Below are 115343 nucleotides of genomic sequence, written 5' to 3' on the forward strand. Positions count from 1 at the left end.
CCATATAACACCCAAGCAATTTGAGTCGAAAGGCCAGATTGCGGTGTGTGAAGACGCTATGAACCGAAAGTTCGACGCTCACAAGACACCGACTTCTATTACATACCCAATTTGCTGAAGCGAAGCCGACTGGCTGCGACTCAGTACCCGAATTTCTTGACGACCATAGAGCATTGGAACCACCTGATCCCATCCCGAACTCAGCAGTGAAACGATGCATCGCCGATGGTAGTGTGGGGTTTCCCCATGTGAGAGTAGGTCATCGTCAAGATTAAATTCCGAAACCCCATTTGCGAAAGCAGATGGGGTTTTGTTTTGGGCGATCGAAAATGCGTAGGGGCTCATCGAGATGCTCTTCAATGCTAAAGTCCACGCCTCGATTTTGCTTTTCCCAAGGAAGCCGTTATGCCGCAAGCGACGTCCCTCAGCGCTGGATTCATGGTGGTTCACGGCAACCGCCTGGATGAACTGCGCAGCCTGGTGGTCAGTTGGATGCGGCGCTACCCTCTGGCGCCTCTGGAAAACGAGATCGCCTTGGTACAAAGCAACGGCATCGCCCAGTGGCTCAAGCTAGCCCTGGCTGAAGATCCGGAAGATGACGACATGGGCGGCTGCGGAATCGCCGCCGCAATCGATGTGCAGCTCCCCGGCAGCTTTATGTGGCAGCTTTACCGAATGGTCCTGGGCCGTGACGAAATCCCGCCTAAATCCCTGCTCGATAAAGCTCCACTGACCTGGCGTCTCATGCGCCTACTCCCGGAACTCATCGACCAGCCGCATTTCGAGCCGCTACAGCGCTTCCTTACCCACGACACGGATTTGCGCAAGCGCTACCAACTCGCCGAGCGCCTGGCCGACCTGTTCGACCAATACCAGGTTTACCGCGCCGATTGGCTGGAAGACTGGGCAGCCGGCCGGCATCAACTGCGTAACGGACGAGGCGAATCCAAGCCGCTCAACCCCGCCAATTGCTGGCAAGCCGAATTGTGGCGAGCGTTGTTGCTGGATGTGGGGGAAGAAGGCATGGCCGAGAGTCGTGCAGGCGTCCACCAACGTTTCATCGAGCGCATCAATACACTGGAGACGGCCCCTGAAGGTCTACCGTCGCGGGTGATCGTGTTCGGCATTTCATCGCTGCCCGCCCAAGCGCTGGAAGCACTCGCCGGTCTGGCACGCTTCAGCCAGGTGCTGCTGTGCGTTCACAACCCATGCCGTCACCATTGGTCCGACATCGTCGCTGACAAAGACTTGCTGCGTAACGAATATAAACGCCAGGCCCGTAAAACCGGGATGCCGGTCACCCTCGACCCGCAAACCCTGCATCAGCACGCACACCCGCTACTCGCCGCCTGGGGCAAACAAGGGCGTGACTACATCAGCCTACTGGACAGCTACGACGACCCCAACAGCTACCGCGCCGCATTCCGTGACGGCCGCATCGATCTGTTCAGTGAAAGTGAACCCCGCACGTTGCTCAATCAATTGCAGGACGACATTCTCGAACTGCGCCCGCTCAATGAAACACGCGAGCTATGGCCGGCTGTTGATCTGGAGCGCGATACTTCAATCCGCTTCCATATCGCCCACAGCGCCCAACGCGAGGTGGAGATCCTCCACGACCAGTTGCTGCGACGCTTCAGTGCCGACCCCACGTTGCGCCCCCGAGACATCATCGTCATGGTCCCCGACGTTGACAGCTATGCGCCGCACATTCGCGCCGTATTCGGACAGCTTGAGCGAAATGACCCACGCTTTATCCCCTTCACCCTCACCGACCAGGGCCAACGCGGTCGCGATCCGCTATTGATCGCCGTCGAGCATCTGCTGAAACTTCCCGACAGCCGCTTCCCCGTCAGTGAAATTCTCGACTTGCTCGATGTCCCCGCCTTGCGCGAACGTTTCGCCATCAAGGAACGCGACCTGCCGACGCTGCACCGCTGGATCGAAGGCGCCGGCGTGCGCTGGGGGCTCAACGCCGAACAGCGTGCCGGCCTGGGGCTGCCGAATGAGTTGGAGCAAAACAGCTGGCGATTTGGCTTGCGCCGCATGCTTCTGGGCTATGCGGTCGGCACCGGTGGAGCCTACGAAGGCATCGAGCCCTATGATGAAATCGGTGGCCTCGACGCTGCCCTGATTGGCCCGCTGGTGGCCTTGCTTGACGCGCTGAGTGATGCACATCACGCACTCTCGCAACCTGCGGCTCCCCAAGAATGGGGTGAGCGCCTGCAACGTCTGATGCAACGCTTCTTCCTGGCCAGCAGCGAACACGATGACTACCTGTTGGGCCAACTCGAACAACTCAGGGAGACTTGGCTGGAGACCTGCGAGTCCGTCGGCCTATACGACGAGTTACCCCTCACTGTCGTCCGTGAAGCCTGGTTGGCCGGCCTTGACCAGGGGCGTCTGTCCCAGCGCTTCCTCGCCGGCGCTGTCAATTTCTGCACGCTGATGCCCATGCGGGCGATCCCGTTCAAGCTGGTCTGCCTGCTCGGCATGAACGACGGCGATTACCCACGTGCCCAACCGCCGCTGGACTTCGACCTGATGGGCAGCGACTACCGCCCCGGTGACCGCTCACGTCGCGAAGACGACCGTTACCTGCTGCTCGAAGCGCTGCTGTCGGCCCGCGACCAGCTCTATATCAGTTGGGTGGGCCGCAGCATCCGTGACAACAGCGATCGCCCGGCCTCGGTACTGATCGGCCAACTGCGTGACCATCTCGCCAGTGGCTGGCAGAACGCACAACCACACACACCGCTGATCGACGCGATGACCCAGGAACACCCGCTCCAACCCTTCAGCGCTCGTTACTTTCACGCGGGCGATCCGCTCTTCAGCTACGCCCGCGAATGGCAATTGCTGCACGAAACGCCTGACGCCATTGCGCAAGCATACGAATTGGCCGATCACCAACAAGAAGAACCCCTGAGCCTCGGCCAGTTGCAGGACTTCCTGCGTAACCCGGTCAAACATTTCTTCAGCCAGCGTCTGAAAGTCTTCTTTGAGGCCGCCGAAGTGCCCTTGGCCGATGAAGAACCCTTCGTCCTCGACGCACTGCAACGCTACAGCCTCAGCGACAGCCTGCTGAACGCCGCGCTGGTCAGACCCGATCACGTGGACCACGCGCTCAATGCCCAAGCCCTGCGTCTGCAAGGCAGTGGCCTGTTGCCCATGGTCGGTTTTGGCGAGTGCCTGCGCAACGAGTTGATCGAGCCCTTACCCGGCCTGTTGCAACGCTACCAGCAACTGCTGGCGCTCTGGCCCACCCCACACACAGGGGCAGAACCGGTCAGTTTTGAGCATCAGGGCATTCGGTTGGAAGGCTGGATCAGCGGTCTGCATCGGCGCAACGATGGTGGCCTGTTAAGTGTCACCACCATCCCCAACAGCATCGGTTCGATCAAGGCGCGCAAGTGGCATCGCCTGATTCGCCCGTGGGTCAATCATGTGGTGGCCTGTGCGTGCGGTCTGTCACTCAGTACCGCTCTGGTGGCGAGCGATGACACGTTGCTACTGGCCCCGCTGGAACCATCGGCGGCCCAGGAAATCCTCGGCAACCTGCTATTGGCCTGGCACACTGGCATGCGCAAACCGCTTCCGGTAGCCGTAAAAACCGCGTTCGCCTGGCTCGGCCAGACCGATCCCGCCAAGGCCCAGGCGGCTGCAAGCAAAGCCTACGAAGGCGATGGTTTGACCCACGACGGCGAACGCCGCGAAACCCCGGCGCTCACCCGACAATTTCCCGACTACGCAACGCTTATCGCCAGCGAAGAATTCGAAGGTTGGTGCGAAACCCTGTACCGCCCACTGATCAACGCCCCATGGCGATCGCTCACCAGTTCGCAGGCCAGCACATGAGCAGCAAACCCTTGGCCCTGGCCTTCCCGCTCAAAGGCAGCCAGCTGATTGAAGCCAGCGCCGGCACCGGCAAGACCTTTACCATTTCCGCCCTGTACCTGCGCCTGGTCCTCGGTCACGGTGACGCAGAGTCAGGCTTCGGCCGTGAACTGTTGCCGCCGCAAATCCTTGTCGTAACGTTCACCGACGCCGCGACCAAAGAACTGCGTGAACGCATCCGCATCCGCCTGGCCGAAGCCGCACGCTTCTTTCGCGATGAAATCCAGCCACCGGATACGCTGATCGCCGACCTGCGCGATCAATACCTCCCCGAGCAATGGCCCGCCTGTGCCAACCGCCTGGACATCGCCGCGCAATGGATGGATGAAGCCGCTGTCTCGACCATCCACAGCTGGTGCCAGCGCATGCTGCGTGAGCACGCTTTCGACAGCGGCAGCCTGTTCACCCAGACCCTGGAAACCGACCACAGCGACCTGCTCGGCGAAGTGCTGCGCGATTACTGGCGGTTGTTCTGCTACCCGATGCGCGACGACGCGCTCAACTGGGTGCGCAATCACTGGGGTGGCCCGGCCGCATTGATGCCACGGGTTCGCGCGCTGTTCGGCAGCGAGCGGCCGACGGACGAAACCCGCGAGCCGGCCGAGTTGATCAACGCCTGCCTGCAAGAACGCCGCGAAGCGCTGATCCAACTCAAGGCGCCCTGGCAACAATGGGCCGCCGAGCTGCGCGATATCTGCCTGCAAGCCGTGGCCGCCAAAGCTGTTGATGGCCGCAAGATGCAAGCCCGCTACTTCGAACCCTGGTTTGAGAAAATCAGTGTCTGGGCTGCCGACGAAACCCTTGAGCAACTCGACATCGGCACCGGTTTTACACGCCTGACGCCCGACGGAATGGCCGAAGCCTGGAAGGGCGAGCCACCGCGCCACCCGGGCATCGATGCCATGGCCGGGCTCAAGGCGGCTCTCGACGCGCTGCCCACCCCCGACGCCGCCGTGTTGCAACACGCCGCCGGCTGGGTAGGTAAACGCTTCGAGGATGAAAAGCGCCGCCGCGCCGAAATGGGCTTCGATGACATGCTGATCCGTCTGAACGCCGCCCTGCACGCCGAGGGGGGTGAGCGCTTGGCCAGTGTGATCCGCGAGCAGTTCCCGGTCGCCCTGATCGATGAGTTCCAGGACACCGACCCGGTGCAATACAGTATTTTCGACAGGATCTACCGCATCGAGGACAACCACCTCGACAGCGGCCTGTTCCTGATCGGCGACCCCAAGCAGGCGATCTACGCGTTCCGTGGCGCCGATATCTACACCTATCTGCGTGCCCGTCAGGCCACCACTGGCCGTCACCACACCCTGGGCACCAACTTCCGTTCCAGCCATGCAATGGTTGAGGCGGTGAATCATGTGTTCCAACGGGCGGAAACCGGGCGTGGCGCGTTCCTGTTCCGTAAGCCGAATGGCGACAACCCCGTGCCGTTCCACTCAGTGCTGTCCCAAGGCCGCAAGGAGCAATTGCAGGTCGATGGGCAAACACTGCCGGCCATGAACCTCTGGCACCTGCCCACCGATCAACCGATTTCCAACGCGGTGTATCGTCAACAACTGGCGGCCGCCTGTGCCACGCACATTGTTGGATTGCTCAATGGCGGGCAACAAGGCAGTGCAGGCTTCCTGCAACCGGACGGCAGCTTCAAAGGCGTGCTTCCGTCAGACATCGCCATTCTGGTACGCGACGGCAAGGAAGCCCAGGCCGTACGCGCCGAATTGGCCGCCCGTGGCGTGCGCAGCGTGTACCTGTCGGATAAAGACTCAGTCTTCGCCGCCCAGGAAGCCCATGACCTGCTCGCCTGGCTCAAGGCATGTGCCGAACCTGACGTCGAGCGCCCGCTGCGGGCGGCGCTGGCCTGCGTCACCTTGAACCTGTCGCTGCATGAACTTGAACGTCTGAACCAGGACGAACTGGCGTGGGAAACCCGCGTCATGCAGTTCCGCGGCTACCGCGCGATCTGGCGCACCCAGGGCGTGCTGCCGATGTTGCGACGCCTGCTCCATGATTTCAAACTGCCGCAAACCCTGATCGCCCGTAGCAATGGCGAGCGTGTGCTGACCAACCTGCTGCATCTCAGCGAATTGCTGCAACAGGCCGCCTCGGAGCTGGACGGTGAGCAGGCGTTGATCCGCCATCTGGCCGAACACCTGGCGCTATCCGGCCAGGCGGGTGAAGAACAGATCCTGCGCCTGGAAAGCGATGAGCAACTGGTCAAGGTCGTGACCATCCACAAATCCAAAGGCCTGGAATACGACTTGGTATTCCTGCCCTTTATCTGTTCGGCCAAGCCGGTGGATGGCAGCCGCCTACCGCTGCATTATCACGATGAAAAGGGTAAGGCCCAGGTCAGTCTGCGGCCGACCGCCGAATTGATCGCCCAGGCCGACGATGAGCGTCTGGCCGAAGACCTGCGCTTGCTCTACGTCGCCCTGACCCGTGCCAAACACGCTTGCTGGCTCGGTATCGCCGACCTCAAGCGCGGTAACAACAGCAGCTCGGTCTTGCACCTGTCCGCGCTGGGTTATCTGCTCGGCGCAGGCGCCTCCCTGGGTGAGTCCGCTGCGTTGGCGCGCTGGTTATTGGACTTACAGGCAGGCTGCGCCGCCATCCACTATGGTCACGTGCCCGAAGCGCAAGATAGCGTGTTCCACCCACCACGCAATGAAGCCACGTTGCTCGCGCCTCTGCTGCCGAAGCGCAAGGCTGCCGAAAACTGGTGGATCGCTTCCTACAGCGCTTTAAGAATCGGCGACAGCATGAGCGCCGCAAGCCTTGAAGCACCGGAAAGCCCGCAAGCCCAGAAACTGTTCGACGATGAACGCCTCGACCCCGACGCACCACGTGAAGTGGTAGCGTCTGGCGGTGACATTCATCGTTTCCCACGCGGCCCGAATCCTGGGACCTTCCTCCACGGCCTGTTGGAATGGGCGGGAGAGGAGGGCTTCAACGTAACCCCCGAAGCCATTGAAAAAGCCGTGGGTGCGCGCTGTAACCGACGCAACTGGGAGGGCTGGATCGTGACGCTCAGCGGCTGGCTGGGCCAGTTACTGCGCACGCCGTTTGCGCTGGATAACGCGCTGGTCACGCTCAACAGCCTGCAGCACTACCAGATCGAAATGGAATTCTGGTTCGCCAGCCACAAGGTCGACGTGCTCGCCCTCGATAAGTGGGTGTGCCAGTTCACCCACAACGGTGCCTCCCGCGTGGCGGCCGAAGCGGTGTTGCTCAATGGCATGTTCAAAGGTTTTATCGACCTGACTTTCGAGCACGCCGGGCGCTATTACGTGGCCGATTACAAATCCAATTGGCTTGGCCCCGACGACTCGTCCTACACCTTGGAAGCCATGGAACAGTCGATCCTGGAGCATCGGTACGACCTGCAATACGTACTTTACCTGCTGGCCCTGCACCGCCAGTTGAAGGCCCGACTACCGGATTACGACTATGACCGGCACGTCGGCGGTGCGCTGTATGTGTTCCTGCGTGGCACCCAGTCTGCAAGCAAAGGCGCGTATTTCACCCGACCGCCACGGGCGCTGATCGAAGGCCTGGACCTGTTGTTCCAGGGCAAGCCCATCCCGCCCAAGGTTGAGCCCGCCTGGGAACAAGGAGTTCTGCTATGAGCCTGTCGCCCCAGCCGCTTGAGGCATTGAAACCGCTCGAACGCGCCACCGACCTGGTGCAACTCCTCGATCGTTGGGTAGAGCGCGGCTGGTTGCGTGCCCTGGACAAAGCGTTTGTCGGTTTCCTGCACGAACTCGACCCACAGGCCGACCCTCTGGTACTGCTGGCGGCAGCGTTGACCAGCCATCAACTGGGCCACGGGCACGTATGCCTCGACCTGTTCGAAACCCTCAAGGCGCCGGACTTTGCCCTGTCATTACCGCCCGAAGGCGACGTGCAAACCGGCGCCATGCTGCTGCCGTCGCAATTGCTGGATGGCCTTGACGGCGCGCACTGGTGCCATGCACTGGCCGCCAGCCAGTTGGTGGCGTTGGCGGTGGATGGCAGTGAGGCTGCCCACAGTCGCCCGCTGGTCCTGTCCGGCACTCGCTTGTACCTGCGGCGCTACTGGACCTACGAGCGGCGCATCGACATGGCCTTGCGCCTGCGCCTGGCAACTCAGGAAAGCCACGCTGCCGATTTGCCGCAACGCCTGGATCGGTTGTTTGACCAACCCCCCCCGGATGGCGTGATCGACTGGCAAAAACTCGCCTGCGCCCTGGCCACTCGTGGGGCTTTCAGCATCGTCACCGGCGGCCCCGGCACCGGCAAGACCACCACCGTGGTGCGCTTGCTCGCGCTGTTGCAGGCCCCGGCCGTCGAGACCGGCAACCCACTGCGTATCCGCCTGGCAGCGCCGACCGGTAAAGCGGCTGCGCGCCTGACCGAATCCATCAGCCAACAGGTCCTGTCGCTGAATGTGCCGGACAACGTGCGGGAAAAAATCCCGACCCAGGTCACCACCGTTCACCGCCTGCTGGGCAGTCGTCCGGGCACGCGGCACTTTCGTCACCACCTTGGCAACCCGCTGCCCCTGGATGTGCTGGTGGTCGACGAAGCCTCGATGATCGACCTGGAAATGATGGCCAACCTGCTGGATGCCTTGGCACCGCATGCGCGATTGGTCTTGCTGGGAGACAAGGATCAGCTGGCTTCGGTGGAGGCGGGTGCGGTGCTCGGCGATTTGTGCCGTGATGCCGAAGCGGGCTGGTACAGCGCCGAAACCCGTGAATGGTTGCAAGCCGTCAGCGGCGAGGACCTGGGTAAAAGTGGCCTGCAGGAAGACGTCGACGGCAGCCATCCGTTGGCCCAGCAAGTGGTTATGCTGCGCTACTCGCGCAGGTTTGGTGAAGGCAGCGGCATCGGCCAGCTGGCACGTTGGGTCAACCAGCAGAATGCTGAGGAGGCGCGCAAATTGCTGGCTGCACGCACTCACGCTGACCTGTTTTGCCTGCGCCTCAAGGGCGAGCACGACCACGCCTTGGAGCGCCTGGTACTGGACGGGCAGGGCGATGAAGCCCAAGGCTATCGCTATTACCTCAACCTGTTGCGCAGTGCCCGCCCGGCCCTGGACACCCCCCGCGAAGCCCCCGCCTGGACTCTCTGGGCGCAACAACTGCTGCAAGCCTTCGACGCCTTTCAACTGCTCTGCGCCGTACGCAAAGGCCCCTGGGGCGTGGAGGGGCTGAACCTGCGCATCACCGCCGCGCTGCGCAAAGTGCGGCTGATCGAGGGTGACGACCAGTGGTATGAAGGCCGTCCGGTGCTGATGACCCGCAACGATTACGGCCTGGGCTTGATGAACGGCGATATCGGCATCGCCCTCAAACTGCCGGAAAGCGACGGCGGCCCGCAGGTGTTGCGCGTGGCCTTCCCACGTAACGATGGCCAGGGCGGTGTGCGCTTTGTGCTGCCCAGCCGTCTGAATGATGTGGAAACCGTGTACGCCATGACCGTGCATAAATCCCAGGGCTCGGAGTTCACCCATACCGCGTTGATCCTGCCGGATACGCTGAACCCGGTGCTGACCAAGGAGTTGATCTACACCGGCATCACCCGGGCCAAGCGTTGGTTCAGCCTGATCGAGCCGCGTGGTGGTGTGTTCGAGGAAGCGGTGCGACGGAAGGTCAAGCGCTTGAGCGGGCTGATGCTGGAGCTGGACGCAGGGACTGAATAAACTGACTGTCTGGTCATGAAATATTTCTGATTCAATCGTAGGGCTTTTCTGAAAAAATAGCGCACCCCGCGTAAGCCTTGCCTCGTAGGGTTTTCCGCCACTGTGCTATCGTTGCGGCATCACCTTGAAAATACCTGAGAGAATCGCTGCATGAACGTGGCTGTCCGGTCCACAGCGCGTAGTTCGAGCTGGAGACGCCTGTTGCTGGTAGCGGTACTGTGCCTGCTCGTGCCGTCGGTCTTTGCACAGTCGCCCAGCCCCGCAGATCACCGCGCCCAGGCAGTCACTCAAGTGGTACTCGGCATCCTCAGTTACGCACGCTGGCCGACGGAGCCCGCGCAACTGCGCCTGTGCATCGTCGGCCCCACCCAATACACCGATGACCTGATCAAAGGCACCACCCAGGCCACCGGTCGTCCGGTGGTGGTGCGACGCCTGCTGGCCGATCACCCCGATATCGTCAGTGCCTGCGACGCCGTGTACATCGGCAAGCTCAGCGTCGATGAGCGCACTCGGTTGTTTACTTCATTGATCGGTCACCCGGTGCTCAGCATCAGTGAAGGCGGTGACCAATGCACCGTGGGCAGCCTGTTCTGCCTGCGTGTGGGCGATGAGCAGGTGTCGTTCGAGGTCAACCTGGACTCCGTCGCACGCAGCGGCGTGCGCATTCATCCAAGCGTATTGCAACTATCCCGGCGCCGGGCGCCAGTGCCATGACCGCTATCAAAGTGCGACCGACCCTGCGTTCGGTCATCGGCCGTGGGCACCTGATCCTGGCGTTGGTGGCAGTGACGCTGGCCAGCGTATCCCTGACTCTGCTCGGGGTGTTGGCGCTGCGGGTGTACGCCGATCACAACCTGCACCTGATCGCTCGTTCCATCAATTACACCGTGGAAGCCGCGGTGGTGTTCAACGACAGCGCCGCCGCCACCGAGGCCCTCAGCCTGATCGCCTCCACCGAAGAAGTGGCCCAGGCCGAAGTCTACGATGCCAACGGGCAGTTGTTGGCGCAGTGGATCCGCCCGGAAACCGGAATGTTGTCGCAGGTCGAACTGGTATTGGCGCGCACCTTGCTCGAGCAGCCCATCAGCCAGCCGATCCTGCACCAGGGGCGAATCGTCGGCAGCATTCACGTGGTCGGCCACGGCGGCAGCCTCCTGCGCTTTTTACTCAGCGGCCTGGCCGGCATTTTGATTTGCACTGCCCTCAGCGCCTGGGTGGCTCTGTACCTGGCGCGGCGCCTGTTACGGGGCATCACCCAACCGTTGCAAAGCCTTGCCGCCGTGGCTCACGCTGCCCGCAGCGAGCGCGATTTCGACCGCCGTGTGCCACCGGCGCAAATCGCCGAACTCGACAGCCTGGGCAGCGACTTCAACGCCCTGCTTGGCGAGATGGAAGCCTGGCAGAGCCACTTGCAAAGCGAAAACGAAACCCTCGCCCACCAGGCCAGCCATGACAGCCTCACCGGCCTGCCCAACCGCGCGTTTTTCGAAGGCCGCCTGATCCGTGCCCTGCGCAGCGCTGCCAAGGTTAATGAACAGGTTGCGGTGTTGTTTCTCGACAGCGACCGCTTCAAAGACATCAACGACAACTTCGGCCATGCGGCCGGCGACGCCGTGCTCGTGGCCGTCGCCGAGCGCGTGCGCGCGCAATTACGTGAGGATGACCTGGTAGCGCGTCTGGGCGGCGATGAGTTCGCGATCCTGCTGGCGCCCTTGCACAAGGCCGAAGATGCCCGGCGCATTGCCGACAAGATCATTGCCAGCATGGACGTGCCGATCCCGCTGCCCGGCGATACCCAGGTAGTGACCTCCCTCAGTATCGGCATTGCCATTTATCCCGAGCATGGCGCCACCCCGGGCACCTTGCTCAATGCCGCCGATGCGGCGATGTACCAGGCCAAACGCATGTCTTCGGGCGGCCAGCAAACGGCGGAGCCGGAGCGCCCCGTCGTCAACATTCAACACAGGAGTTGATCCCTTGTTCTCGACCGCACGTTTTATGTTTATCACCTTGCTGGTGGCACTGCTTGCCCTCGGCGGCTGCCAGACAGCCCCACCCAAGGGCCTGACCCCGGCACAAGTGGCCGTGCTCAAACAACAAGGCTTTGAGCTGGCTGACGACGGCTGGACATTTGGCCTGTCGGGCAAAGTGCTGTTCGGTAGCGATATTGAAAGCCTGAATAAAGCCAGTACCGATATCGTCGAACGCATCGGCAAAGCCCTGGTGGGCGCGGGCATCAACCGCGTGCGCGTAGACGGCCACACCGATGCCTCGGGCAAGGAAGCCTACAACCAGCAACTGTCCCTGCGCCGCGCCAAAAGCGTGGGCAACGTGTTGACGAGCGTGGGCATGAAGGAAGAAAACATCCAGCTACGCGGCCTGGGCAGCAGCGAGCCGGTGGCGCCGAATACCACGGCAGCCGGGCGCACCGAGAATCGACGGGTATCGATCGTAGTGATCGCCGACTGAGCCTCTTCGATCTGAAATGCAATCAAAGTGTGGGAGGGGGCTTGCTCCCGATAGCAGTGGATCAGCCAACTCATCGGCAACTGACCCACCGCAATCGGGAGCAAGCCCCCTCCCACATTTGAATGGCGAGCCTTTAGTCCGCGAACCTGATCTCCCGCGTCTTGCCCATCAACAACCCCTGATTCTGCTCCGTCACCTCGCGGATGTAGTCCCATAACAGGGTGATCCGCTTCAACTTGCGCAAATCCTCGCGGCAATACATCCAGAACTGGCGGGTGATGGAAATCTGCTCGCCGAGTACCGGCAATAGTCGCGGATCCTGCGCTGCCAGAAAACACGGCAAGATCGCCATCGACCGCCCCTGCTGCGCCGCCACGTACTGCGCAATCACGCTGGTACTGCGCAAGCTGGCGCTGGCGCCAGGCACCACATTCGCCAGGTACAGCAACTCCGAGCTGAACGCCAAGTCGTCCACATAACTGATAAACGGATGCTCAGCCAGGTCCGCCGGGCGTTGGATCGGCGGGTGTTGATCGAGGTATTCCTGGGTCGCGTACAGCTGCAATTTGTAGTCGCACAGTTTGCAGCACACATACGGCCCGTGCTCCGGGCGCTCCAAAGCGATGACGATGTCGGCCTCGCGCTTGGACAGGCTGATGAAGTGGGGCAGCGGCAGGATGTCCACCGAGATGGCCGGGTAGGTATCGACGAAGTGGCTCAACTGCGGGGTGACGAAAAAACTGCCGAAGCCTTCGGTGCAGCCCATGCGCACGTGGCCGGACAGCGCCACGCCGGAGCCGGAAACCTGTTCGCAGGCCATGTGCAGGGTGCTTTCGATGGACTCCGCGTAGCCCAGCAAACGCTGGCCCTCGGGGGTGAGCACAAAACCGTTGGTCCGGGATTTTTCGAACAGCAGCGTGCCGAGCGACACTTCCAGCGAACTGATGCGCCGCGACACGGTGGTGTAGTCCACCGCCAGGCGCTTGGCGGCCACGCTGGCCTTGCGGGTGCGGGCGACTTCGAGGAAAAACTTCAGGTCATCCCAATTCAGGGCGCCTAGCGACGTGATGTTTTTTTGCATGTTGGTCCGGCTTTTATGTGCGTTCTTATTAGAGATTTGCACATCTATACTCCAAAAACAGTCCGAACGCCTCATTCTTCAAGGCGATTCAACGCCTTGGTTCTCTGCATAACTATAAGATTTGGAGACCCCATGAACGCTTCCGCCGATATTTCCGTGCAACAGGTCAAGTTGCTGATCAATGGTGAATGGGTCGAGTCCAAGACCACCCACTGGCAAGACATCGTCAACCCGGCCACCCAGCAAGTGCTGGCCAAAGTCCCGTTTGCCACCGCTGATGAAGTCAACGCCGCCATCGACGCCGCGCACCGTGCCTTCCAGACCTGGAAGCTGACGCCGATCGGTGCGCGCATGCGCATCATGCTCAAGCTGCAAGCCCTGATCCGCGAACATTCCAAGCGCATCGCCGTGGTGCTCAGCGCCGAGCAGGGCAAGACCATTGCCGATGCCGAGGGCGATATTTTCCGTGGCCTGGAGGTGGTTGAACACGCGTGCTCCATCGGCACCCTGCAGATGGGAGAATTCGCTGAAAACGTCGCCGGTGGCGTCGACACCTACACCCTGCGCCAGCCTATCGGCGTCTGTGCGGGGATTACCCCCTTCAACTTCCCGGCGATGATCCCGTTGTGGATGTTCCCGATGGCGATCGCCTGCGGTAACACCTTCGTCCTCAAACCGTCCGAGCAGGACCCGCTGTCGACCCTGCTGCTGGTGGAGCTGGCGCTGGAAGCCGGTGTACCGGCCGGCGTGCTCAACGTGGTGCACGGCGGCAAGGATGTCGTGGATGCGCTGTGCACCCATAAAGACATCAAGGCCGTGTCCTTCGTCGGTTCGACCGCCGTGGGCACGCATGTGTACGACCTGGCGGGTAAACACGGCAAGCGCGTGCAGTCGATGATGGGTGCCAAGAACCACGCCGTGGTGCTGCCGGACGCTAACCGCGAACACACCCTCAATGCGCTGGTGGGTGCCGGTTTCGGCGCGGCGGGCCAGCGCTGCATGGCCACTTCGGTGGTGGTGCTGGTGGGGGCGTCCAAGCAATGGCTGCCGGATCTCAAGGCGCTGGCACAAAAGCTCAAGGTCAATGCCGGCAGCGAAGCGGGCACTGATGTAGGCCCGGTGATTTCCAAGCGGGCCAAGGCGCGCATCCTGGAGCTGATCGAAAGCGGCGTCAAAGAAGGCGCCAAGCTGGAGCTGGACGGCCGCGACATCCAGGTGCCGGGCTTCGAGCAAGGCAACTTTGTCGGCCCGACCTTGTTCTCGGGCGTGACGACCGATATGCGGATCTACACCGAGGAAATCTTCGGCCCGGTATTGGTGGTGATCGAAGTCGCGACCCTTGATGAAGCCATCGCACTGGTCAACGCCAACCCGTTCGGCAACGGTACCGGGCTGTTCACCCAGAGCGGCGCGGCGGCGCGCAAGTTCCAGAGCGAAATCGATGTGGGCCAGGTCGGCATCAACATCCCGATCCCGGTGCCGGTGCCGTTCTTCAGCTTCACCGGTTCCCGTGGCTCCAAACTCGGCGACCTGGGCCCGTACGGCAAGCAAGTGGTGCAGTTCTACACCCAGACCAAAACCGTGACGAGCCGCTGGTTCGACGACGATACGGTCAACGATGGCGTCAACACCACCATCAACCTGCGCTGATTCCGGGAGACGACCATGAAGATTGCATTTATCGGCCTGGGCAATATGGGCGCGCCCATGGCCCGCAACCTGATCAAGGCCGGCCACGCGCTGAGCCTGTTCGACCTCAACCAGAGCGTGCTCAAGGAACTGGCCGAGCTGGGCGGCACCGTCAGCGACTCGCCACGTCACGCCGCCCAAGGCGCGGAACTGGTGATTACCATGCTGCCGGCCGCTGCTCATGTGCGCAGCGTGTGGCTCAATGATGACGGCGTTTTGGCGGGTATCGGCCAAGGCGTGCCGGCGGTGGATTGCAGCACCATTGACCCACAAACCGCGCGCGATGTTGCCGCTGCGGCTGCCAGGCAAGGCGTGGTGATGGCCGACGCCCCGGTCTCCGGCGGCACCGGTGGCGCCAGTGCCGGCACCCTGACCTTTATGGTCGGCGCCACCCCGGAACTGTTCGCCACCCTGCAACCGGTGCTGGCGCAGATGGGCCGTAATATCGTGCATTGCGGCGACGTCGGCACCGGCCAGATCGCCAAGATCTGCAACAACCTGCTGCTGGGCATCAGCATGGTCGGCGTCAGCGAAGCCATGGCGCTGGGGGATGCGTTGGGCATCGACACTCAGGTGCTGGCGGGCATCATCAACAGCTCCACCGGGCGCTGCTGGAGTTCAGACACCTACAACCCCTGGCCGGGCGTGATCGAAACCGCACCGTCGTCCCGTGGTTACACCGGTGGGTTTGGTGCCGACCTGATGCTCAAGGATCTGGGCCTGGCCACCGAAGCCGCGCGCCAGGCCAAGCAACCTGTGATCCTGGGCGCCGTGGCCCAGCAGTTGTACCAATCGATGAGCCAGCGCGGGGAAGGGGGCAAGGACTTCTCGGCGATCATCAACAGCTATCGCAAGCCCGAGTAGGGCGTTTTCCGGGAGCCTGCCTTTGGCGGCTCCCGGTTTTTTGCGGCTCAAGCAAACACAAAATACTTACGCACCGTCTCGACCACTTCCCACGTCCCCTTCATCCCCGGCTCCACCACAAAGATATCCCCTGCGCGCAGGTGAATCGGTTCCATGCCGTCCGGGGTGATCACGCAGTAGCCTTCCTGAAAGTGGCAGTATTCCCACTTCACATATTCCACATACCACTTGCCCGGTGTGCAGATCCAGGTGCCCATGATCTTGCTGCCATCTTCGCTGGTGTAGGCGTTGAGGTTGACGGTGTGCGGGTCGCCTTCGAGCTTTTCCCATTTACACGCGTCCAGGACCGGCAGTGGGTGGGTGTCGCGCAGTACGGTGATGGGCTTGGACATGATGTCTCCGAGGCAAGGTAGGGAAAGCTCAACCCTACGGCCTTGGGCGCTGCACCAGTGGTCTGAACTCGACATCGGGATGCCCAGAAGCGCAGCCGTGTTTATTTGATATAACCCACCGTCAATCCGCGTTTTCCTCGCAGTAAGTGCGAAAGATTTCCCGCCTCACGCCAGAATTCGCAAGAAAATTCGCAGCAGGCCCTCGTATCATTCACCGCATAACGAGTGAGAGCCTTGCGATGAACCCAATAAAAACGTGGTGGGATATCAGCCCACCCTTGAGCACGGCGACCCCGACCTGGCCGGGTGACACGCCGTTCCAGGAAGAGCGCGTGTGGCAGTTCGGCCCGGAGTGCCCGGTGAACGTCGGGCGCGTCACCCTGTCACCGCACACGGGCGCCCACGTGGATGCGCCACTGCATTACAGCGCGGACGGCGTACCCATTGGCGAGGTGTCGCTGGAAGTGTACATGGGCGCGTGCCGTGTGCTGCATTGCCTGGATAGCGGCGCGCTGGTGCAGCCGCATCAGTTGGACGGGCGTGTGGATAACTTGCCGGAGCGTGTGTTGCTGCGTACTTATGCACAGGCGCCGCTGACTGAGTGGGATTCGAACTTCACCGCCATCGCCCCGCAAACCATCGAGCGACTGGCCGGGCTGGGAGTACGTCTTATCGGTATCGACACCCCGTCCCTGGACCCGCAACAATCCAAGACCATGGATGCCCATAACGCCGTGGCGCGCCATGGCATGGCGATTCTCGAAGGCATCGTGCTCGATGACGTACCGGAGGGCGACTACGAGTTGATCGCGTTGCCGCTGCGGTTTGCCAACCTCGACGCGAGCCCGGTTCGCGCCATTCTCCGCCCGCTCAAGGAGCCCACGCGATGAGCCAATGCCCTTTCTCGCCTGATTACCAACCCCCGGAAGAATGGCACAACGCCGAACTGAATTTTTCCGAGTCCATGAGTTACGGCGATTACCTGGACCTGGGCAAAGTCCTCAGCGCCCAGCATCCGCTGTCGCCGGACCACAACGAAATGCTCTTCATCATCCAGCACCAGACGTCCGAGCTGTGGATGAAGTTGATGCTCCACGAACTCAAGGCCGCCCGTGAACACGTGCGCCTGGGCCAACTGCCGCCGGCGTTCAAGATGCTGGCGCGGGTGTCGCGGATCTTTGATCAACTGGTACATGCCTGGGCGGTGCTGGCGACGATGACGCCGTCGGAGTACAAGGCGATCCGTCCGTTCCTGGGCCAGTCGTCGGGGTTCCAGTCGTTCCAGTACCGCGAGATCGAATTTATCCTCGGCAACAAAAGTGCGGCGCTGTTGCGGCCCCACGCTCATCGGCCTGAGTTGTTGAACGAGTTGAAAGTGGCGATTGCCACGCCGTCGCTGTATGACGAGGCGATCAACCTGATGGTCAAGGCCGGCCTGGCGATTGACCCGAAACGCGCCGAGCGCGACCCGACGGCGGCGACGGTTCACGATGAGTCGGTGGAAGCGGCCTGGCGTGAGGTCTACCGCGATCCGAACCGCTACTGGGACCTGTATCAGTTGGCCGAGAAGTTTATCGACCTGGAGGATTCGTTCCGCCAGTGGCGCTTTCGGCATGTGACTACAGTGGAGCGGATTATCGGCTTCCAGCCCGGCACCGGCGGCACCGAAGGCGTGGGGTATTTGCGCAAGATGCTCGACACTGTGCTGTTCCCCGAGTTGTGGCGAGTGCGCTCAACGCTATGAACCGGAGCTGATCGTCCCCACGCTCCGCGTCACGCCTCTAGAGGCGGACGCAGAGCGTCCTGGGCGGCATTCCCACGCGGAGCGTGGGAACGATCATGACTGCGTCACGGCTACGTTCGCGTTTGATCGTCCCCACGCTCTGCGTGGGAACGCACGTTGTGACGCTCCGCGTCACGTTTCCAGAGGCGGACGCAGAGCGTCCTGGGCGGCATTCCCACGCGGAGCGTGGGAACGATCATGAAGGCCGGCCTGGCGATTGACCCGAAACGCGCCGAGCGCGACCCGACGGCGGCGACGGTTCATGATGAGTCGGTGGAAGCGGCCTGGCGTGAGGTCTACCGCGATCCGAGCCGCTACTGGGACCTGTATCAGTTGGCCGAGAAGTTTATCGACCTGGAGGATTCGTTCCGCCAGTGGCGCTTTCGGCATGTGACCACGGTGGAGCGGATTATCGGTTTCCAGCCCGGCACCGGCGGTACCGAAGGCGTGGGCTATTTGCGCAAGATGCTCGACACTGTGCTGTTCCCCGAGTTGTGGCGAGTGCGCTCAACGCTATGAACCGGAGCTGATCGTCCCCACGCTCCGCGTCACGCCTCTAAAGGCGGACGCAGAGCGTCCAGGGCGGCATTCCCACGCGGAGCGTGGGAACGATCATGACTGCGTCACGGCTACTTTCGCGTTTCTGATCCGCAACCGGTAGGCAATGTAGATAATCCCCACCCACACCGGCATCGCATATACCGACTCGCTGATCCCAGGAATCGCCAGCATGACACTGATGATCATCACCATGAACGCCAGGCACAGGTAGTTGCTGAACGGGAACCAGAAGGTCTTGAACGACGGTGTCAGGCCCTGTTCACCCATGGCCTTGCGGAACTTGATGTGGGTGATGCTGATCAGCGCCCAGTTGATCATCAACGAGGCAACCACCAGCGCAAACAGCAACTCCAGGGCACTTTTCGGGGCGACGTAGTTGACCACCACACACAGCATCGTCACCAGCGCCGAAATCGCCAGGGCGCGGATCGGCACGCCTTGCTTGTTGAGCTTCATCAGCGACTTCGGCGCGTCGCCTTGCTCGGCCAGGCCGAACAGCATGCGGCTGTTGCAGTACACACCGCTGTTGTACACCGACAGCGCCGCCGTCAGCACCACGAAGTTGAGGATGTGCGCGGCCGTGTCGTTGCCGATCAGCGAGAAGATCTGCACAAACGGGCTGCCGCTATAGGCATCGCCCGAGGCACCGAGGGTTTGCAGCAGCTGGTCCCAGGGGTACAGCGACAGCAGTACGGTCAGGGCGCCGACGTAGAAAATCAGGATCCGGTACACTACCTGGTTGATGGCTTTCGGGATTACCTTGCGCGGCTCACTGGCTTCGGCGGCGGTAATACCCACCAGCTCCAGGCCGCCGAACGAGAACATGATGAAGGCCATGGACATCAGCAGCCCCATGCCGCCATTCGGGAAGAAACCACCGTGGCTCCACAGATTGCTGACGCTCGCCTGCGGGCCGCCGCTGCCGCTGAACAGCAGGTAGCAGCCGAGCACGATCATGCCGACAATCGCCACCACCTTGATGATCGCAAACCAGAATTCGGCCTCACCGAAGAACTTCACGTTCAGGGTGTTGATCAGGTTCACCGCGACAAAGAACACCAGCGCACTGACCCAGGTCGGGATCTCGGGCCACCAGAACTGGATGTACTTGCCCACCGCCGTCAGTTCGGCCATGCCCACCAGGACGTAGAGCACCCAGTAGTTCCAGCCGGCCAGGAAGCCTGCGTAACCGCCCCAGTATTTATGCGCGAAGTGGCTGAAGGAACCGGCCACGGGCTCCTCGACGATCATCTCGCCGAGCTGGCGCATGATCAGGAATGCGATAAAACCGGCAATCGCGTAACCGAGGATCATCGACGGCCCCGCCGACTTGAGTACCCCGGCCGAGCCGAGGAACAACCCCGTGCCAATCGCCCCTCCCAAGGCGATCAGCTGAATATGCCGGTTCTTCAGGCCACGCTTGAGGCCCACCGGGTTAACCATGTCATCCGCCATTAACATTCCCTTCTGCTTGTTTTTCTTAGGGTAAGTGCACGCCGCATCCGCCCCTCAGAAGTACTGAGGGTCAGATATTACTCTGCGTGAACTTTTCGTAATACAGCTGAACGTCGTTAAGCGCCTGATCCGTCAGCCATTGTTGGATGGATTCGACCATTGGAGGGGGGCCGCACAGGTACATATCGGCCGATCTGTCCCGTAATTCGGCCAGGTCGAAATGTTCGGTGAGGTAGCCGCGCTTGCCAGGCCACTCGGGGGACGGGTCACTCAAGACCTCGGTGTAGCGAAAATCAGCGATTTTCGAGGCATAGCCCTGAATACGCGCCGCTTCGCACAAATCTTCGGCGCCGCGCACACCGTAATACAGATGCACCGGTTGCTCACAACCGTTGGCGGCCAGCTCATCGAGCATGCCCAGTAACGCCGACAGCCCGGTACCGCCGGCTACCAGCACCAGCGGCTGGGTGACGTGCCTGAGGTAGAACGCCCCCAAGGGCGCTTCCATCAGCAATTCATCACCGACCTGGCAGCGCTCGCGCAAGTAGTTGCTCATCACCCCGTCCGGCAGCAGGCGCACCAGGAATTGCAGCGCCTTGCCCGCACGGTTGGCGAAAGAGTAAGAACGCCAACTGTCGGTGCCGGGCACCGCCAGGCGGGCGTATTGGCCGGGCAGGAAATCCAGATGTTGATCAAGCTGCACCTGCAGGATCGCGGTGCTGGCCGACACCTGCTGCACCGCGCTGACTGTGCCGCGCACCTGCACCGGCCCTGCAGCGTTGCACAGGCTTGAGTCAAAATCGAAATAGAACGTCGCATCGGACTTCACCCGGGTCTGGCAACTGAGCATCTTGCGCTGTTGCAGGTCGAGGCTGGAAAGCGCCTCGTCGTCCACATAGTCCTGGGTGTATTCGCCGGACTCGCAACGTCCCTGGCAGGTACCACAGACGCCTTCGCGGCAATCCAGCGGGATCTTGATGCCGTTGCGCAAGGCCGCATCCAGCAGGATTTCATGGGCGCCTACGGGAAAGAACAAGGTCTTGCCGTCGGCAAAACTGAAGGCCACTTTGTGATTCATCCATTGTGCTCCACATCAGCATGCGAACTTGTAGTGAGCGGGCTTGCCCCGCGCTGGAGTGCGCAGCGCTCCTGTTTTTTGGGGCCGCTACGCAGCCCAGCGCGGGGCAAGCCCGCTCACTACACGTGGTTAGAGGTGATAGAAATCCAGCACCGAGTTGATGGTGTCGTTGAGCAGCAACGTGTGTTTGCGCATGATCAACCAGCTGTCGCCATGGGGTTTGAGGCGATATGTAGCGTGCCCGTAAAACTGCTCCGATGTGGCCAGGCGGTAGAACAGCGTGTGCCAGTTCAAGCGCACCTCCAACGTGCCGTCCGCCTGCTCGGCAATCCGCACGTTATTGATCAGGTGCAAGGTGCGTGGCATCGGGGTCGCCGAAGCCGCCTTGCCGGTACGCAAGCGGAACACGCGGTCTTCCAGGCCCGAACGGTTGGCGTAATAGATCAACGACATCTCCCGCTTGGGGTCGCGGGTATAGACGTGTTCCGAATCCCATTGCGGCAGGTGGAATTCGCTTTGCGGGTCGAACAACTGCACATAGGCGTCCCAATCCTGGGCGTCGCACAGTTCGGACTTGCGGTAGAAAAATTGCTCGATCCGGTACTGCAATTGCGCGTTCATCAATTCACCTCCCGCAGTTTCAAGGCTTTTTGATCGAGCCCGTTGAGCAGGAACTGCTGCCAGTTGCGGTGCTGGTTCACATACAAACCTTCGTGGGTAAATTCGGTGCCGGTCATGGCCGGTTGGATGCCGATGGCCTCGCTGTTCGGCGTCGGCCCGGTTTCCCAGCGATGGCTGCCGCGGGAAATATCACTCCAGCGTTCCAGGCGGCCCTGGAAACCGCGCTGGGCTTCGCGGAACTCCACCAGGTCATCCGGGGTGCCCATGCCGGACACGTTGAAGAAGTCTTCGAACTGGCGGATGCGGTTTTCACGGTCGGCGTCAGACTCGTGCTTCACCCCCAGGCACTGGCTGATGATCTCGGTCTTGTTCCACGCCACCGGGCGGATGATGCGCAGCTGCGAGCTGATCTGGTCGAGGAAGAACAGGCTCGGGTAGATATTCAGGTTGCGCAGGCGGTGCATCATCCACTCGGCCTTTTGCTGGCCGTGTTCGGACACCAGGCGCGGCATGATGGTGGCGTAGCCGGAGCGCACGCTGGGGTTGGGCATATCGCTGAACAGCACGCTGTGGCCATTGTTGAAGGCGAACCAGCCGTCATCGGTATTCGCGTCGCCGGCACCGAGCTTGCTGTAGTCCAGGGTGGCGGCAGACCCGCTGCCGTTCTCGGTATTCACTTGTTGGCGATGCTGCACCGTGGCCACGTAGTTGTAGTGCACGGTGCTGACGTGATAACCGTCCAGGCCGTTCTCGTTCTGCAGCTTCCAGTTGCCGTCATAGGTGTAGGCGGACTTGCCCGGCAGCACTTCCAGCTCCCCGGTGGCCGACTGGGCGACCATCATGTCGAAGAACACTTTGGCATCGCCGAGGAAGTCTTCCAGGCTGTCGCTGCCATTCACGTCCAGGCTGATAAACACGAAGCCCTTGTAGCTCTCGATACGTGCCTTTTTCAGTCCGCGCGTGGCCTTGTCGAAACCCTCCGGGTATTCCCCTGGCGCCTTGACCTTCACCAACCGGCCGTCGCTCTTGTAGCACCAGGCATGGAAGGGGCAGGTGAAGGTGGATTGGTTGCCTTTGCCGACCCGCGTCAGGGTCGTGCCGCGATGCTGGCAGGCGTTGATCAGTGCATTGAGCTGGCCTTCGCCGTCGCGGGTGATGATCATCGGCTGGCGCCCGGCGCGCATCGTCACGAAGTCGTGGTTGTTGGCCAGTTCGCTTTCGTGGCAGGCATAGATCCAGTTCTTTTCGAAGATCAGTTCCATCTCCAGGTCGAACAGTTGCGGCTCGGTGAACATGTCGCGGGCAATGCGGAACACTTCATCCACCGGGCGAAAATCCAGGCAGCCTTCAATAAATGTTTTCCACTGCTCGACGCTTCTTGCACCACTCATGGGAGGCACCTTTTTGATAGGGCTAATCGGTGGTTTATTAGAGGCAGCAGGGCAGGGCGTGGGCTATCCGCTTAATGGGGGAACCTGCTCCGGAAAATTGCCCCGGATAAGTGGGCAGCAAATACCCAACCCGGTGCATGGCGGTGACGGGATGCGCTACTGTCTTGCAGGGCGATGGTCGCAAAAGCCGACCGCTTATCCACTTAGTCGTCCATTGCTATCCACCCGCTGGCAATTGAGCGGGCGTGGCGCATTACTTGCTGTCAAACCACAACGACGCGCCGCCAGAGCGCGCAAATGCCTAACCGCCGTGGGTGCACCCTGATGAGCAGCCAAACGATTCAACGCTTCGACCTGGAAGGCGCCCGCAGCTGGATGTCCGGTATTTGCGGGCCGCATCGCCTGGTGACGGCCACGCCCGAACGCCTGCGCTTCCATCACAGCGCCAATGTGCTCAAGTCCCGCGCCACCACCCTGGGCGTGATCGAATACGGCACGGATGTGACTATCGACATCGAAGACGCCGAGCACTTCAGCAGCTATAGCCTCAGCCTGCCATTGGTGGGCGAGCAAGAGTTGAGCAAGAACGGTGAGCGCCTGAGCTCCAATCGCGACCAAGGGGTGATCATCTCGCCCAACGAGCATCAGGTACTGGCGATTTCCGGTGATTGCCGCAAGTTGCAGGTCGTGATTACGCGGGCGGCGATGAGTGAGTCGCTGGAGGGGCTGCTGCAACGGCCGATTGAGGCACCGCTGCGTTTTGAGTCGGTGATGGACGCGGTGGAGGGCGCCTCGGCATCCTGGTGGCGCATGGCGCGCTACTTCATTGCGGAGCTGGAGCACAGCAGCGAATTGTATGAGCAGACGGCGTTTACCCGGGACCTGGAAAGCTCGTTGATCAAGGGGTTGATCCTGGCCCAGCCGAATAATTACTCCGAAGAATTGCGCGACGTGCTCGGGGTGAAACTGCCGCACTATCTGATCCGTGCGCGGCAATACATCCACGACAATGCCCGCGAAGCAGTGCACCTGGAAGACCTGGAAACCGCCGCAGGTGTCTCCCGGTTCAAGCTGTTCGACGCGTTCCGCAAGTACTTCGCCCTGTCGCCCATGGCCTACCTGAAAAAATACCGGCTGGGCGCGGTGCGCCAGGAAATCCTCGAACACGGCGCTACCCGCACCATTTCCGAAATCGCCCTGGGCTGGGGCTTCACCCACCTGGGGCGGTTTGCGGCGCAGTATCGCAAGCTGTTCGATGAGTCGCCGAGCCAGACCCAGCAGCGCAAGCGGCTGCGCAGTCTATGAAGCCCATGAAGCTCCAATGTGGGAGGGGGCTTGCTCCCGATGGCGGGGTACCAGTCGATACAGCGTTGACTGAACCACCGCTATCGGGAGCAAGCCCCCTCCCACATTAGTTTGTCAACGCTTCCACCAGTTGCAGGCAATGACTGAGCCCAGGCGACTGGTCATTCACCCGCCGGCTGAGAATGATCGGCGAGGTCGCGGTGCTTTCCACTATCGGTGTGTAGCCGATATCGGCGCGGTGCAGCACCTGCACCGAGGCCGGTACCAGCGTCACGCCCATGCCTGCGCCGACCAGGCCGATGGCGGTCTGCAGTTCGTTGGTCCATTGCGCAACCTTGAGGCTCAAACCCTGCGCATCGAACAGTGCGATCACATGGTCGGCATAGCTGGGGCGCGGGTTGCCGGGGTAGAGCACGAAAGGTTCGGCGGCCAATTGAGCGAGGGTCGCGGGCGCGTCGAGCAACGGGTGGCCGGCCGGCAGCACGGCCACCAGCCGATCTTCCACCAGCACACGCTGGACGATGGCCGGGTCGTCGATGCGAATACGCCCGAAGCCCACATCAATGCGCCCTGCCTTGAGGGCTTCGACCTGCTGCAAGGTGGTCATCTCCGACAACCCCAGCTCCAGTTCCAGCGTCTCGTGATTGCGCAGCCGGCGGATCAATTCCGGCAGCACGCCATACAGGGTCGACGGTGCAAAGCCGATGCCCAGCCAGGTTTTCTCGCCCAGGCCGATGCGCCGCGTGTTGTCGCAGACCGTGTTCAACTGCTCCAGCAGCACCTTGGCGTGCTCATAGAAAAACCGTCCGGCTTCGGTCAGCCGCAGCGGCCGGCCGCGCTCCAGCAGCGTCACGCCCAGCTCATCTTCCAACTGCTGGATCTGCCGGCTCAGCGGCGGTTGGGCAATGTGCAGGCGTTCGGCGGCGCGGGTGAAGTTCAGGGTTTCACCCAGTACCCGGAAATAGCGCAGATGACGCAGTTCCATATCGACTCCTTTGATACCTGTAGGGTATCGCTTGAGACCAATTCTATATTGGAAGCCCGTGAAGTTGCGCAGCAGAATCGGCTCAAACCCATAAAGAACCCAGCGGGTATAGTTATGCCGATTTGTACCATCGAGTCGATCGAGACGATCATCGTCGACCTCCCGACTATCCGCCCGCACAAGCTGGCGATGCACACGATGCAGAACCAGACCCTGGTGATCATCCGCCTGCGTTGCAGCGACGGTATCGAAGGCCTCGGCGAAGCCACCACCATCGGGGGCCTGAGCTACGGCAACGAGAGCCCGGACAGCATCAAGGTCAACATCGACCGGCACTTCGCACCGCTGCTGATCGGCCAGGACGCGAGCAATATCAACGCGGCCATGCTGCGCCTTGCACGCAGCATTCGCGGCAACACCTTCGCCAAATCCGGCATCGAAACGGCCTTGCTCGACGCCCTCGGCAAACGCCTCGATCTGCCGGTCAGCGAACTGCTCGGCGGGCGTGTACGTGATGCCTTGCCGGTGGCCTGGACCCTGGCCAGCGGCAATACCGAGCAAGACATTGCCGAGGCCGAGAAGATGCTCGACCTGCGTCGCCATCGCCTGTTCAAATTGAAGATCGGCGCGGGTGAGGTGGACCGTGACCTGGCCCATGTGATCGCGATCAAAAAGGCCCTGGGCGAGCGTGCCAGTGTGCGGGTCGACGTCAACCAGGCCTGGGACGAGGCGGTGGCCCTGCGCGCGTGCAGGGTGCTGGGCGATAACGGTATCGATCTGATCGAACAACCGATCTCGCGTAACAACCGTGGCGGCATGGCGCGACTCAACCTGTCGAGCCCGGCGCCGATCATGGCCGATGAGTCTATCGAGTGTGTGGAAGACGCCTTCAACCTGGCTCGCGAAGGCGCCGCCTCGGTGTTCGCCCTGAAGATCGCCAAGAATGGCGGCCCGCGCGCCGTATTGCACACCGCTGCGATTGCCGAAGCGGCAGGTATCGGCCTGTATGGCGGCACCATGCTCGAAGGGGGAATCGGCACCCTGGCTTCGGCCCATGCCTTTCTCACGCTGAACCAGTTGGCGTGGGGCACCGAACTGTTCGGTCCGCTGCTGCTCACCGAGGACATCCTGACCGAGCCACCGGTGTATCGCGATTTCCAACTGCATGTCTCCACCGCACCGGGCCTGGGCCTGGCCATCGATGAAGAGCGCCTGGCGTTCTCGCGTCGTGATAAACACTAAGAGGCGCCTGCCATGTTGTTCCACGTAAAAATGACCGTGAACCTGCCTTTGGACATGAACCCCGAACGTGCAGCGGCCTTGAAGGCCGAAGAGAAAGCCTTGGCGCAGCGCCTGCAGCAAGAGGGCCAGTGGCGCCACCTGTGGCGGATCGCCGGGCATTACGCCAACTACAGCGTGTTCGATGTCGACAGCGTGCAAGCGCTGCACGACCTGCTGATGCAATTGCCGCTGTTCCCTTATATGACGATCGAGGTGAACGCTCTGTGTCGTCACCCATCGTCGATCCATGACGACGACCGTTAAGCCTGCTTCTACACCGAATAACTACAAGATGAGGAATGCACCATGTCCATCCGACTGTCCCAGACGCTGCACGCCCAACAGTTTCTTGAAGAAGTCAGCGGTAACCTCAATGACGGCGGCAACCCGCGCACCAAGACCCTGATCTACCGTATTTTGCGCGACACCGTAAACATCATCGAAGACCTGGAAGTGACTCCGGAAGAGTTCTGGAAGGCGGTCAATTACCTCAATGAGTTGGGCAAGCACCAGGAGGCCGGTTTGCTCGCGGCCGGACTTGGCCTTGAGCATTACCTGGACCTGCTGATGGACGCTGCCGATGAGCAAGCGGGCAAGTCCGGCGGCACGCCGCGCACCATCGAAGGCCCGCTGTATGTGGCCGGGGCGCCGCTGAGCAAGTACGAAGCACGGCTGGATGATGGCCTGGACGACGCGGTGCCGCTGTTTATGCGCGGGCAGGTGCGCGACACCGACGGCAAGCCGCTGGCGGGGGCGATTGTGGATGTGTGGCAGGCCAATACCGGCGGCACTTATTCGTGGTTCGACCCCACGCAATCGGAGTTCAACCTGCGCCGGCGCATCGAGACCGATGCCCAGGGCAACTACCGTTTTCGCAGCATCGTGCCGTCCGGCTACGGCTGCCCACCGACCGGCCCGACTCAGCAGTTGCTCGATCAACTGGGGCGTCATGGGCAGCGGCCGGCGCATATTCACTTCTTCATTTCGGCGCCGGGGTACCGGCACTTGACCACGCAGATCAACCTGTCGGATGACCCGTACCTGCATGATGACTTTGCCTATGCGACACGCGACGAGTTGATTGCCGAGATCCGTTTCAGTGACGACCCGCAGCTGGCACGGGAGCTGGGTGTGGAAGGGCGTTTTGCGCAGATTGATTTTGACTTTGAGTTGCAAACCGCCGCCGCGCCGGTAGAGCAAAAGCGCATGCAGCGAGTGCGTGCCCTGGAAGACTGAACGCGGTCAAAAAATGTGGGAGGGGGCTTGCTCCCGATCGCGGTGTGTCAGTGGCTGATATGTCGACTGATGCACCGCTATCGGGGGCAAGCCCCCTCCCACATTGGATCTGTATTGTCGGCGTTATTTGCGCACTACCAGGTCGAGCACTTCGTCCCGATCCTTGATCTTCTGCAACACAATCTCCGAACGTATATCCATCACCCCCGCCGTGCGGTTCAGGTGGTTCACGATAAAGTCCGAAAAGTGCTTGAGGTTGCGCGCCTGCACGCGCAACACATAGTTGCTCGCTCCGGTAATCACGTAGGCACTGGCCACCTCCGGCCAGCCTTGCACTTTCTTGATGAACGTCTCATGCCAGTCCTCCACATCCTGGCGCAGCGACAGGTGCACGATGGCCTCCAGCTCGATGCCCAACCGCTCGGCATTCAATACGGCGCGGTAGCCGCTGATGATTCCCTCGCTCTCCAGCAGGCGCAAACGGCGCAGGCAGGCGGACGGCGACAGCGCGACTTTTTCCGCCAGTTCCTGGTTGCTGATACGGCCATCCTGTTGCAGGAAATGCAGGAGGCGCAGGTCGGTGGTGTCGAGAATCATGCTTAGAATAAATCCGCGTGTTTGGGGGTTAAATTCGAATTTCCTACAGCTTAATTAGCCTGTTGCGCGGCACTTTGCACGAAAATTCTCTAAAACTTCGTTCATTATTTGGCTCAACGTCACTTATAAAAACCAGGACCGCCCATGACCACTCGAAGCCACTGCCAAGCCCTCGATGCCGAGGATCCCCTTGCCCCGTTGCGCAACCGGTTCGCCCTGCCTGCGGGGGTGATCTACCTCGACGGCAATTCCCTCGGCGCCCGCCCGGTGGCGGCCCTTAAGCGTGCGCAACAGGTGATCGCCGAGGAATGGGGCGATGGCTTGATTCGCAGTTGGAACAGCGCCGGTTGGGCACAGTTGTCACTGCGCCTGGGCGATCGCCTGGCACCATTGATCGGCGCACGGGAGGGCGAAGTGGCGATCACCGATACCACGTCCATCAACCTGTTCAAGGTGCTCAGCGCCGCGTTGAGCGTGCAGCGCCAACGCCAGCCTCAGCGCAAGGTCATCGTCAGCGAGGCGAGCAACTTCCCAACTGATTTGTATATCGCCGAGGGCCTGGCCGAGTTGCTGCAGCAGGGCTATTGCCTGCGCCTGGTGAACAGCCCGGCTGAACTGCCCCAGGCCATCGACCAGGATGTCGCGGTGGTGATGCTCACCCACGTCAACTACAAGACCGGCTACATGTACGACATGCAGGCGCTCACTGCCTTGAGCCACGAATGCGGCGCGCTGAGCCTCTGGGACCTGGCTCACTCTGCGGGTGCAGTCCCCATTGATCTGCACCAGGCCGAGGCCGATTACGCGATTGGCTGCACCTACAAGTACCTCAACGGTGGGCCGGGTTCCCAGGCGTTTGTGTGGGTCAACCCGGCGCTGGTGGATGTCGTGCGCCAGCCGTTGTCGGGGTGGTTTGGGCATACCCGACAGTTCGCCATGGAATCGACCTACGCCCCCAGCGTCGGCATCGCGCGTTATCTGTGCGGCACCCAGCCGATCACTTCGCTGGCCATGGTGGAATGCGGCCTGGAGATTTTTGCCCAGACCGATATGGCCAGCCTGCGCAAAAAATCCCTGGCGTTGACCGACCTGTTTATCGCATTGGTTGAAACCCGTTGCGCCGCCCACGGCCTGGTGTTGATCACGCCCCGTGAGCATGCCCGGCGTGGCAGCCATGTGAGTTTCGAACACCCAGAAGGCTATGCGGTGATCCAGGCGTTGATCGCCCGTGACGTGATCGGTGATTACCGCGAGCCGCGCATCATGCGCTTTGGTTTTACCCCGCTTTACACCGGCTTTACCGAGGTATTTGACGCCGTGCAGATCCTTGGCGAAATCCTCGACAACCGCACCTGGGACCAGCCGCAATTCAAGGTGCGCAACAGCGTCACCTGACAGGCATGCAGGTCTAAATGTGGGAGGGGGCTTGCTCCCGATAGCGGTGTGTCAGTCACCCAATGCTTTGACTTCAGACCGCCATCGGGAGCAAGCCCCCTCCCACAGTAATTGCGCCAACACCACACCCACTGTGCAATCACAATAATAAAGGGGCACACCACGTGACCACGCCAGACCACGGCTTTGCAGAGATCACCCACCGCGAACTGGGCCTGAGGCGCCAGCTCACCTCCGGCCAGATGAGCATGATCGCCATCGGTGGCGCCATCGGCACAGGGCTGTTCATGGGCAGCGCCTATGCCATCGGCTACGCCGGGCCCAGTGTGCTGGTGAGCTACGCCATCGGCGCGTTGATCACCTTGCTGTTGATGGGCTGCCTGGCGGAGATGACGGTGGCTCACTCCACCTCGGGCTCCTTTGGCGCCTATGCCGAGTTCTACATCAGCCCGCTGGCCGGTTTCCTCGTGCGCTATGCGTACTGGGCGGCGATTGTGCTGGCGGTGGGTGCCGAGGTCACGGCGGTGGCGATGTACATGAAGTACTGGTTCGCCAATGTGCCGGAGTGGGTGTGGATCGTGTCGTTTTCCAGTGTGCTGATCCTGCTCAATGCGATCAGCGTGAAAACCTTCGGCAACTTCGAGTACTGGTTCTCGACGATCAAGATCAGCGCCATCGTCGGCTTCATCATCCTTGCGGTGTACGTGGTGTTCGGCTCCGGCAACCCGGAATACGGCGTGCACAACTACACGTCTCACGACGGTTTTTTCCCGCATGGCCTGAGCGGTATGTGGATCGCGGTGATTGTGTCGATCTTCAGCTATTTGAGCGTGGAGATGATCGCAGTCGCCGCCGGTGAAGCGGCAGACCCCGAGCAGGCAGTGAAAAAGGCCTTTCGTGCGACCATCGTGCGCCTGGTGGTGTTCTATCTGCTGACCCTGGCCCTGATGCTTGCCATCGTGCCGTGGAGCCAGGCCGGGCAAACCCAGAGTCCGTTTGTCACGGTGATGCAGACCATCGGTATTCCCGGCGCCACCGGCGTGATGAATTTCGTGATCCTGATCGCGGCGCTGTCGGCGATGAACAGCCAGCTCTACATCACCACGCGCATGCTGTTCAGCCTGTCGCGTGCAGGGTTTGCCCCCAAGTCCATGGGGGCGTTGAGCAAGAGCGGCATTCCGCTGAATGCCTTGCTGTTGTCCAGCTCGGGGATTGCCTTGGCGACCTTGTTGAACGTGGTGTACCCGGAAAGCTCGTTCACCCTGATGATGGCGATTTCGATGTTCGGTGCGATCTTCACCTGGTTCATGATCTTCCTCACGCACCTGTTCTTCCGCCGCTATCGCCAACGTCATGGCGGGCCGAAGCTGTCGTTCCAACTGCGGCTGTTTCCCTACAGCACTTTGCTGGGCCTGGTGCTGATGGGGGCGGTGATGATCACCACGTACTTCACTGAGGCGTTCAAGATGACCCTGGTGTTCGGCGTGCCGTTCCTGCTGATTCTGTCAGCGGTGTATTACGGGTTTTTCCGCAAGGGCAAGGCCAAGGCGTCGAACAAAGCCCTGGCGTAACCCGGTAGATGCTCGAACGAGCGTGCGCATAGCAGCAGCTGTCGGCAGGCCCACGCTTCGCGCAATGGCTGGGCCTTGAAGCGCTGTTGCGACGGCCAGCGGTCCAGGGCGGCCTGGGGCACGATGCCCAGGCCGGCACCGCGGGCGACCATACGCATCACCCCCTCAAACCCTTCGGCACGGATGCGCGTCTGCAAGCGAAACCCGCTGTGCAGCGCCTGTTCCTCCAGGTAGATCGACAGCGCGCTGTCGGCGCTCAAGCCGACGAAGTCGTGTTGCAGGCTGTCGATAAAACTCACAGTGCCGGCTGCCAAGGGATGCTCGAGGGGCAGGATCAACACCAGCGGGTCATCGCGAAACGCCAGGGTTTGCAGGCCATGGGTATCCACCGCGTCGGAGATGATCCCCAGGTCTGCCGTGCCTTGGCGCAAGGACTGGGTGATACGCAGGCTCGGCAGTTCCTGCAGGTCGATCTCGAGGTTGGGGTGTTCGCGCAAAAAGTCCGCCAGCAATTCCGGCAGGTATTCGCTCAGGGCCGTGGTGTTGCACAACAGGCGCACCTGGCCCTTGATCCCCTTGGCGTATTCCGCCAGGTCCTGTTGCAAGTGCTCGGCCTGTTGCAACAGCAAGCGGGCATGCCGGGCCAGGGCTTTGCCGGCGGCGGTGGGCGTGACACCGCGACGGCCGCGCTCAAGGCACGCGATCCCCAGCGACGCTTCCATCGCGCGGATGCGTGCGCTGGCCGCCGCCAGCGATAAATGGCTGCGCGCCGCGCCTGCGGTGATATTGCCGGTGTCGAGGATATGCAGGTAGAGGCGCAGGTCGATCAGGTCAAAGTGCATGGCATGTGCCTACGGAAAAACAAGAGTCTGCCTCAGTATATGGCGAATTTTCGGCCAGCTCGGAAAACGCCACAATCGCGGCATGAATACTTTCCTCGCGTTCTACCAGAACATAGGCCCGGCCCTGACGTTGTGGGTAGCTGGCACGTTTTTGCTGGCCGGTACCGTCAAGGGCGTGATCGGCCTCGGGCTGCCCACGGTGGCCATGGGATTGCTCGGCCTGGCTATGTTACCGGCACAGGCTGCGGCATTGCTGATCATTCCCTCGATGGTCACCAACCTCTGGCAACTGGCCTTTGGCGGCCATTTGAGTGACTTGCTCAAGCGCCTGTGGCCGATGCTGCTACTGATTTTCCTCGGCACCGGGCTCGGCACGCAGTGGCTGGGAATGGACGGTGGCCATGGGGCGGTGCGTGCGTTGGGCGCTGCGTTGCTGGTGTATGCACTGAGCGGGTTGTGCTTGCCCACGTTCAAGGTCAAGCCCGAGACCGAACGCTGGCTGGGCCCGGTGTGTGGGCTGATCACCGGCGTCATCACTTCGGCCACTGGCGTCTTCGTGATCCCGGCGGTGCCGTATCTGCAGGCCATGGGCTTGAATCGCGATCAACTGGTGCAGGCGCTGGGGCTGTCGTTCAGCGTTTCTACACTGGCACTGGCGGCCGGGCTGCTTTGGCGTGGCACGTTGGGCGCTGGGGAAATCAATGCGTCACTGTTGGCCATGGTGCCTGCGTTGCTGGGGATGTGGCTCGGCCAGGTCGTGCGCCAACGCATCAGTGCGACGGTGTTCAAGCGCGTGTTTTTTGTCGGCATGGCGCTATTGGGCGGTCATTTGCTGGTTGGCGGTTGAAAAGGCTTATTCGTGCGTTCCCGTTAAGGGTATTTTTGCAGGGACCCGAAAAGAGGACAGTCTGTGAAAGCCCGATCCGATGAGCTACAAACCTTCGTCAGCGTGATTGAATGCGGCTCGATTTCCGCTGCGGCGGAGCAGGTCGGGCAGACGCCGTCGGCGGTCAGCCGCACCCTGTCGCGCCTGGAAGCCAAGCTCGAGACGACGCTGATCAATCGCACCACGCGGCGCATGGACCTGACCGAAGAGGGCAAGTACTTCTTTGAGCAGGCCAAGGTGATCCTGGCGCAGATGGATGAGTTGGAAGAACGCCTGTCGTCACGCCAGAAAAAACCTGCCGGGCGCTTGCGCATCAATGCTGCCGTACCGTTCATGCTGCATGGGATATTGCCGTACATCGCCGAGTTTCGCAGCCTCTACCCCGATATCCAGCTGGAACTGAACAGCGATGATCTGATCATCGACCTGCTGGAACAGAGCACCGACATTGCCATCCGCATCGGTACGCTGGCCGATTCGACCCTGCATGCGCGCTCCCTGGGCTGGTCGCCGTTGCACATCCTGGCCAGCCCCACCTACCTCAAGCAGTACGGCACACCGAGCACGGTGGCCGAATTGGCGGATCACACCTTGCTGGGGTTCACCCAGACCGAAACCCTCAACCATTGGCCGCTGCGCCACGTGGAAGGCGACCGCTGGCTGATCCGACCCGGCATCGCCGCCTCCAGCGGCGAGACCCTGCGGCATCTGGCGCTGGAAGGGCAGGGCATTTGCTGCCTGTCCAACTTCATGACCTTCGAAGACATCCACGCCGGGCGCCTGGTGCCGGTGCTGGAAACATTCAACAGTGGTTACCGCCAGCCGATCAACGCGGTGTTTTACCGCAACTCGCAACTGGCGCTGCGCATCCAGTGCTTCCTGGACTTTATCCAGGCCAAGCTGGCGCGGTATGCCCGCTGATTCGTGACTTGAGCGCAAGAGTGAATTGGGTGCGGAGGGCTTATTCGACGGGGAGGGGGGGCAGATACTGGCTCCCACATTGATCTCGTCAGGAGCACACTCCATGAACGTATTCGTAACCGGTGCAGCCGGTTTTATCGGCGGCTCCATCGCCACCGGCCTGGTCAAGGCCGGCCACACCGTGACCGGTCTGGTACGCAGCGCCGAACAGGCCGCTGAAATGACCGCCCTGGGCATCACCCCAGTGATCGGCACGCTCGAGGATGCCGCGCTGTTGACCACGCAGGCTCAACAAGCCGATGCAGTGATCAACGCCGCCAGCAGCGACCATCGTGGCGCTGTAGAAACGTTGCTCGCCGCGTTGAAAGGCTCGAACAAGCCGTTCCTGCACACCAGCGGTTCGAGCATCGTGGGTGATGCGTCGGGCGGCAAGGCCAGCGATGTGATCTATTTTGAAGACAACCTGCCGGAGCCGACGGTCGACAAGGCCGCGCGGGTGGCCATCGACAATCTGATCCTCGCTGCCGCCCAAGAGGGCGTCAACTCGGCGGTGATCTGCAACACCCTGATCTACGGACACAGCCTGGGCGTAAAGCGTGACAGCGTGCAATTGCCGCGTTTGCTCAAGCAGGCGCGCAAGAGTGGGGTGGTGCGCCATGTCGGCCCGGGGCAGAACATTTGGTCCAACGTGCATATTGAAGACGTGGTGGCCCTGTACCTGCTGGCCCTGACCCGGAACGTACCGGGCACTTTCTACTTTGTGGAAAGCGGCGAAGCGGCGTTTGCCGACATGACCCGCGCCATGGCCGAAGCCCTGAAGCTGGGTCAACCCCAGGATTGGCCATTGGCCGAAGCTGAAGCCGAGTGGGGTTATGAAATGGCCAACTATGGCCTGGGCTCCAACAGCCGGGTGCGGGGTAAGCAGGCCCGTGAGTTGTTGGGATGGGAGCCCAAGCGTCAGTCGGTGATCGAGTGGATTCGTCACGAGATGGTTTGATGTTCGCTTGACACCGAGTCGCTGCCTATCGGGAGCAAGCCCCCTCCCACAGTTGCCTGCATTCCAAAGCTGGAACGCGGTCAATTGTGGGAGGGGGCTTGCTCCCGATAGGCACGACGCGGTCCATAAGGCTATCCCCACCCGCCTCATTTCCGTACCATTCCCCGCCTTATCCCCGCAATGCCCTGGTACCTCATGAAGCTCTCCCGTCTGCGCGCCGATGCCCTGGCCGGCCTCACCACGTCTTTTGCGCTGCTGCCCGAATGCATAGCCTTTGCCTTGGTGGCCCACCTCAACCCGCTGATGGGGCTCTACGGCGCCTTTATCATCTGCACCCTCACCGCGTTGTTCGGCGGCCGGCCGGGTATGGTCTCGGGCGCCGCCGGCTCAATGGCGGTGGTGATCGTCGCACTGGTGGTGCAGCACGGCGTGGAGTACCTGCTGGCGACGGTGTTGCTGGGCGGGCTGATCATGATTGCCTTTGGCGTCCTGCGCCTGGGCAAGCTGGTGCGCATGGTGCCGCACCCGGTGATGCTCGGCTTCGTCAACGGCTTGGCGATCATCATCGCGCTGGCGCAGTTGGAGCATTTCAAGAGCGGTGACACCTGGCTCAGCGGCACACCGTTGTACGTGATGGCGGGGCTGGTGCTGGTCACCATGGCCATCGTCTATCTGTTGCCACGCCTGACCCGCGCGGTGCCGCCTGCCTTGGTGGCGATTCTTGGCGTGGGCCTGGCGGTGTACCTGCTTGGCCTGCCGACGCGCACGTTGGGCGACATGGCCCACATTGCCGGCGGCCTGCCGACCTTTGCGCTGCCGCAAATCCCCTGGACCCTGGAAACCCTCGGCATCATCGCGCCCTATGCGTTCCTGATGGCCATGGTCGGGCTGCTGGAGACCCTGCTAACCCTGAACCTCACAGACGAAATCACCGAAACCCGTGGCTACCCTGACCGCGAAAGCGTGGCCCTGGGCGCGGCGAATATGGTCTCGGGACTGTTCGGCGGCATGGGCGGTTGCGCGATGATCGGGCAAACCGTGATCAACCTCAGCTCGGGCGGGCGCGGACGATTTTCCGGCGTGTTTGCCGGGGTGATGATCCTGTTGTTCATTCTGTTTCTGTCGCCGTTGATCGAGCGGATTCCGCTGGCGGCGCTGGTCGGGGTGATGTTCGTGGTGTCCCAGCAGACCTTCGCCTGGGCGTCGCTGCGGGTGATCAACAAGGTGCCGTTCAACGATGTGCTGGTGATTCTCGCGGTGACGGTGATCACGGTGTTCACTGACCTGGCGACCGCTGTGTTATGCGGCATTGTGATTGCGGCGCTCAACTTCGCCTGGCAACAGGCGCGTGAGCTGTACGCCGATGAGTCGCTGGAGGCCGATGGCAGCAAACTCTACCGCCTGCACGGCACATTGTTTTTCGCCTCGACCACGCCGTTTCTGAACCAGTTCGACCCGGCCAATGACCCGGCCCAGGTGACGCTGGATTGCCGTCACCTGAGCTTTGTCGACTATTCGGCGATTGCCGCGTTGATGACTTTGCGCGAGCGTTACGCCAAGGCGGGCAAGCACCTGCGGGTGCTGCATTTGTCGGAGCGCTGCAAGAAGCTGCTCAAGCGTGCCCGCGTTCAACCGGATTGATCAAGGCCCGACCAGGTCTTCCAATTCCTGGGCGCGGGTCTGGGTCATGTCCACCACGCAGCCCGAGCCATTGACCTGATCGATGCTGCCGCCGGTTGCGCTGCCGGCGAAGGCGCAATTGGCGTCACGGTACTTTATCCACAGGCGCTGCACGTCTTGCAGTTGCTGTTTACGTGGGCCGTCCTGAGCGGCAAGCGCAGTCTTGTAAGCTCTGTTCAGGCGTTCGTCCTGCACTTTGGCGGCCTGGGTATTGCAACCGACCATGTCGGCGGTGGTGTTGGCGCTGTCCATGCACTTGTTCAACACGGCGTTATCGGCGGCCGAAGCGCTGCCGCACAGGGCGAGCAGCAGGGCGCCGGCGGCGAGGGATGGGCGAATCATGGTCGGTTTTCCTGGGCGTGAGTGAATGCGCATTCTATGACTTGGGGCGGGCGCTTGAGTTTCCGTTGTTCTCTGATCTTCATGTAAGAACACCCCCCGGATTTTCATGCACGGGTGTTGGGCATGTCCCAACGCGACGGCGCTTATCCGTGGGCGAAAATTAATTTCATAAAAATTGAAAATACCACCTGGGAATGATTTATGAGTTTCACAACCTATTCGACGTGACCCTTTCCGAGGAGTACCGCATGGCCGCATCACCGGGCTTCGGGCTATTGGCATACGCTGCCATCGCCATCATTGCTTTGATCGTGCTGATTGCACGTTACCGTCTCAACCCGTTTATCGTCATCACCCTGGTGTCCATCGGCCTGGCGCTGATGGCCGGGATGCCGGCGGACACGATCATGGGCTCGTATGAAGCGGGCGTTGGTAAAACCCTGGGGCATATTGCGCTGGTGGTCGCGTTGGGCACTATGCTCGGCAAGATGATGGCCGAGTCCGGTGGTGCCGAGCAGGTGGCGCGTACGTTGATCAACCGCTTCGGCGAGCGTAACGCGCATTGGGCGATGGTGTGTATTGCGTTCCTGGTGGGGTTGCCGCTGTTTTTCGAGGTCGGGTTTGTGTTGCTGGTGCCCATCGCGTTTACCGTGGCGCGGCGGGTGGGCGTGTCGATCCTGATGGTCGGCCTGCCGATGGTGGCCGGCCTGTCGGTGGTGCATGCGCTGGTGCCCCCGCACCCGGCGGCGATGATGGCGGTGCTGGCGTATAACGCATCGGTGGGGCAGACCGTGCTGTATGCAATCCTGATCGGTATTCCGACGGCGATCATTGCAGGCCCGGTCTACGCCAAATTCATCGTGCCGCGTATTCAGTTGCCGGCGCAAAACCCGCTGGAACGTCAGTTCATCGAGCGCGAACCGCGTACGCGCTTGCCGAGTTTCACGCTGACCATGGGCACCATCCTGTTGCCGGTGGTGCTGATGATGATCGGCGGCTGGGCCAACGTGCTTTCCACGCCGGGTACCGGGTTCAATCAGTTCCTGTTGTTTATCGGCAACTCGGTGATCGCGCTGCTGGTGGCGACCCTTGTCAGCTTCTGGACCTTGGGGATTGCCCAAGGCTTCAACCGCGAATCGATCCTCAAGTTCACCAACGAATGCCTGGCGCCGACTGCGAGCATCACCTTGCTGGTGGGGGCGGGCGGCGGTTTGAATCGGATTCTGGTGGACGCAGGCGTCACCCATGAAATTCTCGGCCTGGCCCATGCTTTCCAGCTGTCGCCGCTGGTGATGGGCTGGCTGTTTGCTGCGTTGATGCGTATTGCCACTGGCTCGGCCACCGTTGCCATGACCACCGCGTCCGGCGTGGTGGCACCGGTTGCCATGGGCTTGGGTTATCCACATCCCGAGTTGCTGGTGCTGGCTACAGGCGCAGGTTCGGTGATCTTTTCCCACGTTAACGACGGCGGCTTCTGGCTGATCAAGGAATACTTCAATATGACGGTCATCCAGACCTTCAAGACCTGGACCGTGCTGGAGACGCTGATTTCGGTGATTGCGTTCGGCCTGACCTACGGCTTGTCTCTGGTCCTATGAGCCTGATTGTGTAACCCGGAGCCACCATGGACATCCTTTACCAGATTCGCGCCCGCCAGGATTCATTCAGTGCCGGTGAAGGGCGTATCGCCAAGCTGATGCTCGATGATGTGGGCTTTGCGGCGTCGGCCAGCCTGGAGGCGTTGTCGTTGCGGGCCGAGGTCAGCACGGCCACGTTATCGCGGTTTGCACGCAGTGTGGGGTGCCGCGACTTGCGTGACCTGCGCCTGCAACTGGCGCAGGCCAGCGGCGTCGGCAGCCGCTTCCTGGACCCGGCGGGTCTGCCGGAGCAATCGGCCTTTCATCGACAGATCCTGGGCGATATCGAGGCCACGCTGCGTCAGCACCTGTCAGGGTTCAGCCAGGCGAGTTTTGCCGATGCGGTCAGTGTGTTGAGCAAGGCGCGGATGATCCATGCCTTCGGTATGGGCGGCCCATCAAGCCTGTGCAGCGATGAGTTGCAGGTGCGTCTGGTGCGCCTGGGTTATTCGATTGCCGCCAGCCATGACCCGGTGATGATGCGCGTCACGGCGGCGACACTGGGGCCGGAACAGGCGCTGATCGTCTGCTCGCTCACGGGGTTGACCCCTGAATTGCTCGACGTGGTCGCACTGGCGCGCAACTACGAGGCACGCATCATCGCGATCACCCTGGCCAACTCGCCATTGGCGCAGTTGGCGGACGTCGTGCTGGCGCTGCAACCGGCCGAAACCAGTTTTATCTACAAGCCCACCGCAGCGCGCTACGGCATGCTGCTGGCCATAGATCTGCTTGCCACCGAGCTGGCGTTGGCCCAGCCGGACGACAACCAGGAGCGGCTGCGCCGGATCAAGCTGGCCCTGGACGATTATCGCGGCGGCCCCGACAGCCTGCCCCTTGGAGATTGAGATGAAGTACGACACGTTGATACGTCAGGCGCTGATCATTGATGGCAGCAACACACCGGGCTATCTCGCCGATGTGGGGATTTTAGCTGGGCGTATCGAGGCGATCGGTGATCTGGCAACGGTCGCCGCCGCACATGAAGTCGATGCCCGCGGCCTGGTGCTGGCGCCGGGGTTTGTCGATGTGCACACCCACGATGACATGGTGGTGATCCGCCATCCGCAGATGCTGCCCAAGCTCAGCCAGGGCGTGACGACGGTGATTGTCGGCAACTGTGGCATCAGCGCCGCGCCGGTGAGTTTGCGCGGCGATCCTCCGGACCCGATGAATCTGCTGGGCACGCGCGCTGCGTTCACTTACCCGCGCTTTGCCGATTATCGCGCTGCGGTCGAAGGCGCCCAGCCGGCCGTCAACGTGGCTGCATTGATTGGCCATACGGCGCTGCGCAGCAACCACATGGACGATTTGCAGCGTACCGCCACACCGGATGAAATTGCTGCTATGCGTGGGCAGTTGCAGGAGAGCCTTGAGGCGGGTGCCCTGGGCTTATCCACAGGCCTGGCCTACGCCAGCGCGTTCAATGCAACGACCGATGAGGTGCTGCAACTGAGTGAAGAGCTGACGGCCTTCGGTGCGGTGTACACCACCCATTTGCGCAGCGAATTCGAACCGGTGCTGGAGGCCATGGATGAGGCTTTTCTGATTGGTCGGCACGCCAAGGCGCCGGTGATCATTTCTCACCTCAAATGCGCCGGTGCGGGGAACTGGGGGCGCAGTCCGCAATTGCTGGCGTCGCTGGAGCAGGCGGCGAAAACCCATCCGGTAGGGTGTGATTGTTATCCCTATGCGGCCAGCTCATCGACCCTGGACTTGAAGCAAGTCACCGATGCGTTTCGCATTACCATCACGTGGTCGACGCCGCACCCGGAAGTGGGCGGGCGCGATCTGCAGGACATTGCCGCCCAATGGGGGCTTTCGCTGATGGACGCGGCTCGTCGCCTGCAACCGGCTGGCGCGGTGTACTACGGGATGGATGAGGCGGATGTGCGACGCATCCTCGCGCATCCGCTGTCGATGGTGGGGTCCGATGGGTTGCCTGAAGACCCGTTCCCTCATCCGCGCTTGTGGGGCGCGTTTCCCCGTGTGCTGGGGCATTTCAGTCGGGACGTAGGGCTGTTCCCGCTGCACACGGCGGTGTACAAGATGACCGGCCTGTCGGCGGCGCGGTTTGGCCTGACCGAACGCGGAGAGATCCGTGAGGGACATTGGGCTGACCTGGTGTTGTTCGACCCTTTGCGCGTACGGGATGTGGCGGATTTCAAGGAGCCGCAGCGGGCGGCGCAGGGGATTGAGCGGGTGTGGGTCAATGGCGTGTTGAGCTACAGCGAGGGGCAGGCCAATGGTCAGCGCTCGGGGCGTTTCCTGGCGCGTAGCGGGGAGCTGGGCGGTGGGTTTTCGTCTCTGTAGTGGGGTTGCTTCCACGGGGGGCGTTGTCATGCGTTTTATCGCAGGCAATAAAAAACCGCCTTAGTAGGGCGGTTTTTTTTGCAAACCCAGTGAGTAGCCGGGGTTGCTATCTCAAAGGACGCATTCGACCTGCGTCCTAAGGCCCACGTGTTCCGGTAAGTGCGCTGGAGGTAAGGCCCAACTCACGGAGGGCCGAGTATGTCTAAGTTTGCCTGTGGCGAGGGAGCTTGCTCCCGCTGGGCTGCGTAGCAGCCCCCAAAGCATTCACTGGGCTTTCAAGTCCGAATCGGCATCAACTTGATCAGGGCCGCTTCGCGGCCCAGCGGGAGCAAGCTCCCTCGCCACAGTGATAGCGCTATTTACACCCGGAAATGACTGACCATCTGCTGCAACTGGCTCCCCAATCGCGCCAGTTCCACGCTCGACTTGGCGGTCTCGTTGCTCGCGGTAGCCGTCTGCTCCGACACATCCCGCACATTCACAATGCTGCGGCTGATCTCTTCAGCCACGGCACTTTGCTGTTCGGCGGCCGCCGCGATCTGCTGATTCATCGACTGGATGTTCGACACCGTACGGGTGATGTTTTCCAGGGAGGCGCCGGCCTTGCGGGTCAGCTCGACACTGCTGTCGGTGAGGCTGCGGCTGTTGTTCATCACGTTGGCCACCTGCTGGGTGCCGTTCTGCAAACCGGCGACCAGTCCTTCGATTTCCTCGGTGGATTTCTGCGTGCGCTGGGCAAGGCCGCGCACCTCATCGGCGACCACGGCAAAGCCACGCCCGGCTTCACCGGCACGGGCGGCCTCAATGGCGGCGTTGAGGGCCAACAGGTTGGTCTGCTCGGCCACGGCCTTGATCACGTCCATCACGCTGCCGATCTTGTTGCTCTCTTGTTGCAGGTGCGACATGGCGTCGGTGGAGCGCGCCACTTCGTCAGCCAGGCGCTCGATCTGGGCGATAGCTTCGGCGACCACCTTGTCACCCTCGCGGGCTTGGCCGTCAGCGTCGGAGGCCGCCTGGGAGGCTTGCTCTGCGTTACGCGCGACTTCCTGCACCGTCGCGGTCATTTCATGCATGGCGGTGGCGACCTGATCGGTCTCGACCTTTTGGCTGTTGACGCCCGCGCTGGTCTGTTCGGTAACGGCCGACAACTCTTCGGCGGCACTGGCGATTTGCGTCACACCGTCACGGATGCCGCTGATCAATTCACGCAGGGTGGTGCCCATACGCTGGATACCTTGTTGCAGCACGCCCAGTTCATCCCGGCGGGTGACCTGAATGTTGTGGCTCAGATCGCCGGAGGCGATGCGCTCGACCACCGCCAGGGTGTCTTGCAGTGGGCGTGTGATCTGGCGGGTGATCACCCAGGCAGCGATGATGCCAACCAGCAACGCCAGCAGGGTGCTGATCAGTTGCAGGCTGCGCGCCTGGGTACTTTCGGCATCGCGACGAGTGAGCTGGATGTCATACAGCTTGTCACTGAGCGTGACGATGTCGGCACCCTGGGTGGTCATTTCGGCGCGGGCAGCGACGATATTGGCGTTAGCGGCCTTGTAGTTCTGCAGGGCGCTGCGGTAGGCGCCGAGCGCGGTTTCCAGCGCGCTCAGTGCGCTTTGCTGGCTGGCGCCGAAGACGCTGTTGAGGTCTTTCAAGCCGGCAATCGCCTTTTCAATCTGTGCGGCGGCGCGGGCTTCGGTGTCCGGGTTGGCATCGCCGGTGTAGCCGCGCACTTCAAAGCGTGCCAGTTGGAACTGCATCTTGGCTTCGGCCACGGCCTGGAATTGGGCCAGGTGCTCCGAACTGTCAGGCATTTGCTTCACGGTGGCTTCCAACGCGTTGATCTGGGCGTTGGCGATATCGGCCTTGTCGCCCATCACCTGGCGTGAGGCGTTGCCGTTACGGTAGGCCTCTCGCATTTTGTTCAGGGATTGTTGATAGGCAGTGATGACACCTTTCTGCTCGTTGAGCAGCTTGAGGTTTTCCGGGCTCTTGAAACTGTCCAGCAGCTTCTGTTGCTGGGCGGCGAACGTATCCAGGTTGGCTTGTACATTCTGGGCCACGGTCTCGTCGCCGTTGGCGAGCATGTACTGCAGGCGCGCAATGCGCAGTTTGGTCAGCGAGGCGTTGAGCTGGGTAATGTCGCTCATCCAGTTGCTGCGGTCGATCAGGCCGCCCAGGCTGGTCCAGCCGGTCAATGCCAGGATCGAGGTGAGGACAAGCACCAGGCCGAAGCCCAGGCCCAGTTTGAGGTTGACGCTGATGTTACCGAACCAGCTGTTCATTGAAAGCTCCGCAAAGTGTGATCTGAATGCTGGGCGGTGTTGTTGTTTGAGCCAGCTGAGGTATGTAGGCCATATCGGCAGCACGGCCAGAATCTGAAATGTCTTTTGTCCGGTAGATCGAAAGGGGCCCCCGGCCGACGGGCGGGCAGGAGCCCCTGAGGCATCACGGTGCCGGTGTCAGATGGATCTCGTACTTGAGCGCTTCGATCAACTGGCTTTGATAGACAAAACGCTTGTCGCGAATCCCCTCCCACCGATCGATGAAGAACTGGCCCATGTCATCGATCTGAATCGGCGTGACCACGATGTCGCCACTGTTGGAATGGTGCACCAGGTTCGTCTCGTAGGCCGATGGCCGCTCGATGATGAAGTGCCCTTTGAGGCGCAACCGCTCGCGGCTTGGCGGTGCGGGTGGACGCATGGCGCGCCTGCCGGCGACACCGACCTGCAGTGTGAAGTCGCTGCGCAAGGCCAATGAGCTGGTCTCATCTACGATCCAGCCGCCCTGTTGCAGGGTGCGTGCAGTGCCGGCGGCGGCATCGCGCACATGCAGGCTGACGGCATCCTGCAACTGGGCAATACCGGGCACCAACAGGTTCATATCGGTGTGCCCGCTGCCCATGAACGCCACCCACTTATGGGGCCCGAACGCCGCCTGGTCGGCCTTGATCACTTCGTTGGCGAAATAACTGAACAGCGTGTTGCGCGGGCTGCTGCCCCTGGCCCCTTTGGTGTGGTAGCTGGCAGTGCAATCCAGGGCGCGCACGCGCAGCCCGTATTTGTTGGCGGCCTTGATCACGTTGGTATAAGTGTTCGGCCCGGTGTACATGAGCATATGGCCCTGGTCCTGGGCATTCAGGTAGGCCTGCAAGCCGCTGGGCATTTTCAGCGTGTCGTGCAGGATATCCAGTTCGTGCTGGTGCAGGTCGGTCAGCAGGTGTTCGACATAGAGCGTTTTTACCCCCTGTTTCTTCAACAGCTTCATGTGCTTGATCAGGAACTCCTTACTCGACTGCGCCGAGTGCGCTTCTCCGATGACAAGCCCGAGTTTTTGTTGAAAGAGGCGCTTGATCAGGTCCTCTTCGCTCGCAAGGTTGGCCAGGTAAGCCAGGGCACTGCGTCGTGGCGCTGTGTACCCGGCAAAAAAGGCTTCGGCGCGTTCGATCAAGCGCTCGCGAATACGCATGAACTCAGCGAACGTGGCCTGGCGAGGGTCGCCCTGATGCAAGGCGTAGCGTGTATCCAGGCCACGATGAGACGCTGCCAATTGCCCGGCCTGCTTCTTCATGGCGTGGGGCATGTCGAACTCGTTGAAGTGCGTGGCGCCGGCCGTGACCGCAGGGGCCTGCGCCACTGCCGGTTGGGCGCGCACGTGCAGGTTCGTCGACAGCGACAACGTGAGGTGCCCCCTGGACTGCGTCGCAGGCAAGGTGTCGACCCAGACGCCCACGGGCTGGTCAGGTGCCACGTCTTGAACGCGCAGCGCCAAGGTGTTTTGCAGATCGGCCAGGCCGGTGGTCATCGCGTGGCTTCCCATACGGTCCTGTTCGACCAGGGCGATCCAGCCTTCCCCGGGGCGATTTTTCACGTTGCGCGCAATTGCCTGGTGCGAATAGAAATTTCGCAGCCGGCTCGAGCGTGGGATAAGCCGCTCGCCGTCGCCCAGGGCCAGCACGTGCTCCATGTGGTAGGAGCTCGACGCATCCAGCCCATCGATGATCACGTTGTGTTTGTGCGCTTCAAGCACCAGCTTGCGGAAACTGAAAGGCGCATCGGCAGCGAACCCCAAGGCCTGATCGACCCTGGCCAGATGCTCAGTGATGCGTTCAAGTGCCACCGCGACATTGCCTTCGACTTCGCGGTTGAGGATCTTCAGTTTGCTGCGAAACACGTCAACCGGCAGGTTTTCGATGTACAGCCGCTTGAGCCCTTGCTCGGCCAGGGACTGCATGTTTTCGATCAACAATTGTTTGCTGGCGATGGACGCATTATGGGCGCCGATGAGCAGCTGTTTACCCGGCGAGAACAAAAGCTTGAGCAGTTCGGCGTGCGCGGTTTCTGCGGCCACTGGGGGGACTTGCGGCTTGATGGGGTGTACGCGGGGACGCAGGAAGAAAGCCTCGGCATCCTTCGTCAGTTGCTCGATCTGGCCGACGTAGGCATTGCGTAGCGGCTGCAACTGGTCGTAGACGTAGCGCTGGGTAGCGCCGATGACGTCGGGATCCCAATTGGTGACCAGCCGGGCTTTGAAGCCTTCATCGAGTACGGCTCGGAAATATTTACCTTCGCTGGGCGAAATCTCGTATTTCGCCAGAGAGTCGTCGACCTCTTCGGGTAGCAGCTCATATTTCTTGCGCCCGCCACCGGTCACGCCGGAACGCACCCAGCGACCCTCGGTATCCTGGTTGACCAAGCGTGCGGTCGAGCGCATCTGGCCGGAGGCCGGGTCCTGGCGGTAGAGCAGGTGACGGCCCAGGGCGTCCGGGGTGGGCTTGACCCAGTAGGGCTGGCCATCGAACAGCAGCGGTTGCATGTCTGGCGGGCTGGTGGGTTCGAGTTGTTTGAGCAGTGCGCTGTCAGCCGCCTGTTTGCCGGTTTTGAGTGTCGGACGCAGTGCGTTGAACGGCCCGCGAAAGGCAGGTCTCAAGTCAAACAGCAGCGCACCGCCCAGGTTGGCCAGGTACCCGATGTAATGCAGCAATGCACCGTCGCGGTCACCCTGGTGCCACGCGTTGAGCGCGAGCAGCGCATCCTTGAAGGCGAGCAACCCGCCCAGGGTCAGGCTGAGAATCGGAAAGGGAATGGTCGCGATGGCAGTGACCCATTCGACGCAGGTCCAGACAATGCCCATGATCATCTGCGTACGGTTCACCGTAGCGGCGTGGACGTCGTCGATCCGGCGTTGCAATACCATGTTGTAGAACTCGTGACGCAGGTCGGTCAAGGGCGTGACGCGCTCGATGCTGTCGTAATGGGGGCGGCTGGGGCTGGTGCGGTTGATGTCGTCGGGCAGGCCCTTCTTGGCGGTTTCGAGTACATCCCGGATACGTGCCTGGGACTGCTGCGCGGTGCGGCTACAGAAGTATTCCACCGCACCATCGAGGGTCTTGAGCAGGTAGTTGAACAGTTTCGCTTCACGAAAACTGATGCCATCCGGGGCATTCGGGGTGTACAGCAGCACCGGGTTATCCGCGTGGCTGAACAGGTAAACGCCCATGACCCAACTGCCGTCGATAAACAGGCGATGTATTTTGTAAGTGGTGCGCTGGGTCACTGCACTCTGGCCCAGGCTGCTGATCGCCTGGGTCAACCAAGTCAGGTCGACATTGGCGATATGCCCTTCGAGGCGTGATTGCAGAGCGGCATTTTGCATTTGCAACTGGGTGATCTTCAGCGTGGCATTGCGCCTTTCGGTATAGCCCGGGCTGCTGGCGGCCTGCAATTGCGTGTGTACCAGGTCGGTGTAACGTTTGCCGATCCATGCGCCTCTTACTGCGGCCGCGACCTTCTGCGAGGTCAGCGCGCTCAGGTCGACACCGGGCGGGCCACGAAACGTCGCAGAGCTGGAAAAGTCTTCGTTGATAAAACCCACGTTGTCCGCGTACCCGTCGCGATACAGTTCGGTATAGGACACAGGTTTCGGCCCTTGGCCCAACAACGGTTTGGGGGTGTAGGCAAAAACCAGGTCCGGGTCGACCTTGTTGTGCGTCCGGCCCAACAGCTTGTTGAGGCTGAGGGTGGCCTGTTCATGCACATACGCGGCAAAGGTCGGGAAGTTGGCCTCCGCATCCGGCCGGGCGTTGTAGGTGCGTAAGGCGCCTTCGGCATCTTCGGCGAGGCTTGTCAGGCGGATGCGCTCAGTTTGAGAGGCGGAACGCAGCCAGAGCGGGCTGCTGTATTCATAGTCGTCGATCAATTGCGCCATCAGGTGCTCGACCATGGCGTCCAGGCAGGCATTGTGCGTGCAGGGCGTACCCAGGGTGACTTCCTCGTGCTCCATGGCATCCGGTCGAAAACCCAGCTTACTGGCGACAATGCGCATGGTCGGCCGAAAGCGCTGTGGCACTTGCTCCAGCAGGTAGTCGACCATGGTTTTTCCGTTATGCCGGGTCGTGTCCGCCGCCCAGGCGAGAATGTGCGTCTGGCATTCGCGCAGGCTGTTGAAGCCGATAAACATTTGCCCCCTTGGTGAGTCGGGAGTGCACAGCAGCAAGCGTTTGGGTTGCCCGTTGGTGTCGTTCTCGCGCAGCAGCCACAAGTCCTTGAGCTGCGCGCCATGCAGCAGCACGGTCTGCGCACGCAGCGCCGAGCCGGGCGTGCTGCGCAATTGTTCAAACAATTGATAGTCGGCGGCGCTCAAGTGGCCTTGCAGGTTGGCGGTATAGGCCAACAGTGCCAGGCGTCGATCGAGCATGGCTTTGGTCGCCTGGCGGATTTCGGGCGTAGCCATGGCTTTTTTCTGCTGGGCGGCAAACTCCAGGCGCGGGTCCAGCGGTTGCAACAGGTCGAGCAGACTGTGTGGCGTGAGGTGCGCGTGGCGACCTTGCAACGGTGCGCCGGCGTAGCTCAGGGTGGTGTGCTTGAGAAAGGCTGAGCCGGGCAGACGGTCGTCGCTGTGCAAACCCGCGAGGGCGACATCCACCAGGCTGCGCTGTTGCACGTAGGCGCCCACGTCCGCCACTTCGCGGCGGGTGGTGACGAGCAGTTGCTGCGGGTCGAGGTCATGGATCTCCAACTGGTCGGCCAATTGTTCGAGCAACTGGTAATGGGCCAGGGCGCCAGGGGTTATCCAGGGGCCGAACAGTTCGAGAAATGTCTGCCGGGCCTGGTTGTACTGGACGATGCAGTCCGCCAGGTTGGCTTGCTTCGCGTCATCGGCGTTGCGGTACCAGTCGGGCAAGCTTTTATGCAACGCCCACTCCAGCAGGCGCTGGCGCCGCATTGCCAGGCGCTGGGACAGGTCGGGCTGGGCCGCACTGATAGCGGCGTCCAGCTCTTCGATCAACTGCGCACTGTCAGTTCGCGGGTTATTGACCAGGCTCAGCGCAAGGTCGATGTCCAGGCGACGTTTGTCGAGCAGCGCCTGGTAGCTGTGTTCGAACACCAGCAGGTCGTTGATCGGCCGCAGCTCCAGCGGCCAGATGTCGGCGACGCCCAAGTGTTGATAACGCACCGGCAAGTGCCGGAGGATTTCTCCGCGCTCGGCCATGTTCGCTTTCAGGCTCTGGTCGAGTTCGAGCAGGGTATCGAACCCATACAGGCCCGCCGATGGCGTAAAGAGCAGTACCGGGCCGAGCGCGGCATCGCTGGTCAGGCTATCGACCACCGGGCTCGGCTGGCGCGTCAATACAAATGCGCCGGCGAATTCGACGCTTTGCTCCTGATAGGTGAACGTCAATGCATAGATGCCCGGTCGCAACGACGGCACGCGTGAGCAATCCTCAAGCATGCGCAGGTCGACCGGGTTCAGCAGATGATCCTTGATATTGAGGCTGGCCTCCCGTTCCAGTGCCGTGCTGCCGGCGGCGTAGCGCATGAAGGTCTGACGGCCTTGACCGGTGACGGAGCTGGTGTCATCAAGGTCTTGCAACTGTTCGTTCAGTTTGGCCCGCAGGCGGGTCAACAACGCCTTGCCGCCAGTTTGGCTGAGGTCGACTTGGGCCAGGTCCTGATAGAGCGCGCGTGCCTGGTCGAGGAAAGTGTGGTTGGCTTGCTTGAGCGTGGCGTTCAATTTTTCCAGGTCAGTCAGCTCCTGGGGCGGTGGGGCAGGCTTGCTGGCTTGGCTGCGCAGGCTCGGATCAATCTCAAGCAACTGCGCGTGCAGTTGCTCAAGTTGGGATGCAGAGGGTGTGCTCATGGCACCGTCTCCAATGTGATGGAAGGAGCCTCAGCATGAGATGCCGGCTTGGAACGACGGCGGTAGATAGGTACGTGCGCAGGGCTCATCACAGACGACGCATGTGTGCTAGTCTGCTGGCCCTTTTAGTTCTGGGCGGCGCGGGAAACGGCGTTTTCCTGTGTGGCCCTACAGCGGAGCCTCTTCATGTCCGAAGTTAATCTGTCCACCGACGAAACCCGCGTCAGCTACGGTATCGGCCGTCAGTTGGGCGACCAACTGCGCGACAACCCACCACCGGGCGTGAGCCTGGACGCGATCCTGGCCGGCCTGACCGACGCCTTCGGCGGTAAGCCAAGCCGTGTGGACCAGGAGCAAATGGCTGCAAGCTTCAAAGTCATCCGCGAGATCATGCAAGCCGAAGCCGCTGCCAAGGCTGAAGCCGCTGCTGGCGCCGGCCTGGCATTCCTGGCGGAAAACGCCAAGCGTGATGGCATCACCACCCTCGCTTCCGGTCTGCAATTTGAAGTGCTGACTGCCGGTACCGGCGCCAAGCCAACCCGTGAAGATCAAGTACGTACCCACTACCACGGCACCCTGATCGACGGCACTGTGTTCGACAGTTCCTACGAGCGCGGTCAGCCTGCAGAATTCCCGGTAGGGGGTGTGATCGCCGGCTGGACCGAAGCCCTGCAACTGATGAATGCCGGCAGCAAGTGGCGTCTGTACGTGCCGAGCGAACTGGCTTACGGCGCTCAAGGCGTTGGCAGCATTCCACCGCACAGCGTTCTGGTATTCGACGTCGAGCTGCTCGACGTTCTGTAAGATCTGCTGATTATCTGTGGGAACGAGCGTGCTCGCTCCCACAGAGTTTTGCGGGTGTGTTCATGGATGGAACTTGCCATTGAGCTCCGTCGCCGGGCGCAACGCTCGGGCATAGCAGAATAGAAACAGGTTTCTCACCACCTCTTTCAGCACACCGGGTTCACTTGAACTCAAGCCGTTGACGTCCAGGTCACCCTGATCCTGCAGTTCGTTCAACGCTTCTTCTTCCAGTACTGCGCAAACCTCACCGGTTTCCCGATGCAGAATCCGCAGGTAGGGGTGTGGGCGGTCCAGCCAGGCATCGATCAAATAAGTCATGGTTCATTCTCCTTGATGGGTTTCAATGAGAATAATTCTTATTCGTCGAATAGCAAGTGTCTATTGGCGGTTTTCTGGGTTTTCTGGAGGGACCGTTGCGTTCGGTCAAAGGAGATGGCGAAACGCCACCCCGCGGCGGGCGCGGGATGGAACCAGCAGATTCAGACCTTGCGGACGAACTCGGACTTGAGTTTCATCGGGCCGATGCCGTCGATCTTGCAGTCGATATCGTGGTCGCCGTCGCACAGGCGGATGTTCTTGACCTTGGTGCCGACCTTGACCACCAGGGATGTGCCTTTGACCTTGAGGTCCTTGATCACGGTGATGGTGTCGCCGTCTTGCAGGACGTTGCCCACAGAGTCTTTCTTCACGGTTTCGTCGCTGGCCGCTTCGGCTTCGCCGTTGACGGACCACTCATGGGCGCATTCCGGGCAGATCAGCTGGGCGCCGTCTTCGTAGGTGTATTCGGAATTGCATTTTGGGCAGGGTGGCAACGTGCTCACTAAAGTTCCTTGAAAGTCAGGAGGGCTAAAAGTCGCACATTATATAGGGAATTGGGCCAGGGGCGGGAATGGGTAATAGGCTTGAATGTGGGAGGGGGGCTCCCACATGCAGGTATTTCAGTGTGTCCGCGCGACCGCGAACTCACTCAGTTCGACCAGGGCGTCCCGGTATTCGCTGGCCGGCAGGGCTTCCAGGCACGCGATGGCACGTGCCGCGAAGTCGCGCGCCAGTTGCGCGGTGTAATCCAGGGAGCCGGAGGCTTCAACGGCTGCGCGGATGGCTTCCAGGTCTTCGATCCCGCCTTTCTGGATCGCCTTGCGTACCAGCGCAGCCTGTTCCGGGGTGCCTTCACGCATGGTGTAGATCAACGGCAGGGTCGGTTTGCCTTCGGCCAGGTCGTCGCCGACGTTCTTGCCCAGGGTTTCTGCGTCGCCACGGTAGTCGAGCAGGTCATCCACCAGTTGGAACGCCACGCCCAGGTGGTCGCCAAAGGTGCGCAGGGCTTCGGCCTGTGCGGCGGTTGCGCCGCACAGGGCGGCTGCGCTATGGGTCGAAGCTTCGAAGAGCATCGCGGTTTTGCCGCGAATGACTTCCATGTAGGTTTCTTCGGTGGTGCTGGCGTCGCGGACCTTCGACAGCTGCAATACTTCGCCTTCGGCGATGATGCGCGTGGCTTGTGAAAGAATTTTCATCACGGGCATCGAACCCAGTTCGACCATCATTTCGAACGAGCGCGAGTAAAGGAAATCGCCCACCAGCACGCTGGGAGCGTTGCCCCACATGGCATTGGCGGTCTCGCGACCCCGACGCATGCCGGACATGTCGACCACGTCGTCATGCAGCAGGGTGGCGGTGTGCAGGAACTCGATAGTTGCTGCCAGCAGGCGCAGGTCATCGCCTTGGCGGCCCAGGGCCTTGCCGCACAGCAACACTAATAAAGGACGCAGGCGTTTACCGCCCGCCGACGTAATGTAGTCGCCAATTTTGGAGACCAGCGGCACTTTAGACGTCAGCTGCTGCTTGATGATGCCGTCGACGGCGCTAAAATCGTCCGCGACCGCGCGGTAGAAAGCTTGGGGTTGCATCAGCGACAGTCGCTCCAGAAGGGTTGCGCGGCATGCTAGGACCCTGACCCCGCAGTGTCAAGGCGCGATGGACGGCCACTTGCAAGGCCTCTATAGCTTGCGTACAATCGCGCACCCTGAACTTCCTGGGCAGCACCTGCCTTACGCAATTGCATTCGGGACGTCCATCCCATGCAGCCATGCCAGCCAATACCTCTTCTTATAAAGAGCTGGGTGAGCAGGATTATCGGAGAAATACCATGTCGTACGCAGTAATTGTTACTGGTGGCAAGCAATACAAGGTCGCCCCAGGTGAATACCTGAAGATCGAAAAACTGGAAATCGCTACCGGCGAATCCGTTACTTTTGATCGCGTTCTGTTGGTCGCCAATGGCGATGACGTGAACATCGGCGCTCCAGTTGTTGCTGGCGCTACCGTTGTGGCTGAAGTGATCTCCCAAGGTCGTCACGATAAAGTCCGCATCATCAAGTTCCGTCGTCGTAAGCACCACATGAAGCGTATGGGCCACCGCCAGTGGTACACCGAGATCAAAATCACCGGTATTCAGGCTTAATTTCAGCCTAATTCCTCACTAGGAGAATTGACTCATGGCACACAAAAAAGCTGGTGGTAGTACCCGTAACGGTCGCGACTCAGAAGCCAAACGCCTTGGCGTGAAGATGTATGGCGGCCAGAAAATCATTCCGGGCAACATCATCGTGCGTCAGCGCGGCACCCAATTCCACGCCGGTTACGGTGTAGGCATGGGTAAAGATCACACCCTCTTCGCGAAAATCGAAGGCGTGATCAAGTTTGAAGTAAAAGGCGCTTTCAACCGCCGTTACGTGAGCGTTGTCGCAGCTTAATCGCGAGATCGCTGGAAAAGCCCTGTCTTGCGACGGGGCTTTTTCGTTTGTGGAGTGAGTCTCTTGCAAAGCTGTTTGTAATGGGCGAGAGCAGCAGGATTTGCGGTCGTTGCTTGAGGTCGCTGCGCTCATTTTTGCAAGAGTCTTATGTCTTGGTTTCTTAAGCTCGTCCAAGAGGCGAGAGGCGTTTTGTTATGAAGTTCGTTGATGAAGTTTCCATCCGAGTAAAAGCAGGCGACGGCGGTAACGGTTGCATGAGTTTCCGTCGCGAAAAATTCATCGAAAACGGTGGCCCCAACGGCGGTGATGGCGGTGATGGCGGTTCCATCTACATGATGGCCGACGAAAACCTCAACACCCTGGTCGACTACCGTTACACCCGGCACTTCGACGCCGAGCGTGGCTCCAACGGCGGCAGCACCGACTGCACCGGTAAAAAAGGCGAGGACCTGGTACTGCGCGTACCGGTCGGCACCACGATCATCGACTCCGCGACCCAGGAAGTGATTGGCGACCTGACCAAGGCCGGCCAGAAGCTGATGGTTGTGCAGGGCGGCTGGCACGGTCTGGGTAACACCCGATTCAAGTCCAGTACCAACCGTGCACCGCGCCAGACCACACCGGGCAAGCCGGGCGAGCAGCGTGACCTGAAGCTGGAAATGAAAGTACTCGCCGACGTGGGCCTGCTGGGCCTGCCGAACGCCGGTAAAAGTACCTTCATCCGCTCGGTCTCGGCCGCCAAGCCGAAAGTCGCCGACTACCCGTTCACCACCCTGGTGCCGAACCTGGGCGTGGTCAGCGTCGACCGTTGGAAAAGCTTCGTGATCGCCGACATTCCCGGCCTGATCGAAGGTGCTTCCGATGGCGCGGGCCTGGGCATCCGCTTCCTCAAGCACTTGTCGCGTACCCGTTTGCTGCTGCATCTGGTCGACATGGCCCCGCTGGATGACACCAGCGCGCCGGACGCTGCCGAAGTGATCGTCAACGAGTTGACCAAGTTCAGCCCGTCCCTGGCTGAGCGTGATCGCTGGCTGGTACTGAACAAGTGCGATCAGATCCTCGAAGAAGAACACGAGGCCCGCGTCAAGGAAATCGTCGACCGCCTGGAGTGGGAAGGCCCGGTCTATGTGATCTCGGCCATCGCCAAAGAAGGCACCGAGCGCCTGACCCGCGACATCATGCGCTACCTGGAAGACCGCGCCGACCGCCTGGCGGCCGACCCGGTGTACAAGGCCGAACTGGCCGAGCTCGACCAGCGCATCGAAGACGAAGCCCGTGCTCAGCTGCAGGCCCTGGATGACCAGCGTGCCCTGCGCCGCAGCGGCGTGAAGTCGGTCCATGACATCGGCGACGATGATTGGGACGAAGAAGACGTGGATGATGAAGATGGCCCGGAAATCATTTACGTGCGCGACTGATTCGTTGCGATAAACTTGAACGCCGCTCCTTATAGAGCGGCGTTTTGGTATCCGGGTATAACGTTATGGGCGGCGCTGGGTCGCGCGGCCCTCACTTTAAGGTTGAAGATGATGCGGAGCAAAGTGACAGGTGCGCAGCGCTGGGTCGTGAAGATCGGCAGTGCGTTGCTGACGGCGGATGGCAAGGGGCTCGATCGCGCAGCCATGAGCGTCTGGGTCGAGCAAATGGTGGCCTTGCATGAGGCCGGTGTCGAGTTGGTGCTGGTGTCGTCCGGGGCGGTTGCCGCCGGGATGAGCCGCCTCGGCTGGACCGCGCGACCCAGCGCGATGCACGAACTGCAAGCCGCCGCCGCCATCGGCCAGATGGGCCTGGTGCAAGCCTGGGAATCCAGCTTCGCCGAGCACGGCCGCCACACCGCGCAGGTCCTGCTGACCCACGACGACCTGTCCGACCGCAAGCGCTATCTCAACGCTCGCAGTACCTTGCGTGCGCTGGTGGAGCTCAAGGTCATTCCGGTGATCAATGAAAACGACACGGTGGTCACCGACGAAATCCGCTTCGGCGACAACGACACCCTGGCCGCCCTGGTAGCCAACCTGGTGGAAGCCGACCTGCTGGTGATCCTCACCGACCGCGACGGCATGTTCGACGCCGACCCGCGCAATAACCCCGACGCGCAATTGATCTACGAAGCCCGTGCCGATGATCCGGCCCTGGACGCCGTGGCCGGCAGCGTCGGTGGCGCCCTGGGCCGTGGTGGCATGCAGACCAAGCTGCGTGCCGCACGCCTGGCTGCGCGTTCCGGTGCGCACACCATCATCGTCGGCGGGCGCCTGGAGCGTGTGCTGGACCGCCTCAAGGCCGGTGAACGCATCGGTACGCTGCTGTCGCCGGAGCGCGGCATGCTGGCTGCGCGCAAACAGTGGCTGGCCGGCCATCTGCAAACCCGTGGCACCCTGGTGCTGGACGATGGCGCTGTGTCGGCCTTGTCTCAAGGCAACAAGAGCCTGCTGCCGGTGGGCGTCAAGCTGGTGCAAGGCAGTTTCCGCCGTGGCGAGATGGTCGTGTGCGTCGCGCCGGACGGCCGTGAGATCGCCCGCGGCCTGGCCAACTACAGCGCGCTGGAAGCGCAGAAAATCATTGGGCAATCGTCTGACGCGATTGTCGGACTATTGGGTTACATGGCCGAACCGGAACTGGTTCACCGCGATAACCTGATCCTGGTTTAACCAAAGGAATACACGATGCGCGTAATGAAGGGATTGCTCGGCCTGCTGCTGGCCATGCCGCTGCTGGCTAGTGCCGAAGAAATCGGTCAGGTGTCGACGGTGTTCAAGTTCGTCGGCCCCAACGACCGCATTGTGGTCGAGGCGTTTGACGACCCCAAGGTTGATGGCGTGACCTGCTACCTGTCCCGCGCCAAGACCGGCGGTGTCAAAGGTGGCCTGGGCCTGGCCGAAGACCGCGCCGAAGCCTCGATTGCCTGCCGCCAGGTCGGGCCGATTCGCTTCAAGGGCGAACTCAAGGACGGCGACGAAGTGTTCAAGGAGCGCACCTCCCTGGTGTTCAAGACCATGCAAGTGGTGCGCTTTCTCGATAAGAAGCGCAATACCCTGGTTTACCTGGTCTACAGCGACCGTTTGATCGAAGGTAGCCCGCAGAATGCAGTGACTGCGATTCCGATTTTGCCCTGGCCTACCGCTCAGTAACTCGCAGGCGAGTTTTGCAATCGGCGTCTATGATTGCAGGCTTGCGGGTTGTAATCTCGCAGAGCCGCAATGCGAAGAACATGGGATATCTGGAGTTCGTCATGAGCGCTTTCCACGACCTGAAACTCAAAGCTTTAGACGGACATGAGCTGCCGCTGGCGCCTTTCAAGGGGCAAGTGGTACTGGTGGTCAACGTGGCCTCCAAATGTGGCCTGACCCCGCAATACGCGGCGTTGGAAAACCTCTATCAGCAGTACAAGGACCAGGGTTTTACCGTGCTTGGCCTGCCTTGCAACCAGTTTGCAGGCCAGGAACCGGGCACCGAGGAAGAAATCCAGGCGTTCTGCAGCCTCAACTACGGCGTGACGTTTCCATTGGGCAGCAAGCTTGATGTGAATGGCCATGATCGCCATCAGCTCTACCGCTTGCTGGCGGGCGAGGGCGCAGAGTTTCCTGGGGATATCACCTGGAACTTCGAAAAATTCCTGCTGGGCAAGGATGGGCGAGTGCTTGCACGCTTTTCGCCGCGCACCGCGCCGGACGATCCAACGATCGTCCATGCCATCGAAAAAGCCCTGAGCTGAACATCTCTCGGTGTTGCTTCAAGCTGCAAGTAGGCCGCTCTTCTTGAGGCTTGCAGCTTGCCGCTGCCTCCATATCCCTTAATCACCCAGATCAATAGTGCTATGAAGCACCTTGAACTCACCATATTATCGGCATCATAAATCCAGTCTCCCGTGGAGCGCTTCCATGCCTGTCCAAGCCTTGTTCAAACCGTTCCAGCTCGGTGCACTGACGCTGTCGACCCGCGTAGTCATGGCGCCGATGACCCGCTCGTTCTCCCCAGGTGGCGTGCCCAATTCCAAGGTCATCGAGTACTACCGCCGCCGCGCTGCCGCCGGCGTGGGGCTGATCATTACCGAAGGCACTGTGGTGGGGCATCAAGCGTCCAACGGCTACCCGAATGTTCCGCATTTCTACGGTGATGCCGCACTGGCCGGTTGGAAAAAAGTGGTCGACGCCGTACACGCAGAAGGGGGCAAGATTGTCCCGCAGCTGTGGCATGTGGGCAGCGTGCGCCGCATCGGCACCGAACCGGACGCCAGCGTGCCGGCATATGGTCCGATGGAAAAACTCAAGGATGGCGCCGTCGTTGTCCATGGCATGACCACCCAAGACATCAAAGACGTGATCAATGCCTTCGCCCAAGCCGCCAAGGATGCCCAACGCATCGGTATGGACGGCGTGGAGATCCACGGTGCCCACGGCTACTTGGTGGACCAGTTCTTCTGGGAAGGCAGCAACCAGCGCACCGACGAATATGGTGGCAGCCTGGCCAACCGTTCGCGCTTTGCCATCGAGTTGATCCAGGCGGCCCGCGCCGCTGTCGGCCCTGATTTCCCGATCATTTTCCGTTTCTCCCAATGGAAGCAGCAGGACTACACCGCGCGCCTGGTGCACACCCCGCAGGCGCTGGGAGAATTCCTCAAGCCGTTGGCCGACGCCGGTGTGGATATTTTCCACTGCTCTACCCGTCGCTTCTGGGAGCCGGAGTTTGAAGGCTCCGACCTCAACCTGGCCGGCTGGACCCGCCAACTCACCGGCAAGCCAACCATCACGGTCGGGAGCGTCGGCCTGGATGGCGAGTTCCTGCAGTTCATGGTCAACACCGATAAAGTTGCACAGCCGGCGAGCCTGGAAAAACTGCTGGAGCGCCTGAACAACGAGGAGTTTGACCTGGTAGCCGTAGGGCGCGCACTGCTGGTGGACCCGGATTGGGCGGTGAAGGTGCGCGAAGGACGCGAGAGTGACATCCTGCCGTTCAGTCGTGAGGCATTGACGACCCTGGTTTGAATGGCAGGTAAACATGCGGTTTTCAACGGGAGGCAAGGGGTGGAAGACCCTGCCTCCCGTTTTGTTTCAGCTATTTACTGCGTTGTCCTGTCACAGGTCGCGGTATGGGTTGTTCCCCCCGGCGGGTATGTTGCGGCTGGTTCCAGCCGTCATCCGCGCGGGGGTAGTGCGGACGGTGACTGTCGTAATCCGGTCGGGTAGGTAGCGGGCGGTTCCAGCCATAATCAGGTCGGGTGTATTGCGGTCGGTGATTATCGTAGTCCGGGCGGGTTGGGTAAGGACGGTGATTATCGTAGTCCGGGGGGCTTGGGTAAGGACGGTGATTGTCGTAGTCCGGGCGGGCTGGGTAAGGACGATGATTGTCATAGTCCGGGCGGGTTGCGTACGGACGGTGGTGATTGTCGTATTCCGGGCGGGTAGGACGCGGACGGTAACTGCCGTAATCCGGGTGGGTAGGCAGTGGCTGATTCCAGCCGTAATCCGGACGTTCAGGCCGTGGTTGGCCCCAATTGGGCGGGGTTTCCTTTCCATACATCGCCATTTCATATCCGCCGCCGGATCGCCTCAATTCGGGAGCCTGTGCAGTGTTCTGGGTCTGCGTGTTGTGGTGCAGCAATTGCGGAGCCATTGGCCCATTGATCAGTGTCGACATAACGCTCTCTATCAATTTTTCGTGAGAAATACCTGCCTGATTCGGGGTGATCCAACAGGAAAACACCTTCGATAGCAGGTGTCATGTGGGTGGTGACTGGCAGCGCGACGTTCCCGAAATATGCCGTTGTAGCTCGGTGATTCGGGGGGTACGCAGAGACGATTGCGAAGATTGGAACCGGTTTTAGGGGGCGTGCCGGGAGGCGTGGTGAACCGACTTACGGCACTCGCAGATCGTTCAGTGCAGGTGTGGCGGGTTTGGATGGGGTAAAACCCTGCGCGCACACACCACGTAACTGGTTCTCGAATTGCTCGATAATGGCTGGCCAGCCTTGGCGACTGGCATGCTGACGCGCATTCAGGCGCACCCTGCGCAAGGTCTCGCGCTCTTCAAGCAACCAGTTGGCCGCATCGCAGAAGGCTTCTTCATCCCCCGGCATCGCAGTCACACCGTTGTAGCCGTGGCGGATGTGCTGGGTCGCCGCCGCCTGATCGTATGCCACTACCCCCAACCCTGAAGCCATGGCCTCCAGCACAACGTTGCCGAAGGTTTCGGTCAGGCTGGGGAACAGGAATAGGTCGCCCGACGCGTAATGCCGGGCCAATTCTTCACCGCGCAAAGTACCGCAGAAAATCGCCTCGGGCAGTGCTTTTTCCATCGCTGCGCGCTGCGGGCCATCACCGACGATGATCAGTTTCATCTGGTGCAGTGGATACCTGTCTTGCAGGGTTTCGAAACAACGTTTTAGCAGCCCCAGGTTTTTTTCCTGGGCCAGGCGACCTACATGTAATACGGCGATCTGTTCACTGTTCAACGCCCAGCTTTCACGCAGTGTGTTATCGCGTTTGGCCGGGTGGAACAATTGGCTGTCGACCCCGCGCGCCAGCATTCCCAGGCGTTCGAAATTGCGGCGTTCCAACTCCAGGCGTTGGCTAGCGCTCGGCACCAGGGTCAAGGTCGAGCGGTTATGAAACCAGCGCAGATAATGGGTGACCATGCGGCTCAGCATGCTCAAGCCATATTGGTTCGAATACTGCTGGAAATTGGTGTGGAAACCGCTGACCACACTGATACCCAGGCGCCGTGCCGCACGCAGGGCCGATAGCCCCAACGGCCCTTCCGTGGCGATATACAGCACATCGGGACGTTGGCGCGTCCAGCGCCGCAGCAATTTGTGCATCGACGACTGGCCCCACTGCAGGCCCGGGTAACCCGGCAGCGGCCAGCCGCGGCACAGCAGCAGTTGGTCGTCGTTGGGGCGGCTCTGGTCGGCGCCCTGGCGAGGGCGTACCAGCTCGACTTGATGGCCGCGCGCGCGCAACCCCTCGCACAGGCGGCCAAGGGTATTGGCCACCCCGTTGATTTCCGGCGGGAAGGTTTCGGTAATTAAGGTGATGTGAAGCGAGGCTGTCGTCATGACCCACAGTGTCTCTGCGGGCCATGTCGTCATTGTGTCATTGGGATGATGGATTTATGACTTGGCCATGTTTTGCCGCGTCATCGCCTCGGCGCCTTGCTCGCGTACCCAGAACAACGTGGCCCCGGCCACGGCCGCCGGCATCATCAGCAGGTTGACCACCGGCACCAGCAACACCAGATAGACGATGCCGCCGAAGCTCATGCTCTGCCAGCGCTTCTGGCGCAGCCAGGCGAGCATTTCGTTCCAGCCCAGCTTGTGGTTGTCGGCCGGGTAGTCGATGTATTGGATCGCCATCATCCACACACCGAACAGCAGCCACAACGGCGCCGCGATCAGGTTGACCACCGGGATGAACGACAGGATAAACAAGCCGATGGCGCGTGGCAGGAAGTAGCCCAGTTTGCGCATCTCACGAGCCAGGGTGCGCGGCACCATCGCGGCCAGCTCACCCCAACTGAACGGCGGGAAGTCATCGGTGCCACGCACCACCACTTCAACTTTTTCTGCGAGAAAACCGTTGAACGGTGCCGCGATGATATTGGCGAGCATGGTGAAGGTAAAAAACACCATCAACACCACCAGCACCACGAAAAGCGGCCACAAAATATAGCTGAGGAAGCTCAACCAACTGGGCAGCGTCGGCATCAGGCTATCGACCCACAGGCTGAACTGATGGCCGGCGAAATAGATCAAGCCGACGAACAGCACCAGGTTGATTGCCAGCGGCAGCAGCACAAACAGGCGCAGGCCGGGGCTCAACACCAGTTTGAGGCCCTCGCGCAGGTATTGCGGGCCGGAAAGAGCAGGGGCGGGCATGGAGAACTCCGAGCAGTGGGACAAACGCGCCGACCTTACCGGCTTTGCCGGTTGGGCGAAAGCGGCGACATCAGCAGTAACAAACGTCTCGATCAACCGAGTCGACTGCATAGAGACCACCTATGAGCTGGATTGTTATTCCGTATTTCCTTAATCTTGCCCCCCTCGATACGCTGCACCCATTATTTTTCAGGGCCTGCGAGTTCAAGCCTTCCCCAAGTGCTTCGCGGTCCTTTTTTATTCCAGCCGCCTTGTTGTCCGGGCGGTCGACAGGAGTGAGTCATGTCTGATACCCGTCATTCGCGAGTGATTATTCTCGGTTCCGGCCCTGCCGGTTACAGCGCTGCCGTCTACGCTGCCCGGGCCAACCTCAAGCCGCTGCTGATCACCGGCATGCAGGCGGGCGGTCAGTTGACCACCACCACTGAAGTCGACAACTGGCCGGGCGATGTCCACGGCCTGACCGGCCCGGCGCTGATGGAGCGGATGAAAGAACACGCCGAGCGTTTTGAAACCGAGATCGTGTTCGATCACATCAACCAGGTCGATTTTTCCAAGAAGCCTTACAGCCTGACCGGCGACAGCGGTGTCTACACCTGTGACGCCTTGATCATCGCCACTGGCGCCAGCGCCCGTTACCTGGGCCTGCCGTCCGAAGAAGCGTTCATGGGCAAAGGCGTTTCCGCCTGCGCGACCTGCGACGGTTTCTTTTATCGCAATAAACCGGTCGCCGTTGTCGGCGGCGGGAACACGGCCGTTGAGGAGGCGCTGTACCTGGCCAACATCGCCAGCACCGTGACCCTGATTCACCGCCGTGAAACCTTCCGCGCCGAGAAAATCCTGATCGACAAGCTGCATGCCCGTGTCGCTGAAGGCAAGATCATCCTCAAGCTCAACGCCACCCTGGACGAAGTCTTGGGCGACAACATGGGCGTGACCGGTGCGCGCTTGAAGAACAACGACGGCAGCTTCGACGAGCTGAAAGTCGACGGCGTGTTCATTGCCATCGGCCATACGCCGAACACTTCGTTGTTCGAAGGCGTGCTCGAAGCCAAAGATGGCTACCTGGTGGTGCAAGGCGGCCGTGAAGGCAATGCGACTGCGACCAACATTGAAGGTATCTTCGCTGCCGGTGACGTGGCCGACCACGTGTACCGCCAGGCCATCACCTCGGCCGGTGCCGGTTGCATGGCGGCCCTGGATGCCGAGCGCTACCTCGACGGCTTGCAGAACGCCTCGTTCTAACCAACGCCGCAAAACCAATGTAGGAGGGGGCTTGCTCCCGATGGCCTGCGCAGCAGGCCCAGCTTTTCAAACCCAAAGCTGGGGCCGCTTCGCGGCACATCGGGAGCAAGCCCCCTCCCACATGTTAACCATCGTCCGCTCTATCGCTTAACTGACTGGCATTAGGGCTTGTCCCCTCCCATATTTTGCTTAACGCCTGACTCAGGCGCGGCGAGTCAGTGGCTGCGCGCTGAACTTCACACCGGCCAAGCCGTTGGTGATCAATGCACGGATGTTGCCATGGTCGCTGCCCTCAGGCGTCGCCACCACCGAGCGGTAATGCTCACCAAATGCCAGCAGTGCTTCCTGATCGCTCAAGCCTTCCAGCAGGGCCAAACCCAGCGTCTTGCACGACCCTTCGTTCTGCCCGGCCGCGTTTTCCACGTTGCCGTTGGTGAACGCTTGCGGCTGGTAGTCATAACCGGCAGCGACAAACGCCAAGGTATCGGCAAAAGCATGTTCGCCGCTGTTGAGGCTGGCACGCAGGGTATTCAAATCAGTCATGGGGTTTTCCTTTGGCGAACGCCGCTTGTTGGTCGGCGTTGGCTTCTTTCTGGTATTGGGCTTTCCACTCGGCATACGGCATGCCGTACACCACTTCCCGGGCGTCATCGAGGCTCAGCTCGATCCGGCGCTCGTCAGCCTCGGCCTTGTACCACTTTGACAGGCAGTTACGGCAGAAGCCGGCGAGGTTCATCAGGTCGATGTTCTGCACGTCCTTGCGGCTGTCCAGATGGGCCACCAAACGGCGGAAGGCGGCGGCTTCGAGTTCGAGACGTTGTTGATCGGTCATGGGGGTCTCTTTGAGACAGCTGTCAGCGGTTAAGCTTCAAGCTGCAAGTTGGAATGGGGTTGGCTTTTAGCTTGTCGCTTGTCGCTAACGGCTTGCAGCTAACGTTATCGACACCGATTCGGCAAAACGCAGCGCATGCGGCTTGTCCACTTCGACTTCGGCATACAGCACCGATTCGTTACTCATCACCAGGTCCAGCAACTCCTGAGTGAGGCGCTCCAGCAAGGCGAAGCGATTGCCTTCGACGTGGGCGATGATGGCCTTGGTGATGGTGCGGTAGTTCAGCGCGTGGTCGATGTCGTTGTCACGCACGGCTTCCTGGGCGGCATACAGGATCGTCAGGTTGATCAGCACATCCTGCTTGTTGAGGATTTCGTCCTCGTTGATACCGATAAATGTGCGCAGGCACAGGTCCTTGACCCGGATGCGCGCCATGCCTGGTTGAAGTTGTGGCATTGCTATTTGCTCCGTCCAATCAGTTGCAGGAACTCCATGCGCGTGGTGTTCGACTCGCGGAACGCGCCGAGCATCACCGAAGTGTTCATGGTTGAGTTCTGTTTCTCCACACCGCGCATCATCATGCACATGTGCTTGGCTTCGATCACCACCGCCACGCCGGCGGCCTGGGTGACCTGCTGGATCGCGTCGGCAATTTGCCGCGTGAGGTTTTCCTGGATCTGCAGGCGCCGCGCATACATGTCGACAATGCGCGCCAGCTTCGACAGGCCGAGCACCTTGCCGGTTGGAATATAGGCCACATGGGCCTTGCCGATAAAGGGCAGCAGGTGGTGCTCGCAGAGTGAATACAGCTCGATGTCCTTGAGGATCACCATCTCGTCGTTATCGGACGCGAACAGTGCGCCATTGACGATCTCGTCCAGGTTCTGCTCGTAGCCGTGACACAGGTACTGCATGGCCTTGGCGGCGCGCTTGGGCGTGTCGAGCAAGCCTTCGCGCTGCGGGTCTTCGCCCAGGCCCTTGAGGATCTCGCGGTAATGGTGGGGCAGGGATAAGGTCATACGACATCCTCAAAAACGGCTTACTTGATATGCCGCCCACCGTTGACGGTCAGGGTGGTTCCGGTGACATAGGGGTTGTCCAGCAGGTAACGCAGGCTCTGGTAGATCACCTGCGGCCCGGGTTCGATGCCCAGAGCGGACTTGGCCAACACCTTGGCGCGGTAGGCGGCGTCGTCGTCCTCGTTGAACATTACCATTGCCGGGGCGATGCCGTTGACCTTGATCAGCGGCGCGAACTGCGCGGCAAACGACAGCGTCAGGCTGTCGAGCCCGGCCTTGGTGGCGCAGTAGGCAATGTGCTGGCGACTGCCCTTGCGCACCACATCATCACTGATATGCACGATATCGGCAGGCGTCGAGCGCTGCAGCAACGCTGAACAATGCAGGTTGATCAGGTAGGGCGCAAGCATGTGCACGCTGAACATGTCCTGCAAGGCGCGGCTTTCATCGCCCGGCGTCTCCGCGATCCATGCCGAGGCGTTGTGGACGATCGCACGCAGGCTGTCGGTGTGAGTCTTCAACTGCGTGATAAACGCAAGAATCCCGGCTTCGCTGGAAAAATCGGCAAACAGGCCGATCGCGCCACGCTCGCGCAACGTCTGGATGCCTTCGCGCTCGCTGCGGTAGCTGAACATCACCGGGTAACCGTCATCCAGCAGGCGCTCGGCGCAGTGCAGGCCGACGCGCTGGCTGGCGCCGGTGATCAGGATCGGGGCGTTGGTTGCAGTCATGGGGGGACTCAAATCGCTGGCAGGTTGAAATGATACCAGCGACCGGCCCCCCTGTACTCACGCGGCGGCTTCAGCGGCCTTGCGCGGTGGCGTGGGATGTAGCCAGTTTGCCAGCAGGTGGGTCGACAACGGAATAAAGCAGTAAACCATCAATGGCGTGAGTGCGGCCGTGCTGACCAGCACGCGGCTGAACAGGTCCAGCTCGCTGAGCAATGGCCCAAGGCCGAAATTGAACAGCAGTGACACCGGGAAAAACGCCAGCCAGATAGCCACCGCCTGTTTCCAGCGGGGAGGGCGTGCGCCCGCGGCGCCGAACCAGCCGTCAATACCTCTGACGCGATGTTCGGACGGGTCGGCAAACAGCTCGCTGCCACGGCTCAGCCAGGCACTGCGCGAAGCGGAGAACTCCCAGGCATGCAGGGTTTTTTCGTCGGCGAAGCGGAAGATGATCTGAAATTCGTCATCGTTGGGTGGCGGGGCCAGTACGCCGGAGCCCAGGTAACCCGGGAAGTCGGTGGCCAGTTGCTCGCCTTCGCGCAGCCAGGCCATCAATTCTTCGTAGCGTCCTTTGGCCACGCGACGCGCGACCATCAAGGTAACGGGGGAGGTAGACATTGTGTATCTCCAGATAACGGGTGCGCGACACCGGGTAGGTGGCGCACGAACGAAGCTGCGGGGGTGTTGCAGCTACGTGGAAAAAACAGGCAAGGATTATTCCTGTTTTGCAAAAATGCGCCAGTGACATTGGTCTGAAGGGCACACACCTTGAAAAAGACAGTTCTAAAGGCGTTAAATGAATGCCCAGTTACCGTTGGTTTTTGTTCAAAATGCCCGTGAATACTGCTCCGATAGATAGCACTTCGCTTCTAGATCCGACCGATTCAGACCAGCTGTTTCCGATTCGTGAAGTCTCGAGATTGACAGGCATCAATCCGGTCACGCTGCGCGCCTGGGAGCGCCGTTATGGCCTGATTCAGCCCACACGCACCGAAAGTGGGCATCGGCTCTACTCCAAGAGCGATATTGAAACCGTTCATCGCATTCTCGATTGGGTCGAACGCGGTGTGGCAGTGAGCAAGGTGGGCAAGATCCTCGCGCGTGACGAGCAGCAGGCAAAACTCGTACGTTCCGAGCAGGGCACGGTCGAAAACGCAGAATGGTCGCAATGGCAGGCACGCCTGATGCAGGCCGTCAGTGTTTTCGACGATCGCGTGCTGGAGCAGTTGTATGGCCAGATCCTGGGCACCTACCCCCTCAGTGTGGCGTTCCAGAACATCCTGATGCCGCTTTGGGGCGAGCTGCTGCATCATCAGAACCAGTTCGGTCAGGCCAGCGAATGGTTGTTCTACGATGCCTTCCTGCGCGTGCAGGCCCTGCAGCGCCTGCAGGTGGCCTGCGCCTCTTCGGCGCCGCGGGTGGTGATGGCCGCGATTCCCGGCGAGTGTCGTAAATTGGAGTTGCTGGTCGCGGCATTACTGATCAGTCGTGATGACCTGGCCATCAAGGTGCTCGCGATGGGCCAGCCTTTTGATGAGTTGACACTGATCTGTGAGAAGACCCATCCGCGCGCGCTCGTTGTCTTCTCCAACCATTCACACCGACATGACCTGCACAAGCGTCTGAACCGGTTGGCGTTGACGCTCGATTGCCCGCTGTTTCTGGCCGGTGCGGCTTCGGAACTGGCCGAAGACGACCTCGCAGGCTCCTCCATCGGCTGCCTGGGCAACGAAGGGCGCTTGATGCAGCGCCGCTTGCAGCAGTTCCTCAACGGGCAGTTGGATACCTGAAGTCAGGCATGTACGTGGGGGTGGACCAGGCGATGCTGATGCAGGATGAACTGGCGCAAGCGCTCGATTTCATCCGCGTTACTCTGGTTCAAGCGATAAGCGAACAAGCCCCGGGCGGTTTCCCGCTCCAGCGCGCCACGCAAGGCAATGCGTTCGTAACCTGACGGGCTGAACCACAGGGAAAAGGTTTTTGGCGGCTTGGCCCGGCCCCGAAACTCCACCAGCACACCCTTGAATGACACCTCATGCACCCAGAGCGCTCCCGGGTTGCCGCGTACATTTTCCAGCGGCACCGGTGCTTCAAGGGCCAGGCGCCAGGGGCGGACCATCGGCCCATCTTCGAAAATGCTCGGCACGCCCAGGCGCAGATGCACCGCATGAAACTCGTCTTCAACCAATTGCAGGGGAAAGGTGAGCTGCTGGTTGTCGAACTGCGCCTGGATGGTGACATGGTCATGGGCGGCCAGCCGCGTGAGCAAATCGCGGATCTGTGCACCGCCATTGACGGTCAGGCTCGACCCGGCATCCCGCAAGTTGAGTTGCGGGTTATGTTGCATATCTTGGATGAAATCCAGTTCGTCCTGCGTCAAGAGAGCGTCGCGGTGCATTGATGTAGCTCAAGGGTGAGGCATTAAAAAGCCATTATCGCTCTAAAGACTGCATTTTTTACAGTTTGTTAAATCCACTCGTCGCCTTGAGCGCCGCCAGCTCGCGTTTAAGCTCGGCCACTTCGGCCTCCAGCTGTGTCACGCGCTGCTGGGCTTTGACTTGGGTGGTGACGTCTTTTTGCACACCGACGAAGTAGGTCTGCTTATCCGCTTCGTTGTACACCGTGGAAAGCGACAACTCGTTCCAGAAGTGGGTGCCGTCCTTGCGGTAGTTGCGCAGGATTTCGCGGCAGGCACCGCCGCTGTCGAGGGCTTCGCGAATGGCCATCAGGGCGGGTTGGTCGCGGTCACCCGACTGCAGGAAACGGCAGTCCTGATACAGGATGTCGTCCAGCGCGTAGCCGGTCAGGCGTTCGAACGCCGGGTTGACGTAGATCAGCGGCTTGTCCTTGCCTTCGCGTTCGGCGACGACGATACCGTCGTTGGAAGCGTTGACCACCATTTGCATCAGCTTGGCGTTAATCATCGAGCGGTCCGTGGCGTGTTCTGGAGCTTGGAGTTTATGGCAAGTCTTGAATGTTGCACGTGGCGCGCTGAAAAATTTGCGCCTACTGCTAATATCCCACGCTTTCGCTCAATGACAGGATCAGATTGATGAAAGTCGCCATCCTTTCCGGCTCGGTGTACGGCACGGCTGAAGAAGTCGCCCGCCACGCCGTCGGCATCCTCAACGCGGCCGGTTTTGAAGCCTGGCACAACCCTCGCGCCACCCTGGCCGATGTGCAGGCGTTTGCCCCCCAGGCGTTTCTGGCGGTGACCTCCACCACCGGCATGGGGGAATTGCCCGACAACCTGCAACCCCTGTATTCGAGCATTCGCGACCAACTGCCGGCGGCCTGGCGTGGCCTGCCCGGTGCCGTGATCGGCCTGGGCGACGCCAGTTATGGCGACACCTTCTGCGGCGGTGGCGAGCAAATGCGCGAGCTGTTCGGCGAACTGGGCGTACGTGAGGTACTGCCGATGCTGCGCCTGGACGCCAGCGAAAGCGTGACCCCGGAAGCCGACGCCGAACCGTGGTTGGCCGAGTTGATCATCGCACTGCGCGGCTGATCGCAAGCGCGCAACAATACCAGCGTCCGCCGCGCCTTTATTGGCGGCGGTTCTCTGACACGACTTGTACTATTCTCATGGCTGACTCGTTCAGTCATCAAGCTGGCTGGCAAGGCGACTCCGCACGCCACGACGCCTGACTAGACTGGCCCCTCACTCAAAAAATAATAAGAAATGCACCAAGGAGGTCGTTGCCGTGAGCCTAGCCCCTGTTCAAGCGCCACAGAATGTCAAAGATCAGGTCAGTGCTGCCGAATGGCAGACCCGTGTCGACCTGGCGGCTTGCTATCGCCTGGTGGCGTTGCATGGCTGGGATGATCTGATCTTCACGCATATTTCGGCCAAGGTGCCGGGCACCGATGATTTCCTGATCAACCCGTACGGGCTGATGTTCCACGAAATCACCGCGTCGAGCCTGGTCAAAGTCGACCAGGCCGGCAACAAGCGGATGGACAGCCCCTACGAGATCAACCCCGCGGGCTACACCATCCACAGTGCCATTCATGAAGTGCGCCACGACGTGGTGTGCGTGTTGCACACCCACACTGCGGCCGGTGTTGCCGTCGCTGCGCAGAAGCAGGGCGTGTTGCCCATCAGCCAGCAATCGTTGTTCGTATTGTCGAGCCTGGCGTATCACGCCTATGAAGGTGTGGCGCTGAACCACGAGGAAAAGGCCCGCCTGCAGGCCGACCTGGGCGAGAACAATTTCCTGATGCTGCACAACCACGGTCTGCTCACCTGCGGCAGCAGCATTGCCGACACCTTCCTGATGATGTTCACCTTCCAGCGCGCCTGCGATATCCAGGTCCTGGCGCAAAACGGCGGCGCCGAATTGATTGCCATCGAGCCGCAGATCCTTGCCGGGGCCAAGGCGATGGTGGCAGCTGTCACAAAGAGCGCACAAGGTATGGGCGGTGCACTGGCCTGGCCGGCCTTGTTGCGTAAATTGGACCTGCAGGACCCTGGGTATAAAAGCTGATGCCTCTTGCCGAAATTCCCCTCAGAGCCTGGCGCAAACGTAGCCAGGAGTTCGTCTTTCGTGGCTACTCGATTCGTTATTGGGTGGCCGGGCAGGGCGAACCGCTCCTGATGATCCATGGCTTCCCCACCGGTAGCTGGGACTGGCATTACCTGTGGCAGCCCCTGGCGCAGCGCAACCTGGTGATCGCCTGCGACATGCTGGGCTTTGGCGATTCGGCCAAACCCCTGGACCACGACTATTGCCTGTTGGAGCAGGCGGATCTGCAGCAGGCATTGCTCGAACACTTGGGAATAGAGCAACCCGTGCATGTGTTGGCGCATGACTATGGCGACAGCGTCGCCCAGGAATTGCTCGCCCGCCACTACGAAGGTCGGTTTCAGATGGCCAGCTGCGTGTTCCTCAATGGCGGGCTGTTCCCGGAAACCCACCGCCCGGCCCTGGTGCAGAAATTGTTGCTCAGCCCCCTTGGCTGGATGATCGGCCGTGCCTTTGGACGCAATGCGATGGCCAACAGCTTCAACCAGATTTTTGGCCCGCACACACGGCCCAGTGAAAGCGTGCTGGATGATTCCTGGAGCCTGCTCAACTGCAACGACGGCCCGCGTATCCTGCACAAGCTGATCGCCTACATCCCGCAGCGCCGCCGCCTGCGTGAGCGCTGGGTGGGCGCGATGCAACGTGGCGAGGTGCCCCTGCGCGTGATCGATGGTGAGGTCGATCCCATCTCCGGCGCCCACATGGTGGCGCGTTATGAGCAGTTGGTGCCCCATGCCGATACGGTGTTGCTGGCCAACATCGGCCACTATCCGCAGATCGAAGCCCCCGTACAGGTGCTCAAACACTATTTGGCGTTTCGCGAGCGTATTGGCCCGTCTGAGTCGCGTGCGGCCTATTCCTGAGCGGCGCAATCATCCCGCTGCCTTATCGCGCACCATTCAGCCCCGGCCGACTTTATTGTGACCAGAGGCTGGGTGCCTGACACTCAGTCCATTGCCCATTGTCGCCAGCGGAGTTCGGTATGAGTGAATCAGTGCAGTTCCAGGATAAGGTCGTGATCGTCACCGGTGCCGGCGGTGGGTTGGGCCGGGCCCATGCGCTGCTGTTCGCTGCACATGGGGCCAGAGTATTGGTCAATGACCTGGGCGGCTCGGCCCAGGGCGAAGGCGCCAATGCCTCGGCGGCTGATCGGGTGGTGGCTGAAATCCGTGCGGCAGGCGGGATTGCCGAAGCCAACCATGACTCCGTCACCGACGGTGACAAGATCGTACAGAATGCCCTCGACGTCTTTGGCCGCATCGACGTGGTGGTGAACAACGCCGGCATCCTGCGCGACAAGACCTTCCATAAAATGGACGACAGTGATTGGGACCTGGTGTATCGGGTGCATGTCGAAGGTGCCTATAAAGTCACCCGCGCCGCCTGGCCGCATCTGCGTGAACAAGGTTACGGGCGGGTGATTTTCACCGCCTCCACTTCAGGTATCTACGGCAACTTCGGCCAGTCCAACTACGGCATGGCCAAGTTGGGTTTGTATGGCTTGACCCGCACCCTGGCGCTGGAAGGGCGCAAGAACAATATCCTGGTCAATGCCATTGCGCCCACCGGCGGCACGCGCATGACCGAAGGGCTGATCCCGCCGCAGGTGTTCGAGCGCCTCAAGCCGGAGCTGGTCAGCCCGCTGGTGGTCTACTTGGGCAGCGAGGCCTGCCAGGAAACGGCCGGGTTGTTCGAAGTGGGGGGCGGTTGGATCGGCAAAACCCGCTGGGAGCGCAGCCTCGGGGTGGGCTTTGACCCCGACGCCGGCTTCTCACCCGAGGATGTCGCGGCGCACTGGGCGCAGATCTGCGACTTTGAAGGCGCCGCGCACCCCAAGGACAATATCGAAGCCTTGAAAGAGATGATGGCCAACTTGCAGAAGTTCAGCCTCTGATCATTGTTCGAAAAATATACAATCCAACGGGGCGCTGAGGGCGCCCCGTTTTATTGGGGGCATAAAAAAGGCCGCTGCAAAAGCAGCGGCCGAAGTAAGACGTTGGATCAAGGAGCGATAAATCAACGTCGGTGAACACCTTTAACAGATTGAATATATTAGCCAATCCGTTGAAATCAGACTTTTCTCCCGAAGGTGGGAGCGGGCGGTTTGCCCTGAAAGCCCGCTTAGAATAATCCGTTGTAACGAAATGAGTAATAGCGGATCGGGACAAGGACTATTACCGGATTGGCAACAGTTGTCGGTGTGCCATCCATCCCTCTGATAACGGGTCATCTACCCGATCCATGGCCCTGCCCGCAGCCCGGCCAGAGCGGCTGTTCATCCTTTCGAGCGACAACGCGAATACCTCCTTGGTGCGCTTATCCCTCCTGGCGAGCGGCAGTAGGGTGGAGCCTTCTGTCACTCACCGGGGAAGACGCATGACAAAAACAACAATGCGCGCCATCTTCACGCCACAGGCGCTCGCCGCAGCGGTTGCACTGGGCTGCTGTGCCCAGGCCCAGGCGGTTTCGTTCAATATTGGCGAGGTCGAAGGGCAATTCGATTCTTCGCTGTCGGTCGGCGCCAGCTGGGGCATGCGCGATGCCGACAAGAAGCTGGTCGGCGTTTCCAACGGTGGGACGGGGCAGGCGTCCACCGGGGATGACGGGCGGCTGAACTTCAAAAAGGGCGAAACCTTCTCCAAGATTTTCAAAGGCATTCACGACCTGGAGCTCAAGTACGGCGACAGCGGCGTGTTCGTGCGCGGCAAGTACTGGTACGACTTCGAACTGCAAGACGAAGACCGCGAATTCAAGCCAATCAGCAATAACCACCGCGACGAGGGCGCGCGCTCTTCCGGCTATGAGTTGCTCGATGCCTTCGTGTATCACAACTACTCCATCGGCGACCTGCCGGGCGCTGTGCGCGTCGGTAAACAGGTAGTTAGCTGGGGCGAGAGTACGTTTATCGGTAACTCGATCAACAGCATCAACCCCATCGACGTCTCGGCCTTTCGCCGTCCGGGCGCTGAAATCAAGGAGGGACTGATTCCGGTCAACATGCTGTTCGCTTCCCAGAGCCTGACCAATCAACTGTCGGTGGAAGGCTTCTACCAGTTGAACTGGGAAAACACCGTGGTGGATAACTGCGGCACCTTCTTCGGCAACGACGTGGTTGCCCATGGCTGCAACAACAACTACACCGTCGGCAGCCCGGCGATCGCGCCGTTGCAGCCGGTGGCGGCGGCGTTCGGCCAGGGCTTCCAGGTCACTCGCGAAGGCGTGGTGGTGCAGCGTGCCAAAGACCGTGACGCCCGCGATGGCGGCCAGTTCGGCGCGGCGTTGCGCTGGCTGGGGGATGACACCGAATACGGCCTGTACTTCATGAACTACCACAGCCGTACGCCCACCGTAGGAACGATTACCGCCAACACCAGCCTGGCGACCATCGGGCGTATCGCCAATGCTGCCAACGCCATTGCCCCCGGCTCCGGCGCGGGGCTGGCCCAAAGCACTATGCTCGGTCGTGGCCAGTATTACCTCGACTACCCGGAAGACATCCGCCTGTACGGCGCCAGCTTCTCCACCACCTTGCCCACCGGCACGGCCTGGACCGGAGAGATCAGCTACCGCCCCAACGCACCGGTGCAACTCAACACCACCGATTTGACCCTGGCGCTGGTCAACCCGATTGCCGGTAATACCGCTTCGCCGATCCGCAGCTCGTTCGGCTCTGACAACTCAGGCTACCGCCGCAAGGAAATCACCCAGATCCAAAGCACCATGACCCAGTTCTTCGACCAGGTGCTGGGCGCCGAACGCCTGACCCTGGTGGGTGAGGCGGCGTTCGTGCACGTCGGCGGCCTGGAAGCCAAAACCAAGCTGCGCTATGGCCGCGACTCGGTATTCGGTGCCTACGGGTTCCAGGGCGATACCGACGGTTTCGTCACCGCCAACTCCTGGGGTTACCGCGCCCGGGCGATCCTGGACTACAACAACGTGTTCGCCGGGGTGAACCTCAAGCCCAACCTGTCGTGGTCCCATGACGTCAGTGGCTACGGCCCCAACGGCATTTTCAACGAAGGCGCCAAGGCGATCAGCGTCGGCGTGGATGCGGACTACCGCAACACCTATACCGCCAGCCTCAGCTACACCGACTTCTTTGGTGGCGACTACAACACCCTGACCGACCGCGACTTTATCGCCCTCAGCTTCGGCGTGAACTTCTGATCTGGTTTTAAGGAAGGACAAGAACCTATGCGTAAGCTATTTGCAGTGATGGCGCTGAGTGTATTGGCCGCCAACGTGATGGCGGCGGTGTCGCCTGAAGAAGCCGCCAAGCTGGGCACCACTCTGACCCCGGTCGGCGCCGAGAAAGCCGGCAACGCCGATGGCTCGATCCCGGCCTGGACCGGCGGCATTCCGAAAAATGCCGGAGCGGTGGACAGCAAGGGCTTCCTGGCCGACCCGTTCGCCAGTGAAAAACCGCTGTTCGTGATCACCGCAGCGACGGTGGACAAGTACAAGGACAAACTCTCCGATGGCCAGGTGGCGATGTTCAAGCGCTACCCCGAAACCTACAAGATCCCGGTGTACCCCAGCCACCGTACGGTCAACCTGCCACCGGACATCTACGAGTCGATCAAGCGCAGCGCGCTGAACGTGCACGCCATCAACGACGGCAACGGCCTGGAGAACTTCACCGGCAACCGTTACTACGCGTTCCCGATCCCCAAGAACGGCGTGGAAGTGCTGTGGAACCACATCACCCGTTACCACGGCGGTAACCTCAAGCGCATCATCACCCAGGCCACCCCGCAGACCAACGGCAGCTACACGCCGATACGCTTCGAGGAAGAGGTGGCGGTACCCCAAGCGATTCCGGATATCGACCCGGCCAAAGCGGCCAACGTGCTGAGCTTCTTCAAGCAGTCGGTGACCGCGCCGGCGCGCCTGGCGGGCAACGTGCTGCTGGTGCACGAAACCCTCGACCAGGTGAAGGAACCGCGCCTGGCCTGGATCTACAACGCCGGCCAGCGCCGCGTGCGGCGTGCACCGCAAGTGTCCTATGACGGCCCAGGCACGGCCTCCGATGGCCTGCGTACCACTGACAACTTCGACATGTTCTCCGGCGCTCCCGACCGTTATGACTGGAAGCTGATAGGCAAAAAAGAGATGTACATCCCCTACAACAGCTACAAGCTTGATTCGCCGACGCTCAAGTACGACGACATCATCAAGGCCGGGCACATCAACCAGGACCTCACCCGCTACGAACTGCACCGCGTGTGGGAAGTGGTCGGCACCGTCAAGCCGAGTGAGCGGCATATCTACGCCAAGCGCCACATGTACATCGACGAAGACAGTTGGCAAGTCGCACTGGTGGACCACTATGACGGCCGTGGCCAGCTGTGGCGTGTCGCCGAAGGCCATGCGCAGTTCTACTACGACCACCAGGTGCCGGCCTATACCGTGGAAACCCTGTACGACATCATCGCCGGGCGCTACATCGCCTTGGGCATGAAGAACGAGGAGAAGAGCAGCTTCGTGTTCGGCTTTGCGGCCAAGGCTGCGGATTACACTCCGGCGGCGTTGAGGTCCGAGGGCGTTCGATAATGCCTGTTTGAAACGCAATAAAAATGTGGGAGGGGGCAAACCCCTCCCACATTGGGTTTTATGCATGCCCGTCAATCAGTGTGCTGAATACTTCTTCAATAACCCCTCACCACAGGACTAGGGTAGGCCCCAGATCGCATAACAATAAAAAAGCAGGATGCAGCAATGACTGCCATGACACGCTGCCTGGACCGTCCTGGATTCATGCCCCGGCTGTCCGCCCATCATCTGTTGCGACCACGCCTGGCCGAGCCGTTGCTGGCCGCGTCGGCCCGGGTGAAGCTGCTGTGCGCGCCCGGTGGCAGCGGCAAAAGTGCGCTGCTGGCCGAGTGTGCCTTGCAGGCGCCGGCAGGCTGCCAGGTCTATTGGCTGCCCCTCAATGGCGCCGCGCTCACACCCTTGGAGTTCTGCCGGCGGTTGGCGCAGAACCTGGGCCTGCCCTTTAGCGACGAAGCTACCTTGTTGCTCGACCTTGGCCGCTGGCAGCCGCCGGGTTGGGTGTTCCTCGACGATTTTTGCCGTGTGCCCGCGCCCGAACTGGACGCCTTGCTTGACCGCCTGCTCAGCGCCGCCAGCCCGGCACTCACTTGGTGGCTGGGCGTACGGCGGCGCCCAGCGTGCAACTGGCCACGCCTGCTGCTCGACGATGAACTGTGGGAGTGCCACGAGCTGCTGTTCAGCCCAGCGGAAATCCAGCGATTGCTCGGCGCCGGGCCTACCCTCGAGCGTGTGATGCAGTTCAGTGGCGGATGGTGCGCTGGGGTGCGCATCGCCTTGCTTGGCGACGGTCATCCCGACAAGACCTTGCTCGACTACCTGCAACATGAGCTATTCAGCACCCTGCCTGCTGAATTGGCCGAAGCCTGGCGCGTGCTGGCCCACATGCCACGCTTCAATCCGGGGTTGTGTGAGCACCTGTTCGGCTTCGGTGACGGTGACCGCTACCTGCGCGAGTTGCAGGCCCTCGGTGCGTTTATCCAGCCCTGGGAAGACACCCCGGACTGGCTGCAGGTATTTCCGCCTTTGGCGCGACTGCTGCGTGAGACGCCCTGGCCGGCCAAGCGCTCCTGGCATCGACGCGCCTGCCAGTGGTTCAGCGCAGAAAGCGACTGGCAAGCCGCCTTTGAACAGGCGCTGCAGGCCGAAGAGTACGAAGTGGCGGTGAGCCTGTTGCAGCATTTCAGTTTCGAGGATTTGTTCCGCGGGGAAAACGCCGTGCTGTTGTTGCGCCTGCATGAGCAGCACGGGGATGAATTGCTGTTGGGCTCGGCGCAACGGGTCGGGCTGATGACGGCTGCCTTGCTGTTTGCCGGCCGCTTTGAACAAGCAGGCGTGTGTATCGACCAACTCGCACGGTTTACGCCGCAGCCGACGGCGGCGCAACAGTGCCATTTGCTGGCCCGCTGGCAGGCCCAATGGGGCTGGCTGTTGCATTTGGGCGGCGATGCCGAGCGCTCCCGCGGGCATTTTCTGGAAGCCCTGCAAGCCTTGCCCGACAGCGCTTGGACCTCACGCCTGATGTGCCTGTCGGGCCTGACCCAGCAAGCCTTGCTGCGCGGCGAACTGGACGTGGCTCAAGCCTTGAATCGTGAAGCCCTGTGCCTGGCCCGTGCCCATGGCTCGCTGATCCTGGAGGCCCTGCTTGAGCTGGACCACGCTCAATTGCTGGAGCAGCGCGGTGCGCCCTATCGGGCCCAGAGCCTGCTGGAGACGGTACAGGCCATGCTGGTTCGCCAGCGGCTCAAGGCCGGGCCACTGGCCGGGCGTATCGCCCTGCGACGTGGGCACCTGGCGTTGCGCCAAGGGCATGACGTGCTGGCGACCGAGTGTTTCACCGAAGGGTTGAACCTGTGCCTGCACAGCCACGACAAGCGCGTGCTGTATGGATTTCTCGGCTTGGCGTTGCTGGCGGCCAACCATGGCGATTACGCCCAGGCCTTTATCCAGTTGCGTGACGCAGAACGGCTGATGCAGCAACGCCATGTGCCGGACACGGTCTACCGCGCCGTGCTGTTGTTGGTCAGCGGGCATTTCTGGTTGCAGCAGGGGCGTGCCGAACTGACGGTAGAGGCGGTGCGTCGGGTATTGCGTCACTTTCGTGGCCCCCAGGCGCGCCAGGCGCCGCCGGCCACCCTGGAACTGGTGCCGCGCCTGGAGTACCTGCTGGTGCTGGCCGAGGTCAAGCTGGGGTGCGCCGATCACCCCATCGCACGCCTCAATGCGCTGCTCGAGACCACTCGCCAGCGCGGCATGCTGTGCCTGGAAACCGAGTTGCACCTGGTACTGGGTGAAGTGGCCTGGCAGTTGGGCGACCCGGCGCTGGCCCGCCATGCGCTGCAAATCGGGCAGGCCCTGGCGCAGCGTTGCCAGGTGCAGCAGGCGCTGCGCGAGCTGCGTTTGCGCTCGCCTGGGCTGTTGAGCGAATTGGGCCTGGAGGCGCCAGTGTCACCAGCGGGCGCGGCGGATAACCCCCTGAGTCAGCGTGAGCTGGAAGTGTTGCAGTTGATCGCCCTGGGCAACTCCAACCTGGAAATCGCCGACCGACTGTTTATTTCCCTGCACACCGTCAAGACCCATGCCCGGCGTATCCATAGCAAACTGGGCGTGGAGCGACGAACCCAAGCGGTGGCCAAGGCCAAGACCTTGGGCTTGATGGCCTAGCTGCGCAAGGCCTGGCGGTATTCACCGGGCGTGGCGCCCAGGGCCTGGCGAAAACGATGGGTGAAGTGGCTGGCGCTGGAGAAGCCGCACATCCAGGCGATCTCACCCAAGGGCAACCCGCCGCCGCGCAGAAAAGCTTGCGCACGCGCCAGGCGTCGCGCCAAGAGATACTGATGGGGCGGCAGGCCGAAACTCTGGCGGAACATCCGCGCAAAATGGTATTCCGACAGCGCACACAGCCCGGCCAGCTGGCCCAGGCTGATCGGGTCTTGCAGATGCTGGTCGATGTACTCGATCAACAACCGGCGCTGATGGGCCGCCAGCCCGCCTTTCAACCGCAGCCCGTCGCGTGCGCCAACCTGGCTGAGCAGGGTGTGGCTGAGCATTTCATGGGCCAGGCTGCTGGTCAGCAGGCGTTCGCCGGGTTCATGCCAGTTAAGGGCGATCAAGCGGTGAAAGCGGCGGGCCTGGGCGGCATCTTCCAGAAAGGTGCTTTCGCGCAGTTGCAGCGTGCGTGGCTCACGGTCAAGCAAGGTGACGCAGCCCAGGGCAAATTGCTCCGCGCTGAAATACACATGGGCCAGGCGAATTTCGCCGTTGATCACCCAGGCCGACTGATGCTCGGCGGGCAGGATGCACAGCTTGTCCGGCCCGCCCTTGGTGCCCGGCTGGTCACGCCGGAACGTGCCGGTGCCGCCGCCTATGTAGCAAGACAGGGTGTGATGGTCGGGCGCCTGGTAATCCTGGGCATCGTGGTGGTTGCTCCACAAGGCCGCGGACAAACCGTCACCGAGCTCGGCGCAGGCTTCCAGGCGTGCGTTGGGCGAGCGGTTAAGGGACTGAAAGACCTGCAGCGATTCCAGGGTTGGCATGGCGTGTTCTCCGACGCCTTGCATCCTACTCCGGGTGGTCGGCGCTGTGATCCCACCGCCCGACAAAAGCGCAAGAATGTGCAAGCGCAGTTGCCAGGGAGGCGGCGACACTGTGGCTCAATCGACGGAGCCCGCTATGAACCTTTTCCTGTATTTACTCACGGTGCTGATCTGGGGCACTACCTGGATCGCCCTCAAATGGCAGTTGGGCGTAGTGGCGATTCCGGTGTCGATCGTCTATCGCTTCGGCCTGGCGGCGTTGGTGTTGTTCGCGCTGTTGCTGCTCAGCCGCAAGCTGCAGGTGATGAACCGGCGCGGGCACCTGATTTGCCTGGCCCAGGGGGTGTGCCTGTTCTGCGTCAACTTCATGTGTTTTCTCACCGCCAGCCAGTGGATTCCCAGCGGGTTGGTGGCGGTGGTGTTTTCCACGGCCACGCTGTGGAACGCCTTGAATGCCCGGGTGTTCTTCGGCCAACGGGTCGCGCGTAACGTATTGATGGGCGGCGCGCTTGGGTTGCTGGGCCTGGGCCTGCTGTTCTGGCCGGAGCTGGTCGGGCATACCGCCAGCCCGCAGACCTTGCTCGGCCTGGGCCTGGCGTTGCTCGGCACGATGTGTTTTTCGGCGGGCAATATGTTGTCGAGCCTGCAGCAAAAGGCCGGGCTCAAGCCGTTGACCACCAATGCCTGGGGCATGGCGTATGGCTCGGCGATGCTGGCGACCTACTGTGCCGTGCGCGGTATCCCATTCGATATGGATTGGAGTGCGCGTTACATCGGCGCGCTGGGGTACCTGGTGATTCCAGGTTCGGTGATCGGCTTTACCGCCTACCTCACGCTAGTCGGCCGCATGGGGCCGGAGCGCGCGGCGTATTGCACGGTGCTGTTCCCGGTGGTGGCGCTGAACGTGTCGGCGTTTGCCGAGGGCTATCAATGGACCGCGCCGGCGCTGATGGGGTTGGTGTTGGTGATGTTGGGCAATGTGCTGGTATTCAGAAAGCCCAAGCCGACATTGACTCCAGCGCGCGCCACTGCTTGAAGTAGTGAGCGGGCTTGCCCCGCGCTGGGGGGCGCAGCCGCCCCAAACCCAGGCACCTCGGTCCTCCTGAAATACCGCGGCGTCTTTGTTGGGGCGGCTTCGCCCCCCAGCGCGGGGCAAGCCCGCTCACTACGGTTTGAGGCCCAGGCGTTTGGCCAGGCGGCCCAGGTTGGCGCGGTCCAGGCCCAGTTCGCGGGCGGCGCCGGCCCAGTTGTGCTGGTGGCGCTCCAGGCAGGCGCTGATCAGCTGGCGCTGATAATGCTCGGTGGCCTGGCGCAGGTCGCCAGTCACCGTGGGGGCCGTTGCGGGTGGCGTTTCGACCTCAGGTGGCGTGCTGATGTCGGGCAAGTCCAGGTCCTGGGCACTCAGGCTCAGGATCTTCGGGCGTTCGCGACAGTTGCCCAGGGCCTTCAGGGCGCTGCGTCCGATCAAATGCTCCAGCTCGCGTACATTGCCCGGCCAGTTGTAGGCCAACAGCGCCGCCTGCGCGTCGCTGCTCAGGCGCAGGCTGCCCAGGCCCATGCGCGAGCGGTTCTGCTCCAGGAAGAACCCCGCCAACAGCAGCACATCGCGGCCACGCTCGCGCAACGCCGGCACTTGTAGCGGGTACACGCTCAGGCGGTGGTAGAAGTCGGCGCGGTAACGGCCATTGCGCACTTCTTCGGCCAGGTCGCGGTTGGTGGCGGCGATCAGGCGCACATCCACCTGGTGCTCTTTGTCCGAGCCCAGGCGCTGCAACTGGCCGCTCTGCAGTACGCGCAGCAGTTTGGCTTGTACGCTCAGCGACAATTCGCCCACTTCGTCCAGAAACAAGGTGCCGCCATTGGCCAGCTCGAACTTGCCCCGGCGCTCGTTCAACGCGCCGGTGAAGGCACCGCGCACATGGCCGAACAGTTCGCTCTCCACCAGGGTCTCCGGCAGTGCCGCGCAGTTGAGGCTGATCAGCGGTTTTTCGGCGCGCTGCGAGGCAGCGTGGAGGGCTTGCGCGACCAACTCCTTGCCCACCCCGGTTTCGCCGGTGATCAGCACGGTCAGGTCGCTGCTGCCCACCAGCTTGATTTCCTCCTCCAGGCGCCTGTGGGCCTTGCTCTGGCCGATCATTTCCTTGTGCTGCTGGCCGCTGGCCTGACGATAAATCTCGGCGCGCTGGTGCTCATCTTCGGCACGCAGGGCCAGGTGTTCGATACGTGCGGCGACGTTGACGGTGGCGGCCGCGAGGCTGGCGAAGGCTTGCAGGGCATCCAGTTCGACGCGCTCGAAGCGCTCGGTATCCAGGGCGTCGAGGGTCAGCAGGCCCCAGGGGTGATCGTCGACAAACAGCGGGCATCCCATGCAGTCGTGCACTTGCAGATGCCCATGCACGCCATCGACCAGGCCGTCGTAAGGGTCGGGCAGTTCGCTGTCGCTGTCGAAGCGGGTCGGGCCGGGGCTGCTCAACAGCACGGCAAAGCGCGGGTGTTCGCTGACCTTGAAACGCCGCCCGAGGGTATCGGGGCTCAAGCCGTCGACCGCCAAGGGCACCAGCCATTCGCCGTCCAGGCGCAGCAACGCGGCGGCATCGCACGGCAGCAGGGCGCGCATGGCTTGTAGCAAGCGGCGGTAGCGCTCGCCCTCAGGCAGCTCGCGGGACAAGTCGGCGACCAGAGGCAGCAGGGTCGTGAGCAACGATTGCGCAGTCATAATGACTCCTTGTAGTCCTTATGACTATAAGTTGTAGGAGGTCATACTGACTACAAAATATTTAACTCATTGAAAAATAACCAATAAAAAGTTGGCACGAATGCTGAGTAGGTAAGGGTAATCAGTAAGAAGACCCAGGAGTCAGCCATGCTTAGTGCCCAAGACCGTGCCATCGTGAAATCCACTGTGCCCCTGCTGGAAAGCGGCGGCGAAGCCCTGATTACGCATTTCTATCGCATGATGCTCAGCGAATACCCGCAGGTTCGCCCATTGTTCAACCAGGCCCACCAAGCCAGCGGCGACCAACCTCGGGCTTTGGCCAACGGCGTGTTGATGTACGCACGGCATATCGACCAGTTGGACCAACTGGGCGACCTGGTGGCGAAGATCATCAACAAGCATGTGGCCTTGCAGATTCTGCCGGAACACTACCCGATCGTCGGTGGCTGCTTGCTGCGCGCCATCGCCGAGGTGCTGGGCAGCGAGATCGCCACCCCTGAAGTGCTCAGTGCCTGGGGGGCGGCTTATGGCCAGTTGGCGGACATCCTGATCGGCGCCGAAGCCGCCATCTACGACGAGAAAGCCCAGGCCCCGGGCGGCTGGCGCGGTGCGCGGCCGTTTATCCTGGTCAAACGGGTGGAGGAGAGCGATGAGATCAGCTCCTTCTATTTCGCCCCGGCGGATAACGGCCCGATCCTGGCGGCCGCACCTGGGCAATACATCGGCATGAAGCTGTTGCTCGACGGCGAGGAAGTGCGCCGCAACTATTCCCTGTCGGCCCTGACCGATAAGGGCCTGTACCGTATCAGCGTCAAGCGTGAAGCCAATGGGCGGGTCTCCAATTACCTGCATGACCAGATGCACGTCGGCGCGACTATCGAGCTGTTCCCGCCGGCGGGTGAGTTCACCCTGGCGGCCAGCGACAAGCCGCTGGTGCTGATCAGCGGCGGGGTGGGTATCACACCGACCTTGCCGATGCTCGAAGCGGCCCTGGCGACAGCGCGGCCGGTGCATTTTATTCACTGTGCGCGTAACGGCGGGGTGCATGCGTTTCGCGACTGGGTGGATGGCCTGGCTGCCCAACATCCCCAGCTCAAGCGCTTTTACTGCTATGCCGAGGATGACGGCGTGAGCGCGGCGGCGGACAAAGTCGGCATGCTGACCCGCGAGCAACTGGCGGCGTGGTTGCCTGAGCAGCGTGATGTGGATGCCTACTTCCTGGGGCCTAAAGGTTTCATGGCGGCGATCAAGCGTCACCTCAAGGCATTGGGTGTGCCGGAGAAGCAAAGCCGCTATGAATTCTTCGGCCCGGCGGCGGCGCTGGAGTAATTTCGCGGGAACAACGCTGTTCAATGTGTGGGAGGGGGCAAGCCCCTCCCACATTTGGATCTCTATTTGCCCAGATTAATCTGCTGTTAACCCTTGTCTGTTTAAACCACTCCCTGTGTGTAAACTTGCGGCCATTGGCACAACGACAAAGGGAAACGGGGATGAGTGACGAATTGCGTTTAGGCAGGGAGCGACGCTTTCTGGTGTTGCTGGGCATCATCTGCCTGGCGCTGATCGGCGGGGCGCTGTACATGCAAGTGGTGCTGGGCGAGGCGCCGTGCCCGCTGTGCATCCTGCAACGCTATGCCTTGCTGTTGATCGCGGTGTTCGCGTTCATCGGTGCAGCCATGCGTACCAAGGGCGCGCTCACGTTCTTCGAAGGGTTGGTCGTACTCAGTGCGCTGGGTGGCGTCGCCGCCGCGGGGCATCATGTGTACACCCAGTTGTTCCCCGAGGTCAGCTGCGGTGTGGATGTATTGCAGCCGATTGTCGATGAACTGCCGCTGGCCAAGGTGTTCCCGCTGGGTTTCCAGGTCGATGGCTTTTGCAGCACGCCGTACCCGCCGATCCTCGGCCTGTCCCTGGCGCAATGGGCACTGGTGGCGTTCGTGCTGACGGTGATCCTGGTGCCTCTGGGCATTTACCGTAACCGTCAACGCAACCACTGAGTCGCTGACGAAAACGCCCCGGTCCTTCTTGAAGGAAGGCCGGGGCGTTTTGCTTTGTAGGGATTTTGTGAAACTGCCGTGACAAGGAGCAATTTCAGGTGCGCGCAGTGTGCGACATGTTGTCACACGGAGGCTGTCGCAGGACGTTTCCGAGCCGTGCCACAGGCCATTAAATTTGCGCCAAACGCGCAAATTGTGCTGTCAATTCGTGGCGTGTAAGACCGCGCAAAGCGTGCAGTGTTCCAGTGCCGGAGCAGTCTGCGAATGCCTTGTTTTATGGGCACTTGCTCGCGTTTGGCATGCCCTTACAGGCTGTAAGGGATGTGGCCCTTTGCCCAATAACACGGCAATTTTTGTGGTTTTTGTTGAGAATCGAACGCGATAAGATCGCGAACCGTTGCAAGAATGGTGAAGGATTATTGCTGTAATCGATAAAAATTATTTCTTTATAAGACATGGTTTATACATCGCTAGCTAACTACAATCGCCCGCACTGAATGTCCGGTGCTGTTCAATATTTGAGCATTGGAGCGGTCGAGGAGCAGATGGAAGGCTCTGTGCGACCCCAGGTTCCGGCAGCCTTTCAACTATCCGCACCAAATGGAATTGGTCTGTAACAAGGCCTTTAACCACGAAATCGAATAAGAACTCACTGCAGGTCCGTGAAACGTACATATATGACGTGATGGGCAGGCTCTTATTCAATCGAAGAGAAATGCCAACCCTTGGCAGGGTGAAGTGTTGGCGATCAAAACCCAACTGCATTGCGCAAGCTGCTTTAGAGGTCGTGAGATGAGTAAAAACAGGTACCCCCGATTACTAGGCTTTTTGCCGCTGCTTGGCATGTTGTTAATGCTGGGAGGCTGCAAGTGGACCTTGCTCGACCCAAAAGGACAGGTCGGTCTGGATGAACGAAACCTGATCATCACCGCCACCCTGCTGATGCTGCTGGTCGTGGTTCCTGTGATCATCATGACCTTCGCCTTCGCCTGGAAATACCGCGCGTCGAACACCAGCGCCACCTACGCGCCGAAGTGGTCGCACTCCACCAAGATCGAAATCGCGGTGTGGCTGGTCCCGATCCTCATCATCATTGCCCTGGGTTATGTGACCTACAAGTCCACCCACGCACTGGACCCATACCGTCCGCTGGAATCCGACGCCAAGCCGATCAACATCGAAGTGGTCGCGCTGGACTGGAAGTGGCTGTTCATCTACCCGGACCTGGGTATCGCCACCGTCAACAAGATCGTATTCCCGGAGCACACCCCGGTTAACTTCAAGATCACCTCCGACGCCGTGATGAACTCGTTCTTCATCCCAGCCCTGGGCGGTCAGATCTACGCGATGGCAGGCATGCAGACCAAGCTGCACCTGATCGCCAACCAGAAAGCTGAAATGGAAGGCATCTCCGCCAACTACAGCGGTGCTGGCTTCACCGGCATGAAATTCAAAGCGATCTCGACGAGCCAGGAAGATTTCAACGCCTGGGTAGCCGAAGTCAAGGCCGCACCTAAACAGCTTGATCAAGCTGAATACGACGCCCTGGCCAAACCAAGCCAGAACAACCCAGTCGCTCTGTACTCCGCGTATGAGCCGAACCTGTTTCAGAAAATCGTCGACAAGTACGAAGGTATGAAGCCAGGCAAGCCGGTCAAGCACGAGAAGAAAGAAGTGGCCGTGGTTGAAGGTGCTGACACGGGCTCGCATTCAACTGCTGGGGCAGAGGAGTAAACGATGTTTGGTAAATTAAGTTGGGATGCGGTCCCGTTCCACGAGCCGATCGTGATGGTGACCATCGCCATGATCGCGCTGGGTGGTCTGGCACTGGTTGCAGGTATCACGTACTTCAAGAAGTGGTCCTACCTGTGGACCGAATGGCTGACTTCGGTCGACCACAAGAAAATCGGCGTCATGTACGTCATCGTTGCCATGGTCATGCTGCTGCGTGGTTTTGCCGACGCCATCATGATGCGTACCCAGTTGGCCATGGCCACCGAGGGTTCGCCTGGCTACCTGCCACCTGAACACTATGACCAGATCTTCACCGCTCACGGTGTGATCATGATCATCTTCATGGCGATGCCATTCTTCACCGGCTTGATGAACCTTGCCTTGCCGCTGCAGATCGGTGCGCGTGACGTTGCCTACCCGTTCCTGAACTCCCTGAGCTTCTGGCTGCTGGTTTCCGGCGTGGTGCTGATCAACGTTTCCCTGGGCGTCGGCGAATTCGCCAAGACCGGTTGGGTTGCGTATCCGCCATTGTCGGGCATTCAGTACAGTCCGGGCGTGGGTGTGGACTACTACATCTGGGCGCTACAGCTTTCAGGGCTCGGGACGACGCTGACGGGGGTCAACTTCCTGGCCACCGTCCTGAAAATGCGCGCCCCTGGCATGAAACTGATGGACATGCCGATCTTCACCTGGACCTGCACCTGGGCAAACGTCCTGATCGTGGCTTCGTTCCCGATCCTGGCCGCTACCATGGCGCTGCTGTCGCTTGACCGTTACCTGGATTTCCACATTTTCACCAACGAACTTGGTGGCAATCCAATGATGTACGTGAACCTGTTCTGGGCATGGGGTCACCCTGAGGTGTACATCCTGATCCTGCCGGCGTTCGGTATCTTCTCCGAAGTGATCTCGACCTTTACCGGCAAGCGCCTGTTCGGTCACCACTCGATGGTCTACGCTTCCGGCGCGATCTCGATCCTGGGCTTCATGGTTTGGCTGCACCACTTCTTCACCATGGGTTCGGGTGCCAGCGTCAACGCCTTCTTCGGCCTGGCAACGATGCTGATTTCCATCCCGACGGGGGTGAAGCTGTTCAACTGGCTGTTCACCATCTATCACGGTCGTCTGCGCATGACCAGCCAGGTTCTGTGGACCCTGGGCTTCATGGTGACCTTCGCCATCGGCGGCATGACCGGCGTACTGCTGGCCATTCCGGGTGCTGACTTCGTACTGCACAACAGCCTGTTCGTGATCGCTCACTTCCACAACGTGATCATCGGTGGTGCGGTATTCGGCTACATCGCTGGTTTCGCCTTCTACTTCCCGAAAGCGTTCGGCTTCAAGCTGCACGAAGGCTGGGGCAAGGCTGCGTTCTGGTTCTGGATCTCGGGCTTCTTCGTTGCATTCATGCCGCTCTATGCTCTGGGCTTCATGGGCATGACCCGTCGTCTGAACGCCACTACCAACCCTGAGTGGGTGCCGTACCTGTACGTCGCCATGTTCGGTGCGGTAATGATCGCCGTGGGTATCGCCTGCCAGCTGATCCAGCTGTACGTCAGCGTGCGTGATCGCAAGCAGAACATGTGCGAATCCGGTGACCCATGGAACGGCCACACCCTGGAATGGTCGACCTCGTCGCCACCTCCGTTCTACAACTTCGCCGTGATCCCTACTGCGAACACCATTGATGCGTTCACCGAAGCCAAGGAAAACGGTACTGCGTACCAGAAGCCTAAGCACTACGAACCGATCCACATGCCAAGCAACACCGCCACTGGCGTGGTGATGGGCGGCCTGTTGACCGTATTCGGTTTCGCGATGATCTGGCACATCTGGTGGCTGGCAATCGTGAGCCTGGTCGGCACTATCGGTTACTTCATCATTCACGCTGCCCGTGATGATCAAGGCTACATGGTGCCGGTCGAGACGATCGAGCGCATCGAAGCCGAGCAGCACGCTCGCCTGGTAGCCGAGAAGAAGATTCCGGCCAACCGTGTAGAAACCTCGTTGGAACAGGCTTAAACCATGTCGAACTTAGTGACCAATGCTGGACACGCCCATGTCGATGACCATGGGCACGATGACCATCACCACGACTCGGGGCCGATGACCGTTTTCGGTTTCTGGCTCTACCTGATGACCGACTGCATCTTGTTTGCGTCGATCTTCGCGGTGTACGCGGTACTGGTAAACAACACTGCCGGTGGCCCGTCGGGCCACGACATCTTCGAACTGCCTTACGTGCTCGGCGAAACCGCCTTGCTGTTGTTCAGTTCGATCACTTACGGCTTCGCCATGTTGGCCTTCTACAAGGGCAACAAGAAAGGCGTACTGAGCTGGTTGGCACTGACCTTCCTGTTCGGCCTGGGCTTCATCGGCATGGAGATCAACGAGTTCCACCTGCTGATCTCCGAAGGCTACGGCCCGCACCGTTCCGGCTTCCTGTCCGCGTTCTTCACGCTGGTAGGTACCCACGGTCTGCACGTGTCGGCAGGTCTGCTGTGGATGGCGGTGATGATGTATCAGGTCAATAAGCACGGCCTGACCAACACCAACAAGACTCGCCTGAGCTGCCTGAGCCTGTTCTGGCACTTCCTGGACGTGGTCTGGATCTGCGTATTCACCGTTGTCTACCTGATGGGGACTCTGTAATGGCTAATGCACACTCCCATGACAGCCACGATGCAAGCCACGGCAGCGTCAAGTCTTACGCTATCGGCTTCATCCTGTCGGTCATCCTGACCCTGATCCCGTTCGGCCTGGTGATGTACCCAACCTTGCCGAAGTCGATCACCTTGATGATCGTCCTGGCGTTCGCGGTGATTCAGGTTCTGGTTCACCTGGTGTACTTCCTGCACCTGGACCGCTCTGCGGCCCAGCGTGAGAACGTGATTGCATTCGTGTTCGCAGGCCTGGTGATCGTTCTGTTGGTTGGTCTGTCGCTGTGGATCATGTTCAGCATCCACACCTACATGATGGCGAAGTGAGGTAAGACCCGATGTCGCTTAAGCACTTTATCCAAATCACCAAACCGGGGATCATTTTCGGTAACGTGCTTTCTGTGGCGGGCGGTTTCTTCCTGGCCTCCAAGGGACATGTCGATCTGGCCATCTTCCTGGCTGCAATGATCGGCACGTCCCTGGTGGTAGCTTCCGGTTGTGTCTTCAACAACTGCATCGACCGTGACATCGATATCAAGATGGAACGCACCAAGAACCGCGTGCTGGTGCAGGGGCTTATTTCCCTGAAACTGGCACTGGTCTACGCGACCGTCCTGGGTGTTGCCGGTGTGGCCCTGTTGTACAAGGTGGCCAACCCGTTGGCGGCGCTGTTTGCCGTGATCGGCTTTGTCATCTACGTCGGCCTCTACAGCCTGTACCTCAAGCGCAAGTCGGTTCACGGCACGCTGGTGGGCAGTCTGTCGGGGGCGATGCCGCCGGTGATTGGTTATGTGGCTGTGACCAATAGCTTCGACATGGCCGCGCTGACGCTACTGGTGATGTTCAGCCTGTGGCAGATGCCGCATTCCTACGCCATCGCGATTTTCCGCTTCAATGACTACCTGGCTGCCTCGATTCCGGTTCTGCCGGTCAAGCGTGGCATCCAGGTGGCCAAGAAACACATCCTGCTCTACATCCTGGCCTTCCTCCTGGCGACCTTGATGTTGACCTTCAGTGGCTACGCCGGCATGAGCTACCTCGCCGTTGCGGCCGCCATGGGCATGTACTGGTTGTACATGGCCTGGACCGGTTACAAGGCGGTGGATGACACCGTCTGGGCGCGCAAGCTGTTCGTGTTCTCGATCTTCACCATCACCGCGCTGAGCGTGATGATGTCCCTGGATTTCCAAGTACCGAAAGAGCTGTTGCTGACCTACGCACACTGAGTCTTGGAGCAATGAAAAACCCCGCCTTCGAAAGAAGCGCGGGGTTTTTTATATTTTGGCGTGTCCGCGAAAAACCTGAGGGCGTCGTGCCAAACCGGACTCGCTGCGTTATCGTTGTCGTTTTTCGCGAGCAAGCTCGCTCCTACACCCACATTCTACAAATGCAGGAAGCGCAGAGATGAGTAAAAAAGCCGTTGTGGTGTTCAGTGGCGGGCAGGATTCGACGACCTGTCTGATCCAGGCCTTGACGCGGTATGACGAAGTGCACTGCATTACCTTCGATTATGGCCAGCGCCATGTAGCGGAAATTGAAGTCGCCCAGCAGCTTGCGAAGCAGTTGGGCGCCACCGTTCACAAAGTGATGGATGTGTCTTTGCTCGGCGAACTGGCCATCAGCAGCCTGACCCGCGACAACATCCCAGTGCCGACCGTGAACAGCTCGGGCGAGAGCCTGCCGAGCACGTTTGTGCCGGGGCGCAATATTCTGTTCCTGACCCTGGCGTCGATCTACGCCTACCAGGTGAAGGCTGAAACCGTGATTACCGGCGTCTGCGAAACCGACTTCTCGGGTTACCCCGATTGCCGCGACGAGTTCGTCAAGGCGCTGAACAAGGCGCTGGAACTGGGCATGGAATACAAGCTGCACCTGGACACCCCGTTGATGTGGCTGAACAAGGCCGAGACCTGGGCACTGGCCGACTATCACAACCAGTTGGAGCTGGTGCGCCATCAGACCCTGACTTGCTACAACGGCATCATCGGTACGGGGTGCGGTAACTGCGACGCGTGCAACCTGCGTGCACGGGGCTTGAATGACTACCTGCAGAACAAGGCTGAAGTCATGCAGAGCCTGAAGCAGAAGTTGCAGCTGAATTAAGTAATTCCCGCGAGCAACCGCTCACCTGTGGCGAGGGAGCTTGCTCCCGCTGGACTGCGTAGCAGGCCCAGTCTTTTCAAACCAAAAGCTGGGGCCGCTACGCGACCCAGCGGGAGCAAGCTCCCTCGCCACAGGTTACAGTGTTGCCGTGGTGCCGGTGATCCAGCGCTTGAACAATGCGCGCGCACCGTAGGCAGGTAGGATATTGAAGAAGGCAAAGCCGACTTTGATCGCGATCTGCACGTAGATCATGCTCAGGATATCGCTGGTTTGCATCGCGCCGTAGAAGGCGATGAAGCAAAACAGGAAGCTGTCGATGATGACCGCGAAGAATGTGCTGAGGAAGATGCGCAGGTACAGGTACTGGGAGTTGGTCAGCTCTTTGATCTTGCACAGCAAGTACGAGTTTATGTTCTCGGACACCAGGAACGACACCGAGGAGGCGACCAGTACCGAGGACACTTGGATGATCACGTCGTTGTACGGCCCATCCAGCTTCCAGCCCGGCAGCCCCGGCAGGAAGGTCGAGCCGTAGAGCAGGATGATGATCATCGCGTTACTGGCAAACGCAAAAAGAATGGCCCTTCTGGCCAGGCGCAGGCCGAACTGCTCGTTGAGCAGGTCCACGATCAGGAAGGTCAGCGGATACAGGAAGGTGCCCGGCGTCACGATGATGCCCAGCGACTCCAGGTAAATGGGTTTGGTCGCGGCGATGCTGGTAAAAATATAGAAGGTGAACAACAGCAGGTTGAGGATGATGTAGATCATCCAGGAGTTCTCGTTACGATCGTTCAAGTCATAGGCGGTCAGCGTGCCTCCCTGCGAATAGAACTTCTTGTACAGGTTCTTGACTTCCATTTTGTTCAGGTTGTCCATTATTTCGCTGTTGATGACTTCGCTCAGTTTCATTTTGATGACCTTGCCGGTGGCAATCACCATGATGATCGCCAGGCTCTTGTCATTCTCAAACCCCAGCAGCTTGTAGTTGCTGTTTTCAACGCTCGCTTCATACGTTGTCATTGAAGCGCTCCTCGATGATGTCGCCGATCACGCACAGGCGTTCCGAAGCGCTACAGGCGTCAAGGGTGATGAACATCTTGCGGATGGCCCTGTCGTACACCAACTTTTCCTTGCCGGGGCTCGATGTGCCTTTTTGCACGATCAATAAATCACCCGCTTCGTTGATGCCGGGAATGCCGCGCTCCAGGCGCACGCCGATCAGGTTGCAGCAGGTGCCGAAGTAGTAGGTCAACGGATACCGCGTGGCCAGTTCGCCGATACGCTTGTCCAGGTTCTGCATCACCTGGCTTTCCTTGAGCACCGGCACGGCTGCGGGATTCATGTTGCCCTGGGGGGAAACATTGCTCTCGAGGATTTCCTTGGCTTCGAAATCGACGGTCTCGATCTCGTCGTAGGAGATACCGAAGAAGTCGGAGATCTTGCGAATGGTCGACTGCTGTACGTTGACGACCTTGCCTTCCAGGATGTTGTAGATGGTGGTCCTGGTCAGGCCGGCGGCACTGCTTAGCGAAAGCTGGGTTTCGCCACGGCTTTTGATCAAGTACTTGATGTTGCTCTTCAAGTGCTCGGTTTTTTCCCGTTTGTGTATCACGTGCTCACCACTTCCCTTTAGGTATAAACGTCCGTTTTCCACACCGCCAGTTGCACGGCGTCGCGAGTGTTGCACGCGTCGGCCACAACAATAAAGTCCCGCATGCTCTGCCTCGCTGCTTTGCCGTCATCTGTGCGCGCAGAAATGAACATTTAATTGGGAAAATGTTTAAATTTCTGTTTAATTGAATGCCTCGGTTCAGGACGAATCGGCTCGCAACACCCTGGAAGGGAACCGCACTGATGGCACTCAATACCGCACCACTGAAAGACCAGGCCGACCTGCTGCGTCGTGGCCTGGCGGATCTGCACGCTGAAGACCTTGAGCTGGCGAGCATCCTCGATGCGGAAGTCACGCGACAGCACCGCACCTTATCGCTGGTCTCTTCATCCTGCGCCGTTAAACCGCATACGCTGGTGGCCAGTGCCTCGGCCTTGGTCAATGTCACGGCGGAAGGCATGCCGGGCAGGCGTCATCGTACGGGCTGCGAGAACGTCGACCGAGTCGAAGCCCTGGCCATTCGCCGGGCGCGGGAACTGTTCGATGCCCACTACGCAAGCGTGCAGTCGCACTCAGCCTCCAGTGCGATCTCCCAAGTCCTCTCAGCGCTGCTTGAACCGGGCGATACCTTGCTGGGCATGGCCCACGACCATGACGGCGATCTCGCCCTCGGCAGCCCGGCTGTACTCACGGGCGCCTATTACAAAGCCATCCGTTACGGTACCACCGCCGACGGCCTCATCGATTACGCGCAGGTGCGCAGCCTGGCCCTCGCGCATCGTCCGCGCATTATCATCTGTGGGGCGCAGGCTTACTCGCGGGTGGTGGATTTCGAGCGGTTTCGCGAGATTGCCGATGAGGCCGGCGCCATCTTGCTCGCTGACATTTCCTACATTGCCGGGCTGGTCGTGACCGGACGTCATCCCAACCCGATCAACGCAGCCCATGTCACCATTACCTGCACGCACAAGCAATTGGGCGGCCCTCGTGGTGGGCTGATCCTGTCCGGGCGCGATGCGAATACCAAGGTGCCCGGCTTGAAGTCGACCTTCAGCCGCGTCCTCGACCAGGCCGTCTTTCCTCGCATGCAGGGGGCACCGGCAGTCAATATGATCGCGGCTAAAGCGGCTGCCCTGGGGTACGCCAAGTCGCCGGCATTCGACGCCTGCATGGAGCGGGTTCGTACACTTGCCGATGAAATGGCCCGCGCTTTTCAGGCACATGACTATGACGTCGTGGGTGGGCGAAGCGAAAACCACACGGTGTTGATCCGGTTGCGCGGCGCCATGACCGGCGTCATCGCGGAGTCGGCACTGGAGGGCTGCGGCCTGCTGGTGAACAAGCATCGCGTACCGGGTGAGACGCGCTCGTCATGGGTCACCAGCGGCGTGTGTATGGGTACCGGTTCCATGGCGCAACGCATGATCGACCCGCCCGGCTGCCGGCAGGTTGTCGCGCTGATTTGCCAGGTGCTGGACAGCGTGACACCGCTGGGCGAGGAGGATTACCGGCAGGACCCTGCGGTACGCGAACAGCTGCGTTCGCAGGTGCAGGCGTTGTGTGCGAGCTACCCCATCATCGACTACCTGGAGCGCTGATCGCCCAGTGCCCGGTTAAATCAGCCGGTGTTCTCCTCGTCATACTCCTCTGTATGAGCTGTGCGAATCCATCCCCGCCTACGAGGAGTCGTTACCATGGTCAGCGTGAGTCGTCGTTCCCTTCTTGCCGTCGGCGCGGCCCTGCCGATACTCGGGCGTCTGGATTGGGCGCTCGCCAGCCCGGCGGCGGCAGCGTCTGACAAGGTATTGCTCAACTACAACGAAAGCCCCTACGGCCCCTCGGGCGCTGCTCGTGAGGCGATGCAGCGTGGGATCGTGACGTCCGGGCGTTATCCCTACCCGGACATGTACGCGTTGGCCGCTTTATTCGCCCAGCAGCAGGCCATCCCGGAAGACCATGTGGCGGTGTTTGCCGGCTCCATGGCCGCACTGCGCTACGCCGTGGTGGCGTTCACCAGCGAAGCCCGCAGCCTGGTGATGGCCACGCCGTCCTACGAGCTGCCGCGCCAGGCTGCCGAGTCGCACAAGGCGCCGGTGCACGAAGTGAACCTCGATGCCAGGCACGCCCATGATGTGCCCGCCATGCTCGCCGCTGATCCCCAGGCGGGCCTGCTTTACCTGTGCAACCCCAACAACCCGACCGGCACCCTGACGCCCAGCGCGACGATCCGCCAAGCGCTGGCAAACAAACCCGAAGGCTGCGTGCTGGTGGTGGATGAGGCGTATATCGATTTCTCCGATGCCCCCAGTTGCGTGAGCTGGGTCAAGGACCATGACGATTTGCTGGTGCTGCGCACATTCTCAAAAATCTATGGCATGGCCGGCGCGCGGCTGGGCTTGGCAATCGGCCACCCGACGTTGCTGGAGCGGCTGGCAGTGTTCGGTGGCGATAACGTACCGGCCGCGTCCTCCTTGCTCGGCGCCCGGGCGAGCCTGGAAGATGTCACGCTGCTGCCGCAGCGCAAGGCGCTCAATGCCCGGGTGCGCGAAGAAACGCTGGCCTGGCTCAAGTCCCGCGGCTTCACCTACACGCTCTCGCAGAGCAACTGTTTCATGATCGACGTGAAACAGCCCGCCGAGCACGTCATCGAGCGGCTCGCCGCACAGAACGTGATGGTGGGGCGGGTCTGGAAAAACTGGCCGCAGTGGGTGCGGGTGACAGTCGGCACCCAGCAGGAGATGGAACGCTTTCGTGAAGTGTTCGCGGGGCAGGTGATGAACGCTTAGTCGGCCAAAGGCGCAACGTTGCGACTGTGGCGAGGGAGCTTGCTCCCGTTGGACTGCGAAGCAGGCCCAGTCTTTTCAAACCCAAAGCTGGGGCCGCTGCGCGGCCCAGCGGGAGCAAGCTCCCTCGCCACAGGCATGAACGCCCTTATTGCGCGGTGATGGCGTAGCCGTCAAAGGCGCTCTGCTGTTGCAGGGCTGTCACGATGCTTTTGCGCGTGACCGGCTGCTCCACGCCGCTGTTATCGATGAAGGTTTCGCTTTCCAGTTCGGCTTCGCTGCCTTCGCCCACGAACGCAAAACCAAGGAACTCAAGCGCCTCACGGTCCACGTTCAGTTTGGAGCGTGGCGTGCGCAGCGGCAGGGTGACGCTGATGCCGTCTTTGCTGATCACAAACACTTCGGCTTCTTTCTTGGCGCGGGCCGCCTTGCCCTTGCCGGCGCTTGGGTTGCTGATGGCCTGGTGGCTCTGGTTCAGCACCTTGAGGGCCAGGCCATAGACCAGTTCCTGAAACTCGGGGTCGTCCTTGAAACTGGACAGGATGCGACTGATCGAAAACTGGCTGCTGAGGTTTTCCAGCGCAGCGTTGTCGGCGGCTTCGGCGTCCTTGAGTTGCTTGAGCTGGCCCATCAGGTCGTAGGCTTTGTCATCGTCGAAGGCATCGTGGGCCTGGCGGATAGCGACGCGCAGTTCGCGGATCTGGTCGCTTTCCTTGGAGGTGTGGAACGCGTCCAACACCATCTCGCTGATGATCTTGGCGGCAGGCACATGCTGTGAAAGATTGATGGCGTTTTCGTATTCAGCTTTGGAGTGCAAGGCGACTACGGATTCTTCGGTGTGCGAATCGGACATTGAAATTTCACTACTTCAGTAAGCGGGACAAAAAAGCGTCGCGCATTTTCAAGGGGCAGGGGAGTCAGGTCAAGGCAGCACAACGCCCTTATCGCGACGCAAAGCGTTCAGCGCCCGTTGCAGCCGTACGGCCCGTCCGCAGAACAGACCAACGGTAAGCCCCGAGATGCCACCGACCACCGCCAGCATCTGTGGCGTGCTCAACAGTAGCGGGTGCACCGCCTGCTGGTAGCCGAAATAGTACTTCACTGCAAAAAACAGCTGCGAGACCAGCAAGGTTTTCCATGTGCCTGCCAGCACCAGGGTTTCACCCTTGGCATCCAGTCGGGCACCATCGGCGTTGAACAACAACATCCCCAACAGGCTGCCCACCACAGCACCGCCCACCCAGGCGCTGCTCGAGAGGATTGAAGGCGCCAGTGACATCAGTGACCACACCACCAGCACCATCGGCAGAATCATCAGTGAACGACGATTCTCACGGCCACCCATACAGGCTTTGATGCCGTAGTAACAAATCCACGCATAAACGGCGTACACCCACAGGGGCGTGCCTTGAAGGATGTCGAGCATGGTGTGCGTCCTTGCAGAAATGTGTTGGTTTTATGCTCAGAAGGCTCAGGTAGCGCTGAAGCGGTTCAGGTTTTCCGAAGCCTTCAGAGTGCTCCTTGTATCACTTTAAGCCAACTGCCGCAGGCACGCCTCCAGGATATCCAGGCCTTCCTCCAGCACCGCAGGCTCGATGGTCAGTGGTGCCAACAGGCGGATGATGTGCCGCGACTTGCCGCTGGGCATCAGCAGCAAGCCCGCGTCCCGCGCCAGTTCCAGCAGTTGGGTCAGTTGTTTGGAGGCCGGCGTGCCGTCGGCATTGACCAGCTCGATGCCGCGCATGGCCCCCACGCCGGTCATGCGGCCCAGGTACGCGCACACGCCTTGTGTGCGCCAGGCGTGATAACGGCGGGTGATGGCTTCTTCCTGCTGTGAACCCCAGGTTTTCAGGTGGGCATCCGTCATTGCATCGAGGGTAGCCAATGCGCCTGCGCAGGCGATGGGGTTGCCGGAATAGGTGCCGCCCAGGCCGCCCTTGGGCAGGTTGTCGAGCAAAGGTTTACGGCCGACTACGGCGCCCAAGGGCACGCCGCCGGCGATGCTTTTACCGAGCAGGATCAGGTCCGGTTCGATGCCCAGTCGCGAGAACGCAAAGCGTTGGCCGGTGCGACCAAAGCCGGACTGGATTTCATCGGCAATCAGCAGGATGTGGTTCGTATCGCAGAAGCGCCGCAAGGCTTGGGCAAACTCGATATCCAGGGCCAGGAAGCCGCCTTCGCCCTGCACCGGTTCGATGATGAAACAGGCGACGTCACTGACGTCGATTTCCACGCTGAACAAGCGGTCCATGGCCTTCAGCGCTTCGGCGCAAGTGACGCCGTTGTCGGCGCTGGGGTAGGGCAGGTGATACACGGGGCCTGGCAGTACGCCGACCTTTTGCTTGTAGGGCGCGACCTTGCCGTTGAGGTTGAGGGTGGCCAGGGTACGGCCATGGAAGGCGCCGTCAAAGGCGATGACCACCGTGCGCCCGGTGGCGCCGCGCACGATCTTCAAGGCATTTTCAGCGGCTTCCGCGCCGCTGTTGGTGAGCATGCCGCTCACCGGGTAACCCACCGGAATGAACGCGCTGAGGCGTTCCATCAATTGGAGGTAGGGCGCGTGGGGCACGGCGTTGAACGCGTAGTGCGTCAGCTTCGTGGCCTGTTCCCGAATGGCCTCGACCACGCCTGGGTGGCAATGGCCGAGGTTGAGCACACCGATGCCGCCGACAAAGTCGATATAGCGTTTGCCCGTGGTGTCCCACACCTCGGCGTTCTTGCCGTGGCTGAGGCTGATCGGGTGAACGATGGAAATCGACTGGCTGATGGTGGCGTGGCTCATGACTCTCGGACTCTACAGTGGCGGGCGTTTTTTATCTAAGCCGCACGCCCGGCCCTGTCGCAAACGAAATAAAGTCGCCGGGTCATTATTAAAAGTCAGGATGTGCGCCGACGTAGTCGACCATCCAGTTCAGGAAGGCCTTCACTTTGGGGATATCGCCGGCATGTTCGGCATGGGCAATAAAATGCGCGCCGGCGCTGGGCATCGCGTAGTTCCACGGGATCATCAAGCTGCCGCTGGCCAACTCCTCGGCCACCAGATACTGCGGCACCAATGCCACGCCATAACCCGACTGCGCCGCACGGATGCACATGTAGAACGTATCGAAACGCGGCCCGTGGTAGCTGTTCTGCGAATGCAGGCCCTGCTCCAGAAACCACTCGTGCCAGGCTTCCGGGCGCGAGGTGCACTGCAACAGGGTATGGCGCGAAGAGGCATCGCTGCCCTCGGCGACGAACCCCGGTGCGCAGACCGGCACCACCGCCTCGTGAAACAACTCGATGCAGGTCGCCCCCGGCCATGAGCCCTGGCCGAAGAAAAACGCGATATCCGCCTTGGCCTGCAGCACGTCAAAAGGCTCCAGCTCGTTGCGTACGTCCAAGTGGATACTGGGATGTTTGGCCGCGAAATCCTTGAGCTTGGGCACCAGCCAACGGTCACCGAACGTTGGCTGGGTCGCGATGCGCAGTACTTCGGTCTCGCCGCCGTAGGTGAGGATATAGCGGCTGGAGATATCCACCTGGGTCAAGATCTTGTGCACTTCGGCCAGGTACAGCGAACCTGCCGGTGACAGGTACAAGCGCTGGCGCACCCGTTCGAACAGGTTGTGGCACAGCATCTCTTCCAGTTGCGCCACCTGCTTGCTCACCGCGCTTTGGGTCAGGTGCAGTTCTTCAGCGGCACGGGTGAAACTCAGGTGGCGGGCGGCCGCTTCGAAGCATTGCAAGGCGGTCATCGAAGGGGTCAAGCGTTTTGAAATCATGCAGTTCATTCCAAATCGGAAGGAGCCTTTGCCGAAAGGTCGTTTGTGGCAGGCGGGAAACCCGCCGATACTGCCTGGCATCACTATAAACCGGCGCGGGCTGTGCAGCGCCGAATAAAAAGGAATGACAGGGAGCGCCTTGCATGAACCCATTCAAAACCACCTTGGCCGTGATCGGCACCACTGCAGCCTTGGCCTTGGCCGGTACTGCGCACGCGGGCGCAACACTGGACGCGATTCAGAAGAAGGGTTTTATCCAGTGTGGGGTCAGCGACGGCCTGCCGGGTTTCGGCGTACCGGACAGCCAGGGCAAGATGACCGGGATCGACGTCGATGTGTGCCATGCCGTCGCCGCAGCGGTATTTGGCGATGCCTCGAAAGTGAAGTTCAGCCAGCTGACCGCCAAGGAGCGTTTCACCGCGCTGCAATCGGGTGAAGTCGATGTGATTTCACGCAACACCACCTGGACCAGTTCGCGTGATTCGGGCATGGGCCTGGTGTTCACCGGCGTGACCTACTACGACGGGATCGGCTTTCTGGTGAACCACAAGTTGGGCGTGACCGACGCCAAGCAACTGGACGGTGCGACCATTTGCCTCCAGGCCGGCACGACGACCGAACTCAACGTCTCCGATTACTTCCGTACCAACGGCATGAAGTACACGCCGATCACCTTCGATACCGCCGATGAAAGCGCCAAGGGCCTGGAATCCGGGCGTTGCGATGTGTTGACCACCGATCAGTCGGGCCTGTACGCCCAGCGCATCAAGATGGCCCACCCGGACGAATTCGTCGTGCTGCCGCAAGTGATCTCCAAGGAACCGTTGGGGCCGCTGGTGCGCAAGGGCGACGATGAGTGGTTCAGCATCGTCAAGTGGACGCTGTTCGCCATGCTCAATGCCGAGGAAATGGGCATCACCTCGCAGAACGTCGAAGAGCAAGCCAAGACCACCCGCAACCCCGACGTCGCCCGTCTGCTCGGCGCCGACGGTGAATATGGCAAGGATTTGAAACTGCGCAAGGATTGGGTGGTGCAGATCGTCAAGCAGGTGGGCAACTATGGCGAAGTGTTCGAGCGCAACATCGGCCAGGGCAGCGTATTGAAGATCAAGCGCGGGCTGAATGCATTGTGGAGTGAAGGCGGCATCCAGTACGCGCCGCCGGTGCGCTGATCGTTATTCCGACACCCTGTCCTTTCCCGCCGCCTTGGACCGATACAACGCTTGATCGGCCCTTGCCACCAGGGCGGCGGGAGACTCACCCGGCCGACGTTCCACCACCCCCATGCTCAAGGTGAGGGCGAACGCACCTACCGCCGGAGCCTCGTGCATGGCACGGCGGGCCTCTTCGGCCAGCGCCCTGGCAACCGCCAGCGAGCTTTTGGGCAAGACCCACATGAACTCGTCGCCGCCCCAGCGCGCCAGCAGGTCGCCCTCGCGTACGCAGGCCGACAGGCTCTCCACCACACGCACCAGGGTCTGGTCACCGACGGCGTGGCCGTGCTGATCATTGATCGGCTTGAAGTCATCGATATCCATGGCCACCAGCGCCAGCGGCGAACGAAAGCGTTCGGCGCGCTCGCATTCTTCCAGCAGCACTTTCTCCAGGCAGTAGCGGTTAGCCACGTGGGTCAGGGCGTCGCGTTCAGCCAGGGAACGGTTTTCTTCCAGTTGCAATTGCAGTTGTTGGTTGACCCGTGACAGCTCGCGGGTGCGCTCGGCTACCAGGGCTTCAAGGGACTGGTTACGTCGCTCAAGCTGTTCGATCGAGGATTTGCGTATCTGGATATCGCGATGGGCACCGACCATGCGCGCCACCGAGCCGTCGTCATTGCGCGCGATGATGTAGCCGCGGTCTTCGATCCACAGGTAAGTGCCATCGGCCTTGCGGCAGCGGTATTCGGTTCGGTAAAAGGGCGCACGATGATGAATGTAGTCATCGAACAGCATCATGACTTGCGGGTAGTCATCCGGGTGGATCACGTTCTCCCAGGTGAATACGCTGTTCTCCATGGAGTGGCGGGGGTAGCCGAGCATGTCGTACCAGCCGGGGTTGCGGTAGACGAAGCCGGTATTGGCATTCCAATCCCAGATCCCATCGCTGACCAACTCCATGACCGCGTGCAGCAGTTCGCTGTTGAGGTCGGAAAAATCGTTCCTCAGCGGCGGGTTATCGGAGGTATCGTCCATATGCGCGCTCCCTGCTTGGATTGGCTCTGAGGGCCAATCATGGTTGACGCCGATACTCCGTGGCTGGCGCTACTTTACCTCGTGGGCCGTGGGCTTTGAATAGGGCGAGAATACTGCTTTAGAGTTGTGGCTATGAGCCATCACTCATGCCGATGTAGGAGCGAGCTTGCTCGCGAAAAACGTCAACGATAACGCGGGTTGCCTGAATGAGCGCGGCGCCTGTGAGTTTTTCGCGAGCAAGCTCGCTCCTGCCAAAAATCTCAAGCAGCGTTTAAAGAACGCTTCCGCCTCCAAGGCTATCCAGATTGCCTGGGCGAGCCGCTTTGTTTCGGCGCCCGCTGAAATCGATGGCGGGGCCAGGCTCGGGCGCAGGCGTGGGTTTTACGGTTGGGGGCCGGTCAGGCGTGACACTGCGATCCGGATGCAGGGAGGCATAGCTGGGCGGAATGCTGAAAAACAAATCGATCATGGCGATCTCCGTTGATGGGAACGTGTCGAGCGGGTCGACGCTTACCCAACCTACAGAGCACTGGGCGACTGGACCATAAACGTCTCGCGTCAAAAGATGACCGAGCGTGGCGATGGCGCTGCTCCGCTGCGAAGAGGGGGCGTGTACACTCACCCTTCGATTATGGATATTCGGGATACAGGACGTTGGCACCCTTTGATCAGCAAAGACTTTTAGCCATATTGGATTATTGGCACAAGGTCGAATTTTTTGTGCCCTATGGCCTGGATCAGCGCCTGGATGAGTTGGAGGACTGGCAATCTAAGGTGATCTTGCCGCAAGCCTGTCTCGACGCCGGCTCTACCCAGTGGAATCGCATGGATGTCCCTGTTGATCAGGAGATCATCAGCTACAGCCTCTTCCTGGGCGTGTTCGACAAGTCTGCAGTGCTCTCGCTGTGTGAGAAGTTAGTAGCGGTTCCCGCACCGTTGAGTGTCGCCGCGCGCTTCGAGGAAGAGGCGCGTGCCGACCTTGAGGGGCAGACCTGTTTTGCCAGGATCAGCCTGGATAAGTCCGGTTGCCCCCTCGCCGGCTCCATCTCCATTTCTACCGCACCTTGGGCCTTGGGCCAGGCGTTGTCCCACGGGTTGGGAGCGCTGGGAGCCGCCGAGTTCGAGTCTGCCCGCGACGACTTGGTCAACCGGTTCAACAACTTCTTCGCCACTCGTGTGGATAATGCCAGCGGCCCGCTGACGGCGAGTGAAGTGCTTTCGCTGCACCAGACCCTGTGCCAGTGGGCGGGTTTTTACCCAGGGGCTGACCAGCCGCTGGCCGTACTTGAGGTCAAGACCAAGGCCAGGACCACCCAGGCGCTTGATGATGCAAGCGATCAGGAGCCCGCAACACTCCAGGAAGAAGAGGAGGAGGATGAGGATGACCCCGTCGACGACCTCGACATCCTCAACAGCTTTTACATCGGCGATCTCGAGCGGGCGATGCACAGTGTGCGGACAGGCAACGTGCCCGCCGCCCTGCGGCAGTACCTGACCCCGCTTGCCGACGATCAACGCCTGGACCTGTATTCCAACGCCGGGCGCGAGCTGTTGTACCAACGGCTGCGGCCGCGCCATTTGAGCATCGGCCACTGGTTGGGCAACGCCGAGCACCCGATGAGCCTGATGCAACAGTTCGCGCTCAATCAAGCCGGCGCAGACTTGCAGTACAGCGGCTTGTTTGCGGTCAACGGGCCGCCGGGTACCGGCAAGACGACACTGTTGCGAGATCTGTTTGCCGACAACATCGTGCGCCGTGCGCGGGTGCTGTCGGGCCTGTCGAGCGTCAATGATGCGTTCAGTACGCAGCCGCTGACTGTTCGTTTCATGGATGAACAGCGCAAGGTGTGGCCCTTGATCGAGGCCCTGACCGGTTTCGAGATGGTCGTGGCATCGTCGAATAATGCCGCGGTGGAAAACATCTCGGTGGACTTGACCAAGCGCAGCGCCCTGGACGCTGCCTGGCAATCGGTCGGTTACCTGCAACCGGTGGCCCATAACCTGGCCGTGAAGGTCAAAAAATCCGGCCCGGTTTTTCCCAAGGGCCGGGACGTTCCCTGGGGCCTTGTCAGCTGTGCATTGGGCAACGCCGGTAATCGGCGACGCTTTCGCGAAGGGCTGTTTTTCAACGAGTTCGAGCCCGATAAAGCCGAGCGGCCGCAGACCCTCTGGAAGTGGTTCGATCAGGCGCAGCCGACCGGTTTTGCTGAGGCTCGCGCCGCTTTCAGCCTGGCCGACAAGGCCGTCAGCGCCGCACTGGCTGAGCGCGAGCGCCTGGCGCAATTGCTCGAAGAGCTGGGCGATGGTACCCAGGCCAGCTACGTGGCGCAGGCGCAGCAAGCTCATACGCAATTGCGAGCGGGCGTGGAGGCTGCTGACGCGGCTGTACGCGAGAATCTGCGCCTGCAGCACGTGGAGGGGCAGGAGTGCCTGTTGCTCGTCGAACAGCAACGACTGATCGATCGCACCTCGCCTGGTTGGTGGGCGCGGTTGTGGCGCACCCAGTCTGCCAAGACCTACATGGGCCAATGCGCTGAAAATGCCAAGTTGCAGCTCGAATCGCATGCTCGTCTCAGAGCGCTCAAAAGCGAAGCGGTGACCCTTTCCTGCCAGCTCGCGAAGCTTGACGCTCAACGGCAAGCCGGTGAGCGCAGCCTGGCGCAAAGGTCTCGCGACTGGGAAACCAAAACCGCAGAGCGTGCGGTACTTGAGCAACGCCTGGGTGTTCCTGTGCTGCCTGCCGCCCTGGCTGACTTGGAGTTGCCGCAGTTTCAGATCAACGGTCTGTGGCATGACGCTCAGTTCGCTCGACTGCGCTCGGCGTTGTTCGCGGCTGCCCTGCAATTGCAGCAAGCCTGGTTGCATGAGGCCGGGCAGCCCAAAAACCGCATGCGCTCCAATCTATGGGCCATCTCCAACCTGCTGAACAACAAGCAGCCGGAAGACGCCGGCCACGTACTGCCTATCTGGCAAAACCTGTTCATGATTGTGCCGGTGGTGTCCACCACGTTTGCCTCCTTTGCCAATCAGTTTCGAGGCTTGCAAAGCGACGCGCTGGGGTGGGTGTTTATCGACGAAGCCGGGCAGGCGGTGCCCCAGGCGGCGGTCGGTGCGCTATGGCGAGCCCGACGTTGTGTGGTGGTAGGCGACCCGCTGCAAATTGAACCGGTGTTTACCCTGCCACGGCAACTGATCACGGCCTTGGGGCAACTGTCACCGTTTACCCAGGACGACAGCTATGCGCCCCATCAGGTGTCGGTGCAACGCCTGGCGGATCAAGCCAGCCGTTTTGGCACCTATGCGCCGATGATGGGGCAGCGTCTCTGGATTGGCAGCCCGTTGCGCGTGCACCGGCGTTGCTATGACCCGATGTTTTCCCTGGCCAATCGCATGGCTTATGACGACAAGATGGTCTTGGGCCTTGCGCAGCGAAACGCCCCGGACGCGCCGCTGATCGACCTGCCCAGCGGCTGGGTCGACATCCGCGGCAACGTGACCCGCAAACAAGTGGTGTACGAGCAGGTTGAATTCATGGCGAAGGTGATCGTGTGCCTGTTCCAGCGCGACCAGGCGTTGCCCGGATTGTATGTGGTGTCGCCCTTCAAGGCCGTGCGCCAGGCGTTGCGCCAGCACCTGATGCAAGTCAAATGGGCGGGGGCCGAGCCCCGGCGCACGGACCTTAAAGAGTGGCTCAAGCGTAACGTCGGCACGGTGCATACGTTTCAGGGCAAAGAGCAGGACACGGTGTTCATGATCCTGGGCGCGGACAGGGACCACGCGGGAGGCGCGCAATGGGCCGCCTCCAAACCCAACCTGCTGAATGTGGCGCTGACCCGCGCCAGGCATCGGGTCTACCTGGTGGGTGACATTGAGCTGTGGGGGGCGTTGGAGCACTTCTCCCTGGCTGCGCGTGGCGAGCATGCGCTGGCCCGGCTCACGCGTAATGCGTTCGGCATCCTTAACAAGAGCGGGCGGGCACAAGCGACGCCCGACCGCTTGGGTCAGGCCTGAGCGTTGTCGTGGAGGCGTGGCACCGTAAAGCGGAACTCACTGCCACGCCCCACCTCACTTTCAGCAACGATCTTGCCGCCGTGAGCCTGCACGATCCCTTGGCTGATATACAGCCCCAGGCCAGTGCCGGTGGGGTTGTTTTCGGTCTTGGTCCAGTAACGGTCGAAGACGTGAGGCAATTGCTCGGGTTCGATGCCCTCGCCGGAGTCGCGTACCGAAAACACGATCTCTTCGCCATGGCTCATGGCGCTGATACCGATATTGCCCTGGCGCGGGGTGAACTTGATGGCGTTGCCGATCAGGTTCGACAGGACCTGGAACAGCCGCTCCGGGTCCGCGTTGATCCGAAGGCCCGGCTCGGCGTTGAACGACAGGTCGATACCTTTCTCCAACGCCAGTGGGGACAGCAGGGCATAGGCTTCCTCGAACATCTGGCTGACATCCAGCGCCACCGGCTTGACCACGTAACGCCCCGCCTCGATTTTCGAGGTGTCGAGCAGATCATCCAGCAACGTATTCATACGTCCGGCGGCTTGTTGCATGGTGTCGATGGCCGACGAAATCCGCCGTGACGTGTGCGGGCCGTCAGAGCTGAAGGCGTTTTGCATGATGCCGCAGAGCATCGAGATGACGGTCATCGGGTTTCGCAGGTCGTGGGAGACCACCGCCACCAGCTCATCACGGGCGCGTACGGCCTGTTGTTCACGCAAAACCTGGCGGGCCAGGTCGTTTTCCAGGGCCGAGCGGCGCAGGTCATTGGCGGCAAAGTGGTCGCCATGGCTCCATTTGGTGGAAATACCGGCCATTTCCACCTTCCAGATTTCAAAGGACGTACGCGGGCGAAGGCGCAAGCCGGCGTCAGAGCTTTCCAGGTCGAGGGGCTTGTTCGGGTCGCCGCTCCAGTTGACGTTCTCGATGACCTCCGGGCGGAACCACAACACGCCGTTATCCACAGGCTTCGGCAGGCTCATGGCCAAGACTCCACTGGCGACCTGTTGAAACGCTGCGGCGGGTGGGTAGACCGACACCAGGTTATGGCTGGAGAAAACCGCTTCGCCGCTGTCTTGCAGCCATTTATGCAGCGCTCGGATCTGCGCCGGTTCCGGGCAATTGCCGAAACTGTGCAGTTGCCTGTCTTCGATGATCGCCACACCACCGGACAGCGTCAGGTCCATCAGCACTTGGCCTTGCTGGGCCAGGCCGTCGAACACGTTGCCTTCGCAGGCTTTCATGGCTTTGTCGAGGGTGGCCAAGGCGTCGATTTTTTCTTCGCGCTGACGGTTCAGTTCCAACGCTTCCATCGCGCTGATCTGCAGTGACAACACCTGGCCGATAGTCTGGCAGGCGCTACGCAGTTCGTTGGGCACCAGCAACGGCTCGCGGTTGCCGCAACTGATCAGCCCCCAAAGCTTGTCGCCCTTCATCAGCGAAATGCTCATGGACGACAGCACACCCATGTTTTGCATGTACTGGCAATGAATCGGCGACACGCTGCGCAGGGTGGCGAAACTCAAATCCAGCGGCTGGCCGGTGTCCGGGCGCAACTTGGGCACCAAGGGCACTGGCTCGTAGGCCGCATTCGGGATAATGCGCAGCCAGTTGGTGCGGTACAGTTCGCGGGCCTGTTCCGGAATGTCGGACGCCGGGAAGAACAGCCCGTTGAACAGCTCCATCGACGGTGCCGAGGCTTCGGCGATCACCTGGCCATGGCCTTCTTCTTCGAAACGATAGATCAGTACGCGGTCGTAACCGGTCATGGCCTGGATTTCGGCCACGCTGATTTCGTACAGCGCCTGCAGGGTTTTCGCCGATTGCAGGCGTTTGAGCATCTTGCCCAGGTCACTGGTGCGGCCATTCAGCGCGCGCGGCTTGAAGTGCTCCAGCCGCGGTTCGAATTCCAGCACCAGTACATTCTGGTGGCGATGCAGCAACCCTTCGAAGGGCTCGCCATTGAAGGTGACGTGCAGCGCTGGCGCGTCGAAAAACGTATCGTGCTCGGCTATCGATTGCACGGCCTGGGCGAGGTCCATCACGATCAATGTGTGCAACGGCTGGCCCAGCAGTGACTCTGGCGCGTGACCAAACAGGCTGCCGACGTTGGCACTGACCTGGATGATATCCAGGCCCGGCTCCGACAGGGTCAGCAGTACGCCGTGGGGCTGGATGGCGCCGGGGAAGCGGATCGGTTCGTCGGCGCAGTTGGCCAGCAGTTCTTCAAAATCATCGGGTTTCATAGCAGTACCTCCTGGCGTTCGAGCCATTGCTCAAAGCCGCTGAATGTCGAGCGGGCAGCAATGACCGCGCGCGCTTTGGCGTCAGCGTCCAGTGGCAGGCAACCCAGGTAATCGAGAAAGTCTTTCCAGCGTCGACCGGTTTCGGCGCCGTAGACGTTAAGAAATGCGCCACCGTTGTCGGCATTCACCGCCAGGCGCTGGGCCATTTCCCGGCGTAATACCTGCCCTCCGAGCGTCGCGCCTTCCAGCACGTAAAGAGCGCCGAGGCATGCGGCGGGGGTGTCGAGCGTCGGCAGTTGGCGGCAGTAGGGCAAGGCCGCTATGGCTTCGTCGTCCAGGCCGAGGGCTTTCAGGTCGTTCACCAGTGTCGGTGTTTTCACACGCTGTGCCGGGTCAAAGCCTGCGGGGATCAGGCCGCTTGCGTACAGGCTGACTTCAATCGGTGCATAAAATCCGTAATACGCCTGGAGCAAGCGCTGATACCACTGCGCGTCCAGGTGTTCGGAAAAAAACGGCAAGCGCTTTTCCAGCGCGACATGCAACAAGCCGGTGCCTGTGCGCAACGCTTCCAGCAACGAGGGCGCACTGACGTCATGGGCCTGTGAATGCATTCAATAAGCTCGAACTGTGGGCCTGTCGGCCATGAATGACGCGTGGAAATGGGCGACGATTCTACACAACTCATGGCCGGGTTCTGCGCGAAAGGCGAAAACACTGACCGGCGGATCAGAAAAATCGCTCCTGGCTTCACTAACGACCTTGGCACGTACCGCGAAGTTCACTGCAAATGATAGCGTGGTGCTATTAATGCATCGAGAAACCTTGCCGCGTCAGCTCCGTTTGCACGCAATCAAGCAAATGCTCGACGCTCCACGGTTTAGGCAGGAACCTCACCGACTTGCCCAACTCAGCCGCCAACCGGGTATTGCCGGAGGTCAGCACCACTGGCACATAGGGCCAGCGATGGGCCACGACTTTGCTCAAGTCATACCCGTTGAGTAAACCCGGCATCTGGATATCGCTGACAATCAGGTCCACCGGGGCATCGCCGCGTTCCAGGTAAATCATGCCTTCATCAGCCGACGGAAACGACGTCACCCGAGCACCGAAATCTTCCAGTACATCCACCATCAACGCCCGAATGATTTCGTCGTCTTCCAACACTAAAATTGCTGGCTGAGCCATGATTTTTACTTCACCCGCTGATAACAACTAGATGGAGTGGGACCGGCTCGAATAGGTTCGATCCAGGCTATCCAAAACGATGAGTGGTCATCGGCGCGCACGCCTCAAGGCATGGCCGACTGACAAACAGGCATAATCGCCCGCTACACCTGATGTGGAGTCGCCCATGAAGTACGCCTTATTGACCTGTGCCCTGATGCTCACCACCGGCCCGGCCTTCGCTGCCGGGGATGCCGAGGCGGGCGGCAAGCTCTTCACCAAGACCTGCGGCGGCTGCCACAGCATCGGCGAGGGCGCGCGGGGTGGTTTCGGCCCGCAGCTCAACGGCATCATCGACAGGCCCGCCGGCACCACTACGGACTATCAGTACTCCGATGCGATGAAAAACTCCGGCGTGGTCTGGACCCGCGACAAACTCGCCGCCTATATCGAGGCGCCGAAGAAAGTGGTCAGCGGTACGCGCATGATTTTCTGGGGCATCAGTGACCCGCAAAAAATCCAGGACATCCTGGCGTACCTGGAAACCTTCCAGCCCAAGTGATTACTCGCGCACATTCCTGAACAGCATCAGCCGCGCACTTTCATGCAGCCCCCGTGTCAGCGCCTGCAAGCGCTGGAACGCTTCGGGATGCTGCTGGGCGACGTCTTCGCGAGGCGTCGGCGAGGCCAAGTCATGCAGCGTCGGTGAACTACCGTCGTGCTGCATTTGCAGGAGGAAGCGCCGGGTGACCCCGCCAATAATCGGAAATGTACCTTCCTGCAGTACCAACGGCACCATGCGTTCGCCTTCCGGCGCCGGTTGCTGGATATCCCGGCCCATTGCGCCATTGGTAAACGGCACGCCCGCCAGGCCGGCCACGCTGGGCAGCAGGTCGGCCAGGCCCACCGCTTCTTCGATCACGCGAGGCGCAAGACCGGGCGCGTGGATCAGCAACGGCACGTTGTTGCTTTCCAGGCCCAATTGCTCGAAAGCCGGGGCCATGTGCGGGATCTGGCTGATGCGCGTGTTGTGGTCGCCGAAGAACACAAAAATACTGTTGTCGTACCAGCCGCCGGCCTTGGCGATTTCCATCAGGCGGCCGATGTTGTAGTCCAGCAGCCGCACCGCCTGGTATTGCTCGACGCTGCGTGAACCGGCCGCCTGGGCTTGCTCCAGCGTGACATCGTTTACCTGGAAACCATCGTTTTGCTCAGGAATGGTGAAGGGACGGTGGTTGCCGGAGGTTTGCAGGTAGGCGAAGAACGCCTGGTTCTTGGGAACAGCGCTTAGCAGCCGATCGCTTTCCTTGAACAAATCCAGGTCGGAAATACCCCACACGTCCACGCGTGGCGAGCGCCAGTGGCTTTCCTCAAACAGTTGCACGCCGTCGATGCTCTGGCGGATCAGGGCGTTGATATTCGCCCAACCGGCGTTGCCGCCGATCATGTAGAACTTCTGGTAACCCTCGAACGCGTTGATCAACGTGTGTTGGCGAGTGATCAACGGGTTGCGGGTGGCGGTCTCCCGGCGGGTTACGTCGGGCACGCCTGTGATGCTCGCCCAAACGGTTTTCGCCGTGCCGGTGACGGGCACATAGAAGTGTTTGAACAACCAGCTTTGCGTCGCCAGTTTGTCCAGGTTCGGCGTGGGGTTCAGCGGGTTACCGTAGGCACCCACGGCACTGGTGCCGAGGGATTCGAGCATCACAAAGATCACGTTAGGCGCCCGCTCGCCGGCCAGGCGATAGGGCTGCACGGCCTGTTCGCGGGTAAAGTTCAAGCGCTCGGCATCGGGTTGGTCGACGCCCAGGTAGTGGGCGACTTGCGGGTACAGCTCGCGCACCTTGGCTTCGTCGAATTGCGCCTGGCCGACCTTGAGCGTGTCGTACAAAAACAGCACCGGGTTCAGGCCCACCGCAGCCACCTGGCTGTTGCCGGAAAAGAAGGCGTCGCTCCAGCGCAGGGGCACCGGGTTTTCCAGGTTGAGGTTAGCCACGCGGCCGAGCAGGGCCAGCAGTACCGCGATGACGCCGGTCACTGAGACAGGGGCCAGCGCCAGTTTGCCGATGGGCTGGGCTTTGCGGTCCAGGGTCAGTCGTTCCAGGCAGACCAGCGCCCACACCCACAGCCCCACGGCGCTCAGCCAACAGGCCGTTATCCACAGCACCGGGTAGGTTTCCCACACCATCTGTTGAGAAATCTGCGCGTCTTGCAGGTAACGAAGCACGGTCGCGTTGATGCGTGTCCCCAAGTAGGCGTAGTGGCCGAAATCGATGATGTACACCAGGCCGACCACCGCCAATACCAGCACCAGATAGCCGCGTGCCAGCCAGCGCAGGGCCGGCAGCGTGGTGAGGTTCCAGCGTGGCAGCCAGGCCAGCACGGCCAGTGGCAACAGGATCAACACCGCCAGGCGCAGGTCGAACCGCAGGCCGATGCCCAGGGTTTCCAGCAGCCCTGGCGTGTTGACATCCAGGCCCGAAAAGCCCACCACAAACACCAGTCGCAGTGCCGCCAGCAACACAAACACCAACCCGATCGCACCCACGCCGTAGCGCAGGCGGCGTGATTGCAACGCACCCATGTTTCGTCCTCATTTTTTGAATCGATGCAGCGTGTATCAGCCAAAGCGGCTCTGGCCGTGCCGACGCCATCGCGAGCAAGCCCGCTCCCACAGTTTGAGTTGCGATAGACCCGCGACCAGGCAGTAACCCGCCAACAGCGGATCGACCAGATAATCCCAGTAGTTCTCCGAAGCCTTGAGCCGCAAGGCGAATGCCAGGGTGCCCAGCGCCAGCATCCAGACGCAAAGGGCATTGCGTAGCCACACCAGTAACAACGCGGCAGCTGCCACCATCACGATCATCGGGCGCGGGTTGAAACCCCAACGGTAAGGGTCGACATACGTCAGCCCCAGCGTGGCCGGATACAGCAGCAGGCTCAGCCCACCGAACAGCATCAGCAGTTGCAGTTGATTCCTGGGCTCAAGCGCTTGCAGCAGCCCCAAACGGCAGAGCGCGACCCACGCCAGCAACACCAGGGTGCTGATGGCCAAGTCATCGGTGAAGCTGCGCACGTAGGCAGCCAGCGGCAGTTCATGCACGGGAATGAAGCTGAGCCCTGCCCACATCGGCAACAACCATGGCCTCCATCGCCGGGTGAATCCCAGCGTGCTGGAGAGCACAAAGCCCAGCAGCACAAAACTCAAATGGGCTTGCCACAACGACATCATCACAGACGCTCCGCGAGCCAGGCTTCGTTGAAGCTGACGTGTTTGATAAAGGTGTTATTCCAGGAGTACACCAAGTGGTACATGCCGTCCGGGCTGCGGCTGAAGTAGGGGTATTCATATTCGAATTCACAGCCACGGGGCTTGCACACGCGGTAGTCCAGGTTGCTCAGGAAACGTTGTGCCAGCGGCAGGCGCCGGGCCCCGCTGGAGGCGCGAAAGCCTTCGCCGATGATTTCTTTGTACACGTCGGGGGCGAACGGTTGGCCCTGCGGGTCAGGCGACTGGTCCAACTCGACCACGCTGCGCCACTGGCTGAGGCGGGCGTCGGTGCCGTAGAGGCTGAGCTTGAAGCGACCGTCTTGCAGGTCGTTGAGGGCTACCAGCAGGCCATCGTCCTGGGTGGCGACGGCTGCCAGCGACGAATTGGGGTTGGCGGGGGCCAGTGGGTAGGGTTCGCTCCAGGTTTGCCCGGCATCTTCGGTGCGGCTGGCCAGGACCCGGTGATGGGTGTCACCGGCATAGCGCAGCATCGCCACGGCGCGTTGGCCATCCTGCGGCACGATGGTCGGTTGCAGGGAATGCTTGCCGCGACTGATGCGGAATTTATCGATTACCGCACCGTCGGCGCTCAAGTACAAGTACTCGGCAAACTTGCCCATGAACTCGTGGTAAACCGGCAGGCCGATGGAGCCGTCGGCGTGAAACACCGGCGCGGCACGCACCAACGTGCTGATGTTGAAGAAAGGCGAGGTCACCAGTTGGCGCGGCGCCGACCAGTTCGCGCCCAGATCCTGCGAGACCATCACGTTGATCGCGCTGGTGGCCCAACCGCCGACCGACACCGACACATAAAACATCCACAGGCGTTGATCCGGCCCTAGCGCGATCACCGGGTTGCCCAGCTTGCGAATGTAGCGCTGGGTGCCATCGCGGGTGCTTTCACGCGTGGCCAATACCTGCTCGGCGCCCCATTCGCCGCTACGCGCATCAAACCGCGCAGTGCGCACCTGCACATCGGCGGCGCCTTCGCGAGAGCCGGCAAACCACACCGCCATCAGATCACCGCCGGGCAGGGCCGTCACGGAAGAGGAGTGCACAAAGTCGGTGAGCTGCGAGGACACAAAACGGCTGGTGTAGTGCGGCGTCGTGGCGGCTGGCGTATCGCTCGGGCCGGCTTGGGCAAATGGCGCCAGGGTATGCGGCGGATGGCTTTGCCAAGCGGCGAAAAATACCGCGAGCAGGCTGCAAATGATTAAGGCGGAGCGCATAGAGAACCTGTCGGAAAAGATTACTGCGCACGCTCATCCGGCAAGCGCTTCCTGCGGCCGGTGAGCATGGATAACGGCAGGTTGTCCTTCACCTGGATACTTTCAAATACGGCCGCCAGCACATGCACGCACACCAGCGCCAGCAACACATTGGCGGCGCTCGCGTGGACTTGCAGCGGCCAGTCGGCGCCCCATAGCGCGTCCACTTCCTGCATCAGGAAACCGCTGACACCCAGTGTCAGAAGGGCCGTCAGCATCAACACCATCACCAGCGCACCCAGCGGCGAATGGCCCAAGCGATGTTGCGGGTTGCGGTTGAGCAGGGAGCGCACGTGGGCCTTCAGCCGTTTTGGTGTGGGCCAGAAGTCTGCCCAGCGTGCGCTGCGCGGCCCGACGAACCCCCACACGGTGCGCACCAGCAGCCAGGCCATGGCGTAATAGCCCAGCCAGACATGCCAGGTATCGCCCGCCTCATTCAAGGCGTAATTGGCGATGAAGACCCCGGCGATCGACAGATGAAACAGCCTGACCAGCGGGTCCCACAGACGCAGGGAGTCGCCCGGCATATCAGCCCTTGATCTCAGTCTTCACGGCTTTGCCGGTGACCGGGTCGTGGTAGATCTCGACCTTGCGCTTGTCTTTGTCGAAGCCGTAGATCTCGTAGCAATTGCCGTCGGTGACTTTGAATTTGCTGATCGTGTAGCCGTCGGCCTTGAGCTTGTCCTGGAAGGCTTTTTCGTCTTGCCATTGTGAACGCTCGGCGGTGGTGCACTGCGGGCCGGCGACGGCCAGGGGGCTGGCGAGAATCAGGGACAGCAGGAGAATTTTGCGCATGGAAAAGCTCTCAGCAAATGTGGGAGGTTTCACAGTGCAAAACCAACCTTAGCGCAACCTTAGTTGGCAATGCGCCGTAACATCTTTGCCGAAATAGCCAGGGCCAGAACCCGGCATGATGCGGCCGTTTCCTACAGAGATTTCGCTATGCGCCTACTCCTCGTCGAAGATGATCGTGCCCTCGGCCAGGGCATTCGCGTGGCGTTGGGCGCCGAAGGCTACACCCTCGATTGGCTGCACGATGGCCTCGCGGCCCTGCATGCCCTGCGCACGGAGAGCTTCGACCTGTTGCTGCTCGACCTCGGCTTGCCGCGCCTCGATGGTCTCGACCTGTTGCAGCAATTGCGCGCCGCGCAGCACGATATCCCGGTGCTGATCCTCACCGCCCGCGACGGCACCGCCGAGCGCATCGCCGGGCTGGATGCCGGCGCGGATGACTACCTGATCAAACCCTTTGATGTCGAAGAACTCAAAGCCCGCGTGCGCGCTCTGTTGCGCCGCAGTCAGGGGCGTGCGCAACCGATGCTCGAGCACGCGGGCATCAGCCTCGACCCGGCCACCCAGCAAGTGCGCTACCAGGACGCCGACATCATCGTCACCCCGATGGAATACCAACTGCTGCACCAACTGATGGTGCGCCCCGGCAAGGTGGTGACCCGTGAACGCCTGTCCCGTGCGCTGTATGGCTGGCAGGATCGGGTCGAGAGCAATACCTTGGAAGTGTTGATCCACAACCTGCGCAAAAAGTTATCCACCGAGCTGATCCGCACCGTGCGCGGTGTTGGCTATGTACTGGCGCTCAAACCATGACCTCGCTGCGCGCGCGCATCCTCGTCCCTGTGTTGCTGCTGATCCTGGCGGGTGACGCCCTGATCAGCTGGTTGGTGCTGCGTGACAGCCACCACGAAATCGAAGAAGTCTACGACGCTCAACTCGCCCAGAGTGCGCGCCTGCTGCAAGGCGTGTTGCGCCAGCGTGACCCCGGCGAAGCGGATTGGGACCGGCTGTACCAGGCGTTTGACCAGGCCATGAGCCGAGTGGGCGAGGATGGCGTGGCCCACCCCTATGAAACCCGCCTGACGTTCCAGGTCTGGAACAGCGCGGGTGAATTGCTCGTGCGCTCCGCCGAAGCCCCCGTGCTGGCGGCGCCGCCCGCGACCCTCGGTTCCCACGACCTGATGGACAACGGCAACGACTGGTGCGCCTTCCTCCTGGCCGACCCGCAGCAGGGCCTGTTGATCTGGGTCGGCGAGCGCGATGACATCCGCCAGGACCTGATCCAGCGCATTGTGCGCCACACCCTCTGGCCCACGCTGATCGGCGTACCGCTGCTGGCGCTGTTGATCTGGCTGGTGATTGGCTGGGGCTTCAAACCGCTGCGCCGCATGGCCCTGTCCATCCGTGGGCGAACCGCCGAGACCTTGCAACCCTTGCACCTCAAGCCCTTGCCTGGCGACCTGGAACCCATGCAAACCGCGCTCAACCGCCTGTTGGTCCAAGTGGATGAACTGCTGGACCGTGAACGCCGTTTCATCGCCGACGCCGCCCACGAACTTCGCACGCCGCTGGCGATCCTGCGCATTCACGCCCAGAACGCGCAGAGCGCGATCACTGAAGAACAGCGGCGCGAGGCCTTGGAATTCCTGGTCAACGGCGTCGACCGCGCCACCCGCATCGGCAGCCAACTGCTGACCATGGCACGCATCGAACCGCAACTGAACAACCCCGTATGTGAACGGGTGCAACTGACCGAGCTGGTGCGCGAAGAACTCGCCGAGTTGACCCCGCTCGCCCTGGAAAAAGGCGTGGACCTGGTGCTCGAAGGCAATGAGGCTTGCTGGGTAGCCACCGAGCCGGTGGCGCTGGCCATTGCGTTCCAGAACCTGGTCACCAACGCTCTCAACTTCTCCCCTGCGGGCAGCGAAGTGAAAGTCGTGATCGGCAGCCATTGCCTGAGCGTGAAAGACCAGGGCCCGGGGATTGACGAGGCGCAGATGGAGCGCCTGTTCGAGCGGTTTTACAGCCGAGGCAATGCCAATGGCGCGGGGTTGGGGTTGGCGATTGTGCAGATGATCGTCGGCAAGATCGGCTGCCGCTTGGCGCTGCATAACCGCGAGCGGGGCGGGTTGTGCGCGCGGTTGGTATTTGAGAACACCTGAAGCGGCCGCACCTCCTATCCCCTGTGGGAGCTGTCGAGCCCCAGCGAGGCTGCGATGGGATCACCTCGGTATGCCTGGCAGGCCCCGATGCTCGTATCGCTGTCCTTCGCCGTTTGCGCGCGAAAGGCTATGCGAACACCACGCCGTTGAAGGTGTGGGTACAGCAGTCGCAGGACGGTTCCATCTGCTCAGCCGTCAGCTGTGGATTGACCTTTTGCAACAGCCCGGCTTCGTCGACCCACAGGCCGCTGTAGTAGCTGTTTTCATCCGTTCTCACGTCATCCTGCTTGTCGCTTTCATGTAGCGCAACCATCCAGAATATGGGCTCTGGGCGATCCAGGCGGGCTTTGGCTTCGCTGAAAACCTGATCCCATGGGTGGCCGACCTTGGATAGAAGAAACCGGAAGAGTGGGGTGTAATCAAAACCGTGTTGTTGATGGCTGTGCATTGACCCACGGTTTGACAGTTTGTCTTTTTCGCTTTTGGTGTGTCGTTCATATCGGTAAGCCCGACAACTGCCGTGGCGCACGCCATGGGTTCGGGTGTTGACCGAGCGGTAGAGGAGGGGCTTTTTCGGTGTAGGTTTCATTGCATCAAGACGCCTTCTTGGGTTGCTTTGGCGGCGGTGGCCAGGCGCCTTGGTAGCGGAAGGAGATTTGGTAGTCGAAACGGCTCGGTTCTATAACATGCCGGAAATGCGGTTGGAGAATCGCTATCCAGTCTGGGAGTACATCGAACCCTCCGGCATAGATTTCAGGTTCATCATGTAGGTCCAGTGCTTTAAGGATGCCATCGTCCTCATCAAGGTTTGCAGAGTACTCGTCCGCTTCTAAGTTTTCGGTTTGTTTGTCAAACCATTCCAGTCTTATCTTCATCACCATGATTGACTCTCTGTTTATTTTCTAATGCGTCGTTCATCTTTC

Annotated in this window: 103 protein-coding genes, 1 rRNA gene and 2 pseudogenes (1 of these 106 running past the window's edge); 60 read left to right on the forward strand and 46 right to left on the reverse strand. The window is 60.9% G+C overall.

Annotation, left to right across the window (positions count from 1 at the left end; translation table 11 throughout):
* The first annotated feature begins 155 nt into the window (after nt 1-155).
* The 7 genes from rrf (at nt 156) to DK870_RS25205 (ending at nt 12058) form a co-directional block, all read left to right on the forward strand.
* Nucleotides 156-271 (forward strand): 5S ribosomal RNA (rrf, locus tag DK870_RS25175).
* Nucleotides 272-405: 134 nt separating this feature from the next.
* On the forward strand, nt 406-3858 hold the full coding sequence (gene recC, locus DK870_RS25180) for an exodeoxyribonuclease V subunit gamma (RefSeq protein ID WP_161550027.1): 3453 nt from the start codon (nt 406-408) through the stop codon (nt 3856-3858).
* Complete coding sequence (recB, locus tag DK870_RS25185) at nt 3855-7529, forward strand: exodeoxyribonuclease V subunit beta (RefSeq protein ID WP_161550076.1); 3675 nt, start codon at nt 3855-3857, stop codon at nt 7527-7529. The genes recC and recB overlap by 4 nt, the downstream gene beginning before the upstream one ends.
* Nucleotides 7526-9586 (forward strand): exodeoxyribonuclease V subunit alpha, encoded by a 2061-nt coding sequence (gene recD / locus DK870_RS25190; RefSeq protein ID WP_161550028.1) that lies wholly within the window; start codon nt 7526-7528, stop codon nt 9584-9586. Before recB ends, recD begins: the two co-directional genes overlap by 4 nt.
* Nucleotides 9587-9736: 150 nt before the next feature.
* Entirely contained in the window at nt 9737-10303 is a 567-nt protein-coding gene (locus DK870_RS25195; protein ID WP_060754426.1) for a YfiR family protein, read from the forward strand.
* Complete coding sequence (locus tag DK870_RS25200; protein ID WP_161550029.1) at nt 10300-11562, forward strand: diguanylate cyclase domain-containing protein; 1263 nt, start codon at nt 10300-10302, stop codon at nt 11560-11562. The genes DK870_RS25195 and DK870_RS25200 overlap by 4 nt, the downstream gene beginning before the upstream one ends.
* A 4-nt stretch (nt 11563-11566) precedes the next feature.
* On the forward strand, nt 11567-12058 hold the full coding sequence (locus tag DK870_RS25205) for an OmpA family protein (RefSeq protein WP_161550030.1): 492 nt from the start codon (nt 11567-11569) through the stop codon (nt 12056-12058).
* A 133-nt stretch (nt 12059-12191) separates the two neighbouring features.
* On the opposite strand, the gene DK870_RS25210 is transcribed toward DK870_RS25205, so the two are convergent.
* Nucleotides 12192-13139, reverse strand: a complete 948-nt coding sequence (locus DK870_RS25210) for a LysR family transcriptional regulator (RefSeq protein WP_161550031.1) — start codon at nt 13137-13139, stop codon at nt 12192-12194.
* Nucleotides 13140-13271: 132 nt separating this feature from the next.
* Between DK870_RS25210 and DK870_RS25215 the strand changes: the two genes are divergently transcribed.
* Both DK870_RS25215 and mmsB read left to right on the forward strand, forming a co-directional pair.
* Nucleotides 13272-14789 (forward strand): CoA-acylating methylmalonate-semialdehyde dehydrogenase, encoded by a 1518-nt coding sequence (locus DK870_RS25215; protein WP_060754422.1) that lies wholly within the window; start codon nt 13272-13274, stop codon nt 14787-14789.
* Nucleotides 14790-14804: 15 nt separating this feature from the next.
* A complete protein-coding gene (mmsB, locus tag DK870_RS25220; RefSeq protein ID WP_060754421.1) occupies nt 14805-15692 on the forward strand; it encodes a 3-hydroxyisobutyrate dehydrogenase in 888 nt (295 codons plus the stop codon).
* A 47-nt stretch (nt 15693-15739) separates the two neighbouring features.
* Here the strand turns inward: mmsB and DK870_RS25225 are convergent, their stop codons facing one another.
* On the reverse strand, nt 15740-16084 hold the full coding sequence (locus DK870_RS25225) for a cupin domain-containing protein (RefSeq protein WP_060754420.1): 345 nt from the start codon (nt 16082-16084) through the stop codon (nt 15740-15742).
* Nucleotides 16085-16323: 239 nt separating this feature from the next.
* Between DK870_RS25225 and kynB the strand changes: the two genes are divergently transcribed.
* The 3 genes and pseudogenes from kynB to DK870_RS25240 all read left to right on the forward strand — a co-directional run.
* Nucleotides 16324-16974, forward strand: a complete 651-nt coding sequence (gene kynB / locus DK870_RS25230) for an arylformamidase (RefSeq protein ID WP_161550032.1) — start codon at nt 16324-16326, stop codon at nt 16972-16974.
* Nucleotides 16971-17828 carry a tryptophan 2,3-dioxygenase gene (kynA, locus tag DK870_RS25235; protein ID WP_060754418.1) on the forward strand — a complete coding sequence of 286 codons (858 nt, stop codon included), beginning with the start codon at nt 16971-16973 and terminating at the stop codon, nt 17826-17828. The genes kynB and kynA overlap by 4 nt, the downstream gene beginning before the upstream one ends.
* 267 nt (nt 17829-18095) lie before the next feature.
* Nucleotides 18096-18386: pseudogene (locus tag DK870_RS25240) on the forward strand (tryptophan 2,3-dioxygenase family protein); the annotation flags it as partial.
* Between the two features lie 93 nt (nt 18387-18479).
* Here the strand turns inward: DK870_RS25240 and DK870_RS25245 are convergent.
* From DK870_RS25245 to antA, 4 genes are all read right to left on the reverse strand, one after another.
* Complete coding sequence (locus DK870_RS25245; protein ID WP_060754417.1) at nt 18480-19883, reverse strand: amino acid permease; 1404 nt, start codon at nt 19881-19883, stop codon at nt 18480-18482.
* A 70-nt stretch (nt 19884-19953) separates the two neighbouring features.
* Nucleotides 19954-20961, reverse strand: coding sequence for an anthranilate 1,2-dioxygenase electron transfer component AntC (antC, locus tag DK870_RS25250; RefSeq protein ID WP_161550033.1), 1008 nt, complete (start codon nt 20959-20961; stop codon nt 19954-19956).
* A gap of 129 nt (nt 20962-21090) precedes the next feature.
* On the reverse strand, nt 21091-21582 hold the full coding sequence (gene antB / locus DK870_RS25255) for an anthranilate 1,2-dioxygenase small subunit (RefSeq protein WP_060754415.1): 492 nt from the start codon (nt 21580-21582) through the stop codon (nt 21091-21093).
* Entirely contained in the window at nt 21582-22973 is a 1392-nt protein-coding gene (gene antA, locus DK870_RS25260) for an anthranilate 1,2-dioxygenase large subunit (protein ID WP_060754414.1), read from the reverse strand. Before antA ends, antB begins: the two co-directional genes overlap by 1 nt.
* A gap of 324 nt (nt 22974-23297) precedes the next feature.
* On the opposite strand from antA, the gene DK870_RS25265 reads away from it, so the two are divergent.
* Nucleotides 23298-24278 carry a helix-turn-helix domain-containing protein gene (locus DK870_RS25265; protein ID WP_060754436.1) on the forward strand — a complete coding sequence of 327 codons (981 nt, stop codon included), beginning with the start codon at nt 23298-23300 and terminating at the stop codon, nt 24276-24278.
* A gap of 106 nt (nt 24279-24384) precedes the next feature.
* On the opposite strand, the gene DK870_RS25270 is transcribed toward DK870_RS25265, so the two are convergent.
* Entirely contained in the window at nt 24385-25263 is an 879-nt protein-coding gene (locus tag DK870_RS25270; RefSeq protein WP_060754413.1) for a LysR family transcriptional regulator, read from the reverse strand.
* Nucleotides 25264-25377: 114 nt separating this feature from the next.
* On the opposite strand from DK870_RS25270, the gene DK870_RS25275 reads away from it, so the two are divergent.
* The 3 genes from DK870_RS25275 to catA are packed head-to-tail and all read left to right on the forward strand — an operon-like array spanning nt 25378 to nt 27780.
* Nucleotides 25378-26505: a muconate cycloisomerase family protein gene (locus DK870_RS25275; protein WP_161550034.1), complete on the forward strand. Its 1128-nt coding sequence runs from the start codon at nt 25378-25380 to the stop codon at nt 26503-26505.
* Nucleotides 26506-26517: 12 nt separating this feature from the next.
* Entirely contained in the window at nt 26518-26808 is a 291-nt protein-coding gene (gene catC, locus DK870_RS25280; RefSeq protein ID WP_060754411.1) for a muconolactone Delta-isomerase, read from the forward strand.
* Between the two features lie 42 nt (nt 26809-26850).
* Nucleotides 26851-27780 (forward strand): catechol 1,2-dioxygenase, encoded by a 930-nt coding sequence (gene catA / locus DK870_RS25285; protein ID WP_060754410.1) that lies wholly within the window; start codon nt 26851-26853, stop codon nt 27778-27780.
* A gap of 123 nt (nt 27781-27903) precedes the next feature.
* On the opposite strand, the gene DK870_RS25290 is transcribed toward catA, so the two are convergent.
* Entirely contained in the window at nt 27904-28377 is a 474-nt protein-coding gene (locus DK870_RS25290) for an Lrp/AsnC family transcriptional regulator (protein WP_090368548.1), read from the reverse strand.
* Between the two features lie 144 nt (nt 28378-28521).
* On the opposite strand from DK870_RS25290, the gene kynU reads away from it, so the two are divergent.
* Nucleotides 28522-29772 (forward strand): kynureninase, encoded by a 1251-nt coding sequence (kynU, locus tag DK870_RS25295; RefSeq protein WP_161550035.1) that lies wholly within the window; start codon nt 28522-28524, stop codon nt 29770-29772.
* Between the two features lie 164 nt (nt 29773-29936).
* Nucleotides 29937-31343, forward strand: coding sequence for an amino acid permease (locus DK870_RS25300; protein ID WP_090368552.1), 1407 nt, complete (start codon nt 29937-29939; stop codon nt 31341-31343).
* On the opposite strand, the gene DK870_RS25305 is transcribed toward DK870_RS25300, so the two are convergent.
* Nucleotides 31289-32185 carry a LysR substrate-binding domain-containing protein gene (locus DK870_RS25305; protein WP_161550036.1) on the reverse strand — a complete coding sequence of 299 codons (897 nt, stop codon included), beginning with the start codon at nt 32183-32185 and terminating at the stop codon, nt 31289-31291. The two genes, DK870_RS25300 and DK870_RS25305, sit on opposite strands and share 55 nt — an antisense overlap.
* An 82-nt stretch (nt 32186-32267) precedes the next feature.
* On the opposite strand from DK870_RS25305, the gene DK870_RS25310 reads away from it, so the two are divergent.
* The 4 genes from DK870_RS25310 to DK870_RS25325 all read left to right on the forward strand — a co-directional run bounded on the left by DK870_RS25310 (nt 32268) and on the right by DK870_RS25325 (nt 36630).
* Nucleotides 32268-33032 carry a sulfite exporter TauE/SafE family protein gene (locus DK870_RS25310; protein WP_161550037.1) on the forward strand — a complete coding sequence of 255 codons (765 nt, stop codon included), beginning with the start codon at nt 32268-32270 and terminating at the stop codon, nt 33030-33032.
* Nucleotides 33033-33095: 63 nt separating this feature from the next.
* Nucleotides 33096-33992: a LysR family transcriptional regulator gene (locus DK870_RS25315; protein ID WP_060754404.1), complete on the forward strand. Its 897-nt coding sequence runs from the start codon at nt 33096-33098 to the stop codon at nt 33990-33992.
* A gap of 103 nt (nt 33993-34095) precedes the next feature.
* The gene (locus DK870_RS25320) at nt 34096-34989 is read left to right on the forward strand and encodes an NAD-dependent epimerase/dehydratase family protein (RefSeq protein WP_060754403.1); all 894 of its coding nucleotides are present in this window, start codon (nt 34096-34098) and stop codon (nt 34987-34989) included.
* Nucleotides 34990-35184: 195 nt separating this feature from the next.
* Nucleotides 35185-36630 carry a SulP family inorganic anion transporter gene (locus DK870_RS25325; protein WP_090368565.1) on the forward strand — a complete coding sequence of 482 codons (1446 nt, stop codon included), beginning with the start codon at nt 35185-35187 and terminating at the stop codon, nt 36628-36630.
* Here the strand turns inward: DK870_RS25325 and DK870_RS25330 are convergent, their stop codons facing one another.
* A complete protein-coding gene (locus DK870_RS25330) occupies nt 36631-37011 on the reverse strand; it encodes a lysozyme inhibitor LprI family protein (protein ID WP_161550038.1) in 381 nt (126 codons plus the stop codon).
* 194 nt (nt 37012-37205) lie between these two features.
* On the opposite strand from DK870_RS25330, the gene DK870_RS25335 reads away from it, so the two are divergent.
* Genes DK870_RS25335 through DK870_RS25345 form a run of 3 tightly spaced genes read left to right on the forward strand, consistent with a single transcriptional unit; the run spans nt 37206 to nt 40961 of the window.
* Entirely contained in the window at nt 37206-38609 is a 1404-nt protein-coding gene (locus tag DK870_RS25335; RefSeq protein ID WP_060754400.1) for a gluconate:H+ symporter, read from the forward strand.
* Nucleotides 38610-38635: 26 nt separating this feature from the next.
* Nucleotides 38636-39496, forward strand: a complete 861-nt coding sequence (locus tag DK870_RS25340) for a MurR/RpiR family transcriptional regulator (protein ID WP_060754399.1) — start codon at nt 38636-38638, stop codon at nt 39494-39496.
* 1 nt (nt 39497) lies between these two features.
* Nucleotides 39498-40961, forward strand: a complete 1464-nt coding sequence (locus DK870_RS25345) for an amidohydrolase family protein (protein WP_161550039.1) — start codon at nt 39498-39500, stop codon at nt 40959-40961.
* Nucleotides 40962-41320: 359 nt separating this feature from the next.
* Here the strand turns inward: DK870_RS25345 and DK870_RS30070 are convergent, their stop codons facing one another.
* From DK870_RS30070 to DK870_RS25355, 3 genes and pseudogenes are all read right to left on the reverse strand, one after another.
* Nucleotides 41321-42184, reverse strand: coding sequence for a methyl-accepting chemotaxis protein (locus DK870_RS30070; protein WP_372241717.1), 864 nt, complete (start codon nt 42182-42184; stop codon nt 41321-41323).
* 39 nt (nt 42185-42223) lie between these two features.
* A pseudogene (locus tag DK870_RS30075) lies at nt 42224-43240 on the reverse strand (methyl-accepting chemotaxis protein); the annotation flags it as partial.
* A 163-nt stretch (nt 43241-43403) separates the two neighbouring features.
* Nucleotides 43404-49097 (reverse strand): membrane-targeted effector domain-containing toxin, encoded by a 5694-nt coding sequence (locus DK870_RS25355; RefSeq protein WP_161550041.1) that lies wholly within the window; start codon nt 49095-49097, stop codon nt 43404-43406.
* Nucleotides 49098-49283: 186 nt separating this feature from the next.
* On the opposite strand from DK870_RS25355, the gene DK870_RS25360 reads away from it, so the two are divergent.
* Complete coding sequence (locus DK870_RS25360) at nt 49284-49901, forward strand: FKBP-type peptidyl-prolyl cis-trans isomerase (protein WP_060754395.1); 618 nt, start codon at nt 49284-49286, stop codon at nt 49899-49901.
* Between the two features lie 60 nt (nt 49902-49961).
* Here DK870_RS25360 and DK870_RS25365 read toward each other — a convergent pair whose 3' ends face one another.
* The 3 genes from DK870_RS25365 to DK870_RS25375 form a co-directional block, all read right to left on the reverse strand.
* On the reverse strand, nt 49962-50219 hold the full coding sequence (locus DK870_RS25365; RefSeq protein ID WP_003194088.1) for a hypothetical protein: 258 nt from the start codon (nt 50217-50219) through the stop codon (nt 49962-49964).
* A gap of 161 nt (nt 50220-50380) precedes the next feature.
* On the reverse strand, nt 50381-50722 hold the full coding sequence (locus tag DK870_RS25370) for a zinc ribbon domain-containing protein YjdM (protein WP_060754394.1): 342 nt from the start codon (nt 50720-50722) through the stop codon (nt 50381-50383).
* Nucleotides 50723-50839: 117 nt separating this feature from the next.
* Nucleotides 50840-51808, reverse strand: a complete 969-nt coding sequence (locus tag DK870_RS25375; protein WP_060754393.1) for a polyprenyl synthetase family protein — start codon at nt 51806-51808, stop codon at nt 50840-50842.
* A gap of 239 nt (nt 51809-52047) precedes the next feature.
* On the opposite strand from DK870_RS25375, the gene rplU reads away from it, so the two are divergent.
* The 7 genes from rplU (at nt 52048) to DK870_RS25410 (ending at nt 57636) form a co-directional block, all read left to right on the forward strand.
* Entirely contained in the window at nt 52048-52362 is a 315-nt protein-coding gene (gene rplU, locus DK870_RS25380) for a 50S ribosomal protein L21 (protein ID WP_003176051.1), read from the forward strand.
* 34 nt (nt 52363-52396) lie between these two features.
* Complete coding sequence (rpmA, locus tag DK870_RS25385) at nt 52397-52654, forward strand: 50S ribosomal protein L27 (RefSeq protein WP_003176049.1); 258 nt, start codon at nt 52397-52399, stop codon at nt 52652-52654.
* A gap of 194 nt (nt 52655-52848) precedes the next feature.
* A complete protein-coding gene (cgtA, locus tag DK870_RS25390) occupies nt 52849-54072 on the forward strand; it encodes an Obg family GTPase CgtA (protein ID WP_060754392.1) in 1224 nt (407 codons plus the stop codon).
* Between the two features lie 111 nt (nt 54073-54183).
* Entirely contained in the window at nt 54184-55302 is a 1119-nt protein-coding gene (proB, locus tag DK870_RS25395) for a glutamate 5-kinase (protein WP_060754391.1), read from the forward strand.
* A gap of 15 nt (nt 55303-55317) precedes the next feature.
* Entirely contained in the window at nt 55318-55782 is a 465-nt protein-coding gene (locus tag DK870_RS25400; protein ID WP_015885841.1) for a CreA family protein, read from the forward strand.
* Nucleotides 55783-55883: 101 nt separating this feature from the next.
* Nucleotides 55884-56366 carry a glutathione peroxidase gene (locus DK870_RS25405; protein ID WP_060754390.1) on the forward strand — a complete coding sequence of 161 codons (483 nt, stop codon included), beginning with the start codon at nt 55884-55886 and terminating at the stop codon, nt 56364-56366.
* Between the two features lie 166 nt (nt 56367-56532).
* A complete protein-coding gene (locus DK870_RS25410; RefSeq protein WP_104994805.1) occupies nt 56533-57636 on the forward strand; it encodes an NADH:flavin oxidoreductase in 1104 nt (367 codons plus the stop codon).
* Between the two features lie 869 nt (nt 57637-58505).
* Here the strand turns inward: DK870_RS25410 and DK870_RS25415 are convergent.
* Nucleotides 58506-59705, reverse strand: coding sequence for a glycosyltransferase family 1 protein (locus DK870_RS25415; protein WP_104994803.1), 1200 nt, complete (start codon nt 59703-59705; stop codon nt 58506-58508).
* A 54-nt stretch (nt 59706-59759) separates the two neighbouring features.
* Nucleotides 59760-60524 (reverse strand): sulfate transporter CysZ, encoded by a 765-nt coding sequence (gene cysZ / locus DK870_RS25420; RefSeq protein WP_060754386.1) that lies wholly within the window; start codon nt 60522-60524, stop codon nt 59760-59762.
* Between cysZ and DK870_RS29465 the strand changes: the two genes are divergently transcribed.
* Both DK870_RS29465 and trxB read left to right on the forward strand, forming a co-directional pair.
* Nucleotides 60523-60678: a hypothetical protein gene (locus tag DK870_RS29465; protein WP_178126908.1), complete on the forward strand. Its 156-nt coding sequence runs from the start codon at nt 60523-60525 to the stop codon at nt 60676-60678. The genes cysZ and DK870_RS29465 overlap by 2 nt on opposite strands.
* 128 nt (nt 60679-60806) lie before the next feature.
* Nucleotides 60807-61769: a thioredoxin-disulfide reductase gene (gene trxB, locus DK870_RS25425; protein ID WP_104994787.1), complete on the forward strand. Its 963-nt coding sequence runs from the start codon at nt 60807-60809 to the stop codon at nt 61767-61769.
* Between the two features lie 201 nt (nt 61770-61970).
* Here the strand turns inward: trxB and DK870_RS25430 are convergent, their stop codons facing one another.
* The 6 genes from DK870_RS25430 to DK870_RS25455 form a co-directional block, all read right to left on the reverse strand.
* Nucleotides 61971-62312 carry a HopJ type III effector protein gene (locus tag DK870_RS25430; protein ID WP_104994786.1) on the reverse strand — a complete coding sequence of 114 codons (342 nt, stop codon included), beginning with the start codon at nt 62310-62312 and terminating at the stop codon, nt 61971-61973.
* Complete coding sequence (locus tag DK870_RS25435; protein ID WP_060754384.1) at nt 62305-62601, reverse strand: DUF1244 domain-containing protein; 297 nt, start codon at nt 62599-62601, stop codon at nt 62305-62307. The genes DK870_RS25430 and DK870_RS25435 overlap by 8 nt, the downstream gene beginning before the upstream one ends.
* Before the next feature lie 84 nt (nt 62602-62685).
* Nucleotides 62686-63057 carry a dihydroneopterin triphosphate 2'-epimerase gene (folX, locus tag DK870_RS25440; protein ID WP_003194073.1) on the reverse strand — a complete coding sequence of 124 codons (372 nt, stop codon included), beginning with the start codon at nt 63055-63057 and terminating at the stop codon, nt 62686-62688.
* 2 nt (nt 63058-63059) lie between these two features.
* Nucleotides 63060-63620 carry a GTP cyclohydrolase I FolE gene (gene folE, locus DK870_RS25445; RefSeq protein WP_090368599.1) on the reverse strand — a complete coding sequence of 187 codons (561 nt, stop codon included), beginning with the start codon at nt 63618-63620 and terminating at the stop codon, nt 63060-63062.
* Between the two features lie 20 nt (nt 63621-63640).
* Entirely contained in the window at nt 63641-64351 is a 711-nt protein-coding gene (gene folM, locus DK870_RS25450; protein ID WP_104994785.1) for a dihydromonapterin reductase, read from the reverse strand.
* Nucleotides 64352-64408: 57 nt separating this feature from the next.
* Complete coding sequence (locus DK870_RS25455; protein ID WP_104994784.1) at nt 64409-64966, reverse strand: antibiotic biosynthesis monooxygenase; 558 nt, start codon at nt 64964-64966, stop codon at nt 64409-64411.
* Between the two features lie 212 nt (nt 64967-65178).
* Here DK870_RS25455 and DK870_RS25460 point away from each other — a divergent pair, with 212 nt between their 5' ends.
* On the forward strand, nt 65179-66138 hold the full coding sequence (locus DK870_RS25460) for a MerR family transcriptional regulator (RefSeq protein ID WP_161550077.1): 960 nt from the start codon (nt 65179-65181) through the stop codon (nt 66136-66138).
* 2 nt (nt 66139-66140) lie between these two features.
* Here DK870_RS25460 and DK870_RS25465 read toward each other — a convergent pair whose 3' ends face one another.
* Nucleotides 66141-66746: a hypothetical protein gene (locus DK870_RS25465; RefSeq protein WP_060754380.1), complete on the reverse strand. Its 606-nt coding sequence runs from the start codon at nt 66744-66746 to the stop codon at nt 66141-66143.
* A gap of 58 nt (nt 66747-66804) precedes the next feature.
* Complete coding sequence (locus tag DK870_RS25470) at nt 66805-67272, reverse strand: PAS domain-containing protein (protein WP_060754379.1); 468 nt, start codon at nt 67270-67272, stop codon at nt 66805-66807.
* Nucleotides 67273-67400: 128 nt separating this feature from the next.
* Here DK870_RS25470 and DK870_RS25475 point away from each other — a divergent pair, with 128 nt between their 5' ends.
* From DK870_RS25475 to DK870_RS25505, 7 genes are all read left to right on the forward strand, one after another.
* On the forward strand, nt 67401-67856 hold the full coding sequence (locus DK870_RS25475; RefSeq protein ID WP_060754378.1) for a flavodoxin: 456 nt from the start codon (nt 67401-67403) through the stop codon (nt 67854-67856).
* A 196-nt stretch (nt 67857-68052) separates the two neighbouring features.
* A complete protein-coding gene (locus DK870_RS25480) occupies nt 68053-68835 on the forward strand; it encodes a class II aldolase/adducin family protein (RefSeq protein WP_104994782.1) in 783 nt (260 codons plus the stop codon).
* On the forward strand, nt 68835-69737 hold the full coding sequence (locus DK870_RS25485; RefSeq protein ID WP_161550042.1) for an alpha/beta fold hydrolase: 903 nt from the start codon (nt 68835-68837) through the stop codon (nt 69735-69737). Before DK870_RS25480 ends, DK870_RS25485 begins: the two co-directional genes overlap by 1 nt.
* Before the next feature lie 119 nt (nt 69738-69856).
* Complete coding sequence (locus DK870_RS25490; protein ID WP_090368613.1) at nt 69857-70768, forward strand: SDR family oxidoreductase; 912 nt, start codon at nt 69857-69859, stop codon at nt 70766-70768.
* Between the two features lie 482 nt (nt 70769-71250).
* Nucleotides 71251-73041 carry a DUF1302 domain-containing protein gene (locus DK870_RS25495; protein ID WP_161550043.1) on the forward strand — a complete coding sequence of 597 codons (1791 nt, stop codon included), beginning with the start codon at nt 71251-71253 and terminating at the stop codon, nt 73039-73041.
* A gap of 27 nt (nt 73042-73068) precedes the next feature.
* A complete protein-coding gene (locus tag DK870_RS25500) occupies nt 73069-74427 on the forward strand; it encodes a DUF1329 domain-containing protein (protein ID WP_104994780.1) in 1359 nt (452 codons plus the stop codon).
* Nucleotides 74428-74592: 165 nt separating this feature from the next.
* A complete protein-coding gene (locus DK870_RS25505; protein ID WP_161550044.1) occupies nt 74593-77088 on the forward strand; it encodes a LuxR C-terminal-related transcriptional regulator in 2496 nt (831 codons plus the stop codon).
* Here DK870_RS25505 and DK870_RS25510 read toward each other — a convergent pair.
* Nucleotides 77085-77960, reverse strand: a complete 876-nt coding sequence (locus tag DK870_RS25510) for a helix-turn-helix domain-containing protein (RefSeq protein ID WP_161550045.1) — start codon at nt 77958-77960, stop codon at nt 77085-77087. The genes DK870_RS25505 and DK870_RS25510 overlap by 4 nt on opposite strands.
* 136 nt (nt 77961-78096) lie before the next feature.
* Here DK870_RS25510 and DK870_RS25515 point away from each other — a divergent pair, with 136 nt between their 5' ends.
* Nucleotides 78097-78996 carry a DMT family transporter gene (locus DK870_RS25515; protein ID WP_090368620.1) on the forward strand — a complete coding sequence of 300 codons (900 nt, stop codon included), beginning with the start codon at nt 78097-78099 and terminating at the stop codon, nt 78994-78996.
* Between the two features lie 129 nt (nt 78997-79125).
* Here the strand turns inward: DK870_RS25515 and norR are convergent, their stop codons facing one another.
* On the reverse strand, nt 79126-80676 hold the full coding sequence (gene norR / locus DK870_RS25520; RefSeq protein ID WP_161550046.1) for a nitric oxide reductase transcriptional regulator NorR: 1551 nt from the start codon (nt 80674-80676) through the stop codon (nt 79126-79128).
* 147 nt (nt 80677-80823) lie between these two features.
* On the opposite strand from norR, the gene hmpA reads away from it, so the two are divergent.
* From hmpA to queC, 8 genes are all read left to right on the forward strand, one after another.
* Entirely contained in the window at nt 80824-82005 is a 1182-nt protein-coding gene (gene hmpA / locus DK870_RS25525) for an NO-inducible flavohemoprotein (protein WP_060754369.1), read from the forward strand.
* A 161-nt stretch (nt 82006-82166) separates the two neighbouring features.
* The gene (locus tag DK870_RS25530) at nt 82167-82673 is read left to right on the forward strand and encodes a disulfide bond formation protein B (RefSeq protein WP_060754368.1); all 507 of its coding nucleotides are present in this window, start codon (nt 82167-82169) and stop codon (nt 82671-82673) included.
* A 792-nt stretch (nt 82674-83465) separates the two neighbouring features.
* The gene (gene cyoA / locus DK870_RS25535) at nt 83466-84407 is read left to right on the forward strand and encodes a ubiquinol oxidase subunit II (RefSeq protein WP_090368627.1); all 942 of its coding nucleotides are present in this window, start codon (nt 83466-83468) and stop codon (nt 84405-84407) included.
* A 3-nt stretch (nt 84408-84410) separates the two neighbouring features.
* Entirely contained in the window at nt 84411-86429 is a 2019-nt protein-coding gene (gene cyoB, locus DK870_RS25540; protein ID WP_060754366.1) for a cytochrome o ubiquinol oxidase subunit I, read from the forward strand.
* A gap of 3 nt (nt 86430-86432) precedes the next feature.
* Complete coding sequence (locus DK870_RS25545) at nt 86433-87059, forward strand: cytochrome o ubiquinol oxidase subunit III (RefSeq protein WP_060754365.1); 627 nt, start codon at nt 86433-86435, stop codon at nt 87057-87059.
* Entirely contained in the window at nt 87059-87394 is a 336-nt protein-coding gene (gene cyoD / locus DK870_RS25550; RefSeq protein ID WP_060754364.1) for a cytochrome o ubiquinol oxidase subunit IV, read from the forward strand. Before DK870_RS25545 ends, cyoD begins: the two co-directional genes overlap by 1 nt.
* A gap of 11 nt (nt 87395-87405) precedes the next feature.
* Nucleotides 87406-88293, forward strand: a complete 888-nt coding sequence (gene cyoE, locus DK870_RS25555) for a heme o synthase (RefSeq protein WP_060754363.1) — start codon at nt 87406-87408, stop codon at nt 88291-88293.
* A gap of 178 nt (nt 88294-88471) precedes the next feature.
* A complete protein-coding gene (gene queC / locus DK870_RS25560) occupies nt 88472-89170 on the forward strand; it encodes a 7-cyano-7-deazaguanine synthase QueC (RefSeq protein WP_090368631.1) in 699 nt (232 codons plus the stop codon).
* A gap of 135 nt (nt 89171-89305) precedes the next feature.
* Here the strand turns inward: queC and DK870_RS25565 are convergent, their stop codons facing one another.
* Nucleotides 89306-90190, reverse strand: coding sequence for a queuosine precursor transporter (locus DK870_RS25565; RefSeq protein ID WP_060754361.1), 885 nt, complete (start codon nt 90188-90190; stop codon nt 89306-89308).
* Complete coding sequence (locus DK870_RS25570) at nt 90177-90782, reverse strand: helix-turn-helix transcriptional regulator (RefSeq protein ID WP_161550047.1); 606 nt, start codon at nt 90780-90782, stop codon at nt 90177-90179. The genes DK870_RS25565 and DK870_RS25570 overlap by 14 nt, the downstream gene beginning before the upstream one ends.
* Nucleotides 90783-91024: 242 nt before the next feature.
* On the opposite strand from DK870_RS25570, the gene glyA reads away from it, so the two are divergent.
* Complete coding sequence (glyA, locus tag DK870_RS25575; protein WP_161550048.1) at nt 91025-92380, forward strand: serine hydroxymethyltransferase; 1356 nt, start codon at nt 91025-91027, stop codon at nt 92378-92380.
* A 96-nt stretch (nt 92381-92476) separates the two neighbouring features.
* The gene (locus DK870_RS25580) at nt 92477-93568 is read left to right on the forward strand and encodes a pyridoxal phosphate-dependent aminotransferase (protein ID WP_161550049.1); all 1092 of its coding nucleotides are present in this window, start codon (nt 92477-92479) and stop codon (nt 93566-93568) included.
* Nucleotides 93569-93713: 145 nt separating this feature from the next.
* Here the strand turns inward: DK870_RS25580 and DK870_RS25585 are convergent, their stop codons facing one another.
* The 4 genes from DK870_RS25585 to DK870_RS25600 form a co-directional block, all read right to left on the reverse strand.
* Entirely contained in the window at nt 93714-94418 is a 705-nt protein-coding gene (locus DK870_RS25585) for a hypothetical protein (protein WP_104994773.1), read from the reverse strand.
* Between the two features lie 69 nt (nt 94419-94487).
* Complete coding sequence (locus DK870_RS25590) at nt 94488-94991, reverse strand: DUF6622 family protein (RefSeq protein ID WP_161550050.1); 504 nt, start codon at nt 94989-94991, stop codon at nt 94488-94490.
* Between the two features lie 105 nt (nt 94992-95096).
* Nucleotides 95097-96347, reverse strand: a complete 1251-nt coding sequence (locus DK870_RS25595; protein ID WP_161550051.1) for an aspartate aminotransferase family protein — start codon at nt 96345-96347, stop codon at nt 95097-95099.
* 88 nt (nt 96348-96435) lie between these two features.
* Nucleotides 96436-97329 carry a LysR substrate-binding domain-containing protein gene (locus DK870_RS25600; RefSeq protein WP_090368643.1) on the reverse strand — a complete coding sequence of 298 codons (894 nt, stop codon included), beginning with the start codon at nt 97327-97329 and terminating at the stop codon, nt 96436-96438.
* Nucleotides 97330-97472: 143 nt separating this feature from the next.
* On the opposite strand from DK870_RS25600, the gene DK870_RS25605 reads away from it, so the two are divergent.
* A complete protein-coding gene (locus DK870_RS25605; RefSeq protein WP_060754354.1) occupies nt 97473-98501 on the forward strand; it encodes an amino acid ABC transporter substrate-binding protein in 1029 nt (342 codons plus the stop codon).
* 3 nt (nt 98502-98504) lie between these two features.
* Here the strand turns inward: DK870_RS25605 and DK870_RS25610 are convergent, their stop codons facing one another.
* Entirely contained in the window at nt 98505-99518 is a 1014-nt protein-coding gene (locus DK870_RS25610) for a diguanylate cyclase domain-containing protein (RefSeq protein WP_060754353.1), read from the reverse strand.
* 166 nt (nt 99519-99684) lie between these two features.
* Here DK870_RS25610 and DK870_RS25615 point away from each other — a divergent pair, with 166 nt between their 5' ends.
* Both DK870_RS25615 and DK870_RS25620 read left to right on the forward strand, forming a co-directional pair.
* Nucleotides 99685-100002, forward strand: coding sequence for a hypothetical protein (locus tag DK870_RS25615; RefSeq protein WP_161550052.1), 318 nt, complete (start codon nt 99685-99687; stop codon nt 100000-100002).
* A 206-nt stretch (nt 100003-100208) separates the two neighbouring features.
* Complete coding sequence (locus tag DK870_RS25620; protein WP_256679919.1) at nt 100209-103529, forward strand: DEAD/DEAH box helicase; 3321 nt, start codon at nt 100209-100211, stop codon at nt 103527-103529.
* On the opposite strand, the gene DK870_RS25625 is transcribed toward DK870_RS25620, so the two are convergent.
* The 3 genes from DK870_RS25625 to DK870_RS25635 all read right to left on the reverse strand — a co-directional run bounded on the left by DK870_RS25625 (nt 103520) and on the right by DK870_RS25635 (nt 106948).
* Nucleotides 103520-105763 carry an ATP-binding protein gene (locus DK870_RS25625; protein WP_161550054.1) on the reverse strand — a complete coding sequence of 748 codons (2244 nt, stop codon included), beginning with the start codon at nt 105761-105763 and terminating at the stop codon, nt 103520-103522. The genes DK870_RS25620 and DK870_RS25625 overlap by 10 nt on opposite strands.
* Nucleotides 105760-106374, reverse strand: a complete 615-nt coding sequence (locus DK870_RS25630) for a biliverdin-producing heme oxygenase (protein WP_161550055.1) — start codon at nt 106372-106374, stop codon at nt 105760-105762. The genes DK870_RS25625 and DK870_RS25630 overlap by 4 nt, the downstream gene beginning before the upstream one ends.
* Before the next feature lie 193 nt (nt 106375-106567).
* Complete coding sequence (locus DK870_RS25635; RefSeq protein WP_161550056.1) at nt 106568-106948, reverse strand: response regulator; 381 nt, start codon at nt 106946-106948, stop codon at nt 106568-106570.
* Nucleotides 106949-107114: 166 nt separating this feature from the next.
* Between DK870_RS25635 and DK870_RS25640 the strand changes: the two genes are divergently transcribed.
* Nucleotides 107115-107489: a cytochrome c family protein gene (locus tag DK870_RS25640; RefSeq protein WP_060754348.1), complete on the forward strand. Its 375-nt coding sequence runs from the start codon at nt 107115-107117 to the stop codon at nt 107487-107489.
* Here the strand turns inward: DK870_RS25640 and DK870_RS25645 are convergent, their stop codons facing one another.
* From DK870_RS25645 to DK870_RS25665, 5 genes are read right to left on the reverse strand one after another with little or no spacing between them, the layout of a single operon-like run.
* A complete protein-coding gene (locus DK870_RS25645; RefSeq protein WP_161550057.1) occupies nt 107490-109511 on the reverse strand; it encodes an LTA synthase family protein in 2022 nt (673 codons plus the stop codon).
* 36 nt (nt 109512-109547) lie between these two features.
* The gene (locus DK870_RS25650) at nt 109548-110159 is read right to left on the reverse strand and encodes a hypothetical protein (protein ID WP_161550058.1); all 612 of its coding nucleotides are present in this window, start codon (nt 110157-110159) and stop codon (nt 109548-109550) included.
* On the reverse strand, nt 110159-111427 hold the full coding sequence (locus DK870_RS25655; RefSeq protein WP_161550059.1) for an exo-alpha-sialidase: 1269 nt from the start codon (nt 111425-111427) through the stop codon (nt 110159-110161). Before DK870_RS25655 ends, DK870_RS25650 begins: the two co-directional genes overlap by 1 nt.
* A gap of 20 nt (nt 111428-111447) precedes the next feature.
* Nucleotides 111448-111993 carry a cytochrome b/b6 domain-containing protein gene (locus DK870_RS25660; RefSeq protein ID WP_161550060.1) on the reverse strand — a complete coding sequence of 182 codons (546 nt, stop codon included), beginning with the start codon at nt 111991-111993 and terminating at the stop codon, nt 111448-111450.
* A gap of 1 nt (nt 111994) precedes the next feature.
* Nucleotides 111995-112261, reverse strand: a complete 267-nt coding sequence (locus DK870_RS25665) for a PepSY domain-containing protein (protein ID WP_060754343.1) — start codon at nt 112259-112261, stop codon at nt 111995-111997.
* A gap of 147 nt (nt 112262-112408) precedes the next feature.
* Here DK870_RS25665 and DK870_RS25670 point away from each other — a divergent pair, with 147 nt between their 5' ends.
* Both DK870_RS25670 and DK870_RS25675 read left to right on the forward strand, forming a co-directional pair.
* A complete protein-coding gene (locus DK870_RS25670) occupies nt 112409-113071 on the forward strand; it encodes a response regulator (protein WP_060754342.1) in 663 nt (220 codons plus the stop codon).
* On the forward strand, nt 113068-114420 hold the full coding sequence (locus DK870_RS25675) for a sensor histidine kinase (protein ID WP_161550061.1): 1353 nt from the start codon (nt 113068-113070) through the stop codon (nt 114418-114420). Before DK870_RS25670 ends, DK870_RS25675 begins: the two co-directional genes overlap by 4 nt.
* A gap of 127 nt (nt 114421-114547) precedes the next feature.
* Here DK870_RS25675 and DK870_RS25680 read toward each other — a convergent pair whose 3' ends face one another.
* The 3 genes from DK870_RS25680 to DK870_RS25690 form a co-directional block, all read right to left on the reverse strand.
* Complete coding sequence (locus DK870_RS25680; protein WP_305988033.1) at nt 114548-114868, reverse strand: hypothetical protein; 321 nt, start codon at nt 114866-114868, stop codon at nt 114548-114550.
* A gap of 145 nt (nt 114869-115013) precedes the next feature.
* Complete coding sequence (locus DK870_RS25685; protein ID WP_161550063.1) at nt 115014-115301, reverse strand: colicin E3-like toxin immunity protein; 288 nt, start codon at nt 115299-115301, stop codon at nt 115014-115016.
* 14 nt (nt 115302-115315) lie between these two features.
* Nucleotides 115316-115343: the 3' end of an S-type pyocin domain-containing protein gene (locus DK870_RS25690; RefSeq protein ID WP_161550064.1), read on the reverse strand. Its footprint extends 1136 nt past the window's final position; the window shows 28 of its 1164 coding nt (coding positions 1137-1164); its start codon lies beyond the right edge, outside the window; it ends in the stop codon at nt 115316-115318.

Source organism: Pseudomonas sp. Q1 (assembly GCF_009935975.1).
Taxonomy (GTDB): domain Bacteria; phylum Pseudomonadota; class Gammaproteobacteria; order Pseudomonadales; family Pseudomonadaceae; genus Aquipseudomonas; species Aquipseudomonas palleroniana.

Excerpts from the sequence above, each read along its gene's own strand:
- folX (WP_003194073.1), bottom strand. The coding sequence starts at position 63,057 with ATGCCACAACTTCAACCAGGCATGGCGCGCATCCGGGTCAAGGACCTG.
- DK870_RS25490 (WP_090368613.1), top strand. The coding sequence starts at position 69,857 with ATGAGTGAATCAGTGCAGTTCCAGGATAAGGTCGTGATCGTCACCGGT.
- DK870_RS25245 (WP_060754417.1), bottom strand. The coding sequence starts at position 19,883 with ATGGCGGATGACATGGTTAACCCGGTGGGCCTCAAGCGTGGCCTGAAG.
- DK870_RS25510 (WP_161550045.1), bottom strand. The coding sequence starts at position 77,960 with ATGCCAACCCTGGAATCGCTGCAGGTCTTTCAGTCCCTTAACCGCTCG.
- DK870_RS30070 (WP_372241717.1), bottom strand. The coding sequence starts at position 42,184 with ATGGGCACCACCCTGCGTGAATTGATCAGCGGCATCCGTGACGGTGTG.
- DK870_RS25225 (WP_060754420.1), bottom strand. The coding sequence starts at position 16,084 with ATGTCCAAGCCCATCACCGTACTGCGCGACACCCACCCACTGCCGGTC.
- kynA (WP_060754418.1), top strand. The coding sequence starts at position 16,971 with ATGAGCCAATGCCCTTTCTCGCCTGATTACCAACCCCCGGAAGAATGG.
- DK870_RS25605 (WP_060754354.1), top strand. The coding sequence starts at position 97,473 with ATGAACCCATTCAAAACCACCTTGGCCGTGATCGGCACCACTGCAGCC.
- DK870_RS25405 (WP_060754390.1), top strand. The coding sequence starts at position 55,884 with ATGAGCGCTTTCCACGACCTGAAACTCAAAGCTTTAGACGGACATGAG.
- folM (WP_104994785.1), bottom strand. The coding sequence starts at position 64,351 with ATGACTGCAACCAACGCCCCGATCCTGATCACCGGCGCCAGCCAGCGC.
- cyoA (WP_090368627.1), top strand. The coding sequence starts at position 83,466 with ATGAGTAAAAACAGGTACCCCCGATTACTAGGCTTTTTGCCGCTGCTT.
- DK870_RS25310 (WP_161550037.1), top strand. The coding sequence starts at position 32,268 with ATGAATACTTTCCTCGCGTTCTACCAGAACATAGGCCCGGCCCTGACG.
- cyoD (WP_060754364.1), top strand. The coding sequence starts at position 87,059 with ATGGCTAATGCACACTCCCATGACAGCCACGATGCAAGCCACGGCAGC.
- glyA (WP_161550048.1), top strand. The coding sequence starts at position 91,025 with ATGGCACTCAATACCGCACCACTGAAAGACCAGGCCGACCTGCTGCGT.
- DK870_RS25630 (WP_161550055.1), bottom strand. The coding sequence starts at position 106,374 with ATGCATTCACAGGCCCATGACGTCAGTGCGCCCTCGTTGCTGGAAGCG.
- DK870_RS25675 (WP_161550061.1), top strand. The coding sequence starts at position 113,068 with ATGACCTCGCTGCGCGCGCGCATCCTCGTCCCTGTGTTGCTGCTGATC.
- antB (WP_060754415.1), bottom strand. The coding sequence starts at position 21,582 with ATGAACGCGCAATTGCAGTACCGGATCGAGCAATTTTTCTACCGCAAG.
- DK870_RS25580 (WP_161550049.1), top strand. The coding sequence starts at position 92,477 with ATGGTCAGCGTGAGTCGTCGTTCCCTTCTTGCCGTCGGCGCGGCCCTG.
- DK870_RS25415 (WP_104994803.1), bottom strand. The coding sequence starts at position 59,705 with ATGACGACAGCCTCGCTTCACATCACCTTAATTACCGAAACCTTCCCG.
- DK870_RS25585 (WP_104994773.1), bottom strand. The coding sequence starts at position 94,418 with ATGTCCGATTCGCACACCGAAGAATCCGTAGTCGCCTTGCACTCCAAA.
- catC (WP_060754411.1), top strand. The coding sequence starts at position 26,518 with ATGTTGTTCCACGTAAAAATGACCGTGAACCTGCCTTTGGACATGAAC.
- DK870_RS25505 (WP_161550044.1), top strand. The coding sequence starts at position 74,593 with ATGACTGCCATGACACGCTGCCTGGACCGTCCTGGATTCATGCCCCGG.
- DK870_RS25685 (WP_161550063.1), bottom strand. The coding sequence starts at position 115,301 with ATGGTGATGAAGATAAGACTGGAATGGTTTGACAAACAAACCGAAAAC.
- DK870_RS25470 (WP_060754379.1), bottom strand. The coding sequence starts at position 67,272 with ATGATTAACGCCAAGCTGATGCAAATGGTGGTCAACGCTTCCAACGAC.
- kynB (WP_161550032.1), top strand. The coding sequence starts at position 16,324 with ATGAACCCAATAAAAACGTGGTGGGATATCAGCCCACCCTTGAGCACG.
- recB (WP_161550076.1), top strand. The coding sequence starts at position 3,855 with ATGAGCAGCAAACCCTTGGCCCTGGCCTTCCCGCTCAAAGGCAGCCAG.
- DK870_RS25650 (WP_161550058.1), bottom strand. The coding sequence starts at position 110,159 with ATGATGTCGTTGTGGCAAGCCCATTTGAGTTTTGTGCTGCTGGGCTTT.
- folE (WP_090368599.1), bottom strand. The coding sequence starts at position 63,620 with ATGACCTTATCCCTGCCCCACCATTACCGCGAGATCCTCAAGGGCCTG.
- DK870_RS25475 (WP_060754378.1), top strand. The coding sequence starts at position 67,401 with ATGAAAGTCGCCATCCTTTCCGGCTCGGTGTACGGCACGGCTGAAGAA.
- DK870_RS25625 (WP_161550054.1), bottom strand. The coding sequence starts at position 105,763 with ATGAAACCCGATGATTTTGAAGAACTGCTGGCCAACTGCGCCGACGAA.
- DK870_RS25400 (WP_015885841.1), top strand. The coding sequence starts at position 55,318 with ATGCGCGTAATGAAGGGATTGCTCGGCCTGCTGCTGGCCATGCCGCTG.
- norR (WP_161550046.1), bottom strand. The coding sequence starts at position 80,676 with ATGACTGCGCAATCGTTGCTCACGACCCTGCTGCCTCTGGTCGCCGAC.
- kynU (WP_161550035.1), top strand. The coding sequence starts at position 28,522 with ATGACCACTCGAAGCCACTGCCAAGCCCTCGATGCCGAGGATCCCCTT.
- DK870_RS25670 (WP_060754342.1), top strand. The coding sequence starts at position 112,409 with ATGCGCCTACTCCTCGTCGAAGATGATCGTGCCCTCGGCCAGGGCATT.
- DK870_RS25305 (WP_161550036.1), bottom strand. The coding sequence starts at position 32,185 with ATGCACTTTGACCTGATCGACCTGCGCCTCTACCTGCATATCCTCGAC.
- DK870_RS25365 (WP_003194088.1), bottom strand. The coding sequence starts at position 50,219 with ATGACTTATTTGATCGATGCCTGGCTGGACCGCCCACACCCCTACCTG.
- antC (WP_161550033.1), bottom strand. The coding sequence starts at position 20,961 with ATGAATCACAAAGTGGCCTTCAGTTTTGCCGACGGCAAGACCTTGTTC.
- DK870_RS25635 (WP_161550056.1), bottom strand. The coding sequence starts at position 106,948 with ATGGCTCAGCCAGCAATTTTAGTGTTGGAAGACGACGAAATCATTCGG.
- DK870_RS25290 (WP_090368548.1), bottom strand. The coding sequence starts at position 28,377 with ATGATTCTCGACACCACCGACCTGCGCCTCCTGCATTTCCTGCAACAG.
- DK870_RS25465 (WP_060754380.1), bottom strand. The coding sequence starts at position 66,746 with ATGCACCGCGACGCTCTCTTGACGCAGGACGAACTGGATTTCATCCAA.
- DK870_RS25640 (WP_060754348.1), top strand. The coding sequence starts at position 107,115 with ATGAAGTACGCCTTATTGACCTGTGCCCTGATGCTCACCACCGGCCCG.
- DK870_RS25360 (WP_060754395.1), top strand. The coding sequence starts at position 49,284 with ATGTCCGAAGTTAATCTGTCCACCGACGAAACCCGCGTCAGCTACGGT.
- DK870_RS25460 (WP_161550077.1), top strand. The coding sequence starts at position 65,179 with ATGCCCGTGAATACTGCTCCGATAGATAGCACTTCGCTTCTAGATCCG.
- DK870_RS25680 (WP_305988033.1), bottom strand. The coding sequence starts at position 114,868 with ATGCACAGCCATCAACAACACGGTTTTGATTACACCCCACTCTTCCGG.
- DK870_RS25325 (WP_090368565.1), top strand. The coding sequence starts at position 35,185 with ATGAAGCTCTCCCGTCTGCGCGCCGATGCCCTGGCCGGCCTCACCACG.
- DK870_RS25210 (WP_161550031.1), bottom strand. The coding sequence starts at position 13,139 with ATGCAAAAAAACATCACGTCGCTAGGCGCCCTGAATTGGGATGACCTG.
- DK870_RS25565 (WP_060754361.1), bottom strand. The coding sequence starts at position 90,190 with ATGACAACGTATGAAGCGAGCGTTGAAAACAGCAACTACAAGCTGCTG.
- DK870_RS25530 (WP_060754368.1), top strand. The coding sequence starts at position 82,167 with ATGAGTGACGAATTGCGTTTAGGCAGGGAGCGACGCTTTCTGGTGTTG.
- recD (WP_161550028.1), top strand. The coding sequence starts at position 7,526 with ATGAGCCTGTCGCCCCAGCCGCTTGAGGCATTGAAACCGCTCGAACGC.
- rpmA (WP_003176049.1), top strand. The coding sequence starts at position 52,397 with ATGGCACACAAAAAAGCTGGTGGTAGTACCCGTAACGGTCGCGACTCA.
- DK870_RS25500 (WP_104994780.1), top strand. The coding sequence starts at position 73,069 with ATGCGTAAGCTATTTGCAGTGATGGCGCTGAGTGTATTGGCCGCCAAC.
- DK870_RS25355 (WP_161550041.1), bottom strand. The coding sequence starts at position 49,097 with ATGAGCACACCCTCTGCATCCCAACTTGAGCAACTGCACGCGCAGTTG.
- cyoE (WP_060754363.1), top strand. The coding sequence starts at position 87,406 with ATGTCGCTTAAGCACTTTATCCAAATCACCAAACCGGGGATCATTTTC.
- DK870_RS25200 (WP_161550029.1), top strand. The coding sequence starts at position 10,300 with ATGACCGCTATCAAAGTGCGACCGACCCTGCGTTCGGTCATCGGCCGT.
- rplU (WP_003176051.1), top strand. The coding sequence starts at position 52,048 with ATGTCGTACGCAGTAATTGTTACTGGTGGCAAGCAATACAAGGTCGCC.
- DK870_RS25600 (WP_090368643.1), bottom strand. The coding sequence starts at position 97,329 with ATGATTTCAAAACGCTTGACCCCTTCGATGACCGCCTTGCAATGCTTC.
- trxB (WP_104994787.1), top strand. The coding sequence starts at position 60,807 with ATGTCTGATACCCGTCATTCGCGAGTGATTATTCTCGGTTCCGGCCCT.
- DK870_RS25660 (WP_161550060.1), bottom strand. The coding sequence starts at position 111,993 with ATGCCGGGCGACTCCCTGCGTCTGTGGGACCCGCTGGTCAGGCTGTTT.
- queC (WP_090368631.1), top strand. The coding sequence starts at position 88,472 with ATGAGTAAAAAAGCCGTTGTGGTGTTCAGTGGCGGGCAGGATTCGACG.
- proB (WP_060754391.1), top strand. The coding sequence starts at position 54,184 with ATGCGGAGCAAAGTGACAGGTGCGCAGCGCTGGGTCGTGAAGATCGGC.
- DK870_RS25655 (WP_161550059.1), bottom strand. The coding sequence starts at position 111,427 with ATGCGCTCCGCCTTAATCATTTGCAGCCTGCTCGCGGTATTTTTCGCC.
- DK870_RS25410 (WP_104994805.1), top strand. The coding sequence starts at position 56,533 with ATGCCTGTCCAAGCCTTGTTCAAACCGTTCCAGCTCGGTGCACTGACG.
- DK870_RS25485 (WP_161550042.1), top strand. The coding sequence starts at position 68,835 with ATGCCTCTTGCCGAAATTCCCCTCAGAGCCTGGCGCAAACGTAGCCAG.
- DK870_RS25275 (WP_161550034.1), top strand. The coding sequence starts at position 25,378 with ATGCCGATTTGTACCATCGAGTCGATCGAGACGATCATCGTCGACCTC.
- DK870_RS25430 (WP_104994786.1), bottom strand. The coding sequence starts at position 62,312 with ATGACTGATTTGAATACCCTGCGTGCCAGCCTCAACAGCGGCGAACAT.
- DK870_RS25665 (WP_060754343.1), bottom strand. The coding sequence starts at position 112,261 with ATGCGCAAAATTCTCCTGCTGTCCCTGATTCTCGCCAGCCCCCTGGCC.
- DK870_RS25335 (WP_060754400.1), top strand. The coding sequence starts at position 37,206 with ATGATTTATGAGTTTCACAACCTATTCGACGTGACCCTTTCCGAGGAG.
- cgtA (WP_060754392.1), top strand. The coding sequence starts at position 52,849 with ATGAAGTTCGTTGATGAAGTTTCCATCCGAGTAAAAGCAGGCGACGGC.
- DK870_RS25515 (WP_090368620.1), top strand. The coding sequence starts at position 78,097 with ATGAACCTTTTCCTGTATTTACTCACGGTGCTGATCTGGGGCACTACC.
- DK870_RS25545 (WP_060754365.1), top strand. The coding sequence starts at position 86,433 with ATGTCGAACTTAGTGACCAATGCTGGACACGCCCATGTCGATGACCAT.
- DK870_RS25375 (WP_060754393.1), bottom strand. The coding sequence starts at position 51,808 with ATGCAACCCCAAGCTTTCTACCGCGCGGTCGCGGACGATTTTAGCGCC.
- DK870_RS25320 (WP_060754403.1), top strand. The coding sequence starts at position 34,096 with ATGAACGTATTCGTAACCGGTGCAGCCGGTTTTATCGGCGGCTCCATC.
- hmpA (WP_060754369.1), top strand. The coding sequence starts at position 80,824 with ATGCTTAGTGCCCAAGACCGTGCCATCGTGAAATCCACTGTGCCCCTG.
- DK870_RS25215 (WP_060754422.1), top strand. The coding sequence starts at position 13,272 with ATGAACGCTTCCGCCGATATTTCCGTGCAACAGGTCAAGTTGCTGATC.
- cysZ (WP_060754386.1), bottom strand. The coding sequence starts at position 60,524 with ATGCCCGCCCCTGCTCTTTCCGGCCCGCAATACCTGCGCGAGGGCCTC.
- recC (WP_161550027.1), top strand. The coding sequence starts at position 406 with ATGCCGCAAGCGACGTCCCTCAGCGCTGGATTCATGGTGGTTCACGGC.
- DK870_RS25455 (WP_104994784.1), bottom strand. The coding sequence starts at position 64,966 with ATGTCTACCTCCCCCGTTACCTTGATGGTCGCGCGTCGCGTGGCCAAA.
- DK870_RS25270 (WP_060754413.1), bottom strand. The coding sequence starts at position 25,263 with ATGGAACTGCGTCATCTGCGCTATTTCCGGGTACTGGGTGAAACCCTG.
- DK870_RS25265 (WP_060754436.1), top strand. The coding sequence starts at position 23,298 with ATGAGCAGCCAAACGATTCAACGCTTCGACCTGGAAGGCGCCCGCAGC.
- DK870_RS25495 (WP_161550043.1), top strand. The coding sequence starts at position 71,251 with ATGACAAAAACAACAATGCGCGCCATCTTCACGCCACAGGCGCTCGCC.
- DK870_RS25340 (WP_060754399.1), top strand. The coding sequence starts at position 38,636 with ATGGACATCCTTTACCAGATTCGCGCCCGCCAGGATTCATTCAGTGCC.
- DK870_RS25645 (WP_161550057.1), bottom strand. The coding sequence starts at position 109,511 with ATGGGTGCGTTGCAATCACGCCGCCTGCGCTACGGCGTGGGTGCGATC.
- DK870_RS29465 (WP_178126908.1), top strand. The coding sequence starts at position 60,523 with ATGGAGAACTCCGAGCAGTGGGACAAACGCGCCGACCTTACCGGCTTT.
- catA (WP_060754410.1), top strand. The coding sequence starts at position 26,851 with ATGTCCATCCGACTGTCCCAGACGCTGCACGCCCAACAGTTTCTTGAA.
- DK870_RS25195 (WP_060754426.1), top strand. The coding sequence starts at position 9,737 with ATGAACGTGGCTGTCCGGTCCACAGCGCGTAGTTCGAGCTGGAGACGC.
- DK870_RS25345 (WP_161550039.1), top strand. The coding sequence starts at position 39,498 with ATGAAGTACGACACGTTGATACGTCAGGCGCTGATCATTGATGGCAGC.
- DK870_RS25595 (WP_161550051.1), bottom strand. The coding sequence starts at position 96,347 with ATGAGCCACGCCACCATCAGCCAGTCGATTTCCATCGTTCACCCGATC.
- DK870_RS25435 (WP_060754384.1), bottom strand. The coding sequence starts at position 62,601 with ATGACCGATCAACAACGTCTCGAACTCGAAGCCGCCGCCTTCCGCCGT.
- cyoB (WP_060754366.1), top strand. The coding sequence starts at position 84,411 with ATGTTTGGTAAATTAAGTTGGGATGCGGTCCCGTTCCACGAGCCGATC.
- DK870_RS25610 (WP_060754353.1), bottom strand. The coding sequence starts at position 99,518 with ATGGACGATACCTCCGATAACCCGCCGCTGAGGAACGATTTTTCCGAC.
- DK870_RS25330 (WP_161550038.1), bottom strand. The coding sequence starts at position 37,011 with ATGATTCGCCCATCCCTCGCCGCCGGCGCCCTGCTGCTCGCCCTGTGC.
- DK870_RS25590 (WP_161550050.1), bottom strand. The coding sequence starts at position 94,991 with ATGCTCGACATCCTTCAAGGCACGCCCCTGTGGGTGTACGCCGTTTAT.
- antA (WP_060754414.1), bottom strand. The coding sequence starts at position 22,973 with ATGAGTGGTGCAAGAAGCGTCGAGCAGTGGAAAACATTTATTGAAGGC.
- mmsB (WP_060754421.1), top strand. The coding sequence starts at position 14,805 with ATGAAGATTGCATTTATCGGCCTGGGCAATATGGGCGCGCCCATGGCC.